The sequence below is a fragment of the Brotonthovivens ammoniilytica genome (assembly GCF_025566885.1).
Classification (GTDB): Bacteria; Bacillota; Clostridia; order Lachnospirales; family Lachnospiraceae; genus Brotonthovivens; species Brotonthovivens ammoniilytica.
Genome location: NZ_JAOQJQ010000005.1, coordinates 1 through 115,343 on the forward strand (window position 1 = coordinate 1; position 115,343 = coordinate 115,343).

General features: G+C 43.5%; 100 protein-coding genes, 3 tRNA genes and 1 other RNA gene. 16 read left to right on the plus strand and 88 right to left on the minus strand.

Annotated elements, in window-relative coordinates:
• Both OCV88_RS11650 and OCV88_RS11655 read right to left on the minus strand, forming a co-directional pair.
• Positions 1-397, minus strand: a 397-nt coding sequence (locus OCV88_RS11650) for a PD-(D/E)XK nuclease family transposase (protein ID WP_262591236.1), incomplete at its 3' end; no start/stop codon positions are given.
• Positions 398-916: 519 nt separating this feature from the next.
• Positions 917-2,938 (minus strand): oxidoreductase, encoded by a 2,022-nt coding sequence (locus OCV88_RS11655; protein WP_158425633.1) that lies wholly within the window; start codon positions 2,936-2,938, stop codon positions 917-919.
• 131 nt (positions 2,939-3,069) lie between these two features.
• On the opposite strand from OCV88_RS11655, the gene OCV88_RS11660 reads away from it, so the two are divergent.
• Positions 3,070-3,984, plus strand: coding sequence for a LysR family transcriptional regulator (locus tag OCV88_RS11660; RefSeq protein WP_158425634.1), 915 nt, complete (start codon positions 3,070-3,072; stop codon positions 3,982-3,984).
• Here OCV88_RS11660 and OCV88_RS11665 read toward each other — a convergent pair.
• The 3 genes from OCV88_RS11665 to OCV88_RS11675 are packed head-to-tail and all read right to left on the minus strand — an operon-like array spanning position 3,962 to position 8,177.
• Positions 3,962-5,548 carry an amidohydrolase gene (locus OCV88_RS11665; protein WP_158425635.1) on the minus strand — a complete coding sequence of 529 codons (1,587 nt, stop codon included), beginning with the start codon at positions 5,546-5,548 and terminating at the stop codon, positions 3,962-3,964. The genes OCV88_RS11660 and OCV88_RS11665 overlap by 23 nt on opposite strands.
• A 26-nt stretch (positions 5,549-5,574) precedes the next feature.
• Positions 5,575-6,891, minus strand: a complete 1,317-nt coding sequence (locus OCV88_RS11670; protein ID WP_158425636.1) for a hypothetical protein — start codon at positions 6,889-6,891, stop codon at positions 5,575-5,577.
• The gene (locus OCV88_RS11675; RefSeq protein WP_158425637.1) at positions 6,888-8,177 is read right to left on the minus strand and encodes a conjugated bile salt MFS transporter; all 1,290 of its coding nucleotides are present in this window, start codon (positions 8,175-8,177) and stop codon (positions 6,888-6,890) included. The genes OCV88_RS11670 and OCV88_RS11675 overlap by 4 nt, the downstream gene beginning before the upstream one ends.
• Positions 8,178-8,507: 330 nt before the next feature.
• Here OCV88_RS11675 and OCV88_RS11680 point away from each other — a divergent pair, with 330 nt between their 5' ends.
• Positions 8,508-9,431 carry a Fic family protein gene (locus tag OCV88_RS11680; protein ID WP_158425638.1) on the plus strand — a complete coding sequence of 308 codons (924 nt, stop codon included), beginning with the start codon at positions 8,508-8,510 and terminating at the stop codon, positions 9,429-9,431.
• 155 nt (positions 9,432-9,586) lie between these two features.
• Here the strand turns inward: OCV88_RS11680 and hydG are convergent, their stop codons facing one another.
• From hydG to OCV88_RS11710, 6 genes are all read right to left on the minus strand, one after another.
• Positions 9,587-11,005 (minus strand): [FeFe] hydrogenase H-cluster radical SAM maturase HydG, encoded by a 1,419-nt coding sequence (gene hydG, locus OCV88_RS11685; RefSeq protein ID WP_158425639.1) that lies wholly within the window; start codon positions 11,003-11,005, stop codon positions 9,587-9,589.
• Positions 11,006-11,450: 445 nt separating this feature from the next.
• The gene (lpdA, locus tag OCV88_RS11690) at positions 11,451-12,968 is read right to left on the minus strand and encodes a dihydrolipoyl dehydrogenase (RefSeq protein ID WP_158425640.1); all 1,518 of its coding nucleotides are present in this window, start codon (positions 12,966-12,968) and stop codon (positions 11,451-11,453) included.
• 15 nt (positions 12,969-12,983) lie between these two features.
• Complete coding sequence (locus OCV88_RS11695) at positions 12,984-14,321, minus strand: dihydrolipoamide acetyltransferase family protein (RefSeq protein ID WP_158425641.1); 1,338 nt, start codon at positions 14,319-14,321, stop codon at positions 12,984-12,986.
• A gap of 19 nt (positions 14,322-14,340) precedes the next feature.
• Positions 14,341-15,315: an alpha-ketoacid dehydrogenase subunit beta gene (locus OCV88_RS11700; protein ID WP_158425642.1), complete on the minus strand. Its 975-nt coding sequence runs from the start codon at positions 15,313-15,315 to the stop codon at positions 14,341-14,343.
• Between the two features lie 14 nt (positions 15,316-15,329).
• Complete coding sequence (locus OCV88_RS11705; RefSeq protein ID WP_317258623.1) at positions 15,330-16,307, minus strand: thiamine pyrophosphate-dependent dehydrogenase E1 component subunit alpha; 978 nt, start codon at positions 16,305-16,307, stop codon at positions 15,330-15,332.
• A gap of 252 nt (positions 16,308-16,559) precedes the next feature.
• On the minus strand, positions 16,560-17,129 hold the full coding sequence (locus OCV88_RS11710; RefSeq protein ID WP_158425643.1) for a GDSL-type esterase/lipase family protein: 570 nt from the start codon (positions 17,127-17,129) through the stop codon (positions 16,560-16,562).
• 151 nt (positions 17,130-17,280) lie between these two features.
• On the opposite strand from OCV88_RS11710, the gene OCV88_RS11715 reads away from it, so the two are divergent.
• The gene (locus tag OCV88_RS11715) at positions 17,281-19,320 is read left to right on the plus strand and encodes a sigma-54-dependent Fis family transcriptional regulator (RefSeq protein ID WP_158425644.1); all 2,040 of its coding nucleotides are present in this window, start codon (positions 17,281-17,283) and stop codon (positions 19,318-19,320) included.
• A 95-nt stretch (positions 19,321-19,415) separates the two neighbouring features.
• Here the strand turns inward: OCV88_RS11715 and OCV88_RS11720 are convergent, their stop codons facing one another.
• From OCV88_RS11720 to OCV88_RS11750, 7 genes are all read right to left on the minus strand, one after another.
• Positions 19,416-20,822: an MFS transporter gene (locus tag OCV88_RS11720; protein WP_158425645.1), complete on the minus strand. Its 1,407-nt coding sequence runs from the start codon at positions 20,820-20,822 to the stop codon at positions 19,416-19,418.
• A gap of 41 nt (positions 20,823-20,863) precedes the next feature.
• Complete coding sequence (locus OCV88_RS11725; RefSeq protein ID WP_158425646.1) at positions 20,864-21,886, minus strand: Gfo/Idh/MocA family oxidoreductase; 1,023 nt, start codon at positions 21,884-21,886, stop codon at positions 20,864-20,866.
• Between the two features lie 15 nt (positions 21,887-21,901).
• Positions 21,902-23,833 carry an oxidoreductase gene (locus OCV88_RS11730; protein WP_158425647.1) on the minus strand — a complete coding sequence of 644 codons (1,932 nt, stop codon included), beginning with the start codon at positions 23,831-23,833 and terminating at the stop codon, positions 21,902-21,904.
• A gap of 103 nt (positions 23,834-23,936) precedes the next feature.
• On the minus strand, positions 23,937-24,776 hold the full coding sequence (locus OCV88_RS11735; protein ID WP_262591237.1) for a sugar phosphate isomerase/epimerase family protein: 840 nt from the start codon (positions 24,774-24,776) through the stop codon (positions 23,937-23,939).
• 77 nt (positions 24,777-24,853) lie between these two features.
• Positions 24,854-25,627 (minus strand): SDR family NAD(P)-dependent oxidoreductase, encoded by a 774-nt coding sequence (locus OCV88_RS11740; RefSeq protein ID WP_158425649.1) that lies wholly within the window; start codon positions 25,625-25,627, stop codon positions 24,854-24,856.
• 46 nt (positions 25,628-25,673) lie between these two features.
• Positions 25,674-26,558, minus strand: coding sequence for an NAD(P)-dependent oxidoreductase (locus tag OCV88_RS11745; protein WP_158425650.1), 885 nt, complete (start codon positions 26,556-26,558; stop codon positions 25,674-25,676).
• Positions 26,559-26,592: 34 nt separating this feature from the next.
• Entirely contained in the window at positions 26,593-27,828 is a 1,236-nt protein-coding gene (locus tag OCV88_RS11750; RefSeq protein WP_158425651.1) for a M24 family metallopeptidase, read from the minus strand.
• Between the two features lie 278 nt (positions 27,829-28,106).
• Between OCV88_RS11750 and OCV88_RS11755 the strand changes: the two genes are divergently transcribed.
• Positions 28,107-30,170 (plus strand): sigma-54-dependent Fis family transcriptional regulator, encoded by a 2,064-nt coding sequence (locus OCV88_RS11755; protein ID WP_262591238.1) that lies wholly within the window; start codon positions 28,107-28,109, stop codon positions 30,168-30,170.
• A 22-nt stretch (positions 30,171-30,192) separates the two neighbouring features.
• Here OCV88_RS11755 and OCV88_RS11760 read toward each other — a convergent pair whose 3' ends face one another.
• The 14 genes from OCV88_RS11760 to OCV88_RS11825 all read right to left on the minus strand — a co-directional run bounded on the left by OCV88_RS11760 (position 30,193) and on the right by OCV88_RS11825 (position 44,717).
• Entirely contained in the window at positions 30,193-31,254 is a 1,062-nt protein-coding gene (locus OCV88_RS11760) for a GntR family transcriptional regulator (protein ID WP_158425653.1), read from the minus strand.
• Positions 31,255-31,491: 237 nt separating this feature from the next.
• A complete protein-coding gene (locus OCV88_RS11765) occupies positions 31,492-32,481 on the minus strand; it encodes a lipoate--protein ligase (protein WP_158425654.1) in 990 nt (329 codons plus the stop codon).
• 133 nt (positions 32,482-32,614) lie between these two features.
• Positions 32,615-33,727 (minus strand): 4-hydroxybutyrate dehydrogenase, encoded by a 1,113-nt coding sequence (locus tag OCV88_RS11770; protein ID WP_158425655.1) that lies wholly within the window; start codon positions 33,725-33,727, stop codon positions 32,615-32,617.
• A 193-nt stretch (positions 33,728-33,920) separates the two neighbouring features.
• Complete coding sequence (locus tag OCV88_RS11775; RefSeq protein ID WP_158425872.1) at positions 33,921-35,105, minus strand: iron-containing alcohol dehydrogenase; 1,185 nt, start codon at positions 35,103-35,105, stop codon at positions 33,921-33,923.
• A 200-nt stretch (positions 35,106-35,305) separates the two neighbouring features.
• Positions 35,306-35,638: a hypothetical protein gene (locus tag OCV88_RS11780; RefSeq protein ID WP_158425656.1), complete on the minus strand. Its 333-nt coding sequence runs from the start codon at positions 35,636-35,638 to the stop codon at positions 35,306-35,308.
• 4 nt (positions 35,639-35,642) lie between these two features.
• Entirely contained in the window at positions 35,643-35,933 is a 291-nt protein-coding gene (locus OCV88_RS11785) for a hypothetical protein (protein WP_158425657.1), read from the minus strand.
• Between the two features lie 161 nt (positions 35,934-36,094).
• The gene (locus OCV88_RS11790) at positions 36,095-37,486 is read right to left on the minus strand and encodes a DUF4340 domain-containing protein (RefSeq protein ID WP_158425658.1); all 1,392 of its coding nucleotides are present in this window, start codon (positions 37,484-37,486) and stop codon (positions 36,095-36,097) included.
• Positions 37,473-38,933, minus strand: a complete 1,461-nt coding sequence (locus OCV88_RS11795; RefSeq protein WP_158425659.1) for a GldG family protein — start codon at positions 38,931-38,933, stop codon at positions 37,473-37,475. The genes OCV88_RS11790 and OCV88_RS11795 overlap by 14 nt, the downstream gene beginning before the upstream one ends.
• The gene (locus OCV88_RS11800) at positions 38,933-39,796 is read right to left on the minus strand and encodes an ABC transporter permease (RefSeq protein WP_158425660.1); all 864 of its coding nucleotides are present in this window, start codon (positions 39,794-39,796) and stop codon (positions 38,933-38,935) included. Before OCV88_RS11800 ends, OCV88_RS11795 begins: the two co-directional genes overlap by 1 nt.
• The gene (locus tag OCV88_RS11805; protein ID WP_158425661.1) at positions 39,793-40,833 is read right to left on the minus strand and encodes an ABC transporter ATP-binding protein; all 1,041 of its coding nucleotides are present in this window, start codon (positions 40,831-40,833) and stop codon (positions 39,793-39,795) included. Before OCV88_RS11805 ends, OCV88_RS11800 begins: the two co-directional genes overlap by 4 nt.
• A 166-nt stretch (positions 40,834-40,999) precedes the next feature.
• Positions 41,000-42,208: a sensor histidine kinase gene (locus OCV88_RS11810; protein WP_158425662.1), complete on the minus strand. Its 1,209-nt coding sequence runs from the start codon at positions 42,206-42,208 to the stop codon at positions 41,000-41,002.
• Positions 42,201-42,878, minus strand: a complete 678-nt coding sequence (locus OCV88_RS11815) for a response regulator transcription factor (protein WP_158425663.1) — start codon at positions 42,876-42,878, stop codon at positions 42,201-42,203. The genes OCV88_RS11810 and OCV88_RS11815 overlap by 8 nt, the downstream gene beginning before the upstream one ends.
• Before the next feature lie 385 nt (positions 42,879-43,263).
• A tRNA-Leu gene (locus tag OCV88_RS11820) sits at positions 43,264-43,345 on the minus strand.
• A gap of 94 nt (positions 43,346-43,439) precedes the next feature.
• Complete coding sequence (locus OCV88_RS11825; RefSeq protein ID WP_158425664.1) at positions 43,440-44,717, minus strand: diaminopimelate decarboxylase; 1,278 nt, start codon at positions 44,715-44,717, stop codon at positions 43,440-43,442.
• Positions 44,718-45,011: 294 nt separating this feature from the next.
• On the opposite strand from OCV88_RS11825, the gene OCV88_RS11830 reads away from it, so the two are divergent.
• Positions 45,012-46,409 carry an LVIVD repeat-containing protein gene (locus tag OCV88_RS11830; RefSeq protein WP_158425665.1) on the plus strand — a complete coding sequence of 466 codons (1,398 nt, stop codon included), beginning with the start codon at positions 45,012-45,014 and terminating at the stop codon, positions 46,407-46,409.
• Between the two features lie 155 nt (positions 46,410-46,564).
• On the opposite strand, the gene OCV88_RS11835 is transcribed toward OCV88_RS11830, so the two are convergent.
• Positions 46,565-47,026, minus strand: coding sequence for a hypothetical protein (locus tag OCV88_RS11835; RefSeq protein ID WP_158425666.1), 462 nt, complete (start codon positions 47,024-47,026; stop codon positions 46,565-46,567).
• Between the two features lie 432 nt (positions 47,027-47,458).
• The gene (locus OCV88_RS11840) at positions 47,459-48,565 is read right to left on the minus strand and encodes a hypothetical protein (RefSeq protein ID WP_158425667.1); all 1,107 of its coding nucleotides are present in this window, start codon (positions 48,563-48,565) and stop codon (positions 47,459-47,461) included.
• A gap of 387 nt (positions 48,566-48,952) precedes the next feature.
• Between OCV88_RS11840 and OCV88_RS11845 the strand changes: the two genes are divergently transcribed.
• Positions 48,953-49,834, plus strand: a complete 882-nt coding sequence (locus OCV88_RS11845) for a LysR family transcriptional regulator (protein WP_158425668.1) — start codon at positions 48,953-48,955, stop codon at positions 49,832-49,834.
• A gap of 31 nt (positions 49,835-49,865) precedes the next feature.
• Here the strand turns inward: OCV88_RS11845 and OCV88_RS11850 are convergent, their stop codons facing one another.
• The gene (locus OCV88_RS11850) at positions 49,866-53,645 is read right to left on the minus strand and encodes a phosphoribosylformylglycinamidine synthase (RefSeq protein ID WP_158425669.1); all 3,780 of its coding nucleotides are present in this window, start codon (positions 53,643-53,645) and stop codon (positions 49,866-49,868) included.
• A gap of 253 nt (positions 53,646-53,898) precedes the next feature.
• On the opposite strand from OCV88_RS11850, the gene OCV88_RS11855 reads away from it, so the two are divergent.
• Positions 53,899-54,789, plus strand: a complete 891-nt coding sequence (locus OCV88_RS11855) for a LysR family transcriptional regulator (RefSeq protein ID WP_158425670.1) — start codon at positions 53,899-53,901, stop codon at positions 54,787-54,789.
• Between the two features lie 65 nt (positions 54,790-54,854).
• Here OCV88_RS11855 and OCV88_RS11860 read toward each other — a convergent pair whose 3' ends face one another.
• The 20 genes from OCV88_RS11860 to OCV88_RS11955 form a co-directional block, all read right to left on the minus strand.
• The gene (locus OCV88_RS11860; RefSeq protein WP_158425671.1) at positions 54,855-57,209 is read right to left on the minus strand and encodes an ATP-dependent DNA helicase; all 2,355 of its coding nucleotides are present in this window, start codon (positions 57,207-57,209) and stop codon (positions 54,855-54,857) included.
• An 8-nt stretch (positions 57,210-57,217) separates the two neighbouring features.
• The gene (locus OCV88_RS11865; RefSeq protein WP_158425672.1) at positions 57,218-58,162 is read right to left on the minus strand and encodes an ROK family glucokinase; all 945 of its coding nucleotides are present in this window, start codon (positions 58,160-58,162) and stop codon (positions 57,218-57,220) included.
• 130 nt (positions 58,163-58,292) lie between these two features.
• On the minus strand, positions 58,293-59,039 hold the full coding sequence (locus tag OCV88_RS11870) for a DeoR/GlpR family DNA-binding transcription regulator (RefSeq protein ID WP_158425673.1): 747 nt from the start codon (positions 59,037-59,039) through the stop codon (positions 58,293-58,295).
• Between the two features lie 18 nt (positions 59,040-59,057).
• Positions 59,058-60,716 (minus strand): phosphoenolpyruvate--protein phosphotransferase, encoded by a 1,659-nt coding sequence (ptsP, locus tag OCV88_RS11875; RefSeq protein WP_158425674.1) that lies wholly within the window; start codon positions 60,714-60,716, stop codon positions 59,058-59,060.
• Between the two features lie 98 nt (positions 60,717-60,814).
• A complete protein-coding gene (locus OCV88_RS11880; protein WP_158425675.1) occupies positions 60,815-61,072 on the minus strand; it encodes an HPr family phosphocarrier protein in 258 nt (85 codons plus the stop codon).
• A gap of 123 nt (positions 61,073-61,195) precedes the next feature.
• Entirely contained in the window at positions 61,196-63,112 is a 1,917-nt protein-coding gene (locus tag OCV88_RS11885) for a PTS fructose transporter subunit IIABC (protein ID WP_158425676.1), read from the minus strand.
• Between the two features lie 21 nt (positions 63,113-63,133).
• Positions 63,134-64,054, minus strand: coding sequence for a 1-phosphofructokinase (pfkB, locus tag OCV88_RS11890; protein WP_158425677.1), 921 nt, complete (start codon positions 64,052-64,054; stop codon positions 63,134-63,136).
• 244 nt (positions 64,055-64,298) lie between these two features.
• A complete protein-coding gene (locus tag OCV88_RS11895; RefSeq protein WP_158425678.1) occupies positions 64,299-64,526 on the minus strand; it encodes an HPr family phosphocarrier protein in 228 nt (75 codons plus the stop codon).
• 365 nt (positions 64,527-64,891) lie between these two features.
• Entirely contained in the window at positions 64,892-65,596 is a 705-nt protein-coding gene (locus tag OCV88_RS11900) for a J domain-containing protein (RefSeq protein WP_158425679.1), read from the minus strand.
• Positions 65,593-66,438, minus strand: a complete 846-nt coding sequence (locus OCV88_RS11905; RefSeq protein WP_158425680.1) for a DUF5685 family protein — start codon at positions 66,436-66,438, stop codon at positions 65,593-65,595. Before OCV88_RS11905 ends, OCV88_RS11900 begins: the two co-directional genes overlap by 4 nt.
• A gap of 18 nt (positions 66,439-66,456) precedes the next feature.
• A complete protein-coding gene (locus OCV88_RS11910; RefSeq protein WP_158425681.1) occupies positions 66,457-66,852 on the minus strand; it encodes a hypothetical protein in 396 nt (131 codons plus the stop codon).
• Between the two features lie 317 nt (positions 66,853-67,169).
• An RNA gene (gene rnpB, locus OCV88_RS11915) (RNase P RNA component class A) lies at positions 67,170-67,518 on the minus strand.
• A 21-nt stretch (positions 67,519-67,539) separates the two neighbouring features.
• Positions 67,540-69,207 carry a nucleoside kinase gene (locus OCV88_RS11920; protein WP_158425682.1) on the minus strand — a complete coding sequence of 556 codons (1,668 nt, stop codon included), beginning with the start codon at positions 69,205-69,207 and terminating at the stop codon, positions 67,540-67,542.
• 30 nt (positions 69,208-69,237) lie between these two features.
• The gene (locus OCV88_RS11925) at positions 69,238-69,963 is read right to left on the minus strand and encodes a tRNA (adenine(22)-N(1))-methyltransferase (protein ID WP_158425683.1); all 726 of its coding nucleotides are present in this window, start codon (positions 69,961-69,963) and stop codon (positions 69,238-69,240) included.
• A gap of 3 nt (positions 69,964-69,966) precedes the next feature.
• Positions 69,967-71,103: an RNA polymerase sigma factor RpoD gene (rpoD, locus tag OCV88_RS11930; RefSeq protein ID WP_416795188.1), complete on the minus strand. Its 1,137-nt coding sequence runs from the start codon at positions 71,101-71,103 to the stop codon at positions 69,967-69,969.
• 31 nt (positions 71,104-71,134) lie between these two features.
• Positions 71,135-72,907, minus strand: a complete 1,773-nt coding sequence (gene dnaG, locus OCV88_RS11935; RefSeq protein ID WP_158425684.1) for a DNA primase — start codon at positions 72,905-72,907, stop codon at positions 71,135-71,137.
• A 57-nt stretch (positions 72,908-72,964) separates the two neighbouring features.
• Complete coding sequence (locus OCV88_RS11940; protein ID WP_158425685.1) at positions 72,965-73,972, minus strand: deoxyguanosinetriphosphate triphosphohydrolase; 1,008 nt, start codon at positions 73,970-73,972, stop codon at positions 72,965-72,967.
• 117 nt (positions 73,973-74,089) lie between these two features.
• Positions 74,090-74,878, minus strand: a complete 789-nt coding sequence (locus tag OCV88_RS11945) for a serine/threonine protein kinase (protein WP_158425686.1) — start codon at positions 74,876-74,878, stop codon at positions 74,090-74,092.
• A gap of 341 nt (positions 74,879-75,219) precedes the next feature.
• Positions 75,220-75,304, minus strand: a tRNA-Leu gene (locus OCV88_RS11950).
• A gap of 4 nt (positions 75,305-75,308) precedes the next feature.
• A tRNA-Leu gene (locus OCV88_RS11955) sits at positions 75,309-75,393 on the minus strand.
• Between the two features lie 159 nt (positions 75,394-75,552).
• Between OCV88_RS11955 and srtB the strand changes: the two genes are divergently transcribed.
• Entirely contained in the window at positions 75,553-76,299 is a 747-nt protein-coding gene (gene srtB, locus OCV88_RS11960; protein ID WP_158425687.1) for a class B sortase, read from the plus strand.
• A gap of 171 nt (positions 76,300-76,470) precedes the next feature.
• On the opposite strand, the gene OCV88_RS11965 is transcribed toward srtB, so the two are convergent.
• From OCV88_RS11965 to OCV88_RS11975, 3 genes are all read right to left on the minus strand, one after another.
• Positions 76,471-76,938: a COG2426 family protein gene (locus OCV88_RS11965; RefSeq protein ID WP_262591239.1), complete on the minus strand. Its 468-nt coding sequence runs from the start codon at positions 76,936-76,938 to the stop codon at positions 76,471-76,473.
• A gap of 126 nt (positions 76,939-77,064) precedes the next feature.
• Entirely contained in the window at positions 77,065-78,006 is a 942-nt protein-coding gene (gene rbsK / locus OCV88_RS11970; RefSeq protein WP_158425689.1) for a ribokinase, read from the minus strand.
• Between the two features lie 10 nt (positions 78,007-78,016).
• Positions 78,017-78,559, minus strand: coding sequence for an NUDIX hydrolase (locus OCV88_RS11975; RefSeq protein ID WP_158425690.1), 543 nt, complete (start codon positions 78,557-78,559; stop codon positions 78,017-78,019).
• A gap of 97 nt (positions 78,560-78,656) precedes the next feature.
• Here OCV88_RS11975 and OCV88_RS11980 point away from each other — a divergent pair, with 97 nt between their 5' ends.
• A complete protein-coding gene (locus OCV88_RS11980) occupies positions 78,657-79,133 on the plus strand; it encodes a metallophosphoesterase family protein (RefSeq protein WP_158425691.1) in 477 nt (158 codons plus the stop codon).
• A gap of 20 nt (positions 79,134-79,153) precedes the next feature.
• Complete coding sequence (locus OCV88_RS11985) at positions 79,154-80,392, plus strand: DNA polymerase Y family protein (RefSeq protein ID WP_158425692.1); 1,239 nt, start codon at positions 79,154-79,156, stop codon at positions 80,390-80,392.
• A 166-nt stretch (positions 80,393-80,558) separates the two neighbouring features.
• Here the strand turns inward: OCV88_RS11985 and OCV88_RS11990 are convergent, their stop codons facing one another.
• Positions 80,559-81,017, minus strand: a complete 459-nt coding sequence (locus OCV88_RS11990; RefSeq protein ID WP_158425693.1) for a DUF6465 family protein — start codon at positions 81,015-81,017, stop codon at positions 80,559-80,561.
• A gap of 292 nt (positions 81,018-81,309) precedes the next feature.
• On the opposite strand from OCV88_RS11990, the gene OCV88_RS11995 reads away from it, so the two are divergent.
• On the plus strand, positions 81,310-82,176 hold the full coding sequence (locus tag OCV88_RS11995) for a deoxyribonuclease IV (protein WP_158425694.1): 867 nt from the start codon (positions 81,310-81,312) through the stop codon (positions 82,174-82,176).
• Entirely contained in the window at positions 82,173-82,928 is a 756-nt protein-coding gene (locus OCV88_RS12000) for an exodeoxyribonuclease III (protein ID WP_158425695.1), read from the plus strand. The genes OCV88_RS11995 and OCV88_RS12000 overlap by 4 nt, the downstream gene beginning before the upstream one ends.
• A gap of 32 nt (positions 82,929-82,960) precedes the next feature.
• Here the strand turns inward: OCV88_RS12000 and glpK are convergent, their stop codons facing one another.
• The 21 genes from glpK to OCV88_RS12105 form a co-directional block, all read right to left on the minus strand.
• Positions 82,961-84,463 carry a glycerol kinase GlpK gene (gene glpK / locus OCV88_RS12005; RefSeq protein WP_158425696.1) on the minus strand — a complete coding sequence of 501 codons (1,503 nt, stop codon included), beginning with the start codon at positions 84,461-84,463 and terminating at the stop codon, positions 82,961-82,963.
• Between the two features lie 19 nt (positions 84,464-84,482).
• Positions 84,483-85,961, minus strand: a complete 1,479-nt coding sequence (locus OCV88_RS12010; protein WP_158425697.1) for a methyltransferase domain-containing protein — start codon at positions 85,959-85,961, stop codon at positions 84,483-84,485.
• Positions 85,958-86,629, minus strand: coding sequence for a peptidoglycan recognition protein family protein (locus tag OCV88_RS12015; RefSeq protein ID WP_158425698.1), 672 nt, complete (start codon positions 86,627-86,629; stop codon positions 85,958-85,960). The genes OCV88_RS12010 and OCV88_RS12015 overlap by 4 nt, the downstream gene beginning before the upstream one ends.
• Before the next feature lie 171 nt (positions 86,630-86,800).
• Positions 86,801-90,010: a hypothetical protein gene (locus OCV88_RS12020; protein ID WP_158425699.1), complete on the minus strand. Its 3,210-nt coding sequence runs from the start codon at positions 90,008-90,010 to the stop codon at positions 86,801-86,803.
• Positions 90,007-90,684, minus strand: coding sequence for a CpaB family protein (locus tag OCV88_RS12025; RefSeq protein WP_158425700.1), 678 nt, complete (start codon positions 90,682-90,684; stop codon positions 90,007-90,009). The genes OCV88_RS12020 and OCV88_RS12025 overlap by 4 nt, the downstream gene beginning before the upstream one ends.
• The gene (locus OCV88_RS12030; RefSeq protein ID WP_158425701.1) at positions 90,685-91,374 is read right to left on the minus strand and encodes a hypothetical protein; all 690 of its coding nucleotides are present in this window, start codon (positions 91,372-91,374) and stop codon (positions 90,685-90,687) included.
• A 27-nt stretch (positions 91,375-91,401) separates the two neighbouring features.
• Positions 91,402-91,854, minus strand: coding sequence for a hypothetical protein (locus OCV88_RS12035; RefSeq protein ID WP_158425702.1), 453 nt, complete (start codon positions 91,852-91,854; stop codon positions 91,402-91,404).
• A gap of 28 nt (positions 91,855-91,882) precedes the next feature.
• Entirely contained in the window at positions 91,883-92,116 is a 234-nt protein-coding gene (locus OCV88_RS12040) for a hypothetical protein (RefSeq protein WP_158425703.1), read from the minus strand.
• A 21-nt stretch (positions 92,117-92,137) separates the two neighbouring features.
• Entirely contained in the window at positions 92,138-92,848 is a 711-nt protein-coding gene (locus OCV88_RS12045; protein ID WP_262591240.1) for a type II secretion system F family protein, read from the minus strand.
• The gene (locus OCV88_RS12050; protein WP_158425705.1) at positions 92,845-93,855 is read right to left on the minus strand and encodes a type II secretion system F family protein; all 1,011 of its coding nucleotides are present in this window, start codon (positions 93,853-93,855) and stop codon (positions 92,845-92,847) included. The genes OCV88_RS12045 and OCV88_RS12050 overlap by 4 nt, the downstream gene beginning before the upstream one ends.
• On the minus strand, positions 93,843-95,033 hold the full coding sequence (locus tag OCV88_RS12055; protein ID WP_262591241.1) for an ATPase, T2SS/T4P/T4SS family: 1,191 nt from the start codon (positions 95,031-95,033) through the stop codon (positions 93,843-93,845). Before OCV88_RS12055 ends, OCV88_RS12050 begins: the two co-directional genes overlap by 13 nt.
• Before the next feature lie 108 nt (positions 95,034-95,141).
• A complete protein-coding gene (locus tag OCV88_RS12060) occupies positions 95,142-95,516 on the minus strand; it encodes a hypothetical protein (protein ID WP_158425707.1) in 375 nt (124 codons plus the stop codon).
• A gap of 329 nt (positions 95,517-95,845) precedes the next feature.
• Positions 95,846-97,126, minus strand: coding sequence for a glutamate-1-semialdehyde 2,1-aminomutase (hemL, locus tag OCV88_RS12065; RefSeq protein ID WP_158425708.1), 1,281 nt, complete (start codon positions 97,124-97,126; stop codon positions 95,846-95,848).
• Positions 97,126-98,109, minus strand: coding sequence for a porphobilinogen synthase (gene hemB / locus OCV88_RS12070; protein WP_262591242.1), 984 nt, complete (start codon positions 98,107-98,109; stop codon positions 97,126-97,128). Before hemB ends, hemL begins: the two co-directional genes overlap by 1 nt.
• 22 nt (positions 98,110-98,131) lie before the next feature.
• Positions 98,132-98,656, minus strand: a complete 525-nt coding sequence (locus tag OCV88_RS12075; RefSeq protein ID WP_158425709.1) for a cob(I)yrinic acid a,c-diamide adenosyltransferase — start codon at positions 98,654-98,656, stop codon at positions 98,132-98,134.
• On the minus strand, positions 98,653-99,045 hold the full coding sequence (locus OCV88_RS12080; protein WP_158425710.1) for a bifunctional adenosylcobinamide kinase/adenosylcobinamide-phosphate guanylyltransferase: 393 nt from the start codon (positions 99,043-99,045) through the stop codon (positions 98,653-98,655). The genes OCV88_RS12075 and OCV88_RS12080 overlap by 4 nt, the downstream gene beginning before the upstream one ends.
• Positions 99,036-99,800, minus strand: coding sequence for an adenosylcobinamide-GDP ribazoletransferase (locus OCV88_RS12085; protein WP_158425711.1), 765 nt, complete (start codon positions 99,798-99,800; stop codon positions 99,036-99,038). The genes OCV88_RS12080 and OCV88_RS12085 overlap by 10 nt, the downstream gene beginning before the upstream one ends.
• Complete coding sequence (locus OCV88_RS12090; RefSeq protein WP_158425712.1) at positions 99,797-100,339, minus strand: bifunctional adenosylcobinamide kinase/adenosylcobinamide-phosphate guanylyltransferase; 543 nt, start codon at positions 100,337-100,339, stop codon at positions 99,797-99,799. The genes OCV88_RS12085 and OCV88_RS12090 overlap by 4 nt, the downstream gene beginning before the upstream one ends.
• A 23-nt stretch (positions 100,340-100,362) precedes the next feature.
• Positions 100,363-101,415: a nicotinate-nucleotide--dimethylbenzimidazole phosphoribosyltransferase gene (cobT, locus tag OCV88_RS12095; RefSeq protein ID WP_158425713.1), complete on the minus strand. Its 1,053-nt coding sequence runs from the start codon at positions 101,413-101,415 to the stop codon at positions 100,363-100,365.
• 540 nt (positions 101,416-101,955) lie between these two features.
• Positions 101,956-102,840 (minus strand): LysR family transcriptional regulator, encoded by an 885-nt coding sequence (locus OCV88_RS12100; protein ID WP_158425714.1) that lies wholly within the window; start codon positions 102,838-102,840, stop codon positions 101,956-101,958.
• Positions 102,840-103,547 (minus strand): class II aldolase/adducin family protein, encoded by a 708-nt coding sequence (locus OCV88_RS12105; protein ID WP_158425715.1) that lies wholly within the window; start codon positions 103,545-103,547, stop codon positions 102,840-102,842. Before OCV88_RS12105 ends, OCV88_RS12100 begins: the two co-directional genes overlap by 1 nt.
• Before the next feature lie 137 nt (positions 103,548-103,684).
• Between OCV88_RS12105 and OCV88_RS12110 the strand changes: the two genes are divergently transcribed.
• Complete coding sequence (locus OCV88_RS12110; RefSeq protein WP_158425716.1) at positions 103,685-104,620, plus strand: LysR family transcriptional regulator; 936 nt, start codon at positions 103,685-103,687, stop codon at positions 104,618-104,620.
• Here OCV88_RS12110 and OCV88_RS12115 read toward each other — a convergent pair.
• The 5 genes from OCV88_RS12115 to OCV88_RS12135 all read right to left on the minus strand — a co-directional run bounded on the left by OCV88_RS12115 (position 104,610) and on the right by OCV88_RS12135 (position 108,914).
• Positions 104,610-106,316 (minus strand): S8 family peptidase, encoded by a 1,707-nt coding sequence (locus OCV88_RS12115; RefSeq protein ID WP_158425717.1) that lies wholly within the window; start codon positions 106,314-106,316, stop codon positions 104,610-104,612. The genes OCV88_RS12110 and OCV88_RS12115 overlap by 11 nt on opposite strands.
• Positions 106,317-106,430: 114 nt before the next feature.
• Positions 106,431-106,802: a VOC family protein gene (locus OCV88_RS12120; protein ID WP_158425718.1), complete on the minus strand. Its 372-nt coding sequence runs from the start codon at positions 106,800-106,802 to the stop codon at positions 106,431-106,433.
• Between the two features lie 36 nt (positions 106,803-106,838).
• Positions 106,839-107,546 carry an MBL fold metallo-hydrolase gene (locus tag OCV88_RS12125; RefSeq protein ID WP_158425719.1) on the minus strand — a complete coding sequence of 236 codons (708 nt, stop codon included), beginning with the start codon at positions 107,544-107,546 and terminating at the stop codon, positions 106,839-106,841.
• A gap of 26 nt (positions 107,547-107,572) precedes the next feature.
• Positions 107,573-108,061, minus strand: a complete 489-nt coding sequence (locus OCV88_RS12130) for a MogA/MoaB family molybdenum cofactor biosynthesis protein (RefSeq protein WP_158425720.1) — start codon at positions 108,059-108,061, stop codon at positions 107,573-107,575.
• Between the two features lie 7 nt (positions 108,062-108,068).
• Positions 108,069-108,914, minus strand: a complete 846-nt coding sequence (locus OCV88_RS12135) for a metallophosphoesterase (RefSeq protein WP_158425721.1) — start codon at positions 108,912-108,914, stop codon at positions 108,069-108,071.
• Between the two features lie 220 nt (positions 108,915-109,134).
• On the opposite strand from OCV88_RS12135, the gene OCV88_RS12140 reads away from it, so the two are divergent.
• The 3 genes from OCV88_RS12140 (at position 109,135) to OCV88_RS12150 (ending at position 112,432) form a co-directional block, all read left to right on the plus strand.
• Positions 109,135-109,410: a metal-sensing transcriptional repressor gene (locus OCV88_RS12140; RefSeq protein WP_158425722.1), complete on the plus strand. Its 276-nt coding sequence runs from the start codon at positions 109,135-109,137 to the stop codon at positions 109,408-109,410.
• Positions 109,411-109,519: 109 nt separating this feature from the next.
• Positions 109,520-111,451: a heavy metal translocating P-type ATPase gene (locus OCV88_RS12145; RefSeq protein WP_158425723.1), complete on the plus strand. Its 1,932-nt coding sequence runs from the start codon at positions 109,520-109,522 to the stop codon at positions 111,449-111,451.
• Positions 111,452-111,685: 234 nt separating this feature from the next.
• Positions 111,686-112,432: an SDR family NAD(P)-dependent oxidoreductase gene (locus OCV88_RS12150; RefSeq protein WP_158425724.1), complete on the plus strand. Its 747-nt coding sequence runs from the start codon at positions 111,686-111,688 to the stop codon at positions 112,430-112,432.
• Positions 112,433-112,526: 94 nt separating this feature from the next.
• On the opposite strand, the gene OCV88_RS12155 is transcribed toward OCV88_RS12150, so the two are convergent.
• The 3 genes from OCV88_RS12155 to OCV88_RS12165 all read right to left on the minus strand — a co-directional run bounded on the left by OCV88_RS12155 (position 112,527) and on the right by OCV88_RS12165 (position 115,076).
• Entirely contained in the window at positions 112,527-113,006 is a 480-nt protein-coding gene (locus OCV88_RS12155; protein ID WP_158425725.1) for a flavodoxin, read from the minus strand.
• Between the two features lie 244 nt (positions 113,007-113,250).
• Positions 113,251-114,111 carry an acetyl-CoA hydrolase gene (locus OCV88_RS12160; RefSeq protein ID WP_158425726.1) on the minus strand — a complete coding sequence of 287 codons (861 nt, stop codon included), beginning with the start codon at positions 114,109-114,111 and terminating at the stop codon, positions 113,251-113,253.
• 26 nt (positions 114,112-114,137) lie between these two features.
• Positions 114,138-115,076: a flavodoxin family protein gene (locus OCV88_RS12165; protein ID WP_158425727.1), complete on the minus strand. Its 939-nt coding sequence runs from the start codon at positions 115,074-115,076 to the stop codon at positions 114,138-114,140.
• Between the last annotated feature and the right edge of the window lie 267 nt (positions 115,077-115,343).

Here is a 115,343-nt window from a genome sequence, read left to right on the forward strand (position 1 = left end):
GATACTTCCCCGCCCCAAACAGGTCAAAAGGTGTAATCATAATTACATACAGCTGATTTAATTTTCTAAAATCAATTTCTCCCGGTTCTAGCAGTTTACTATCAATCATTCCTTGATAATATCTGCTTCGCCTCGGCAGATTTCCGGTATTTTCCTTTTGGGCCTCCGTATTATATACGACACCCTCCTCATCCTGGCTCCAGACATCCAGCTTTACAAACCGCTTCAGCGGAGTAGTCCGTATTTCCTTCTCAGACTGCGGGCAGTCCTTTAAATGAACATCTCTTCCAAGAATAATTTCCAGTAAAATCTGCAGATTTCCCGGGCTTTCCATAGCCTCTGCGAATAAAAAGCGATCAAACAGTGTCAATTGTCCCAATGGTTTACTAGGTTTCAAATAACTTCTCCTTTCATTATAAAGAGATTCCTTACAACTGTAAAGAAAATCCCTTTCCCAAATTTTAAATTTGTGACTTTGCGCGGATAATTTGAAAAAACTTTCAAGAAATGTATTAAGAAATAGTAGAAAAACAATTCCTTAAGCCGTGAACCAGCTTAAAAGAACATAATAAGTATATACCACCTTACAAAATATTTAAATAAATATTTTGTAAGGTGGTAACGATAGAATCCAACGGATTCTAGAGTCTATCCTTTATTTAAAGAAATATTTTGCAGGGTGATAACGATAGAATCCAACGGATTCTAGAGTCTACCCTTTATTTAAACAAATATTTGCCAGGGAATGCAACAAAAAACAAGCAGTATGTCTTCTGGTTTTCCCTGAACATACTGCTTATTTTTTGACCTTATTTTTTTAGAAATCTTCATTTGTCTTCAAAGGAATAAAATGATTTTTTCTGTCTATATACCATATCTTTGTAAAGTGATGGAAGGCTTTACAAATTCAAAATACCTATACGATTTCCATTGCCGCCATGTAGCCCCCGTGAACTGCGTCCGCTACTTTACCGGCATGTCTGGCATCACCGATCACCCAGACCGGAATCTCTCCTGCCGCTTCCTTTAATTTCTTAACAATTTCGTCATTGGAACGCATTCCCATGGAAAAGCAGTAAGAGTCTGCCTCTAATAATTCACGCTGGCCATTTACTTCAATTACAACGCCGGCCTTTGTAAATTCAATACACTTTGCATTCAGAATCTGTTTGATTCCACGATGATCCATTTCATTTAACAGAGCATTTCTGTAATAGCCAAAGGTTTCATTTGCAATCATCGGAAGCATTTCCACAACGGTTACCTGATGACCGTGGTTTGCCAGGTGAAGCCCTACCTCGCAGCCTACCAGACCGCCGCCCACCAGAACTACTTTTTTTCCAATCTCGTCCATTTTGTCATACACATCCAAAGCATTTACTGCACTCTCAATCCCCGGTATCTGGGGAACAAAAGGATGTGCTCCTACGGCAAGAATTACTGCATCCGGTTTTGTCTCCTGAATAAACTTCTGGTCCACTTCCGTATTCAGACAAATTTGGGCACCGCAGTTTAGAGCTTCATGTATAATCACATTTTTAGCATTCATTAAATCAACTTTATCCTCATCGGTATCGGTAAAGTTTATGGTACCGCCCAGTCTATCTGTTTTCTCCGCAAGAATTACCTGATGGCCCCGTTTTACAGCTGTAACAGCCGCCTGACATCCTCCGATGCCGCCGCCCACAATAAGTACTTTTCTAGAAGCTTTCGGCTCCGGCATTGTTTCCGGATAAAAGCCAAATCCCGTTTCCGGATTAATGGCACAGCTTCCCATAGATGCAGGGGAATAAATCTTTCCGGCCTCTTCTGGTCCTAATTTTTCCCAGAGAGGAATATCCGTGGGATGTTCGCAAAAGCCTGGATAACAGTTAAAGCATCTCACACAGCGGCGGATGGTATCCTCTTTTCCTTCCAGAGTTTTATTGGGAAGCTCCGGATCTGCAAATCCCTGCCGTCCAAATTCTACAAAGTCTGCTTTTCCTTCCGCAATCACCTGTTCTGCCAGCTCCGGACCATTAAAGCCGCCGATTGTAGACACATATGATTTTTTTACAGCCGCTTTTACTTTTGCAGCATATTCAATATTCAATCCATGAGGCTCCAGGAAAGAGGAAAATGTTCTGGTTCTGCTTCCCAGCCATTTTAATCCGTTAGAAACCTGAATAATATCAACCATACCATCAATTTCTTTACAAAATTCTACCGTATCGTCAATTGTCATTCCTCCGGGCACTCCATCTTCCGCAGAAAATCTAAGCTCAATTACGCCGTCCTCACCAATTCCCCGGCGACAGGCTTCAATAACCATTTTGGGAAACCGTGCCCGGTTTTCCATGCTGCCTCCAAATTCATCTGTTCTGTGATTTGTCCAGGGTGAGACAAACTGCTGCAGCAAAAATCCATGGCCCCCATGAAGCAGCACTCCGTCAAATCCGCATTCTTTTGCAAATCTTGAAATCTTATAAAAATCATCACAGACCTTCTCCATCATAGCAAGGTCCATGCCTTTAACCTTTATTCCGTCTTCCCGCACCCAGTCCTCAGGTCCCCAGGGTTCTTTAGATTCCTCTGCCCTGCTTCCTTCGTGAGAGAACTCATAATAACACAGAGCGCCTTTTGCTTTGATACGGTCAGCGTAAGCTTTGGAAATCTCAAAATCTTCTCCTTCAAATTTTTCAAAATCAATTTTGCGTTCCTGAAACAGCGTTTTTGCCTCTTCATAATTCAGCGGCATTTCGCCGGTAGATACACAGGCAAAACCGCCGGCTGCCCGCCGCTCTACCATACGGTATAGATTTTCACTGATCTGAGGGATAAAATAATTGGCATGTACAAACATCGTGGGCGCTGCTTTCATCCGGTTTTTATATACTTTTCCCCGGATGGTAACCGGGCTGAATAAATGTGGATACTTAACCTCTCCTGGTTTGCTCATAGTCGTTCCTCCTGTAAGTAATTGTACGTTCATTTTCGATATACTTATTATATATCAGTTTTTTCAGGATTGAAACTATCACTTTAGCATAGTATAATAAGTTTAACTTATCATTTTAGGAGGACTTCAAAATGCAGATTCGTCAGCTGGAATATTTCGTTGCCGTCAGTGAACACTTAAATTTCACCAAAGCCGCACAGCAGTTTTATATTTCCCAGACAGCCGTCACCCAGCAGATCAAAGCCCTGGAGACGGAACTTGGCGTTCAGCTCTTTATTCGTAATAACCGTCACGTTGCCTTAACTCCGGCAGGGCGGACCTTTCTGGAAGATGCCAGGGCGATTTTAAGAAGAACCCGTGACGCCATGGACCGGGCAAAACAGGCCAGTACTGTATTTACCGGCAGCCTCAATATCGGTTTTGTAAAAGGATACGAAAAAACGAATCTTTCCGATCAGCTGGCAGAATTTCATGTACGTTATCCCAATATAGCCTTTCAGCTGACCCGTGAAAATGTTGCAGAACTATATGACGGAATTTTAGACCGAAGCCTGGATGTGATCATTAATCTCCAGTATTCTCTGGATGATCTGGAAGATATGGAATACAGAGTCATCCGTCAGTATCCGCTTTTGGCAGTGATGCCTGCTTCCCACCCATTATCCCACCGCACAAGTATTCAGCGCTGTGAATTAAAAGGCTATCCTCTTGTGGATATTAAAAAAAATGACAACCGTTACGGAGAAACGGCGACGATACTAAAAGCATTTACCGCCGCCGGTTTCCTTCCGGATGTCCGTTATATTTCTGATGATATTGAAACCAGCATTCTGGCCGTGGCCGCCGGTCTTGGATATGCCCTGCTTCCTTCTTATATTACAGATGCGCTGACCATGAAAGAAAAAGTGATCGCTGTGCCCATTGAAGGAGAAGAAAAGCTGATGACAATCATCGCCGCCTGGCATAAAGAAAATGACAACCCGGCCCTTGTTAAATTTCTAAGTGAAGTATTTGGATTTTCATCTACGGATGTCTGTATACACTAACACCGTCTTTGATTGTTTCCAGCACCTTTATATTTCTGATTTCCCCCAGATCTGTTTTCAGAGGATTTTTATCCAGAATCACAAGATCCGCCCGTTTTCCAGGCTCTATGGTGCCTTTTTCTTTCTCTTCATGATATTGGTATGCCGCATCAATGGTAATCCCCCGCAGAGCCTGGTAAGCTGTTATGCATTCTTTGGCTCCAAGGGAAACACCTTTTTTGGTAAGACGGTTCACCGCACACCAGACGGTATGCATCTGGTCCGGTTCTGTTACCGGTGCATCCGTATGCAGTGAAAACCGAATCTGCATATCAGCGGCAGTTTTTAAGGGAGAAATTTCTTTTGCCCGCCGGCATCCGAGGTTTTCCAGGTGAATATCTCCCCAGTAAAATACATGCCCTACAAAAAAGGACGGAAACATATGAAGTTCCTTCACCTCTTTTAGCTGATCTTTTGTCAGCAGCTGGGCATGAACAAGAACCGGCCGGATATCCGCACTTTTTACATCTGTCTTTTCTGATACCCGGCGATATGCGTCTATAAACTGCTGGCAGGCTGCATCACCGTTACAGTGAGCCAGCAGCTGAACACCATCCTGCACTGAAATTTCACATGCATTTTCCACAATATCATTTTTCAAAATCGGATATCCCAGCTCATCGGTCCCCTCATAGGGTATCCTCACCCAGGCAGTTTTAGACTGAGGAGAACCATCCAGAAACACTTTATATCCGCCGATTTTAAAATGATTTTTATATACAAGCATGTGATTTTTAAACTCAGGAACCAGTTTTTCTCTTTCATGAAAATCCAGATATGCCACATAATCCATTTTGAGGAAATCCGTTTCTGCCGCATACTTCATAAAGGGCAGCATAACTTCCATAACCATGCCTTCCTGCATGGTTGTAATTCCATAGGACAAATATTTTTTCTGGGCTTTTCCCATTGCGGTTTCAAATTGTTCCTGGGTCTCCATTGGTATTTTCTGTACATTATTTATAAATGCACTCTCTTCCAGATAGCCGGTAAGTCCGGTTTCATTCCTGCCAATCATACCCTCTGATTCTTTGGCGGTCTCCATGGTAATCCCAAGTTTTTTTAATCCTTCTGCATTCATAAGTCCCACATGACCGCTCTGATGCTGAATAACCAGCGGATGATCAGGACTCATCTCATTCAGTTCTTCCATAGACGGATGACGTCTTCCCTGAAGAAAATTGTGGTCATATCCACGGGCCTTCACCCATTCTCCCGGTTTCACATCATTGGCCTTTATAAATTCCTGAATCCTTCTTCTAATCTCTTCAATGCTTTCCGCTCCGTTTAAATCTGCCTGCATCAGACTGGTTGCATAGCTGATAAAATGGGAATGGGGATCAATAAAACCAGGCAGCATTGCTTTTCCCTGAAGGTCAACCCAGGTACAGCTTCCCTCTTCTTTTTTCATTTCATCAACAGTTCCGATTTTTAAAATCTTGCCATCCTCTGTCATAACAGCCTGAACCATATCACCGCTTCCGCACATGGTAACAATTTCACCATTATAATATACTGTTTTCATCTGCTCTTCCTTTCAAAATTCTTTATTTACCTGAACCGGTACTTCTTCCACGGTCCTGATACGTAAACCGTTAAAGCAGCCACATTCAGCGCGGCAACTAAAAACAGAAGAAGATCTACCGCATCAAAGACAATATTCAGACCAAATACCGCCAGGGTTCCAGCCAGAATAATAACAATCAGATACACAATGATATTGCGGTTTTCATGATCTGAAAACAGCTGTGATAAAAAGAAATACGAGCCAAGAAGTGTTGTCAGCGCTGAGAGCACAGTAAACAGACACAATACTACCAGCCCAAAATATCCGGTTACTTCCACTGCGGTCCGGATATAATCTCCCAGCCTTCCGATGGAATCCGCAGGATACGAGGCGGCTCCCACCGAAACTCCATAAGAAGCTACATAGGAAGTTACAAAAATTGATACAAACACAGTAATAATTGTAGGAACCAGTGAGATAAGCCCTGCCTCTCTTGGCTTGGTATCTGCTTCCACAGCTGCCATAGCCATGGCGCCCAGTCCGGTTTCCGCCGTCTGCAGAACTCTCTGCATTCCCAGAATCAAGCCCAGGGGAATCCCGAACATAGCATTCACCGGGTTTTGCATACCCGTTATCATCCGGGCAAAATAAGTGGGGATATACTGATTTGTTCTGGCAATAAAAAAGATAAAAAATGCGAAATAACATACAACTGCCACAAAAATCATATAAGTCATTGCCTTCATAAATATACTGTGCTTTCTGCTGAGAACAATCACCGCCGCAATTAGAATCACCGGAATAATGACAAAAACATATCTTTGCATTTCACTTAAACTGGTATCTGCAAACCGCTCCGCGACAATAGACACTACAGCATCAATACCACTAAACTGAAAGCCCCCAAAACCAAAGATATAAAGTGCCGCAAACGCCGCCGCAAATATAAAACCAGCCCATCGCCCAAGAAAATCGCTGATATATTCTCTTGGCATCTTTTTCATTACTTTTGAATTTACCGTTTCCGAATATGACAGCGGAATCATAATGACAGAACCAATCAGCGCCCATATGGCAATGGCTTCAAAATTTGTCTGGCCCTGGGCCGCAAGATTTGATAAAGAGCCCAGCACCCCAATAATCGCCCCGGTTCCAATCATTGCACCAAGAGAAACAGAAGCCGGTCCTATGACATTTTTCAGATGCATAGGACTTCTCCTGGTAGTCTTTCTATTTAGCTGAAAAATAGTTTTGATTGATATATAAGCGCTGGCCGCCAGCATAAAAGGAAGAAATACGGGCCAGATTTTTGAAGAAATCAAGCCTATCATCTGTTCCGCTGATTCTAAAATTTCATTCATGACTCACCATTTCCTTCCTCTGTTTTAATCCGCATCTGGCCGGCCTGTTTTAAAAAGTATTTTGTGCTCCCCAAAAGGAAGATAAAACAAACCACAATGCAGGCTGTAATATAAATCCATGCTCCCTGATAGTTGCTTCCGTTTTTTGCAACAATACCGAAAATCACAGAGCCTACTGCATAGCCAACAGCGAAGAAAATATTAATAATACCTACAATGGTTCCATAAGACTTATTTCCAAACAGCGTTCCCGCCAGAAACGAAGGGCCGATAATATACATAAATACTGACAGACCGTGGAAAATACCAAATACATAGCCAACACCAGGAAGCCCCGGAGCTATCAGAAGGCAGATAACGCTGATAATAAATATAACAAACGCTAAAATCAGTGTTTTCATTTCACCGATTTTATTAAATATGGCCCCGCCGCAGAAGTTGCCCACAATGGTAAAGGCTGCCATAACAGAGCCGATATTTGCACGCATGGTTGTTGAAAATCCCAGGGATACAAAATAAGCCATATACTGAATCGCAAGCCCGGATACAAACAATCCAACGATAAACCATGCCAGCGCAAACAGCCAGAAAACAGGTGTTTTTAACAATTCCCCCGGCTTATAGCCCCACATTCTGATTTTCGGAATTTTATTTTCACTGACCTTTTCCTTTGCCGGCACTCCGTCTCTGACAGATGAATCCTTTGGAAAACGAATTAGTAAAAGCACCACCGGGATTGCCACGAACAGAGAAATAAGACCAAGAATCCAGTAAGCGTACGCATAGCCTCTGTTTTCCAGTATTCTTGGAACAATCTGCTGAAGCACGATATTGCCAAGTCCCCCGCCTGCAAAGGCCAGCCCCAGCGCAAATCCCCGTTTTTCCTGAAACCAGGCGTTAATCAAAACAGGGACGCCTATGGCAGATAAAATTGCCGTTCCTACTTCCACCACGGCAGAGGCTCCGTAAAAAGCCGGCAGTGTATGGCAAAAGGAATACAATATAAAACCACCACCGGACATCACAGCTCCTGCCAGAAAAAGAAGCCGTTTATTCACTCCCGGCATATCAAACAGCTTTCCGATTATCGGTGAAACCGCTGCAGATACAAGCACACCGATCATAAATACGGTTCCAAAGGAAGCCAGCGAAAAGCCCTCTCCCTCACACACATAGCTGATAAACTGCGACACTGTGTTTTTAGCAACTCCAAAAGGAACTGCCTGAATAATCATACAGATTAAAACGACAATCCAGCCGTAATATAATTTCCTGTCTGTTTTCATAAACCTTATATAAAATGCATTGCTGCATCTTTTCTCCTTTCCGGCCTTTTTGCCGAAGTTTACTTTACTATGTGTAATTTAATGTTTAATTATGCATCTGTTTCCAGATGCATAATTGTGGTTATTTTTCACTGTACAGGAAATTTTTTGAAATTTTTACTTTCACCCCGATGAATTAGCGCAAGGCATTTCGGGAGCATAAGGCGGCGTTGTTTTTCTCATATTATCGGCAAATATATGTTAAAATAATTTCAAAGCACATTATAATTATTCCGATATTGTGATATACTAAATTTATATAAGCAGCCCTCAAATAAGGAGGTATGAAAGATGGAATATTTAACAGTTACACAGACGGCAGAAAAATGGGGTATCTCTACCCGTCGTGTTCGTTTGCTTTGTGCCAATGGTGAAATTGACGGAGTTATCCGCAAAGGAAAATTATATATGATACCTGCAGAAACAGAAAAACCGTTAGATAAACGAAAATTGCCTAACAAAAGAAAACGCGGCAGATTTGCAGATATACTAACTGAAATTGATATTAAAAAAGTCAAACTTGACGATATGCGTCCGCTTACTGCAGGCGAAACACAGCGTTTGCGTGATGAATTTATGGTTGACTTCACCTATAATTCAAACGCTATTGAAGGCAACACGCTTACTTTGAAAGAGACCGCTATGGTGCTTGAAGGAATGACTATAGACCGTAAACCCTTGAAAGATCATCTTGAAGCTGTGGGACACCGTGACGCATTCCTTTATATTGAAGATATTGCACAAAACAAGACAAGATTGAGAGATACGGAAATCAAGGCGGTTCATTCACTGGTACTAATGAATAAACCTGCAGATAAAGGAGTTTACCGCCGTATTCCTGTCATAATTGCAGGTGCATATACCGAACCGCTGCAACCAGTTCTCATTGAGCCGAAATTAACGGAGTTACTTGCCGAAAATAAAGAGCGTAAAAAAACAATGCATCCGATTGAACGCATTGCCCTTTTTCATCTCGTATTTGGAGGAATACACCCTTTTATAGACGGTAACGGCAGAACAGGTCGATTGATTTTAAATCTTGAGCTTATCCGTAACGGCTATCCCGCAATCAATGTGAAGTTTACTGACCGTAAACGCTATTATGATGCTTTTGATGCATTTTATCGTGACGGCAAAGCAGACGATATGGTGTTACTTGTTGCAGAATATGTAAGCGAACGCCTTGACCGATATTTAGAAATTGTGAAAGAGTAAAATCATTAGGAGAAACAAAAGCGTGAGGACTTGCTGAATAAAATTAAGGAAATTACCTGCAATCATCAATCCGGCTGGCTATAAAACCCAAGGGAGAAGCTGCTTCCTTATGCAGCCTCTCCCCTGGCACATTCTTTTTTAATCAATTCTGTTTTTTAGAATCTGAAATCTCTCTGTCCGTTTTCTATATCTTTTAAATGAACAAGGACTTCTTCTCTTACTTTATCACTCTTGATATTTGGAATCTGCTGGGCAATCATCTGCTCTCCCTTTTCCTTCACAGAATCATTGGCATAATCCACCAGATATTCTTTCAGAGTAATGAGGGCATTTGGCAGACAGCAGTTCTTAATTTCTCCGGCTTTTACCAGAGGCATAAAGCGGTCGCCCTGACGTCCGGCCCGGTAACAGGCTGTACAAAAAGACGGAATATGACCTACATCCAGCAGCCATTCTACAACCTCATCCAGTTCCCGGTTGTCGTTGATTTCAAACTGTGCTGAATTTTCAGTTTCTTCTCTTGCTACACTGTATCCCCCTACAGTTGTGCGGGAACCGCCGCTCATCTGGCTGATACCCACCGGCAGCAGCTTTGTACGTGTATCCTCAGACTCCCGGCTGGAAATAATAATTCCCGTATATGGAACAACAATTCGAATCAGCGCTGTGATTTTTATAAATAATTCGTCACTGATACCGTTTTTAAACTTGGAAGAATCCACATCATCCGCATCCCGCAGCCGGGGCACACTGATGGTATGAGGTCCAACACCGAACGCCGCCTCTAAATGCTCTGCATGCATTAAAAGACCTACAAAATCATATTTGTAAAGATTTAAACCAAATAATACTCCAAGACCTACATCATCAAGTCCGCCTTCCATGGCTCTGTCCATGGCCTCTGTATGATAAATATAATCACTTTTCGGTCCTGATGGATGGAGTTTTTCATACTGCTCCTTGTTGTAAGTCTCCTGGAACAGCGTATAGGTTCCCACCTCTGCTTCTTTTAACTTTCTGTAGTTTTCCACAGAAGTTGCCGCAATATTAATATTCACACGGCGGATAGCGCCGTTTTTATGTTTAATGGAATATATGGTTTTGATACAATCCAGTATGTATTCCATAGGATTATTTTCGGGATCCTCTCCTGCTTCCAGCACAAGACGCTTATGTCCCATATCCTGAAGGGCAATGACTTCTTTCCGAAGCTCTTCCTGGGTCAGTTTATGACGCACAATATTTTTATTCTTCTTATGATATGGACAGTATACGCAGCCGTTGACACAATAATTTGACAAATATAACGGCGCCATCATAACAATACGGTTTCCGTAAAAAGCCTCCTTAATCTCCCCGGCAGCTTCAAATATTTTTTCTGTAACTGCAGGATCTTCATTTAACAGCAGAAGAGCCGCCTCCCGGTGGGTAAGGCCTTTTAAATTTCTTGCCTTTTCCACATACTGAAGACAGACCTCTGTATTCTCTTTATTTGCTTCTGCCCATTCCAAAGTATCCAATATTTCCTGATGACTGATAAACTCTTCTGCTTTCATTGATTTTACATCATACATTTTAATACTCCTCCGTAAAAATTTCTTGTCATAAAAAGATTCAAGTCTCGCTCGGGTTGAGGCGCGTCAGAGGCATATTGCGTTTCCGCCCCGGCGCTTTATATTTTCCTGGAAAAAATAAACGCACCCCGGAAAAGGTGCGTTGAAATATCTATAAAATCAAAACCGCCCGCTGGCGGCCCTCTATGATTTTCTGATGTTCCTTTTTCCGTCAGGTGTCACCCTTAAAGTCAGGTATCTGTTATATTTTTTACAATCACTGTCAGCATCTGCTTTCCGCTCATGTATGTATTAATTATAGTACAATCAATTCTGCTCAAAGTCAAGAAAATTTCCCTTTAAGATCTGTTTTGGCTTCTTCATCTTTTACAAAAAGAGCACATCCGATTTTTGATCTTCCGAATGTGCCCCATGTTTTTGTTTCAATATTTATATCGAATTATGTCTAACAATTAATTGCTCTGCCATACCAGGCTGCCATAAATGCTTCCGGCACAGCTTCTGAGATGGTGGGATGAGGATGAATAGAACCTATGACTTCCTCAGCAGAAGCCTCCAGATTCATTGCTACTGAAATCTCACCGATCATATCCGTTACGTGCTTTCCATATAAATGCACCCCAAGAATTTCTCCCAGCTCCTTATCTAAAATCACCTTCACAATTCCTTCAGTATCCCCCTCAACCAAAGACTTTCCGTTGGCCATCATTGGAAATTTCCCCACACAGATATCATATCCTTTTTCTCTGGCCGCTTTTTCTGTCATACCGATGCATGCCACTTCCGGATCCAAATAAATACAGGAAGGAATTCTGTCATAATGGACCTGCTCAGGCTTGCTTAAAATATGTGAAACAGCCGCAAATCCTTCATGGGAAGCCGTGTGAGCCAGCATAACCTTTCCATTGACATCGCCGATAGCATAAATATGCGGAATGTTGGTCTGCATATATTCGTTGGTCTTAATTGCCTTTTTGTCAAATTCAATTCCTATGGCTTCGGCATTCAGCCCTTCTGTATTTGCTGTACGCCCTACTGCCATTAACACCACGTCTGCCTGCGAAGACCGCTCCTGCCCCTGATACTCATAAATAACACTGTCATCTTTGACTTTCCGGACCTTTGCACCGGTATAAAATTCTACCTTCTGTTTCTCCATGCGCTTCTTTACCATTTCGGATACTTCCTCATCCACCATAGGAAGAATATGGTCCATCAGCTCTAACACGGTTACTTTTGTATCCAGATGGGAAAATACATGAGCAAACTCAATACCGATCACTCCCCCTCCGATAATGGCAATTGATTTCGGTATATCTTCCAGCTCCAGAGCCTCTTTGCTGGTAATAACATTTGTATTTCCTTCCAGAGGGATAAAGGGCGGCATGAATGTAACGGAACCTGTTGCTATAATAAAATATTCTGAGGTATATGTTTTGCCGTCCACCGTAATCGTATGGGAATCCACAAAAGAGGCTCTTCCGTTAATAACTGTCACTTTATTTCCCCTAAGAAGCGCCTGCACTCCGTTTACCAGTGTTTTTACTACCGTCTCCTTCCTTTGCTGAAGCCTCTTCATATCTACAGAAACCTGCTCTTTTTGTATTCCCGTGATGGCAAAGTCCGCCGCTTCTTTGATTTCTGTATACAGATTTGCTGTGCGGATCAGCGTCTTAGTGGGGATACATCCCTCATTTAAACATACTCCCCCAAAGGATCCTGCTTCTACAATAGCTGTCTTTTTCCCGGACTGTGCCGCTTTAATTGCAGTTTCATAACCGCCGGGACCTGCGCCGATTACCAGAACCTCAAAATCATACTCCTTCTGGTCTGCGGTATCCGTTATCTCACGGATTTCCTCTGCGTCCGACACAGGAGCTTCTAATGTCTCTGCACCAGCCGCAGCTAATACCGCATCTGAATTTTTAAAGCCAAGTTTCGGCATACAAATTACTTCCGCCATGAAATTACCCCTTTCCTACATCAAAATTTTTAATGGGTTTTCCAGCAGTTCTTTCATATATTCCACAAACTGAGACGCTAAAAGTCCGTCAATCAATCTGTGATCTACCGAAAGCTGAATATTCATCATAGGACGAATTTCTATTGTGTCTTCCCCATCTTTCTCTATTACTACCGGTGTTTTTCTAACAGAGCTTACCGACAATATCGCCGCTTCCGGCGGATTAATAATTGCGGTAAAATTGCCAATCCCAAACATTCCCAGATTTGAGATAGAGAATGTTCCGCCTGAATACTCTTCCGGCTTTAAATGCCCCTCCTTTGCCCGGTCTACCAGATCTCTGTTTTCTTCTGAAACTTTTGTCAGAGATTTCTCCTGAACATTTTTAATTACCGGTACAATCAGTCCATTGTCTCCTGCTACCGCCACACCGATATTTGCACTTTCATAGGTAACAATATTTCCGTCAACCAAAGACGCATTAATACCCGGGAACTTTGCCAAAGCTTTAGCAGCTGCATAAACCAGCAGATCGGAAACTGTAATTTTGCGTTCTGATACCTGGTTTATCTCTTTTCTAAACGCGGTCATATTTGTAGTATCCACTGTATCGGTAAAATACAGATGAGGGGCTGTAAACTTACTCTCCGCCAGCTTATCTCCGATAATCTTACGGACACCTTTATACGGAACAGAAGAAAGAAGCTTTTTATCCGAATCTTTCTCTGCCGGAGCCGGACTTTTTTCGGCCAATACTTTTTCAATATCAGCTTTCATTACTTTACCATTCACTCCGCTTCCAGCTGCCAGACTTAAATCTATACCTGTTTTTTCAGCCAGCTTTCTGGCAAGGGGCGATGCTTTGATATCTTTGGCGGTAATCCCGCCCGAAAAACCGGTTCCCACAATATTTTTTAAAGAATCCGGATCTATTCCTTCCTCTTTTACAATTCTTTTTGCCTTTGGTGTCAGTTTTAAATCATTAAAATTTCCGGAAACCTTCTCTGCTTCTGCGCCGGTATTTTCTGCAGAAGGTTCTTCCTGTTCCGGTATCTGACCCGGCTGTGCTTTTTGTTCTGACTCGGCCTCCCCCAAGGCTGCATCCGGATCTTCTCCCGGCTGTCCTACCACGGCAATTGGCGTAAATACATCTGCATATTCATTTTCTTCCAGCATTGTTTTTAACAGCACACCGTCGCAGGTCGCCTCCACCGGCATGGTTGTTTTATCTGTATTAATTTCAAACAGAACTTCTCCTTTTTTTATTTCTTCTCCTGTCCGTCTGCACCAGCGGACAAGCTGTCCCTCATCCATATTAAAGCCAAGCTTTGGCATGCAAATTACTTCTGCCATCTGTTTTTCCTCCTGATTTTCAGATCATCTCTTTAATAGCTGCATATATTTTCTTATCATCCGGAATCAGCGGGAACTCCAGCGCCGGACTAAACGGAAGTGGTACATCTGCAGTTCCAAGCCGTTTCACCGGGGCTTCTAGATCATAAAACACATCCGGCATAATCCGCGCTGCAATCTCCCCGCTGATGCCAAAGGATTCATGTCCTTCATCCACAATCAGTAATTTTCCTGTTTTCTTCACGGATTTTATAATGGTTTCAGTATCCAGGGGCACAATGGTTCTCAAATCAATATGATCCGCACTGATTCCTTCTTTTTGCAGCTTTTTCATGGCTTTCTCTGCTTTTATCGTCATAATAGAAGTAGTGACAACGGTAATGTCATCTCCTTCCGAAACCATTCTGGCCTTTCCAAACGGAATGGTATAATCCTCATCTTCCGGAACATCAAACTTTGTTGTATAAAGCATTTTATGCTCAAAAAACAGAACCGGATTGTTATCCCTTATTGCGGTTTTTAATAAACCCTTGGCCTCGGCTCCGGTAGAAGGGAGCACAACCTTCATGCCCGGACAGTGAGCGGCCCAGGCGTGAAAGGACTGAGAATGCTGGGCTGCTGAGGACCGCCCTCCGCCGATGGGCATGCGGATTACCATAGGCACATTTGCCTGTCCGCCGGACATATAAGTAATTTTTGCCATCTGATTACAAATCTGATCCATACAGACCATCATAAAATCTCCAAACATCAGCTCTACCACAGGGCGGAGACCTCTTAACGCAGCTCCTACCCCCATGCCGACAAATCCCTGCTCAGAAATGGGTGTATCTTTACATCTTAAATCTCCGTATTTCTCCATTAATCCTGCGGTGCATTTAAAATTACCTCCAAGAATTCCAACATCCTCTCCCATACAAAATACAGCGTCGTCACGAGCCATCTCTTCATCTAATGCTTCCAAAACAGCATCTCTATACATTATATTTTTCATTATTTTCCCTCCTATCAGTCAACAAAAACATCTGTGTATGCTTCCGCCATATCCGGATACGGACTCTCCTCAGCAAATCTGCAGGCTTCCTGAATTTCCTTTTCTACCTCTTCTGCGATCTCATCCATCTCCTGCTGTGTCAAAATTCCCAGTTCTTTCAAGCGGCCCAAAGGCTCTTTTTCTTTCCACTCTGCAACTTCCTCATCAGGACGGTACACCCCGGGATCTCCTACATGATGTCCCTGCCAGCGGTAAGTCATGCACTCTATAATTGTCGGGCCCTCTCCCCTCCGGGCTTTTTCCACTGCTTTTACAGCCTCTTCATAAACCTGAAATACATCATTTCCGTCAATGGTGATTCCCTCAATTCCATAACCTGCCGCACGCTTTGCAATATGATGCTCCTTTGTCACTCTTCGGATATCTACTGAAATTCCATACAAATTATTTTCCACTATGTAAACAATAGGAAGATTCCAGGCGGCCGCCATATTAATGCTCTCATGGAAAGTTCCCTCATTGGCTGCCGAATCTCCGAAAAAGCATACGGTCACTTCATCAGTGCCTTTATAAAGGGATGCATAGGCAGAGCCTGTGGCTATGGGAATCTCTCCCCCAACAATTCCGTTGGCGCCCAAGATACCTTTATCCATGGCCATAATATGCATAGAGCCGCCTTTTCCTTTGGAGTAGCCTGCTTCCTTTCCCAGAATCTCTGCCATCATACGGTTTAAATCCGCCCCTCTGGCTACCAGATGGCCATGGCCTCTGTGGGTGCTGCCGATAAAATCTCTTTCTTCCAGGGCACCGCAGACCCCTGCCGCAACTGCCTCCTCTCCCAGATATAAATGTGCCAGCCCCGGCATTAGTCCCCGCTTGTAAAACTCAAAAACCTCTTCCTCAAATCTTCTGGTTCGATACATAATCGTATAGAACTCTTTCGCTTTTTCTTTTTTCTGCTGCTTTGTCATAGTCTCCATCCTTTCTTCCAAAAATACTCTCCTGTAATCTTTTTCAGATTGCCTTATTATTCAGCAAGTCCCGTGCCAGTTTTCTTACTATTCCTGCTTTTAAGAAATCTTCAAAAAAAGACCGTAAAACCAACATATTTCAAAAATCAGGGAATTATCACACGGTGTGCCTCCCTGACACATTCTGAATTTATGTGTCATTCTGTCCCAGATGTAACAAAATGTCACACCTTTATGTCACACATACATGTGATGTAACTTCTTATCTGCACATTACATCCCAAGGCCCAGAATCAGATCTGCCATCAGACGGTTTCCCTTTTCATTGGGATGCACTCCGTCTGAAAAGTAACTCTCGTATCCATATTTTCTAACTCCTGCAAACGCTTTCTGAAAATCCAGAATATCTGTGTGAAAGGTTTTAGAAAATCTGTAAATCCATTCTCGATATCTGCACATTTTTTCATTTACTTTTTTAAAATCAGCAAAATCTTTCCAGTCACTGCGCAGCGACTCAAGATCAAATTCCATGGGAATCCCAATAACAGGAACCTTTCTGCAAAAATAAGTCTGGTGCACCAAAGCCATGATGTTAGACTGTACAGTCTCCACAGACGCCCCCATAATGAAATCATTGCCGCCTCCCATAAGGATCACAAGCTTTCCGTCGTTATGTACCACATCCCGGTCAAATCTTGCCAGCATCCCCCCGGTTGTATCACCCGGAATCCCACAGTTGCAGTAGCTGTTCTGAGACTCCTGCTCCAAAAGATCTGTCCACAACGTCCCCTGCTTTAAGCCAAGCCCCGCTGTCAGACTGTCTCCAAGACAAATAATTCTCATATTCCTCCTTCTCACCACCGGCAGGGAAGTTTGCTATTTCCCCGTCTGTATGATAAAATTTTTATATTATTAATCGAAACTTCTGATTTCAATTTACTGCAATTTTCATGCCGGTTTCATACGGTATGTCTGTATAAAGGACTTAAATATCATGTTATTTACTAAGGAATATATTCAACAGCTGAAAGAAGCAAGAAATGCTTTTATTGAGGAGAATAAGCGGCCGGACCATACTGTCCGGGACGTGATACAGCAGTCATGGATCCGTTCCAAATCCTTTGGCATTGATCCAGAGGATACCAGAGCAGAAATTTTATCTCAGACAGAGATCCAAAAAAAAATAACGGAAAATCAGCTGCTGTACGACACAGCCTCTTCCTTTATGGAATATCTGTATCAGCTGGTAAAAGGATCCGGCTTTATGATTATCTTTGCCGACCGGGAGGGCTATATTTTAAATTCTGTAGGTGATCCGGATATTTTAAAGATTGCCCAGACCCAGAGCAATCCGCTGGTGATCGGAAGCTGCCGAAGTGAAGCCGCCCTTGGAACAAATGCGGTAGGAACGCCTCTGTGCACCGGGAAACCCATTCAGATTTTTGCTTATGAGCATTACATCACCCCTTCTTCTGACTGGACCTGTTCAGGGGCGCCTGTTATTGTAAACGGACAGATTGTCGGGGTACTGGCCTTAAGCGGCAATCGGGACAGGGTCCACCCCCACACCCTGGGCATGGTCATGGCTGCCAGTGAAGCCATCTCCAGAGAAATCCATTTAAAAGCCGCTAATACCCAGTTAACAGATTTGAAAAATCAGCTGCAGACTGCTATTGATTCTATTCACAGCGGTGCCTTTCTGCTGGATGAACATTTTAAGGTTTCTCTTGTAAACTCTCTGACCCTTTCAGCGCTGGAATGTAAAGAAGAGGATCTTATGGGGCATTCTTACCGGGAGTTTTTCCCTGACTTAAAGCTGGAAGAAATTACGGACAATATTTATGATTATGAGACAACCATTTCCGGAAAAAATAAACCTATAAAATGTTTTATTTCTGTTAAATCCGTACATACCAGCCGGTTTTCCAATAAAGAAACGTTTCTGATCTCTTTTCGGAAGACAGAACATATCCGCAGCCTGGTAAACAAGGTAATCGGTTCCGATGCAAGGTACGATTTTGACAATATTATCGGCAGCTGTCCGGCTATGACACGGACCAAGGAGCTGGCCAGACTGGTGGCAGGAGGCAATACCACGGTTCTGATCACCGGTGAAAGCGGTACCGGCAAGGAGCTGTTCGCCCATGCTCTCCATAACAACAGTTCCTTCTCCGGCGGACCTTTTGTAGCCATTAACTGCGGGGCAATTCCAAAAGAATTAATCGAAAGCGAATTATTCGGCTATGAGGCCGGAGCTTTTACCGGGGCTAAAAAAGAGGGCCGGGCCGGTAAATTTGAGCTGGCCAATGAGGGTACGATCTTTCTGGATGAAATCGGGGATATGCCTTATGATGTTCAGATTCGTCTGCTGCGCGTTCTTCAGGAAAGATGTGTCACCCGGGTGGGCGGGAAAAAATCCATTCCATTAAACATCCGGGTCATTGCAGCCACAAACTGTGATCTTGAGGAAGCAATCCGGGAACATACTTTCCGCCGTGATCTCTACTACCGGCTGAATGTATTTAATCTTCATATTCCTCCTCTGAGAGAACGGGGGGATGATATTATGCTTCTGACCCGTTATTTTCTGGAAAAATACCGGAAGCCGGAATATGACCCCATTACCAGAATCACACCTGAAGTAGAACAGATCTTCTTATCCTATCCCTGGATGGGAAATATCAGAGAGCTGGAAAACACCATCGAACGGGTATGCATCCTGACACAAAACGGCATCTTATCTCCTGAAGCTCTGCCTCATAATATGAAAGCATATCCGTTACAGGAGTCAGGGAAAGCGGTATCTGTATGTGCCAAGCCCTTCCATACAGACACTGATTCCTGCCAGCAGCAAAAGGCGCATCCTGAAATTTTATCAGCAGATGAATCGGAACAAAGACTGATTATTGAACATCTGAAAAATTCCGGCGGAAACATAAAAAAAGCGGCGGAAAGTCTCGGCATCAGCCGACGTACTCTCTACCGCAAACTGGAAAAGTATCATATAAATTCTGATGAGCTGCGCCAGTCATAAAAAGTACAAGAAACGCCTGGCGTTTAACGGCCGGGCGCTTCTTTTTACTCACCGCCTGCAGAGACGGAAGTCATCCCACATCTGATATTATTCGCTTACATTTCTCCCCTTGCCTCACGTTCTTTTAATTCTTCCGTGATCATAGGAAGCATCTTATCAAGCTTATACAGCAGGCAGAATACTACCTGCACAATGGCCAGTGCAATTGGAAGGAAAATATATACCCAGTAAATAGCATCCAGGGAAGACTGGGTCTGCACTGCAAGAGTCCCTTTATAACCGGCTGCCGCCAGAATCATTCCAACCATACCGGCCGCTGCACCGCCGCCGATTTTAGAGCCGATGGAACCAGCGCTGAATAAAAAGGTATCATTCCTGTAATGGAACTTCCACTGACCAAATTCACAGGCATCCGCCAGCATTGCAAATACGCATCCCCACAAGGGCCCGTACCCGATGCCTTTTACTACTGATAAAACTGTAATCAGCCCTACACTGGTTGGATTTGTCAGTAAAATCAGCTGTGCGATAATAACGAGAAACATTCCAAACATGGTGGTATTTCGTTTCCCCACAAACTTCACCACTGCGGGAGTAATAAACAGAATACAGACAATCATGGCGATTTGTTCCGCCGTATAAATCTGGGAAACATAAATCTGATTTCCCAGTATATATTTACAGTAATATCCTAAAATCGTACTGTTTACTGTAGATGTCAGAACCATAACGCCCCAGAAGCCAAAACACAGCCACCAGTATCTGTTCTTAAACATAACGATAAAACTCTTTTTGTTGCTCTTTTTCTCTTTCTGCTTGGCCTCTATATGATCAAAATTAACCCTCTCTTTTGTGCCAAAGAAACAGAACAAAAGCAGCGCTACCGCAATACTTGCAAATACAAAAGATACTTTTACCCAGGCAGATCTGTCATTTCCAAAAGCTTCTACAATGGGTAAAGAGACTGCTGTAACCAGGATTCTTCCAATGGGAGACAGTCCCATTCGGAATGCCTGCAGAATCTCTCTCTGACGGGTATTTCTGGTAATCAGAGAGCTTAAAGACCCATAGGGCAGATTCAGCGCTGTATACACAACGGTTGTGCAAAGATTATAGGTAACAAACACATATACTGCCTTCATCACCGCGGTGGCTTCCACGGGAACCGTAAACAGCAATATGTAAGTAATGCCAAAAGGTATTGACATCCACAGCACCCAGGGCCTTGCTTTTCCGTGTTTCGAATGCACCTTATCTACAATACAGGCGAATACAATATCGGAACCGCCGTCAAAAATTCTGGATATCAGCATTATAAGCCCCACAACGGCCACCGAGATTCCCACATAATCCGTATAAAATAGTGTCAGCAGACTGCCTGTAAAACCGAATACAAAGTTACATGCCACATCACCGGACGCAAATGCAAATTTTTCATACAGGGGAACTTTTCCATCCTGCTGATTTGCATTCTGTACTTTCGCCTTTCCTAAAAATTCCATACCTTTCTCCTTTTTATTTACTTATAACCAGTCCTGTCCGCCTAATATTCACTCTTTACCAGCCGTTTTTCCATATATGCTTTATGGAGCGTTAACGCCATTTCCAGACTCTTGGTTCCGTCATACACAGTAATTTCCGGTTTTCTTCCGGTGAGAACGCAGTCAATAAAATCACACATTTCCAGATAGAAAGCATCTTCCCAGCGCTCCAGGAAATCCACAATCCCCTGTTCTGCTATATAGCCGTCTTTATAAATCTGCAGTCGGTTTCTTCTTGGAATACTGTTAATTCTAAGAGTACCTTTTGTACCGATAATTTCAGCTTCCACATGGCTGCAGGCAGCTGTTTTTCCCACATGTACATATGCCACAGAACCATTTTTCATAGAAGCCAGAGCAAGCCCGTTATCATAATCTTCATAATCCGCAAATTCCGGTTTTACATATGCGCCCCCTGCCGCATATGCACACTCTACTTCACTGTTAAGGAACCAGCAGGAAAGATCGCAGTCATGAATGCCCATCTCAAAAAACCATGGATGAAAAGCCCCCCGGACTCTCTTTTCAAACAACTCCTCAATAACAGAAACCCCATCCAGACTGGTGCTTTTAAAGATTATCGGCTTTCCGATTTCTCCTGCGCGGATCCGTTTCATAGCTTCCGCATGGGACGGATCAAACCGGCGCATAAATCCAAGGGTAAAGATTTTGGTATTGTTTTCCTCAACTGCCCGCTCAATTTCTTTACATTCCTGCCAGTCTAAAGACAACGGCTTTTCACAGAAAATATGTAATTTTGCCTGACAGGCTTTGATAATCAGATCATGATGAGTTTGAACATTAGTGATAATCGCCACGGCATCCAGCTCTTCCTGATCAATCATCTGATCATAATCTGTATATCCGGCAGGAATATCATAGGTTTTCTGAATTTCTTTTACTCTGTTCTCCAGTACATCGCACACTGCAACAACTTTTGCCGACGCAATTTTATTCTGTAAATGTCTGATATGAAGTTCTCCAAGATTGCCAAGTCCAACTACTGCGATTCTTACTTTTTCCATTTTTCTTCTCCTCTTTTAAATTTTTAATGCTGTCATATATCCGTCTCTGATAGCTTCCAGTGCATTTTTTGCACATTTTGCATCCCCAACGCATACAAGTTCCACCTGTGTATTTGCAAGCTCATCTCTTAAGGTCTGCACGGATCTCATTCCCACTGCAGTTACTACATAATCAAAAGGCCCCATCACCATCTGATTTTCATTTTGCTTACCAATAACTGTTCTGTCAGCTTCAACGGACATTACTTTTGTATCCGTATAAATACCAACCCCATGCTCCCGGAAAGATTCCATTAAAAACCGTTTCATATTTCCCGGTTCTTCTTTTGCAATATCATCCGCCATTTCAATGATTGTCACTTCACATCCATGACCGGCAAGATAATTAGCGGTTTCACTTCCAACCATTCCTCCGCCGATTACCGCAACTTTCCCTTCTGTCATAAGCTTTCCGTTTAACAGATCTACCGCACTGACTACAAATTCCCGGTCTTTGCCCGGGAAATCCGGTACCCAGGGCCGGCTTCCTGTGGCTGCCACCACCGTATCCGGACGATCTGCTTCCACTCGTTCTGCCGTCAGCGGGGTATTATAACGTACCGTAACCCCCAGCTTCTCCAGCTGGAACCGCTGCCATACAATAAAGGATGAGATCTCTCCTTTCCAGGGCGGCACGGCTGCTGTTGCGTACATTCCTCCCAGCCGGTCTGATTTTTCAAACAACGTAACCTGATGTCCCCGCTGTGCCAGCACAATAGCTGCCTGAGCGCCTGCAGGCCCTCCTCCGGCCACATAGATATTTTTCTTTATCTCAGCCGGCACAAGAGAAATTTCATCTTCCATCACTGTTCTGGGATTTAAGGTACACTGACCGTGAAATCCGGCATCAATTTTTCCCGTGCAGCCCTGCAGACATCCGATACAGGTAATAATATCCTCACATTGTCCCTCCAGCGCTTTCTTTGGCAGATACGGATCCGCTAAAGAAGCCCGGCCCATATAACAGGCATCTGCTTTCCCGCTTCTGATAATACTTTCCGCCACGTAGGGATCATTGATACGGCCTACAGTTGTAACCGGAATATCCACAACTGACTTAATTTCCCGGGCATAATCCGCAAGCCAGCCATGCCCCATCACTGCCGGAGGCACCTGCATATACCAGGTTTCATACACCGCAACAGAAACATTCAAAGAATCTATGCCTGCTTCTTCTAGCATAACAGCCATTGCCTTGGTGTCTTCTATATTGGTTCCCCCTTGAGTTCTCTCTTCACCGGAAATCTTATAGTCGATAGCAAAATCCGGTCCGCATTTTTTCCGGATATTCTTAACAATTTCCACAGGAAACCTCATACGGTTCATTAAATTTCCTCCATATTTATCCACACGTTTGTTGGAATAGGAAGAAGCAAATTCGCAGACCAGATATCCATGGGCTCCATGAATCTGTACTCCGTCAAACCCGGCTTTTTTTGCCCTTAAGGCCGCATCTCCGAATTTTTCAATCATCTGATCCACCTCTTTTGTGGTCATCTCGTGAGGCAGAGCCTTTTTCACAGGACAGGGAATAGGAGACGGCGCCCAAACCTGCTGGCCGATAATCCACTCCTCAGTCTGACGTCCTCCATGAAAAATCTGTGCATATATTTTTGCTCCGGCTTTGTGCACCCGGTCAGTCAGCTCTTTATGAGAAGCGATCTGCTCGTCGCACCACAATCCCGGCAGATACTGATACGTTCTTCCGTTTTTGTCTACCGCATAGTCTTCTGTGACAATCAGTCCCCATCCGCCCTTTGCCTTCTCCTCATGATAGGCAATATATTTTTCAGTAGCTGTTCCGTCTTCGTTACAGCAGTTCATAACCATTGCCGAAACAATAAAACGATTTTTTATTTCCACAGGCCCCATTTTCAATGGTTCTGCCAGCATTTTAAAGCCCGACATCTTAATTCCTCATTTCTTCCATTATTCTTTATGGGGAAGATTCAGATAAACCTCCCCCAAATATCTCTTTCGTCCGCAATGATAAATACGAACTTCATGTCATTTACAAATATTGCTTTAATGATGCATACGCTCTGGCTGCTGCACGTTTCAGCGGAAGCTCCCGGTGGTCAATGGCAATAATTTCACAGCCGATAGTACCAGTGTAGCCAAGAGCCAATACCCGCTTAATAAAATCTCTGCAGTCAAAGTCACCCTCGCCGGCAGGAAGCCTGTAATCACAGGTGTCACGCCAGAGACTGCCGCTGACTAACTCCTGATAGCCGTCATCCAGTTCTACTGTTATAATCTCTTCCGGCTTTATCAGCGCAATATCATCATAGGAACTGGGTCCCATAAATGTATGCCAGCTGTCCAGACAGAATCCTCCGTTTTTAACTCCCGCCGCCCGGAAAACTTCCAGTCCCTGTTTAATACAGTTCATATCCTTTTTAAAAGGCATAAACTCCATGGCAATTTTTGTTCCAATATTTTCCGCTTCTTTACAGAGCTTTGCAAATTCTTCAATAAACTTATCTTTCTCACAATCTCCGTCTGCGCCAAATACTTTAATATGTCTGGCATGCATTTTTTCCGCCGCCTCAAACACATTTCTTTTTGTCTGCTGGGCCTCTGCATTGCTGCTGTCCCACCATTTATCCAGCACTTCCACTTCGATTTCCGTAATGCCGTTGGCATCTGCAATTTTTTTTGCTTCTTCATACCCGTAGGTTTCTTTTGTATGAAGCAGGTCCAGCTCCACAAATCCGGCCCCCTGAAAACCGACTTTTCCAATGACTTCCATACGTTCTTTAAAATCTGAGTCTGCAATCTCCACATGATCTCCACAGTAATGATTTCCTGCAATTGCCCAGTGGCTGGCAATTAATTTGTTATTGTACATACATGATTCCCCCATACCTTTGAACTCTGCGTTCTGTCTTAGTTTCTGATAGGCTCTCCTTATTCCTGAAGATTCCCTTATACCCGGGCAATTCCTCCGTCTACAACCATAGTCTGGCCGGTCATAAATCCTGCCTCCTCAGATACCAGGAATTTAACGGCTCCTGTAAAATCTGCCGGATACGGATATTTTTTAATGGACTGTAATCCCAGCATCAAATCCCATTTATTAAAACCGCCTTCTTCAATTTCTCCCGGTGCTCCGCCTATATTGCTGATGGTCTGATCACAGACAAACAGACCCGGGGCCACAGAATTCACGGTCACACCATAAGGACCATATTCAGATGCCAGCGCTCTTGTAAGACCGATCACCGCGCCTTTTGTGGAAATATATCCGGACAGCTTTGGTTCCTGACCATTCATGAAGGAATCGGAAGTAATATTAACTACACGTCCCCATCCCTGTTTTCTCATGCCCGGCAGAAATGCCTGCAGGCAATTATAAGGACCATCCACATTTACAGAAAAAAAATGTTTCCATGCATCATAATCCAGTTCCTCAAATAAGATAAACGGATAAATCCCCGCATTGTTAATTAAAATATCACAGCCTCCAAATTCATCCACTTTCTTTTTCATCTCAGCTACCTGCTCAGGACTGCTGATATCACAGGAAACCGAAAGCACTCTGCTGTCTTTGTTTAACCCTTTAATTCTCTCTTCTGTCTGTGTGCATGCGCCTCTTGCCACCAGCACAACATCCAGTCCCAGATCTCTTACAAATTGAAAAGCTATTTCCTGTCCCAGTCCTTTGCTTGCTCCTGTAATAACCGCTATTTTGTTTGCCATAATACATCTCCTCCTGATTTTTTGTTTTATTTATAAGAATCTTTTATTATGAACGCTTAATTCCCACATTCTGTTCCAGACGTTCTACTAAAACCGCATAATCCTCGCCACCTCTGCCAACAGCTTCCATTTCCTCATAAAACTGTCTGACTACAGCGGTAACCGGCAGGGATGCCTGATACTGTTTAGCCGTATCCAGCGCCAGATCAAAATCCTTCAGCATCATTTTTACACTAAATGCCGGATCATATTTTCCGGAATTAATCAGCTCCACCTTGGACTGTACAATTAAGTTTCCAATGGCGCTTCCCGCCAGAACTTCCATACATGTTTCAACCGGTATCCCGGCTTTTTCTCCCAGTGAAACCGCTTCCGCCAGAAGCTGCGCCGTATTGCCCACTATAGTATTTAAAGCAATTTTCATTACCCGGGCTTCTTCCTTTTCTCCGATCCAGTACTTATTCCTTCCAAGCTTATCAAGCATTGGCTCTGCTTCTTTCATCAGCTCTTTATCACCGGATATCAGAAGTCCCAGCATACCTTTGGCTGCCGGCCCGGTGCTCCCTGTCACCGGGCACCGCAAAAACCTGCCTCCTGTCTTTTCTATCAATTCACTTACCAGAGCCGAATCCGCTGCTGACACCGTGCTCATATCAATGAGAACTTTATGGTTATTCATCCCCTGGGCAATCCCGTTTTCACCGGATACTACATCCAGAAGTATTTTTCCATTTGGCAGCATAGTAAAAATATAATCCGCCTTCTGTGCCGCCTCCTTTGGTGATTCTGCCCATTGGGCTCCCAGAGCCAGCGCTTCTTGCACTTTTTCTCTGGAAGTATCATTTACCACAGCCGGATATCCCGCTTTTATCAGGTTTTTACACATGGGCATTCCCATGTTTCCCAGCCCAATCCATCCAATTACTTTCAATGACCGCACTCCTTTCCCCTGGTCTTTCTATTTATTAAGGAAACATGCATCCCGGAAAACCGCAGGATACAATCTCATCTGACGGGAATTTTGTAATAACTTCATGCCCCGTCTTTGTTACAACAATTTCTTCTTCAATCCGGGCGCTTCCGCTACCGTCCTCTGACGGGCACCAGGTTTCAATGGCAAAGGTCATACCCGGTTTAAATTCAAATGGATGATCCAGTGAGAATAATCTGGAAATCGCAGGTTTTTCCCACAGTCCAAGACCAATTCCATGTGCAAACTGCAGCAGAAAAGCTTCTTTTTCATCATTAAAACCAAGCTCCTGTGCAGACGGCCACATCTTTGCCACATCTGCAGTTGTATTGCCCGGCTTAATCACGCTGATACCGTCCCGGATCCATTTCAATGCTTTTGCGTAGGCTTCTTCCTGTGCCTTAGTGGGCCTTCCGCAGGAGAATGTACGATAATAGCAGGTATGATAACCGTTGTATACATTTCCCACATCGAAATATACCAGTTCTCCCGGCCGGATCATGCGGTTTGAGGTTGTATGACTGTGAGGATTCCCTCTCTGGCCGGAAATACAGTTTACAAACTCTACAGATTCCGCGCCCCATTTAAACAGCTGATGCTGGATCAGCGCTTCCATTTCGTTCTCTGTTGCCCCCGGACGCAGATGTTTTGCCACATCCCAGTAAGCCGCATCCACCATAGCCGCAGAGCATTTCAGCAGCTCAATCTCATCTTCCGTTTTGATCATTCGGGCCTCTACCATAGGCGCCTGGCCATCCCCGATGGAGATTCCGGCCTTTTCTAATGCCTGATAAAGCGGAATATCCACAATATCAATGCCAAGGGTACGCCCTTCTGCACCATATTTTTTCAGATAGCTTACAATCTCTGCCACTTCCTGCTCTACCATGCCTACTTCCGCCGGGATGGAGCCCCGCATAGAGCCCACAGCCGGCATAATGTTTTCCGGATTAATCCAGGAAACTCTCTGACGTTTAGAAGGGCATGCCGGATCAAATAAGATCGGCTGTTCCACCCCGTCAATCAGCAGACAATGACGGTTCATTTTATTCCGGTTCCATTCCCCTACATGGGTTCCTGTTATGTAACGGATATTGTCAAAGTCATAGCACAAAAGAGCGCCAAACCCTGACTCCTTTAAATATTTTTTTGCCCGCTCAAGTCTTTCTGCGTGGAGTCTTGTAAAGTTTATATTGTCCTCAAAATCCACTCCGTTAAATCCAGCCTTCATTTTTCTTCCTCCTGTTTTTAAATTATATTTTAGTGATCAGCAGTGTCCTTATCAGGACATCCCCTGTTTCTCCTTCATTTAATAATTTTTCCTCCAAAAATATTTATTTAACTTTATACCTACTAATATTGCAAAGTTCGTGCCAATTTTGTTTTCTTTTTTTGTTAGTATTTACATACATTTATCCTTGACCTTGTGCCATTTTTATGCCATTATTTAGAAAACAGGCAGAATTTCGGCACATTTTTGACACTGATATGGCACACAGGAGGGGGACTATGGAAATTTATCGAGGAGAAAACAATAAAATTGTTGGTAACTACTGGGAAACTTATATAAAAGAAGGAAGGCCTCTCCCTCAAAAGCTGGATGCTATCCGCCCGGAGATTTTAGACTCCTGGAGACGATCTGTTTCTTACGGTATTTCACCCTTTGAGCCGGATCAGAAATTCTTAGCTTCAGACCAGCTGAAACAAAAATTAAAAGATCATGAAGAATTGATTGCCGTCACTCATGCCCACCTTCAAAAACTTTACTTTTATGTAAAGGGCACAAACTTTGCCATGGTTCTGGCTGATCATGACGGTTATATTATAGATATGCTGGCCGACGATGCCCTGATCCGCCAAAAGGCCCATCAAAGCGGTTTAAAAATCGGATGTCTCCGCTCAGAAAAAAATGCCGGTACCTCCGGCATTTCCATCTGTCTTATGTTAGATAAACCTTATGCAGTCTATGGAAAAGAACATTTTCTGAAAGCCAATCAGGATTATATCTGCTGTGCGGCTCCCATTCATTCTCAGGACAAAAAGCTTTTGGGATGCTTAGCCTTAATCGGTCCCTGCGAACTTGCGCCTGCTCATTCTCTTGGTATGATCACCGCGGCGGCAGACGGTATCGAAAAGGAGCTTTCACTGAAAATGGCGCTGAACCATCTGTCTGCCGTTAATACCAATCTGCATCTGACACTGAATTCCCTTTCTCACGGAATCCTCCTGGTAAACCGGCAGGGTGAAATTCTGCAGCACAACGACAAATTAAAGGATCTCTTTTCCATTCATAACGAAAAAAATCCCCTGCAGTTAATAGAACTTTTGGAGGATCAGGCGCTTACCGATGAAATTTTAAATACACATGAAAGTGTTTATAATCATGAAATTACGATTCCCCGTACTTTAAATCCTTCTCTCTCACTGCTTTTAAATATCTCGGCTCCGGAAGATGTTCCCGATCATCTTTTGCTGACCTTTGACAAGCCCCAGGCAATCCGCCGGCTGGTCAGCAAAACTGCAGGGTTTTTGGCAAAATGTACCTTCGATTCCATGATAGGAAATTCTCTTTGTATGAAGCAGGTAAAAAAGCTGGGACATCTGGCCGCCAAAACGGATTCCAATCTTTTAATTCTGGGAGAAAGCGGAACTGGAAAAGACATTCTTGCCCAGGCTGTCCACAATGAAAGCCGCCGGTGCAACGGACCTTTCCTCCCCATTAACTGCGCCGCCCTTCCAAAAAATCTCATAGAAAGCGAGCTGTTCGGATATGAAGGAGGTACCTTTACCGGCGCACAAAAAGGCGGGGCTCCCGGAAAATTTGAGCTGGCAGAAGGGGGGACTATTTTTCTGGATGAAATCGGCGATATGCCGCTAGAACTGCAGGCCACTCTTCTTAGAGTGCTGCAAAATAAAGAAATTATCAGGGTTGGAGGGAAACAGCCCAAACCTATCAATGTACGAATTATTGCGGCAACAAATACAAATCTGGAAGAGGCAGTTTTAAATAAAGAATTCCGCAGCGATTTATATTACAGGCTGAATGTTCTTTCTATTGTGATTCCACCCTTAAGATACAGAAAAGAAGATATCTCACCGTTAATTGATTATTTTACCAGATCACATACCTCTGGAGAATTTCACATGAACTTCTTCTCCTCCCGGGACCGCCGGCTTCTTACAGAACATTCCTGGCCTGGAAATGTCCGGGAGCTGGAAAATATCGTGGAGCGTGTTATTATTTCTTCCAGCGACGGAAGCATCTCTTCTAGTGAAATATTAAAACTGTTTCTAAATCTGGAACCCTCCGGACAGGCTTCGAATCCCGCCGGCAAACCTGCCCCTTCGAAATCCGCTGTCAAAGCACCAGAACCTGTAAAAAGAGATCATCCCCCCCAGGACAGCATACCGGACAAGCTGTCTCCTGCCAGAGAACGGGCGCTGATTGTTCAGATTCTTACTGAAGAACACGGTCATGTGGCCAGCGCATCTTTGCGGCTGGCCATGCCCAGGCGGACACTGTACCGGAAAATACAGAAATATCATATTGATCTGGACGAATTCCGCGGCTGATATTTCCAGGCGGGTATCACTTTTATTTCCGTACTACAACTTTGGGGATGAATTCAAAGGACACATCTGCAGAAGGGTTTTTTATTTTTTCCAGAAGACGCATGGCCGCACATTCTCCAAATTCCTCTTTTGGATGCGTCACAGAGGTAAGGTTCTGATCTCTTGCAATCTCGGAATCATCAAAACCGCAGATTACGATATCTTCCCTGAATTCTTTGTGGAGGGCCAGATATTTTTTCAAATAATTTGCCAGCCTGTCATCCTGACAGATCACAGCACTGCAGGATGACAGTGCGGCATGAAGCCTTGCATTTAAAGGCTCTGTAAATATTTCAGAAACATCTGAGCTGTCATACCAGAAAATCGTTTCATCCGGAATGGCAATCCCTCTGTTTTGAAATGCCTTTACAAATCCAAGATATCTGGCCGTACCGGTTTGGTCATCCAACGCAAAGATTACAGCAATTTTTTTGTGTCCCTGATCCAGCAGATAATCCGTCAGCAGTAAACCGCCCTTTTCGTCACCACCAGTTACATAAGACAGCGAAAGCCCCGGGATTTTCGCATGAATTAAAACGGCCGGTCTCGTCCGCGCAATCCGCTGATACAGATCATAATTCAACTGCGGGAGGGCCCCTTTGGTGGGTTCAATAATAAGCCCTGCAAAATCTCCTTCCAGAAAATCCATCAATGCTTCCCGTTCCTGGGAAATACAGTTGTTTGTAAACTGCATCACAGACGTATATCCGTGTTTGTTTAATACTGCGTTAATTCCTTTTATAATAGACGGGAAAATATAATGATCCAGATTGTTCATTAAAATCCCCACTCTTCTAGAACTGTAAAAAGAATCTGGCAGCAGTTTCAGGTCAGATGTATCTACATAAGTCCCACTGCCTCTGACCTTATACAAAAGATTTTCCTGCTCCAAAACCGCAACTGCCTTGCGCACGGTATCTCTGCTTACCAGAAACCGCTCGGAAAGCTCAGCCTCCGTGGGAATCCTGTCACCATCTCTGTACTGTCCCTTTTCGATCTGTTCCCTCAGCCAGAGTGCAAGATCCGTATACTTAAAATGTGCCATACTAATTCCCCCGCTTTCTCTATGAATTATTTGTTAATTTCAGCATACAATATATTTCAAAATATGACAACTAAAGTTTTAGAATTTGTATGTATTTTATACATAAATATGGTTTTTTTCTTTAATATATCATAATATGTATGTTACTGCTGTTATTCATATATGTTTTTCATACAAATATTCAAAGAAAAATTTTGACGGCACAAATACAGTACCCCTGTCTGTTCCTGCTGATCTTTAACTTAACAAAAGCTCCACGAAATTTTCCGTCTCTAAACCGCTGTAATACTTCATCATATCAATTCCCAAAAGTGCCCCTCTGACCGCTTCCTCTTTTAGAGCCATCCCCTTTAGGCGCATTTTCAGCTCCTCTACAGCGCCGTCTCCAAAATAATCCCCCCGGGAATCAAAGGATTCAATTATCCCATTCTTTACTGTAAGAAATAGTTCTATTTTTCCAACGCCATCTATTCTCCGTTGCTTTTGGATGCTGTATTCGGGAGAATATCCGTAATTCCATTCCCAGGTATCATATCTTTCTTTTTTTATCTCACTGATTCTTTTTTTGTCAGTCTCAGTAAAAGCATGCACACAGCTTTTTTTTCCAAGCAGCATATTTTCTTTCAAAAGTTTTTGAAAGCGGTCCACTGTCATATTCTCAGACATATACGGCTTTAAATTGGTTACTCTGCTTCTTACCGACTGAAAACCTTTGGAGGCAATTTTATCTTTGGACACTTTCAGTGCATCCCCTACCACTGACAGATCAGAATCAAACAGCAGCGTACCATGATGCATAATACGCCCTTGTTTAATATACTGAGAATTACCGGAAAATTTTCTTCCATCTACGGTAATATCATTTCTTCCGGTGATACTGGCAAAAACCCCCAGGCGCTTTAAAAGGCTTACGACCGGACGGCAGAATGCCTGCAGATTAATCTGTTCAATATCTCCTGCATCTGCTATAAAAGTAAAATTGATATTCCCTAAATCATGATAAACCGCCCCGCCTCCGGACAGACGGCGCACTACCTGAATCCCATGCTCTTTTACAAAGGGAATATTAATCTCTTCCACTGTATTTTGATGTTTTCCCACTACAATGGCATTGGCATTCTGCCACAGCATAAAATATTCTTCATTTTTCGGCATTTCATCAAATACATATTGTTCCAGTGCAAGATTATAAGCTGCATCTTTCCAGGGACTTTCTATGAAAATCATAATAAACCTCTCCTTTTTATTACACTGCCGGTGCCATTTTGCCGCACATTATGTGTCTTTATGTCACATGTGACATATTCTGCCTCAGAATCCTTCCGCTGATGCAGTCCACTTCCTAAGAGCTGCCGGCCCTCTAATACAGTTCCTGATAAATTTTGTAAACTCTCTGCTGATCCAGTTCTACAAAGTTGTTGGCCATCAGCCGTCCCTGATTTTCCATAACGGATTCTGTAAATTCTTTCAGGTCTTCCGCAGTTACCCCATATTCATGAAGGGCTTTTTTTGGCAGCAGCACATTTAATAATTTTTCCAGCTCTTCATATACATCTGACGCATCGCAGCCTAAAATATCTGCAATGTACTGATTCAGCACAGCTATTTCACCATCTGTTTTCAATTCCATGTAGTTTTTCATAACCCCGGTAAAAACAGCATAATTAGATTCCCCGTGAGCCACATGATACGTGGCACCCAGCGGATAACTCAACGCATGTACGGCGGCGCATCCTGCATTCCCGAAAGCAATACCGGCATAATTAGAGGCAGTCAAAAAATCCTCCATCAAGGGCAGTCTTGCTTCCTCTCCGTATTCCCTGATTTTCAGATAGCCCTTTAATATCAGATCAATAGCCCGATAGCCAAACAGTTTCGTATAATCATTTGCTTTTGGAGAAAGTGTAGATTCAATGGCATGAATCAGGGCGTCAATGGAGCTGGCTGCAAAAAACCGGAAGGGCAGCCCTTTTAACAGCTCCGGAACCAGAATTGCAGCATCGGCATACATCTCGTCCACCGCCAGTCCTTTCTTGGTTCCCCGGCTGTTTAAGGCCAGTATCGCAATGTTCGTTACCTCAGAGCCTGTACCGCAGGTAGTGGGCACTAAAATCAGTTCTTTATCCTTTATTGCCGGAACTTTTCCGTCGTACAAATCTAAAATGGGAGATACATTTTTCAGTGCAAAGATTTTGGAAATATCAATGACTGTACCGCCTCCAATGGCAATAATCCGTCCTGGATTTCCTTTAATGTCTTTGTAAATGGCTTCCGCCATCTCATCAGACGGTTCCCCGGCCCCATAATTTTCCTGATAAATGACATCACATTGTAAATTCAGACTGCCAAAGGCCGGTTCGTAAATGTACTGGTTGGTAATCACCAGATCCCCTGCTCCAATCTGAAATTCTTCTGCAAATTCACGGCAGGTGCCGTATTTGTAAATTGCCGGTTTTAACATTAATTGTTTCATTGCTTTCCTCTCCTTATTCTTATCTGCTATTTTCAGGATCTTTTTCATCCTCTAACGTTAATTACAGCAATTTACATGCCAAAAGGCGGATACAAACACCGGAAACAACTCTTTTTTGTATCCCGGACTTATGCATCCGCCTTTGGCTCATTTCTATTTTATTTTGTTTGTCACAACGGCCTAAGATAACCTGTTACGCTTCATAGGCCATCTTATAAATTTCAAGCATGTCTTTCCAGTCAAGTTCCCGGATTCCGGGAAGTGTTCTTGTCTTATGAAAAGAACAGTTATCTGCCAGCTGCTCAAGATCCTCCCATTTTACACCAAGGGTTTTCAAATTCACAGGCATATCAATGCTTTTATAATAATTTTCCTGGGCCTCAATTCCTGCCAGTACAGTTTTTTCAGGATTTTCAAAATCATATGCAATATTCCAAACCCGATTGGCAAATTGCGCAAATCTCTCCACTTTACCCGGATACACATATCTTGCCCAGCTGCACCAGAGTGCAGATAATCCGGCCCCATGTGCCACCGCCGGATACATACCTGATATTTCATGCTCCAGCTGATGAACCTGCATAAAAAACGTTCTTCCGCAATGGGTCAGGTCATTGTGGGCAACACTGGAAGCCCACATCATATTTGCTCTGGCTTCATAATTCCTAGGATTTTCAATGCTTTCTTTTCCGGCCTGTACCACAGAACGCATCACCCCTTCCGCAATGCTGTCCGTCAGATAAGTTCCCTCATCCCCAGTCAGGTACCGTTCCATGGTATGCATCATAATATCCACTGCTCCGCAGCCCGTCTGAAATTTGCTGACAGAATAGGTCAGCTCCGGATTTTCAATGGCAAACACCGGACGGTTAAACTCTGAATTATAGCCTCGTTTTCTGCCTGTTTCTTCATCAGTAATTACACAGGAGGAACTCATCTCAGAACCTGCCGCTGCAAGAGTAAGAATTACCCCCACCGGAACAGACTTTGTCACTGCAGCTTTTTTTAAGGAGAAATCCCAGACATCCACTTTGGGGTCTGCAATCCCGTTGGCAATATCTTTGGCGGAATCAATCACCGAGCCGCCGCCCACAGCAAGCACAAAATCTACCTTCTCTGCCAGACAAAGGGTAATTCCTTTTCTTACCATCTCAAGTGTTGGATTTGCCTGTACTCCGCCTAATTCCACATAATCTATTCCAGCTTCTTCCAGAGATTTTTTCACCCGGTCAAGAAGCCCGCTCTTTTTTGCAGACTGACCTCCATAATGAATCAGCACTTTGCCGGCCCCATAAGACCGTATGAGCCTCCCTGCTTCCAGCTCTTTATCTTTCCCGAATACCACTTTGGTCGGCGTATAAAATTCAAAATCCTTCATCATCTTCCTCCATTCTCCTTTACTGCCGTCTTATGGGCAAAAAACAAATACCGCCCTCTGCTACTAACAGAGGGCGGCAGCATGTAACTCCGAAAAGATACACAAAATAGCAAAATTATTGTATCACCTTTAGGGGAGGCCAGTCAATCCTTCGTACAAATTTTTTCAGAAACCAGCCAGTTTACATATACTATTCCTTTTTATTGTTCCTTTGGACGCAGCCTTTGTGCCTCTCGTTCAAAAACATGAGAAATATCATATAACTCCGGCACATCAGAAATTGTACAGATACCCACACATTCATTCAGCCAAGGAAACTCTTTTGTCATCTGATAAATTACCGTCATTGCTTTTGCTTCTGACATAGCTTTGTGGGAATGATATCCAGAACCTTGGATATGTTCAAATCCGTTCCTCTCAAAATATGCTCTAACGTCATAATACGCATTGTGCCAGTCACTTTTTGGATAATATATCTGCAAGGCTATGGTATCCAGATCAAAATTGATCCCTTTCTTCTGCGCACTATCCATTCTGTTAATTCCTTATAAAATCGGTAATTAAGTTTTCCTTCTCATCCCCGTTATACCAGAAACACTCCTGCAGATGATCCGAAATTTGAGAAGAATTTTTTATAGCAAAAATAGCGGCCCAAAATCTTCCGTAATCTTGTTTACGCCCACGGTCAAGGTAAATTCGTTTCCCTGGCTGCCTATCAGCACAACTCAGGTCTTCGTTTTCAAAAATCTGGTCTGTTTCTTCACAAATTCTATCTATATCACTTTTGGTCAGATTCCTAGTATCAAATTTTATTTCCACTTTATACATAATATCCGTCCTTTCAATACTGCCAAAACCAAAATGCCTTTATCCAGATTTATTTTAGCATAAGAAACACATATTGTCATACTCTTTTTCCCGGAATAACCCCCGCTCATTTTTACCTGACCAAAAAACCTCACAGCCACTTACCTGCCGCAGATTTTTAGTTACAGCACAATGGAGTTAACAGCTTCTATCAGATCAACAGCCAGAGAACGTTTCACCAGAGCCACTGTTTTTTTGTCAACTTCGGCCAGACAGTATGTTCCGTCATAACGATAGAGCTTCACCTGAATTTTGGTTTCATTCTCGTCGTCCAGATACAGCGTCATACTGATTTCTTCTTCACCATCCGGCTCCTGGTCTGTGAAACTGTATGCTTTCAGCGCCTCTGCTGCACTTTGTAACTGGGAAATATCCAGTTCTTTGTTTTTGTATGAATAAATATACTCGCCCTTTTTCTCCTCTGATGTAATTGTATATGTCTTTCCTTCCAGCGTAACCTCTATTTTAGAAATGTCCTCAAACTCTGCAGGTATCACTTCGGAATGACGCAGATCATTATAGGAAGCTTTCGTTAAAGCATCATAATCACTTTCGGAAATCCGGTAAATAATTCCGGAGTCTCCCACTCTTACATAAGCCGTAATTTCCTCTTCATCGTCTCCTGAAGTCTCTTTTTCCTCATCAGAAACACTGCTGATATTTAAAACGACACTCTCTGTTACTTCTTCTCCGTCCGCATCTTCCGCTGTTCCCTTCACAGTTACGGTCAGCTCTGGAGCATCCAGCCCATATGTCTTTAACTCTTCCTCTGATGCTTTATAAGTTACATAGTCCGTCAGATTCAGGGAACTTAAGCTTTCCAGATAACTTTCAATTTTGTCAGTATCAAGAGGCTGATTGTCTCCATCTTTTTCCGTGAAATATACATCCTCACTCCGATAGGTATCCCCGCTGTTTTCTTTGTATTGAATACTGTAATTTTCTGTTCCCTCAAAAGTAATGGTTTCCGCCTGAGAAAATACCGGAATCTCATCCTGGGCAATCAGATCATTAAGCCCCACTTCAAAAGTCTCTAACGGATCCGTCTGGGCAAGATAGACATTGCCGTCTCCAATAGACAAATAGCGCTGGGAATCCATATTGCTGTAATTGCCAAGAGAAATTTCGTAAGTCTCCCCGCTTGTTTCCAGCTGAATGGTACAAAGGGGCTCATCCAGACCATATTGTCCGTAATCTTCTACATCCTCGATCACAAAGGACACTGAAAAAGAGGCAAACTGCTCCAGCAGACCATTAATTTTATCTTCGTCAACCGGAAATTCCTTATCATCATCGTAACTCCAAAGACCATCATCATCTCTGTGAAAAGCCAGTTCCGTCTCTTCATAGTTCCACGACAATTTCTGCACAGAATCCTCTGAAAGTTCAAGAATTACTTCCTCACTGTTTTTAATCTGTTCCTTCTTCTCTTCCATGCGGGTGACTGCAAAGGTAATCAGACATGCTGCTGCAAGAATCCCCAGCAGTATATAGATCCGTTTAGCTCTTTTCATTCTGAACACTCCTCCTTCTAACCGTTATTCCAATTCCCACGCCAAGGTAAATCAGCGGAAATGCACCGATCATAAGAACCTTTAAAAGGGATGCTGTAGAATCCGAAATGGTCAGGTAATTATAATTTAAAGATTTACTTCGAATTGCCATAGCTTCGCTTTCTCCGATAAGAGATGACAAAGCATTCATGGCCAGATCTCCATTTGCGCCTGATGAGTATGCATTATAGGCGTCAGACAAAAATTCAGAAGATGAAAACCATACCATCTGTCCTTCCTTTGCATTTTCCACCTTTACTCCCACAGAAAACGGACCGTCGATATCACCTTCCTCTTTTTCATAGGTGTCAAGATCATAACCTGCGATTTTGCTGTAAGCAGCATCTGTAGTTGTCAGCAGACTTGTTACCGTACCTTTTTTGGAGCTTTCAGGAACTATAAGCCCCAGTGAAATAGGCATAATCACACTGTAATTGCTTTCTATCAGAGAATTCGTAATATCATCATCAGCCATATCCGGAATTAAAACATACTGTGCCCCGGAAACAAAATGTTCTCCGTCACTTTCAATCACAATTCCTTCTTTCGTCTCAATTCCGTAATCGGACAGCAGGCTGTACAAATGATCAAGGGTTTTATCTTCCACCGGACCGGCCATCACCAAAAGCTTTCCGCCCCCCTCCACATATTCGGCCAGCATTTCCTTCTCCTCTTCAGATATATCGCTTTCCGGAGCATAGATCATAACAGCATCTGCTTCCTCTGGTACCTTATCTACCGTTAACAAGGACAAATCTGAAACCTCAATATTCTCTTTTTCAATCTGCTGGCTGAAGGTAGAGGGCAGTTCTGCTTCCCCATGCCCCTCTAGCAGATACAGCTGCGGCTGTTCTTCATTGACAACATAATCAATTGCAGAAGTAACAGCACCTTCTCCGTCAAAAGAAGTGGTATAAGAGTAGGAATACATATCTGTTTCCTGAACATAAATATCACTGTAGGCAACAAATCTGCTGCGCTCTCCCGACTCAACAATCAGACTGTTGTTCTCCACACTTTCATCTGTATACTGTTCTGCAAAGGTAGGATAAACATCAGGATTTTTCTTTACTACTTTAATATGGTCGGACAGACTTTCGTATTTCGCCAGAAGATTTTCTATTACATCGTCCTCCTCCCCGGACTGTACCACCCAGTAAATGGTTACATCCTGCTCTAAGGCATTAACTACTACTTTTGTATTGCTGGTGATGGAATAAAGTTTTGCAGAACTGATATCATATTTTGTGAGATTCACCGGCAGTGCGGACATAAACACATTGGCAATGATAACAAGAGCTGCCGCAACGGCTGTAATTATTAAAGAATAAGAACCCCTCCTGGATGCATTGCGGTTTTGATTCTTTTCCGGCTGCCCGGAGATTTTTGGCAAATTTATTTTTTTCATTAATTATACCTCCTTTTCTCCAGAGACTGTACGGACAGGAATAAGAACAATGCCGCCACAGACAGATAATAAACAATGGCTGTCATATCAAAAACACCATTGATAAAAGAGTTAAACCGCTCAAACAAAGAAAGCTTTGTCATAATATCCCCAAGCAGCCCCTCAAACCTCCCTCCGTTTGTCCAGTACAAAACAGCGGTGAGCAGTATCATGACAAATATAAATCCATATGCCAGTTTTTCGTTCCTGGTCAAATATTTGACAATAATTCCAACAATTACAATAAATACCAGAATGGCAATCAAAGAGCCCACAGCTGTAGAGGATATATACTCGGAAAGACTGACACTGTAATAGTTAAACAAAATCACTGCAATTCCAATACCTGCAGAAAATCCCTGATTATCTGTCAGCGAAGAGATAAAGACTCCAATGGCAATCAGTGCGGCTCCCATAATGAAAAATGCCGCAATGGAGCCATAGGCAGTTTTTAAATACACCTCTCCAAACTGCCGGAACACTAAAGGATATATGCTGATAATGCACATGGGAATGAAATAAACAATAAGCAGAGCCAGATATTTCCCAATTATGACATCTGTGGTAGAAATGGGCAGTGAATACAGCAGCTGATCTGTTTTCTGCTTCCGCTCTTCTGCAATGACACGCATGGTAAGAACCGGAACAATAACAACAAAGATCAGGCTTGCGAAGCTTAAAACATACTCAAAATTGCTGACTGCCGCCTGCAGATTATACATCATGGCTCCAATTCCGATAAATGCCAGTAAAAATGCTCCGAATACATAGGCAGTCAGAGAATGGAAGTATGTTTTCAATTCATGTTTTAATACTGCTGTCATAGCTGGTCCACCCCGCTTTCTTTTGTATCTGACTGACAGGATTCATTCTCTGCTATATCCGGCAGATCTTCTCCGCCGTTTTGTGTCTCTGTCTGACCGCTTCCGTTCTCCGTCAGCTCCAGGAAAATATCCTCCAGATTTGCTTTCTTTAATGTCATCTCAAGCAAAGCTTTCTTTTGCTCTGCAAACAGGAAAAAAATCCTCCGGGCAGTGTCATAAACATCCTTCTGATCTGTTTTTACCTGAAAGACTGTGTATTCTCTTTCACTTTCCTGTATCTTAAACTCTGTCATATGCTCCAGGGAATCCAGAATTTTCTCTACTTCTTCTGGCGATGCATCAGCAGTAATGGTAATTTCACCTGGAGATAAAAGACTTTTTTCCAAATGCTTTGGCTCATCAAAGGCAATTAGTTTTCCTTTTGAAATAATCAGAATCTGATCGCAGATTGTCTGCACTTCCGATAAAATATGAGAACTGAAAATAACGGTATGTTTTTTCCCCAGCTCTTTAATCAGATCTCTAATTTCAATAATCTGAATGGGATCCAGCCCCACAGTAGGTTCATCCAGTATAATGACCTTTGGCCTGCCAAGCAGCGCCTGGGCAATGCCAACCCTTTGTCTGTAGCCTTTTGACAAGTCTGAAATCCTCTTATTCTTCACTTCTTCGATTCTCGTCTGTCTGATCACCTCCTGAATCTGTTCCGTTAATTCTGCTCCCCGAAATCCCTTTGCCTCGCCTACAAATTTCAAATATTCCACCGGCGACTCATTCATATACAAAGGCGGCTGTTCCGGAAGATAGCCAATCAAACGTTTTGCCTTGGCGGCCTCTTCAAAAATGTCAAAACCGTCAATTTTGATATGCCCTGCCGTGGCGGACAGACAGCCTGTCATAATATTCATTGTTGTAGATTTTCCGGCTCCATTGGGCCCCAGAAACCCATACACATGCCCCTCTTCAATCTCAAAGGACAGAGCATCCACAGCTGTAAAATCACCATAACATTTCGTTAAATGTTCCACTGTTATCATATGAAACCTCCTGATTGTATTCCGGCTCTGCAAAAACCGGACATTTCCCGGCTGCTTTGCCGCGTTCACACTAAAGTCTACCGTCCGAAACTGAAACGACACTGAAAGATTTGTGAAAAAAAGATGAAGACTCATATTCTGAATCTCCATCTTTTAACCTGACCCTTTATTTACAGGGCAGCAAAATAAAAAAACTGTTTACTCCCTGACTGCTCCTGGCCCATATTTTTCCTTTATGTCTTCTCACAATGCCTTCTGCAATGGAAAGTCCCAGACCAAAGCTTTTGCTCTGGCTCCGTGCCTGATCTGCCCGGTAAAATCTTTTAAAAATATTTTTCAGCTGCTCCTCTGAAAGTCCGTCACCTTCGCTGGCTACCTGAAGCAGACAGTATCTGCCTGCCTTCCTCTTTAATTCCACCCGTACCATTCCAAAAGGCCTGGTATATTTTCCTGCATTATCCAGCAGTATTTCAACTGCCCGTTTTAATTCACTGCCATCCCCGCAGACCTTTATATCCTCCTCAATCTGCTGGACCAGTTTTAATTCCTGTTCAAAAAACAACGGTTCAAAGGGAAGCAGGGCATCTGAAACAAGCTTGCTAAAGGAAACTTCTTCCATCCCTCTTTTTTCCAAGGCCTTGTCTGTCCTTGCAAGTTCTAACAGCTGTTCTACCAGTCCCTTCATCTGTCTTGACATAAGTACCACATTATTTAAAACCTTCTGCCTGCTTTCCAAATCATAAGATTCGTTCTGTGCCAGCTCCGCGCTGGTTATGATAACGGTAAGGGGTGTTTTTAATTCATGGGACGCATCCGCCACAAATTGTTTCTGCTGTTTCCACGCCTGCGCTACCGGCCTGGACGCCCATCCGGACAGCCAGATGCTGGCCCAGAAAAACAGCGCAAAACTCACAGTCCATATGAGAACACAGTTCTTCTTCAAATGATTCAATGTGGCTGTTTCACTGGAAATATCTGAAAATATCACATACTGCTCCCCGGGCATGTCTACCCGGTAATACCTCAGCTGATATTCATCTATCACACCAAACTGCCTGGGAGAAGCAGAAGCTTCCCCCATCAGAGTACTTAAAAAGCTTTTATCAGAAAGATCATAATAGCTGCTGTTTTCCGCAAGCAGTTCCCCTCCAGGCTCTTTCCGTATAATAAAAAAGGGAAGCTTCACCTCATTGCCGGAATCCGCCGGTACTTTAAGCTGCAGGGGATGCTCTGCCACGGTCTGAAGCATACGGATATTTTCACGTTCAAGACCGGCCTTTGTAAATGAAAATATCAGCCCAAGGATAATTCCAAGGAGCACTGCCACAATACTCATGTTGATTAGAACAAATTTTAAGCGAAGTTTCCTAATCACAATCTTTTACCTCCAGATGATATCCCAGCCGCCTTATGACCTCTATCCTGATATTTGAGCCAATACTTGCAAGCTTTTTTCTCAAAAATCCAATATATACTTCCACATGATTTTCAACTGCATCCGAATCATATCCCCACACCCTGGCTAATATTACTTCCTTGGCCACATTACGGCTTCCCCTCTGGAAAAGAAACCGCATAATCTCAAATTCCCTGGCTGACAATCGGATATGGTTGGCCTGACAGGTTAAAACTGCAGAGGATAGATCTAAAGATGTATTTCCAAATGTTACCACATCCACCTGGTCTCCCTGTCTGCGCAGCAGGGCATTGATGCAGGCCAGCAGCTCTCTGGTATCAAATGGCTTTGTCAGATAATAGTCAGCTCCACTGTCTAATCCTTCTATCCGGTCCTCCAGCTCTGATTTTGCAGTAAGCATTAAAATCGGCATCCCAAGGTGATTCGACCTAAGACTTTTGGCCACCTCATACCCGTTCATTTTCGGCATCATGACATCTAGAATCACTAAATCATAGATCCCTAATTCTGCGTATTCCCTGCCGCTTTCTCCGTCATATGCTGTATCCACCATAAATCCTCTGGCCGTCAGCAGCATCTTTAAGGAGTCAGCCAGTAATTTTTCATCTTCTATAATTAATATCCGCAAGGCATATTCCCTCCATTTTACATTCCATAATGATTATACAGCAGTTTTCTGAAATCAGACTGAAATCACACAAAATTCACACCGGCTGGTAAATATAAAAGCAGCTGCCTATCATTTTAAAATATAAAGACGCTAAAAGACCGCAGAAATCCCTGCGGTCTTTGGTTTCATAACCTCTTATTCTATGTTCATGGCCAGTCCGGATTCTTCCGGCATCCGCTTGTTATTATGCTCAGTTCAAATCTCGCTCCTGCGGGACTTGGTGCGCAATTCGGGTCAGCTTTGCTGACAATATTCTATTCCCAAGCGCTGCTTATCTGATATAAATGTTAAAAAGCCTTGAAAAATCAAGGCTTTTTAGCGGGATACTTTTTTCCTCTTCTGATGCCGATGGCCGGACTCGAACCGGCACGGATTGCTCCGCTTGATTTTGAGTCAAGTGCGTCTGCCAATTCCGCCACATCGGCTTTTTGTGTTCACTAAACCGAACACAAAATATATTATCATACGATATTCTAAATTGCAACTGATTTTTCAATATTTGCCATTCTTCGCAGCTGCCTATAGGCTGTAATCCATTCCTTTAAGAATATCAAAGCAGTCAAATGTAGCAAAATAATCTTTTGGTGTCTCTGCCCGGCGGATCAGCTTCGTGGATCCGTCTTCCTTCAGAAGTACCTCTGCGGAACGAAGCCGTCCGTTGTAATTGTATCCCATGGAAAAACCGTGAGCTCCGGTATCGTGAATTACCAGCAGATCACCTTTTTCAATTTCCGGAAGCATACGGTCAATGGCAAACTTATCGCAGTTTTCACACAGAGAGCCCACTACATCATATTTATGATCTTCAGGCGCATGTTCTTTTCCTGATACAGTAATATGATGATATGCGCCGTAAATAGCCGGACGCATAAGATTTGCCGCACAGGCATCTACACCAATATATTCTTTATACGTATGCTTTTCATGAATTGCCTCCGTTACAAGGCATCCATAAGGTCCCATCATAAAACGTCCCATTTCCGTATAAATAGAAACATCTCCAAGGCCCTTTGGAACAAGAATTTCCTCATAAACTTTCTGAACCCCCGCCCCAATAACACGAATATCATTAGGTGTCTCCTCCGGTTTGTATGCGATTCCAACGCCGCCGGACAGGTTAATAAAATTGATTTTAATTCCAAGTTTTTCTTTGATTTCCACAACCAGCTCAAACAGGGTGCGGGCCAGTGTCGGATAGTAATCATTTGTAACAGTATTGCTTACGAGAAATGCATGAAGTCCAAAACGCTCCACACCCTTTTCTTTTAAAATGCCATAAGCTTCAAACAGCTGATCCTTTGTCAGCCCATACTTAGAATCCCCCGGATTGTCCATGATTCCATTGCTCAGCTGATATACGCCTCCCGGATTGTATCTAAGACTCATGGTTTTTGGCAGCTGTCCAATAATCTTTTCCAAAAATTCAATATGAGTAATATCGTCCAGATTAATGGTTGCCCCCAGCTTATTGGCATATGCAAACTCCTCTGCAGGTGTATCATTAGAAGAAAACATAATATGCTCCCCTGTGATTCCCAGTGCATTAGACAGCATTAATTCTGTTAAAGAAGAGCAGTCCATTCCACAATCATATTCCTGCAGAATCTCCATTAAAAATGGATTTGGCGTGGCTTTGACTGCAAAATATTCACGAAATCCCGGATTCCAGGCAAAGGCTTCCTTTACGGCTTTCGCATTTTCTCGAATCCCCTTTTCATCATATAAATGAAACGGAGTAGGATACTTTTTTACAATTTCCTGTAACTGTTCATGAGTTACAAAAGGTTTCTTATTCAAATTCATGTACCTCCTTAATACTCTCTTATCTATAGAAATCTGATTCAAATCTATACCTGCTGCTGCAGTACGCAAAATAACTATAATTTTTTTATTGGCAAAAGTCAAGAAAAGCCTTGCTGGTGATTGTAATATACAGCAGGTTTATTTTATATCAAACCTATTTGTTATAACAATTTTGTTATGTGTTTTCTGAGAAATAAGCATGGAATTTTAAGCGTTTTTTATTTGACGCTGTTTGCGGAATAAACTACAATAAAATCACGATAATAATAAAAAAGGAGGTATCTTTCAATGGCTGATATGTTTTATGCAAAAGGCCCTGGAAACAATGGTTATATTAAGAACCTGGAAGTCTGCTCTTTCTCTGAGATGGATGGAAACTGCGGCATGTTCCAGATGCAGCTTTACAAAACAGCAGAAGGAAAATATTATCTGTACGGTGCATGCTTTGGCGGCACACAGTTTGGTGTTATGATCAGTGAAGTAACTGATCCTTACAACCCACGTTTTGTAAAGCATTTCCAGCTGGTTGACCCAGAAGAATATCCAACAACAACAACTCCAAAGCTTCAGATTGCTGATGATCTGATGATCTGTGCCATGAGCGCGGGCTCCGGTCCTGGCGCACTGGTAGAGCAGAGTGAGCTTCAGAATATGAAATGTGAAGTAGGTATCCGTATCTATTCTCTGAAGGAAGATCCCGAAAATCCAAAATTCCTTGGTTACTGGGACTGCGGCGTGCCTCATTCTATCGGTGTACACCGCTTTATGTACAATGGCGGACGCTATGTACATCTTTCCTGTGAATGCCGCAGTTTTGAAGGCATGATTTATCGTATCGTTGATATTGCAGATCCTGCTCATCCGGTAGAGGTTGGAAAATGGTGGTCTCCGGAACAGTATGTCGACGGATATCCGGGACGTACTTATGATCCTCATGCGGCACATGTTCCTGCATTTATGGACAAGGGCTGGATGCACGGACCTCCATTTGTACGCGGTGACAAAGTATACTGCGGCTACTGTGGAGACGGTCTGTACGTTCTTGATATCGCTGATATCACCAGACCGAAATGCGTGGGCAACTTAAGATTACAGCCTGTATTCTCCAGCCACCTGGCAGGTGCAAGAACACATACTGCACTTCCGCTTCCGGGACGTGACCTGGTAGTTGTTACAAACGAGGGTGAAAGATTCCAGTTCTTCCCGCCGGGAAGCATCAAGGAAGCTCAGGCATTAAATAATATTCATATGATTGATGTCCGCGATCCTGCGAAACCAACACTGATTGCAGAGTTCCCGTATCCGGAAGTACCAAAGGACTTCCCATATCCTAACTTCAATGTTATGAATCTGGAATGCCAGGGACCATTCGGACCTCACAATCTCCATGAGCCAATGGACGGCAAGCCATGGTTAGAGCAGCGCGGCGACCGTGTATACTGCTGTTACTTTGCAGCCGGTCTGCGTATTTATGATGTATCCGATCCTTACTATATTAAAGAGATCGCATACTTTATTCCTCCAAATCCAAACAAGACACCGGAAGAATCCTTCTTCCCAGGCTTCCCGGGCCCAAGAAATGCCTGCACAGAAGACTGTATTGTTGATGACAGAGGATATATCATTATTGACGCTTTGGACGACGGTTTCTATATCTTAAAAAGAACCGGAGATGCCGATAACTAAACCTTTTTAAATATCTCTCTGATGATATAGAAAAAGGGCTGTTAGGCAAAGCTTTGTAATAAACAAAGCTGCCAAAATAGTCCGGCTTAATTTAAAATATAATCATCAATCTGCAAAGGGAAGGTATATCCGAAAATATGCCTTCCCTTTGCTATTTAACTCTCCATCATTCCACAGATTGAAAACTCGTTCAGGCTGTAAACCTGGCTGTTCTCCCGGAATTTAATCATATTCTCTCCCACATACATAATTTCTGCCTTAAAATAGCCCGGCGACGCCTCAAACAGCCGTGTCTGATGTACGTGAATGTCACACTTTTTCCCAAGAAACATTTCATATGGATTTATTGTATCATCCCAGTCTTCTATTATAAGGGGCTGCTGTCTCTTTCGTTTCCATTCGGTCATCCGAACCTCCCGCAGCTGTTTAATATAAGCTTTGGGGACAATTCCACGTTTATTTTTATATTGAAATAAGATATGACTTTTACCGGAAGAAATAATTCCTACCTGCGCATATCCTACATCTTTTCCAACTAAATCAATATCACACCATTTTCCATGCATTGGCGTACAGTCCATATAAACTCCTGGTTCATGAATTATTTTTAATCCCATTTTATCACCTGCTTTTTTATTATTCAAATCAGCAGCAAACAGATTCTGCAGGTTTGAAACAAACCCTTTACAAAGATTTATGCACTTTCTGGTTCCTGCTTTTATTCAGTATATCAGAGAAACTATAAAAAGTGAAATCGTTCCTGTTCAAGTCTCGCTCTATAGGAATCGGCACTTTTCAGCTTTATCACAACATGGTATTTCCTATAGAGTAAAAAAAGACAGCATAACTGTCTTTTTTTATAAGGGAGGTTTTGTTCTTATGAATCTATATAAATTTTGATAATTGTTAGTCGCATCCGACGACGCCTACGCGCGTTTCTTTTAGACTGCCATCGGCTGCATTTATGTTATGCCTTTATTATAGGAGGCATTTGTGAATATTATATGTCAAGATTCTAAAAACAAACAAAACCCTTTCTTAAGATTTTATCAAGCATTAAATTCCCAGCTTCCATCCGTTCCTCTAGACCCCTGTTTTACCGAACTTCCATCAGTAGAAACAAAGATATTGGTCAGATAAGAAGAGTGATCTGCATTTCCGGATTCATCTACTACAAGCCAGCTGAGCCGGAAATTATAATATTCCACTCCGTCAATTTTAGTCATCCCTTCAAATCCGAAACTGTAAATATTTCCGGTCTCCGGATCTGTGGCGCCGTCCTTTCCAATGCCATTTTCAGCAAGAGCCAACGCTTCCTCCTGTGAAATTTTCTTACCTGTATTTGACGGCTTCTGCTGGCTATTGGTGTTATCGTTATTATCCGCTCCGGTTCCGGAATTATTGTCTGTTCCAGTCTGCTCCTGTCCTCCTGCCGTATCAGTTTTATCTGATTCATCATTAGAACCGGTATCCCCGGACCCCTTTTCATATGATTTTGTCTGATCAAATGTTGTTATCATATAGTGATACAGCGGCTTACCGGTTCCCTCATAGCTGGTATCCTGCATACCAACCGAATAATCAGCAACGGGCTCCTGCTTGGTGCCAGATACTACAGATGCCTGAATCTCATATGTACCATCTTCATGATCCCCACAGCTATTTACAACTACTTCCCAATCCTTGGCATCCTTTTTCTCAAAAGTATATTGTTCTGTTTCACTGTCATAAGCCACCGCCGTAAAATCTTCAGGTATATCCGGAAGCGCTTTTCGATTACCGTCATATGCAGCGAACAGTGCATTAGCCGCCTCTCTGACATCATCCTCTGTCAGAACCAGCATTCCGTCCTTTTCCTCTGCTCCGGCGCTCATAGCCCCGTCTTCACTAATCAGATATGTGCAGGCTGTCCAGAAATAAGTTCCGTCCCAGACTGCATACTCTTTGCCGGTCTCTTCCCCTGCCATGGCAAGAGCCAGCATCACATGGTTCATGGAATCCGATTCCTCGGGCATACCATTCTCTGATTTACCAGATGTCTCCTGCTCACTGCTTCCTGCAGCAGATACGTCAGGATTATCTTCTTTTTTCTGGCAGGAAACCAAAGAAGCCGCCAGCGCTCCGCAAACTATAATCGCCGCTATTTTCTTTTTCATATTCTAACCTCATTTCTCTTTCGATAGCAAAAACACAATGCACCCTGCACTGATGCTTTTATTCTAATAGCTGATAAAAGGAAATACCAGTTCTTTTGAGAAATTTAATCTAATATTAATATAAGAGACATCTGTATATGTACTTCTATACGGCAGATCCTGAAAATTTTTTCGTTTCTTCAAATAATTTCCTCCATTCAAAAATACAGAACGGATTATGTATTAGCAACTACAATTATAGACTTTTAAGGGTAGAAGTAAATATACAAAAGCTATTTTCTGTTTCTAAATTGTTTTTCTATGCTGAGATATCACAGCCTGGTTTTTCTGTTATAATATTTTCATTTAAGAAACCGGCGTTAGCATCCAGTATGGAGGTACTCATCTATGGATATTCGTGTATTACAATATTTTCTTGCCGTGGTGCAGGAAGGAACTGTTTCTAAAGCTGCCAGAGTCATGGGCACTACTCAGCCAAATCTTTCCCGTCAGTTAAATACTCTAGAAGAAGAGCTGGACTGCAAATTATTTGACCGGGGAAGCAGAAAAATCACGCTGACAGAAGAAGGCATTTTCCTTTACCGGCGCGCAAAAGAAATTGTACAGCTTGCCAGACGCACAGAAAGCGATCTTGACCAGATCCGCGGTAAAGCCAGTGGGATCGTCCATATCGGAGGAATTGAGACACCGGCCATAAAAGCCCTTGGAAAACCCATGGCATCCCTTTATAAAAAATATCCTCAGATACAATACGATTTTTTCAGCGGGCGTATCAAAGAGATCACCAACCGGTTAAACCACGGCCTGTTAGATTTCGGCATTGTAACCGCCCCATATCACCTGTCAAACTATGATTACTTGCAGCTCCCCAAAAAAGATACCTTTGGCTTCCTGGTGCACCGGGACTGCCCCCTTGCCGGGCTGGCCTGCGTTTGCCCCAGTGACCTAAAAAACTATCCCCTCTGGGTTTTTGGACAGCCGCCGGAAAGCCAGATTCTATCAGACTGGCTTGGCAAAGACATAAAAAACCTGAATGTCATTTCCTCTTTCGGACATATCTTAACCCCTGCCCAGCTTGTGGAAGAAGGCATCGGTATCGCTTTCGCAGCGAAAGGTCTTGTAAATACCGGCCCAAACAGTTCCCTGTGCTTCCGCCCCCTGGAGCCTCAAATAGATATTCCTGTTTACCTGATCTGGAAAAAACACCAGATACTTACCCGGGCCGCTGAATTTTTTCTAAAGGAAGTCCGCAGGATACTGCCCCAATAGAATTTAGATTGATGTTTGTTTCCGTATCTGCTTAATCCCGGAAATATGCCACACCGGACTCAAAAAGTTTCAGATCCTGATCTCCGTAAATATTAACGGCCACAGAATCGCCACGGCGCTCCGCATGAGCCATTTTCCCAAGAATACGTCCATCCGGACTTGTAATTCCTTCGATTGCCATGTAGGAACCATTCACGTTCCACTCTTCGTCCATAGTAGGAACACCGTTTTCATTTACATACTGGGTTGCCACCTGTCCGTTCTCAAACAGACGGTCCAGCCACTCTTTGGGCGCTACAAACCGTCCTTCTCCGTGGGAAGCGGGACTTGTATATACTTTGCCCAGTTCCGCCTTTGCAAGCCACGGGGACTTGTTTGTTACCACTTTTGTATAAACCATTTTTGAAATATGACGGCCGATGGTATTGTAGGTAAGCGTCGGCGCATCTGCAGTCTGGGAGCAGATCTCTCCGTGAGGCACCAGTCCCAGCTTGATAAGAGCCTGGAACCCGTTACAGATACCAAGGCACAATCCGTCTCTTTCGTTAAGCAGCTTCATAACCGCTTCCCTGATTTTTTCATTTCTGAAAGCAGTGGCAAAGAATTTAGCAGAACCTTCCGGCTCATCTCCGGCGGAAAAGCCGCCCGGAAACATGATAATCTGGGACTGCTGAATGGCTTTTTCAAAACAGTCAACAGAATCACGGATATCTTCTGGGCTCATATTTTTAAATACCTTTGTGATAACGTCAGCGCCGGCTCCCTCAAATGCTCTGGCACTGTCATACTCACAGTTGGTTCCCGGAAATACCGGGATAAATACAGTTGGTTTTGCGATTTTATTTTTACATACATAAATATTTTTTGTATCATAAAGACCGCTCTTTATTTCCTGAACATCAGTTGTGGCACGGGTAGGGAATACTTTTTCCAGCGTCTGTGTCCATGCGCCTAACGCTTCATCCATGGAAATTTCCACATCCCCGTATTTAAACTTCTGCTCTGCTAACACAGAACCCACAATAGAAACATTTGCCCGCAGGCCTGCCGCTTCCAGTGCTTCTTTCACTGTATCAGTATCTTTAGCGGCTACCTCAGCTGCCAGATTACCAAAACCAGGTGCAAATGCCTCCTCCGGTTTTAAACAGCCCCGGATAGAAACGCCCAGCTTATTGCCGAATGCCATTTTACTTACTGCCGCAATCAGTCCTTTTGCATCCAGGGCATAAACAGATTTCAGCTTTTTATCCTGTATCAGTCCATAAACAGCATCATACAATTTCATGACTTTCTCATAAACCGGCAGATCGTATTCATCTTTATCAATAGTAAACAGCATCAGTTTATTTCCGGCCGTTTTTAACTCAGGCGTAATGATGTCCTGCTCTTTTGCCACATCAACGGCAAAGGATACCAGTGTAGGCGGAACATCAATTTCATTAAAGGTACCGGACATAGAATCTTTTCCGCCGATGGAAGGCAGTCCAAATCCAATCTGCGCACTGTAAGCTCCAAGCAGTGCAGCAAAAGGCTGGCTCCAGCGTGAAGGGTCTTCGCTCATTCTGCGGAAATACTCCTGGAAGGTAAAACGGATTTTTTTATAATCTCCGCCGGCTGCAACAATTCTTGAAACAGACTCAAGAACCGCATAAACAGCCCCGTGATACGGGCTCCAGGAAGACACATACGGATCAAATCCGTAGCTCATCATCGTTACCGTATCACATTTTCCTGTCTGAACAGGAAGTTTTGCAACCATACTCTGTGTCTCTGTAAGCTGGTATTTTCCGCCATAAGGCATAAACACACTTCCGGCTCCAATGGATGCGTCAAACATTTCCACCAGACCTTTTTGTGAGCATACATTCAAATCCTTTAATGTGGCAAGCCATGCCTCTCTGACATCTTTCACTTCAGGACTTACCAGTACACTGTCAGCTTTTGCCGGAATATCCACCAGCACACCAGTTTCCTGATGAGCGCCGTTGGTATCCAGAAACGCTCTTGAAATATTTACAATCTCTTTATCTCTCCAGATCAGTACAAGACGGGGGTCTTCTGTAACAACGGCCACCTCTACTGCTTCCAGGTTTTCTTCCTCTGCATATCCTAAAAATTCTTTTACATTTTCAGGGGCAATGACAACTGCCATACGCTCCTGGGATTCTGAAATGGCAATTTCTGTTCCGTCCAGTCCCGCATATTTCTTCGGCACCTTATCCAGCTGCACCCGAAGTCCGTCAGCCAGTTCTCCGATGGCTACAGATACTCCGCCGGCTCCAAAGTCATTACATTTTTTAATCAGATAGCTTACTTCTTCTCTGCGGAACAATCTCTGAATTTTACGTTCTGTAGGCGGATTACCTTTCTGAACTTCCGCACCGCAGGTATCAATAGACTGGGTTGTATGCGCTTTTGAGGATCCGGTAGCTCCGCCGCATCCGTCTCTTCCGGTACGGCCGCCCAGCAGTATAATAATATCACCGGGATCGGAAGTCATTCTCTGAACCGCACGTCTTGGAGCCGCTCCCATAACTGCACCGATTTCCATTCGTTTTGCAACATAATTTGGATGATACACCTCTTTTACATAACCGGTTGCCAGACCGATCTGGTTACCGTAAGAACTGTATCCTCCTGCAGCAGAGCGGACAATCTTTTTCTGAGGAAGCTTTCCTTCCAGAGTATCTTTTACAGATACCGTAGGATCAGCCGCACCTGTAACACGCATTGCCTGATACACATAAGTACGTCCTGACAGCGGATCACGGATACATCCGCCAAGACATGTGGCAGCACCGCCGAAAGGTTCGATCTCGGTAGGATGATTGTGAGTTTCATTTTTAAAGTTCACAAGCCATTCTTCTGTTTTTCCGTCTACCTCTACAGGTACTACAATACTGCAGGCGTTGATCTCATCAGATTCTTCCTGATCATTCAGCTTACCTTCTTTTTTCAGTTTTTTCATGGCCATAAGAGCCAGATCCATCAGACAGATAAACTTATCATCTCTGTCTTTATACATTTCCTTATGGGTCTCTACATACGCTTCATAGGTTTTTACCAGCGGTTCTTTGTAGTCCCCCTCTTTAAATTCGATATCTTTTAATTCTGTAGAAAAGGTTGTATGACGGCAGTGATCAGACCAGTAGGTATCCAGCACACGGATTTCTGTCATGGTAGGATCTCTGTGTTCTTCCCCTGCAAAATAGTTCTGAATGTGAAGAAAATCCCGGAATGTCATAGCCAGATTTAAAGATCCATACAGCTCCTTTAATTCCGCCTCATTCATACCGGTAAATCCGTCAAATACTGCCACATCCGCCGGTTCCTCGAACTCTGTAATCAGAGTTTCCGGTTTCTCCAGACCGGTTTCTCTGGAATCCACCGGGTTAATGCAGTGATTTTTAACAGCAAGAAGCTGATCGGTACTCACTTCTCCTTCCAGTACATAGGTAAGAGCAGTACGGATAACAGGTTCTTCCCTGCCGCTGAGCAGCTTTACACACTGTTCTGCAGAATCCGCCCGCTGATCAAACTGTCCCGGCAGATATTCTACGCTAAAAGCAGCGGCGCCTTTTAAATCAAAATCTTCTTCATATACATCATCCACCGGAGGTTCTGAAAAAACTGTCCCCAGCGCTTTTTTATAGGTTTCATCTGAAATATTCTCAATGTCATAACGAACCAGGACACGCACTCCTGTCACACTGTCAATTCCCAGATAGCTTTTAATTTCGGAGTATAATTCTTTTGCTTTTACAGCATAAGCCGGTTTCTTTTCTACAAATACTCTGCGTACGTTGCTCATTCTCTTCCTCCATTTTAACTTCACTTGTCAAAATTTCTTCACAAAATCTGCTTATAAGTCTCCTTTTGCATCCGGCAAAAACCCTTCTGCAGTCATTGATTTACTACTTCTTTTACTCAGTATAGCAAATAACATTTATTAAGAAAAATTAATATAATTAATCCTTTTTATAAGATCAACTAATCCATAAAGTTGACACTTTATAAGCTGTAGTTTATAATGCTATTATCTATAATTATAAAGGAGCATCTCCATGGATATTAATTATGAATTGTATAAAGTCTTTTATCACGTTGCTTCTTCCCTAAGTTTTTCAGAAGCAAGCAAACAGTTATTTATATCACAGTCCGCAGTAAGCCAGTCCATTAAAACACTGGAGAAAAAACTGGAACAGACACTGTTTATTCGAAGCACCAAAAAAGTTCAGCTGACTCCCGCCGGCCAGGTGCTGCTAAAGCATATTGAACCGGCCATGAATCTTATTCAGCGCGGTGAAAACCAGCTTCTCGACAGCAAAAGCCTGGGGCTTGGACAGCTCCACATCGGCGCCAGCGACACTATCTGCCGCTATTTTCTGGTTCCGTATTTTAAACAATTTCACAAACAGTTTCCCAATGTTCCCATCAAGGTCACCAATGCCACTTCACTGGCATGTGTAGACCTTCTGGAGCAGGGGAAGGTTGACATGATTGTCACCAATTTTCCCAATACCCGTTTAAACCATTCCTATATTCAGAAAACCGTCTGTCAGTTTCAGGATGTGTTTATTGCAAATCCCGCTTATTTTAATTTAAAACAGCAGGAACTTTCCCTGACGGAGCTGAATCAATATCCGATCCTGATGCTGGACCGCAAATGTACTACCAGTGAGTTTTTACATAATCTGTTCCTTCAGCACCAGATGGAACTGATCCCCGAAGTTGAATTAAGCAGCAATGACCTGCTGATTGATCTGGCCCGCATCGGCCTTGGGATAGCATTTATTCCGGATTACTGTCTGCTTCGGGAATCAAAGGAACTTTTTATCTTAAAGACCAAAGAAAAAATGCCTCAAAGACAGATTGTTGCTTCTATTAATCCATCACTTCCCACAACGGCTTCCACAACAGAGTTTCTAAATCTTCTCCCGTCCATCAATGACTAAATAACAAAGCGGATTTTTCCGCTTTGTTTTAAATTACCCCTGCAGATAAAAATTCCAAAGGGACTCTATCTCTCTTCGCTCCAGAATTCCCTGATTTTTTCATCCAGAGATCTCAGCGTACATACTTCATGCTGCTCCCACTCAAGGGGAAACAGCTCCTGGTAATCCCTTCTGAGAAATCTTTCATCCAGCAATTCGATGATTCCCCGATCCTCCGCCGTACGAATCACCCGGCCTGCAGCCTGCAGTACTTTATTCATCCCGGGATACTGATAAGCATAAGAAAATCCCTGACCGTTTTTCTCCTGGTAATAATTTTTCAGAATCTCACGTTCCGTACAAATCTGCGGCAGTCCTGTGCCTGCAATCAAAACGCCGATAAGCTGTTCTTTTTTTAAATCAATTCCTTCAGAAAAAATTCCGCCCAGCACCCCAAATGCCACAAAAGATGTTTCCCTGCATTCTGTAAATGCTTCAATAAATTCTTCTCTTTGGCGTTCCGACATATTATTTTCCTGGATCATACTATCCATACGCCCTGCATTTACTGACAGAAAACTTTCATAAACCGTCTCCATCATTTTATAGGAGGGAAAAAATACAAGATAATTTCCTTTTCTTCCAGAGGCCGTCTTAAAAATATAATCGGCAAATTTTCTGTATTCCTGCTCATTTCTCCTTGTATACAGACTGCTGACATCTTTTCCGATAAGAAGCAGACGCTGGTCACTGGTAAAAGCGGTCTCGGCATATACTGCATAATTGTCATCTCTTACACTCAGCAGCTGCTTATAGTACCGGACAGGCAGAAGGGTAGCTGAAAAAAAGACAGTTGCAAGCCCTCTGTTTAAGCACTCCTGCAGATTCCCTGCCGGATTTACGCAATACAGCCGCAGCAAAAAACGGTTCTCCTGATCAAACTTCGTATAAATAACATAGTTATCATCCACCAGCTCATAGATATTCAGAAAATGCCTGAGGTTCAGATAAAAATCAGACACTTCCTTCCGCTCCGGGAACTCTCCTCTGGACTGCAGAAACTTATCATATTCCGAGCCAAGGCGCATCAGGGAAAAAATAAATGCCCCCACGCTGTCATAGAGACAGTAGTCTTCGCACTCCCGTTTCCATTCCAGCATCTGCCGGTTGCATTTTTCCAGCTGCCCTACAAGCTTCGGGCTGTATTGCTTCAGCAATTTCTTCTGTTCCAGAAACTCTTCCTTCACCAGATGGGCACTGTACATTTCTCTTCCCCGTTCCACCAGATTGTGGGCTTCATCCACAAGAAAGAAGTAATCTCCTTTATTTCCTTCTGCAAAAAAACGTTTCAGATACACATTGGGATCAAAAACATAATTATAATCACAGATAATGACATCCGACCAGAGAGAAACATCCAGGCTCATTTCAAAAGGACAGACCTGATAGCTTTCCGCCTGCAGCAGCAGCTCTTCTCTGGAAAAATCACCGGATTTCGAAATCAGATCAAATACCGCATCATTGACCCTGTCATAATGCCCTCTGGCATAGGGACAGTTCACAGGGTTACAGTCCATTTCATCACAGACACACATCTTTTCTTTTGCCGTCAGTTCCAGAACTTTTCCCTGATAACCATGTTCCTTCAGCAACCGAAAGGTATCACGGGCCACTGTTCTTGTAATAGTTTTAGCTGTCAGATAAAAGATCTTGTCTCCCAGTCCCTCCCCCACTGCTTTTACAGCAGGGAATACCGTTGAAATCGTTTTTCCCACACCGGTTGGCGCCTGAAGAAACAATATTTTCTTCCGCAGCATTGTGCGGTAAACATCTGTTACCAGTTTTTTCTGTCCTTCTCTGTAAGGAAATGGAAATGTAAGCTTTCTGGCTGCAGCCGTTCTTACCAGCCGCCACTCATACTGCAGATCAGCCCATTTCTGATACCGGCCCAGCAGATCTTCAAACCAGTCAGCCAGTTCATCAAATACATACTCTTCTGTAAACCGTTTCAATTCCTCGGTATCCAGATTACAGTAAGTCATCTGCACCCCGACTTTTTTTAATCCCTGCTGCCTGCCATAAATAAAGGCATAGCATTTGGCCTGAGCCAGGTGAACGGATACCGGATGTTCGAAAGATGCAAGTTCACGGTAAACACCTTTGATCTCATCAATCACCATAAGCCCGTCATCCGGAAAAATGCCATCTGCCCGCCCTTCCACAGACAGGAAATACCGGGGAGTTTCCAGTACATATTTCAAAGAAACTTCCGCCATATAATCTGAGCCCATCCGTCGCTGAATTTTCCGATGCATACGGCTCCCTTCCTGCATGGCTTCCCGCTCTGCTGATTTCCCTTTCCGATTGTCAATATCTCCGCCTCTTAAAATAAATTCCACCAGATTTCTTACAGAAATCCGAAGGGTCTGTTTTTCTTCCATATTTTATCTTATACCTGCAATATCATTTTCACGCTCCCGTAAATCCCGGCGTCATTTCCCAGTTTTGCAAGGGCAAAGGGAGTTTTGGCCGCAGCATGGAACGCATATTTTTCATAATATTTCTGAATCACATCAGTTACAATGGTTCCTGCTTTTGACACCCCGCCTCCGATAACAAATACTTCCGGGTTTGTTACCGAACCAATAAAGGAAAGCGCCGTGCCAAGCATCTCTCCCAGCTCCTCTACCAGTTCCAGTGCCACCTCATCCTTTTGTCTGGCAGCATCAAAAATGGCCTTGGCTGTAAGTGTTTCTGCATCTCTAAGCACTGATTCTCTCTGATCAGCCTCCAGTTTCAGCCGGCCCATCCGGGCAATGCCTCTGGCAGAAGCATACTGCTCTAAACATCCTCGCTTTCCGCAGCCACAGATTTCTGTTTCATCCTTTTTCATCTGGAAATGTCCGATTTCTCCACCTGCACCGTCAGCGCCGGCTACAATCTTTCCATTTACAATAATGCCGCCGCCCACGCCGGTTCCAAGAGTCACCATTACCACATTCTGATAGCCTTCGCCGCCGCCCTTCCACATTTCTCCAAGGGCAGCTACATTGGCATCATTTCCCGCCTGGGCCCGGATACCTCCCATCAGCTCAGACATAGCGTCTTCCACGTTAAAAACGCCCCAGCCAAGATTTACACAGCGAAGAACGGTACCATGCTCATCTACCGGTCCCGGTACGCCCATGCCGATTCCTTCCACACCTTCAAGTTCAATCCCTTTTTCTTTTAATTTATTCTTGGCTGACACGGCAATATCACTCAGAATAAAAGAGCCGTCCTGCTGTGTTCTTGTCTTAATCTCCCATTTCTCCAGCAGCTTCCCCTCTGTAGTAAACAGCCCCATTTTTATTGTAGTACCGCCGATATCCACTCCCAATGCATATTTTTTCATTCTTACTTCCTCCTGAAACAGTTTGTCTTTTCTTATTTTACAACGCCGGCCCTTAAGTTGACAATAGCCCGGATCAGAGGTTTTCTTCCTTAATCCGGGCTGTCTGCTGTATTATGTCACTTTTTATTTTTTAAGGTACCACAATCACATTTTTGCAGCGTTTATAGGTCTCATCAAAAAGCCGGTCCGTCAATATCTGGGATTTCGAAAAATCTCCAAATGAAATGGGATAAATCTGATGAAACTTTGTACTGTCACACAAAACATACGGACTCTGGGTCCGTTTCATAGCGCATTCCTTTATCATCGCCTCATTAATATCCGGTGTTGTAAAACCAGTGGTCTGACTGACTCCATTTGCTCCCCAGAATCCTTTAGTAAAATTATATTTTAACAGATTGGCAAATGCTTCATTCCCCACGATTGCCTCAGTGGCAGCTTTTACTTCACCGCCGATTAAAGTTACCCGGAATCCATTTTCTGCCAGCTTTAATGCATGAGATACTGCATTTGTTACAAATGATGCAGACTTTTCTGTCAAAAACGGAATCATATAACCGGTTGTTGTACCTGCATCCAGATATACAAAATCATTGGGCTGAATCATAGCCGCCGCATATTGCGCAATCCGCATTTTTTCACTGCGGTTCTGCTCCTCTTTTAGAGCTACTGTTTCTTCTTTTGTATGAATTCTGGATTCTACCTGCACGGCCCCGCCAAACACTTTCATCAGCACGCCTTTGTCGTGCAGCACATTTAAATCCCGGCGGATTGTGGATTCAGAAGTGTGAAACAATTCTTTTAATTCCTGTACTGTTACACTTCCCTTTTTATCAAGCAGATTTATGATTTCTTCATGCCTTTTTTCTGTGAGCATAGTCTCTTTCCTCGTCTATCAAAGCCATTTTTTCAGCTGTTCTTCCCGTATCTTTCCTGTATCCGTCTCACGTATTGCTTTTCTTACCGGAAGGATATTTCCCGGAGAAACGGAAAGCTCATCAACGCCCATTGCTGCAAACAGCTGGGTAAGCGCAAGATCCCCTCCAAGCTCACCGCAGATTCCGCACCAGATTCCTGCCCGGTGGGCATTTTGTACTGTCTGATAAATCAGCCGCAGAACAGCCCTGTGGTGGGCATCGAAAAATTCATCCAGCTCCTGATTCTGGCGGTCAATTGCCAGCATATATTGAGTCAGGTCATTGGTTCCGATGCTGAAAAAGTCCACTTCCTCTGCCAGAAGATCACTGATCACAGCCGCAGCAGGAGTTTCAATCATAATTCCCTGCTCCATATCTCCAAACTCCAGCCCTTCCTGTTTTAACTCTTCTTTTACTTCCTCCACAATCTGCTTGATTTTTTTTACTTCTTTTACAGATGTTATCATTGGATACATAACTGCCAGTTTCCCATACACACTTGCACGCAGCAGGGCCCTTAACTGAGTTTTAAATACTTCCGTCCTTGTCAGGCAGATTCGGATAGCCCGGTATCCCATAGCCGGATTTTCTTCTTTTTTCAGTTGAAAATAGTCTGCCTGCTTATCTGCTCCGATATCCAGTGTCCGGATAATAACCCGTTTTCCTGCCATGGTCTCCGCAACGGTTTTATATACTCTAAACTGTTCCTCCTCTGTGGGATAGGTATCTTTTTCCAGATATAAAAATTCGCTTCGAAACAATCCGATGCCTTCCGCTCCATTTTGAAGCACCGCCGCTAAATCTTTGCTGTCTCCAATATTGGCATATGTCAATATCTTTTTGCCATCCAGGGTAATCCCTTTTTCGTTTTTCAGAGTCAAAAGAAGCTCTCTTTTTTCCTGTTCTTCTGCCAGCTTCTGCTTCATATCCCTTAAAGTCTTTTCATCCGGCTCTACATAAATGCAGCCTGTATTGCCGTCAACCACTGCCATTTTTCCATCAATCTGCTCATCCAGAGGCAGGTCGGTGCCAATTAGAGCCGGAATCCCCATAGTTCTTGCAAGAATTGCCGTATGAGAATTTACGGAACCATGAACGGTTACAAAAGAACGGACATTTTTTTTATCCAGCTGTACAGTCTCGCTGGGAGCCAGATCATCGGCCACAATAATTGCCGGTTCATCTGTCAAAGTCTGCTGGCCGGACCTTCCGTCCAGGATGGAAATCAGGCGTTCCGAAATATCTTTTATATCAGCCGCCCGCTCTTTCATATATTCATCATCCATAGCAGAAAACATTGCAGAGAAATTATCTCCGGCAGCTGCCACTGCATATTCTGCATTTACTTTCTGTGTGCGAATCATATTTTCTACAGATTCCAGAAAATCATCATCTTCCAGCATCATCTGGTGAACTTCGAAAATAGCAGCGCTGGATTCTCCTACTTCTTTTAAAGCTTTTTCATAAAGCTGTCCCAGCTGTTTTTTGGCCTCCTCAATAGCCCCATGGAAACGTCTTATTTCTTCCTCTGTATTTTCTGTTTTACTGCGTTTTACCTGATGCTCATTTTTTTTATAAACCCGAATTTTCCCAATGGCGATTCCGCCAAATACACTTTTTCCGTTATAAACGTTCATTCTTTTCTCCTTCCCGCAGGCAAAAGGGGCCATGCACACTGGCATATCCCGATATTTTTGTGCACGGCCCCTTTTTCACTGCCTTACAACAGTGAGCATTATAAATTTTCTTTCAGGAAATTTTGAAGCGCCGCAGCAGCACTCTCTTCATCTTCACCTTCAGCCTGAACCAGTATTTCTTCACCCTTTTTTACCCCAAGGCCCATAAGTCCCAGAATATTCTTTGCGTTTACTTTCTTCTCTCCTTTAGTCACGCTTATGGAAGATGCAAATCCTTTGGCCGCTTTTACAAACTCACCTGCCGGACGTGCATGAATCCCCTGGCTATCTGTGATCACATACTTAAATTCTCTCATTTTTGACTCCTCCTTTATAAGCTTTACATATTTTCTTATTCTTTATTATTATCTCATATTTCAAATCATTTTCATTCAGAATGCTTTTTATCAGCAATTTTTCATTGGTCTGACCTGTATGTTCTATGACTCATTTACAGTTTTCTTCAAAAGCCCCAACAGCAGAGCCCCTACAATGGTTCCCACTACCAGGGATACAAGGTATATAACCGCATGATCTGCTACCAGAAATACGAAAATTCCTCCGTGGGGCGCCATAATGGTGCAATTAAATGCCATGGACAGCGCACCTGCAGTAGCTGCTCCCGCCACACAGGCCGGAAGCACTCTCAGCGGATCAGATGCCGCATAGGGAATTGCTCCTTCTGTAATAAATGCCAGCCCCATAATAAAGTTTACAGGACCAGAACCTCTCTCTTCCTTTGTCCATTTCTTCTTAAATAATAATGTTGAAAGAGCAATGGCACATGGGGGAACCATACCACCGATCATAACAGCAGCCATAATATCATAATTTCCTGCCGCAATGGATGCCGTGCCAAAAACATAAGCCGCTTTGTTAAACGGTCCGCCCATATCAATGGACATCATTCCGGCCACAACAATCCCCAATAATATTTTACTTGATCCACCCATATTCGTCAAAGCCGTATTTAAGGCTGTATTTAAAGCTCCGATGGGGGGTTCTATAGCAAAATTCATAATCAGTCCTATAATCAGAATCCCAAACAACGGATACAGCAGAACCGGCGTTATTTTCTCGATGGCATCCGGCAGCCGGTCAAATACTTTCTTTAAAAGCAATATCACATATCCTGCAATAAATCCTGCAGCAAGAGCTCCTAAAAAACCTGATTTTCCGCTGGCTGCAATCATGCCGCCCACAAAACCAACTGCAAGTCCCGGTCTGTCTGCAATACTCATGGCAATAAACCCGGCAAGCACAGGAAGCATAAAGCCAAATGCAATATCACCAATTCCCTTTAAAGTCGCCGCCGCCGGAGTAATGGTACCGAAAGCCGCCCGGGCTTCTTCTGTGAGAGAGTTAATATCCACATTTAATCCGTCAATTAAAAAGGCCAGTGCAATTAGTATTCCGCCCCCTACTACAAAAGGGAGCATGTGGGATACGCCGTTCATCAGATTCATATAAATCCTGTGTCCGGCTCCCTGGGATTTTTGAACCGTTTTTCCTGCTGAGGGATTTCCAGCCTGATACACGGGGGCATCACCGTTTATGGCCCGTTCAATCAGCCGGTCTGCCTTGCTGATACCGTCAGATACCTGGCATTCAATCAGTTTTTTCCCGTGAAACCGGTCCATTGGTACTTTGGCGTCTGCCGCCACAATGATACAATCTGCATCCTCAATCTCTTGATCCGTCAACACATTTTTGGCACCGCCGGATCCCCTGGTTTCAACCTTTATAAAACAGTTTTTGGCTTTTGCCGCCTTCTCTAGTCCTTCTGCCGCCATGTAAGTATGCGCAATTCCTGTAGGACAGGATGTTACTGCCAGAATCCTGCATACAGCTCCGGTTTTAGTTTCAGTCTGAGCTGCAAGCTGATCATCCAGATCCGGTTTTTCATCATCCGCCGCATCAATGACCTGCAGAAATTCTTCTGTAGTTTTTGCTTTTTTTAAATTAAGTATAAAATCTTCATCCATTAACAGCATAGATAATTTACTTAACACATCCAAATGTACGTTATCTTCTGTATCAGGCGCAGCAATCAGGAAAATCAGATGTACAGGTTCGTTGTCGAGAGAATCAAAATCCACACCGTCTTTAATTACCATTGCCGCAAGACCCGGTTTTATAACTCCGTCACACTTTCCGTGAGGAATAGCGATCCCTTCTCCGATTCCGGTGGTACTCTCCTCCTCCCTTAAATAAACCTGTTTCCGATAAGCTTCTTCATCCCGGATTTTTCCACTTTTTGCCATCAGCTCAATCATCTGGTCTAGAGCTTCCTGCTTTGAAGCCGGCGCGCCATTAAGGGCAATACTTCTTTGATCCAGCAAATCTGTTATCCGCATACGCTTTCTCCCTTTCTATTCTCATTTCCAGGTGCTCACTTGTAAAGTTTCATATATTTTCTGTACTTCTGATTTTTTTGCCAGCAGCTCTGAAAATGCGCTGGCACTCCCGGCAGCCACTCCCATCTTAAAAGCATGGACATAATCTTTTTTCTCTTCCCATCCTGCAAGAAACCCTGCAACCATAGAATCACCGGCGCCAACAGCATTTACCAGTTTTCCTTTCGGTGCATCAAGGAAATACACTTCTTTTTCCTCTGTCAGCAGCACGGCTCCTTGACCCGCCATAGAAACAAGTACATTTCCAGCTCCTAGCTCCTGCAGCTTTTCTGCATAGGGTATCACATCTTTTTTTTCATTTAACTCTGTCTGAAACAGTTCTCCCAATTCATGATTATTGGGCTTTATTAAAAATGGATGATAGGAAAGTACATTTAAAAGCAGATCTTTCGTTGCATCAACAGCAAAACAAATCCCCTTTCCGGACAGCCGTTTCATAATCTCCTGATACATAGAATCCGGCATTCCCTCCGGAATACTGCCCGCCAGTACTAAAACATCATTTTCTTTCAGTTCCTCAAGCTTCTGTAAAAGCTGTTTTATTTCCTCCCGACTGATTTCAGGTCCTTTTCCATTGATTTCCGTTCCGTCAAAATCCTTCAATTTTACATTGATTCTGGAAAATCCATGTTTCACCGAAATAAAATCACTGTCCACTCCCAGCTTTCGCACCCTTTTTTCAATCTCTTCCCCTGTAAATCCTGCCGTAAACCCCAAAGCCGAATTTTTAATGCCGAGATTTTTCAGAACGGTGGAAACATTAATCCCTTTCCCCCCTGGCAACATATTCTCTGAGGATGTACGATTGGTTTTCCCAATCTCAAAATCCTTCACCGACACAATGTAGTCCAGGGACGGATTAAAAGTAACTGTGTAAATCACCTGCCTGCACCTCCCGTATTGTTTTTGTATGCTTGTTTTTATAAGCTCATTATATGTCCGTAATCGTTCATTTTCAATCGTATTAATTCACAATTTTCACATTGATTTATTGTATATTTTTCATAATCACTCATTTTCATTCAAATTCATTCATTTTATAAGACAAACAAAAAACAGTGGCCATCACATTACATGACGTCACTGTTTTTTGTCTCTACTCTTATTATTCACGTTTTTTTCTTTTTTATGCTACAACATACTTCTGCAGAACGGACTCAAAGGTATGATTACTCCCACCATATTTGACCGTTACGATCTTAGCCAGACCAAGGCTTAATACTCCAAGGAATGATTTAGCATCGACAATTGCTCTTTCATAATGCATGTTAATGTCAAAATTACAATCGGATGCCGCCTTCACAAATTCCTGTACTTCATTAGTTGCACATAATTTGATTTTCTTTTCATTCATGATGATTCATCCTTTCTAATGAAAAACCCCAAGCATCTACGAATTTCGCTTTCCGTGTGATTATTACACGCCCGGAATTATTTGTCAAAAATAAAATCACCTGCTTTTTCATGCAAAAATAACTTGCAGTGATGGTAACTGCCCAGGTTTTTTTATATATAATACCCAATTTTTTGAGAAAATTTCACATTTTTTATACAATTCTTCCTTTTGCATTTTCTAAAGACAAGAATTTCTTAATAATTCTTGCGCAAAATACCAGTTTTTGTATATCTTATCCATATTTGCACATAAAAAAACAATAGAAGTGTACACAACTCCTATTGTTTCCCCACGCTTTATGAAATCAATCTCATACCGCATAACTAACACGGCCGAAAACAGCAGCCGCTAAACAGCATAGACATACAGCAAAATGTCATACATAAACCGGTAGCACTTGAAAAAGGCTTTTCATATGCCTGTCCCATATTCTGATACCAGGTTCCGCCAAACTCCAGATTCTGGAGAAACTGCCGGTACTCCATATTGCTTGGCTCCATTTCAACCGCTTTTCTGGCATGTTCCATGGCAAGTACGTTATTTCCGGCCCCCTGATTAGCTGCTGCAGAATAAAAATACCATTTTGCATTGCGCTCCCGGATATTGTTCAGTACATTTATGGCCTCTCTGTAATATCCGTTGTTAATATAATTTGCCGCTGCTCTCATTTCTGCAGAATCAGAATCTGTCTGGCCGCCATACTGCCCTCTGTAAGAACCGTACCCCTGCTGTCCGTACGGCCCGCCCTGACGGTACTGGCCATATCCCTGCTGTTGATACGTTCCTCCATATCCCTGCTGCTGATAAGATCCGTTCTGGTATCCTCCACTGTACCCCTGCTGCTTCTCGTGCATAATCTGATTATAGGCCTGCTGTACTTCTTTGAATTTTTCCTCAGCAGCCGATGCATTAGGACTGTTCACATTGGCATCCGGATGATACTGACGGCTCAGTCTTCTGTATGCCCTCTTTATTTCTTCATCGGTGGCTCCTGGTGAAACACCTAAAACCTCATAAGGATTTCTCACCGTGACTTCCTCCTCTTTTTCTTCTTAAGCTGTATATATTCATATTTTGACCAGACTCCGGAATACAGAATATTGCGCAGAATATCCGCATACAGCAATATAGGCATCCGTTCAAATGATTTTGAGCATTCAGACATCATAGATGTAAGAATCAGCTTACTCAGCGTTTCAAAATCTTTCTGATTTTCTTTTTTCAAATCTGAAAACAAATTATATGTCTTATTTTTTTCATCTTTATCCAGGTCCTCATATGCATCCATCAGATAGATAAATTTTCCCATATAAAAACCAAGACATTTAAGCTCCTCCGCCCAGACGTCTTCCTTCCATGCGAAAATCTCCCCCAGCATTTCACCGGTAAGTCCCGCAATCAGATCAATGTTGTGTTCCTCAGACCGTTCGTAAGCGGTCAGACGCTTCATATAGGTTTCAAGAGCCTCCGCCTGACGTGGGTACTCTCCGGCAATCTTTTGATAATCCTTTTTAATCATCTGAAAAATTGCCCGTTTTGCATACGCTCTTTCATCCCGCCAGTCATCTTCCAGATTATGATATGCCAGCATAACATTCATAGCCGCTGCATACTGGGTAGCCTCATTCATACGTGCCAGCTTCTTTTTGCCGGGATGTATTGCACAGATAAATTCTTTTTCTTCATCTTCCAGCTCATACAGCCCTGTCAGCAGCACAATCAGAAATGTCATATCATAATTAAGAAGCATCTGCCCTTTAATTCCCGTGTTTTTTTTCAGGCTCTGGCAAAGTCCACAATAATAGGATTGATATATCTTTAAATTTTCTTCCGTTAATTCTTTTCGGTTTACATTAATATATCCAAACATATCAGTACCCCACTTTGCTTAACTTCTCCGCACAAACTCCATATGGCATTTGGGACAGGTAATACAAACCTTTCCTTTTCCTTTGGGAATGCGCACCTTCTGGCGGCATTTCGGGCAGGCATAGTAACGATAAATTTTCTTCTGTTCCTGATAATATCTCCGGTTTCGAAAACGAGAAAAAATTCTGCCCGTAAATGACAGAAAACGTTCATTTTCCATATAGCGTCTTTCTGTATTCCTGGAAAAAATCCTGAAATAGGACCATACAATCAAAATTACTGCCAGATAAAAAATAAGCGGAAACCGAACGAACATAGATACAATTAAAAGAATTAACGCTGCGATATCCAGAAATCTGGACAACTGATCCATTCCGTATCTTCCTGCCATAAACCGTTCAAATCTTTCTCTCACGACAACACCTCAAAAACCTTCTTCTGCAATTTAACAAATAACACATATATCAATGTTATACGGCTCGTCAAATACTGTCAACATTCCTATAATCTTTTAAGAAACATTTTATAAAAAGATTAGGAACCATCTCCTCTTTATGTTATTAAAAAAGGTCGCTTTTGCGACATGACTCCTCTCCGCCGCAGTGCGATCATCAGCGGAGCGTTTTTTTTGCTCTATAGGAATCGGTACTTTTCAGCTTTATCACAACACGGTATTTCCTATAGAGAAAAAAGAGGACGGTTCCAGGCGCCAGGCACCGGCCGTCCAATAAGTTCATAAGCAAAACGATAAGCCGGGTTATGTCGTGGGTGATCATCTATCTAAAACAGCTGTTGCCAGCTGCTTTCAGCAACCTACCTAAAGCTGGCGGGCCACGTCAGCGCTTTGTTTCGGTCTTGCTTCGGATGGGGTTTACATATGCCCCGGCTGTTACCGGCCGGGCGGTAGTCTCTTACACTTACCCTTCCAACCTTACCGTCTCAAAGACGGCGGTATATTTCTGTTGCACTATCCTTGGAGTCGCCTCCACCGGACGTTATCCGGCATCCTGCCCTGTGAAGCCCGGACTTTCCTCACCTGCAGTCTTTCGATTTCTGCAGCCGCGATCACCTGTCTTACTTATGATACTTATTTTTCCCTGCCTTATACATTAAAGCAGCTTCCTCCGATAAATTCTCTGAGGATTGAATTATGATGCACCGCTTCTCCCGGAACCGGCAGCACATAATCCAAAAGTTTTAAAAGCCGCTTTGCCTCAAGATATTCCGGACAGTCTGAACTGATATTAAACAGCAGCGGCTCTGCATATAATTTTAACACAGATAACTCATAAATCAATGCCGAATTAAACATCACATCCGCTTCTTCCTGAAACGGGAAAATATTCTTCTCTTCGCCCCGTCTCACCGAATCCCATCTGGCAAGGGTTTCCCTGGCAGTTGTATTTCTTGTTCTGGCATCCCGAACCATCCTTCTTAAAAGCCTGCCGTCTGTGGTGGGAAGATTATTATGTTCATCAATATTTAACTGCGTCAGCGCACTGATATAAATTTTGTATTTGCTGGAATCCGGCAGAAGATAAGACAATTTTTCATTCAGCCCATGAATCCCCTCAATAACAAGAATATCTTCCGGTCCAAGCTTCAGCTGGCGTCCCCGGTATTCCCGATGCCCTGATTTAAAATTAAATACCGGCATATCGCGGACCTCTCCCTTTAACAGTCCGTTCATTACATCATTAAATAATTCTACATCAATGGCCTCTAAGCACTCAAAATCATATTCTCCATTTTCATCTTTAGGGGTATCCTCCCGGTTGATATAAAAATCATCCAAAGATATGGTGTGAGGCCGCATTCCATGAGCAGTCAGCTGAATTGCCAGCCGATGGGAAAAGGTTGTCTTTCCAGAAGAAGACGGGCCTGCAATCATAACAAATTTTCTGTCTCTGGCGGAAACAATCTGTTCTGCGATTTTTCCGATATTCTGCTCCATAGCTGCTTCCTGAATCAAAATCAGTTCCTGAACTTTTCCTTCTGCAATGGTATCATTAAGCGCCCCTACTGTATCCACACCCATGGTGCTTCCCCAGTCAGAAGAGGACTTTAATGCAGCAAACAGCTTATCCGACTTCTTAAACTCAGCAACCCTTTTAATATCCATATTGGGAAACATCAGCATAAATCCATCCTGATAACACTCCAGGGAAAAATATTTCAGATATTCGGTGGAATGTACCATGGCCCCGTAAAAATAGTCCTTATAGCCGTTCAGCTCATAAATATTAATCCAGGAACTTCTGCGGTAACGCAAAAGCCGCTCCTTGTCATGCATTCCCAGATCTCCAAAAAGCTTTACCGCATCTCTTGTATGGATACTTCTTTTGTTAATGGGAAGTTTCATTTCCTGCATACTGCGCATCTTTGCTTCCAGCTTTTCTATAAAGGCCTGATCCGGAATATATTCTCTGCCATCCTTTGTATGCAATTCACAGTAATACCCCTGACTGATGGAATGCTGGACAATCACCGAAAGTTTTGGAAAAACAGACGCCATTGCAGCCTCCATCAAAAAGGTCATACTCCGCCGGTATGTTTTTCTTCCTGCTTTATCTGCCGCAGTCAGAAAGCTGACCACGCCGTCCCCCTCAATGGTCTTATTCAATTCCCGTATTGTATTTTCAAATACTGCCAGCAGAATATCTCCCTGATATAAATGCTGTACCTTCCCGGCAATTATTTCATATGTAGTTCCTGCCGGATAATCCCTGCTCTCTCCAAGTACTGTTATTTTAAAAGTCTGTTCAGACACGTTCACCACTGCTTTCTATGCTCGTATATTTTAAAGTTTCGGGCTGATCTCCATAAGAACCTGACTGATTTCTTCCATTTTCTGCAAAAGTTCCTGCCTGCGGGCTTCCGTATGAGACTGACGGGGCAGGTTCTCTAAAATTTCAGTGACTATCTGCTTCTCCCTTTTCAGCCATTGAATCAATACCGGATGAGAATTTTTCATCAGCTCCGGTCCAAAAGCATCTTCTAACATCCTATGTTTTTCTTCCGGTTCTGATACCGCAGATCTTTCCTCAGAGCAGATCTTTACCTGCATCATAGGATAATATTTTCCGTCTTCTTCTACCATATCCTCCTGAGAGATATACATTCCATGCGTTCTTATATACTTTCTAACTCCGGCGGTCTCAGACTGGGGCTGTAAAATTAGTTCCTTAAGTCCCCGGACCTTTGTCTCACCTTCTGAGAGGATTTTTATCATGAGGGCTCCGCCCATACCTGCAATCACCCCGGTATCTGCTTCCCCGGGCAGCAAAGATGCAAAACCGTCGGACAGCTTTGTTCTAATACAGTCCTCTAGATGCTCTGAAGCTATGTGGCTTCGGGCACGAAGAAGCGGACCTTCGTTCACATCCATTGCCACCGCACCGGGAATCCGCCCTTCTTTCACCAGGTAAATAGGAATATATGCATGATCGGTCCCGATATCCGCCACGCGGTTTCCTTTTGTCACAAGATCCGCAATTGCCTGCAGTCGTTTCGATAACTTAACCATAGCTTAATCCAGATAATCTTTTAACTTCCGGCTGCGGCTTGGATGGCGCAGCTTTCGCAGAGCTTTCGCCTCAATCTGGCGGATTCTCTCTCTTGTAACACTAAACTCTTTTCCCACTTCCTCTAATGTTCTTGCACGCCCGTCATCCAGACCGAACCGAAGCCGCAGTACCTTCTGCTCTCTTTCTGTTAAGGTACCCAGCACCTCCACCAGCTGCTCTTTTAACAGGGTGAAAGCGGCTGCATCCGCCGGCACCGGAACATTATCATCCTGAATAAAATCTCCCAGGTGGCTGTCCTCTTCCTCTCCGATGGGCGTCTCTAAAGAAACAGGCTCCTGTGAAATTTTTAAGATTTCACGGACTCTCTCCACCGGCATGTCCATTTCTTCCGCAATTTCTTCCGGGCTTGGCTCACGGCCCAGCTCCTGAAGAAGCTGACGGGAAACACGGATTAATTTATTAATGGTTTCAACCATATGAACAGGGATCCGGATGGTTCTGGCCTGATCCGCAATGGCGCGGGTAATAGCCTGGCGGATCCACCAGGTAGCATACGTACTGAATTTATATCCTTTTCGATAATCAAACTTTTCCACTGCCTTAATCAGACCCAGATTTCCTTCCTGAATCAGATCCAAAAACAGCATACCTCTTCCCACATACCGCTTTGCGATGCTGACAACCAGACGCAGATTCGCCTCAGCCAGTCTTTTTTTCGCTTCCTGATCGCCTTCCTCCATTTTCTGAGCCAGCTCAATCTCTTCCTCTGCTGTCAAAAGGGGAACCTTCCCGATCTCTTTTAAATACATACGAACCGGGTCTTCAATGCTGACACCGTCAGGTACTGACAGGTCAATATTTTCAACCTCAATTTCATCTTCTTCGTCAATTAACACTTCTTCGTCATCGTCATCACTTGTGATTCGAAGGACATCAATATTGTTCTGTTCCAGAAAATCAAGAATCTTATCAAACTGTTCAGCACCAAGTTCCATTTCTTTGAAATAGTCATTGATTTCCTGATATTCTAAAATATTTTTCTTTTTCTTTGCCAGCGCAAGCAGCTCCTGAAGTTTCTGGGAAAATTTTGCCGCTTTTTCTGCTGTCTTCTGGTCCATATTTTCTGCCATTTTGTTCATCCTTCCATGAATTGTTTTTATTTTGTCCTATTCAGCTTAAAATATGCAGATGCTTTATTGCATCCAGCTTTTTCTGGTCATCAATCACCTGCTGCAGTCCCGCAATATCTGTGGGGTCTAGATGTGCTGCCCGGTATTCCAGACTGTTTTTTTTGATTCGGACAATTGTCTCTGTCAGTGCTTTTTCTCTCTCTGCCTTGCTTTCCACCGGATATATTCTGGCGTTAAAAAGCGCGGCTGCTTCTTTTTGCTGTTCCTCATCCGTAAACCGGCTGATAATACCGGCCGGATTAATGTCTCCCTGATGATACTGCTCATACAGAATCCGGGCTGCCTCATAATACAAAGGCTCCGTAAAGTCATGAGGACTGATATACTGCTCAATCACCGGAAACAGCGATGTATCTTCAATCAGCCAGGTCAAAAGCAGTCTCTGGGACTGTTTCATGCCATCGGGCTTTTTCTCTTTTTGTATTCCGCTTTTTTTCGGCTTCTGTTTTGCTGCAGTATATCCTCTTGTCCCAAGATGCTTCACCATATTGCGGAGCTGTTCAAATCCAACCTGATATCTTTGGGCAACTGCCTCTATGTAATTTTCCCGCTCCAGCTCCTCTGAAAAATTCAGAATCTTTTGAGCTACCTGCCCAAAAAACGCTGTCTTGTCCTCCGGGTCACTCATATCGTAATCCCGCTCCAGCATACGTATTTCAAACAGAAAGCTGTTTTCCGCCTGATCAATCCGCTCCTGATACCCGTTGGCCCCTAAAGCCTTTATAAACTCATCCGGATCTTTATAGGGCGTCATATTGATAACCTTTGCAGTTAATCCCGCTTCCTTTAAGATGGGCAGTGCTCTTAAGGCCGCCTTCACTCCCGCCCCGTCGCTGTCAAAGGTTAAGTACACTTCTTTTGTATAACGCTTTAAGAGGCTGGCATGGCCGGAAGTAAATGCAGTCCCCAGAGACGCCACTGCATTATCAAATCCTGCCTGATGCAGCGCAATTACATCCATATAACCTTCGCACAAAAGAATCTGTGGCTTCTTGGACGTTCGGGCAAAATTAAGGCCGTACAAATTCCGGCTTTTGTCAAAAACTGCCGTTTCCGGGGAGTTCAGATATTTGGGCTCTCCTTGGCCCGTCACACGGCCGCCGAATCCAATCACACGGTTGTTGGCGTCCATAATAGGGAACATTGCCCGGTTCCAGAATTTATCATATCCTCCCCGCTTCTCATCAATAGTAACCAGTCCGCAGTCTTTTAAAACCGAATCCTCGTAACCCTGCCGTTTTAGATACTGATATAAATCATTGCTGTATTTACTGGAATAACCAAGTCCAAAATGACGGATGGTTTCTTCTGAAAGCTCTCTTTTTTGAAAATATTCTCTGGCCGCCCTTCCCTGCTGGCTTTGCAGAAGCATATAGAAGTATTTAGCGGCTGTTTTATTGATTTCTAAAATCCTGGCCCTTTTATCTGCTTCCTGACGCTGCTTTGCAGTCATTTCCTTTTTAGGAAGCTCAATCCCTGCTCTTTGAGCCAGCAGTTCAAGCGCTTCGTGAAACGTATAATTTTCATACTGCATAATAAAAGTAATCACATTTCCACCGGCCCCGCATCCAAAGCAATAGTACATCTGTTTACCGGGGGACACCGAAAACGAAGGGGTTTTTTCATTATGGAACGGACAAAGACCAAAATAGGTGCTTCCTTTTTTCTGGAGCCGGACATATCCTGATATTACATCTACAATATCATTCCGTGAACGTATTTCTTCTATTAATTCATCCGAATAATAAGCCATGGCTGCTCCTTTCTGTTTTTATCCTGCCGGGAATATCCGCAGCATACAGGCGCTCTCTTAATACACCTGCCATGATTTCGGCATAAAATATTCCTGAAACTTTCCTATTGCATACTGATCCGTCATGCCCGCTATATAGTCTCCCACTACCCGGTCTTTACATTCACCCTGGTCAAGCATTTTCAGATACTGCTCCGGCATCAGCTCCGGATGTTCCATATAGTAGGAAAACAATCGTTCCAGCATTTCTTTTGCCTTTGCTTCCTCCCCTTTTGCTTTAGGATTTGTATAGACATGATAAAACATAAATTTTCGAAGTCCCTGCATAGCAGCTTCTACATCTTTTGACATGCAGATCTCATTCTTCCCCTGGCTCTGTATAATTATATCGTGCACAAGGGTATCTAGACGAACTCTGCTAGACATCCCAAGAACCTCTCTGTACTCTGCCGGAATCTCTTCTTCTGTCATAACATGAGCACGAATGGCATCATCAATGTCATGATGAATATATGCAATTTTATCCGACAGCCTGACAATTTTTCCCTCCAGGGTAGAGGGCATACAGCTTGTCTGATGATTCAAAATGCCGTCGCGGACTTCCCAGGTCAGATTTAAGCCCTTTCCTTCCCGCTCCAGCTTTTCTACAATCCTTACACTCTGCTCATTATGTTTAAACCCGCCGGCACACACTTCATTTAATACAGCCTCCCCCGCATGCCCGAAAGGAGTATGCCCCAGATCATGGCCCAGCGCGATGGCCTCCACCAAATCCTCATTCAGACGCAGCGCTTTAGCTATCGTCCTGGCATTCTGGGATACTTCCAGCGTATGTGTCAGCCGCGTCCTGTAATGATCTCCCTTGGGAGATAAAAATACCTGGGTTTTATGCTTCAGTCTTCGAAAGGATTTACAGTGAAGGATTCTGTCTCTGTCCCGCTGAAACACAGGCCGGATATCGCATTCCTCTTCTTTACTGTCCCGCCCTTTTGAATTTTCACTCAACGTGGCAAAAGGACTTAAATAAGTTCGCTCCAGCAATTCCATCTGTTCACGTACAATCATGGCTGCCACCATCCTTATCCAACATATCTCTGGTATTGTTTTAATTAAAAACGGAACTCCTATTTTATATATTCTGTGCCGACGCTGGATTTCCTTTATTTTTTCTTAAAAATAGTATTAAAAATCTGCTTTTCGTAAAAATTGCCTTAATCTAACGGCCATATGCTCACAATTTTTGTACCTTTTGCCCGGGTTTTCAGACAAACAGCCTGACAAAATCCTGTCCAGTTTTCTAGAGACAATTCTGTGTCCCGAATAATCCTTAAGTTTTTCCACCTGTTTTGGTTCCAGTCCCGAAATCAGAAAATACCCCAGCACCCCCAGTCCGTAAATATCCGCCCGGATATCCGGCACTGCTGTCCCATGACACAATTCCGGCGCAGCATACCCTATAGTTCCCTTCCATATCCCTGGGGACACATCAGAATGCTGCTGATATGCCGCGCCAAAATCTATAAGGGTCAGTTTTCCATCATCCTTCAGCATAATATTTTCCGGTTTCAGATCACAGAAAATAACCGGAGGCATCATATTGTGCAGGTAATCCAGCGTCCCACACAGCTGCAGCAGCCACTTTGCCGCAGTCTGCTCAAAAACAGGTCCATATTTATGAATATATGCCAGAAGAGATATTCCATGAATGTAATCTGTAAGGATGCAGATTCTCCTGGAATCTTCAAAAACATCTATAATTTTAACAGCTCCCGGCGTATCAAGCTGTGTCAGTATCTGTATCTCACGGGCTGCATCCTGCTTCACCCGGCAGTCTGTCCCGCCGCCGGAATATATGCCGATTATTTTAGCCGCCCATCTCTTTTTCAGCTTCCGGTCTCTCACAAGAAAAACATCAGAGGTACTTCCGGAACCAATCTTTCGTATAATCTCGTATTTATCTTCAAACAGCATCAGTCTGACCTCTTTTCTATTATATATATCATACTTTAACAAACGGAAGCGGTTGAAAAACAAGCCGCCTAAAAAATACAGGATAAATGTTCCAAAAGGAGTGAAGTAAATGATCTGCTCTGTGGAATGCAGCCAGGTGTCTGCAGATTTTCCCGCAAAGCAGTAAGAATGCAAAAGAATTGCCTTTACATGTCACGAAAAAACGAAAAGAAATAGATAATGGGCAGCTGTCAAAAGTACAGATTATCTAACTTGCCTCTTTTTCTGCCCCTTTTTTCATATCTAAAAATAAAAAACGGCCGGAACCGCTGATTTCTCAACAACTCCGACCGTCTATGCAGTGCAGGAAAAGGGACTTGAACCCTCATGAACGCAATGTTCACACGGACCTGAACCGTGCGCGTCTGCCAATTCCGCCATTCCTGCCCAATGCGGAAGATGGGACTTGAACCCACACGACTGCAATAGTCACAAGATCCTTAGTCTTGCTCGTCTGCCAGTTCCGACACTTCCGCAAACTTTTTGTGCCGTGTCTTACCGACTTGACTATAATACCAAACCACCCAAAATATGTCAACAGTTTTTTTTACATTTTTCTATTTCTATTACGTTCTCAAATCCCGGCAGGAATGATATAATAAACATCTAGATAACAGAAAGGATTCACGCATTCAATGAGTAAACAAAAAAACAAAAAACCGGGACATGTTGTTCTAACGATTATACTGGTTATATGTATTATTATCTTTTGTATTTCCGCCTGGCAGCTGTATAAAATATTCAGCAATTATCATAAAAGCGATACCGAATACAAGCAAATTCAAACAGATGTAACCTCAGAAACCGATGACAGCTTTTCTGTAGATTTTGAAAAACTGCAGAAACAAAATCCGGACTGTATCGGCTGGATCCGTTTTGAACATCTGGATATCAGCTATCCCATTATGCAGGGAAATGATAATGACTATTACCTTCACCGCACTTTTGAAAAGACAAATCTGGCTGCTGGAAGTATTTTTATGGATTATCAAAACGCCAGCGATTTTTCTGATATGAATACATTTATCTTCGGCCATAATATGAAAAACGATTCCATGTTCGGACTTCTGGGTGATTTTAAGGATGAAAGTACGTATAAAGAAAATCCTTATTTTTGGATTTATACCCCAAAAGCGGCGTATCGGTATGATATCTTCTCCTGCTATGTAGCAGATGCAGATACAGATACCTATACCATCTATCATGGTGAAAGTGAAGACTATACCGCATACATTCAGAAGCTGAAAAACAACTCTGCATATCCCATTGATGTGGATGTAGACGGTTCTGATAAAATCATAACATTATCTACCTGTACCGCATCCGGCTATGACTACAGATATATTGTCAACGGAGTTCTTGCAGAAACGGTGAACTATTAATCAGTTACAGGACACCCGGCAACGGACAGAGCAGTACATGCCGCCGCAGTGCGATCTGCAGCGGAGCGTTTTTTGCTCTATAGGAATCGGTACGTTTCAGCTTTATCACAACACAGTATTTCCTATAGAGTAAAAAACCTGCAGTATGAATCTACTGCAGGAAATGCACATTTATATATATTTATCAAGCACAGTGAAAACGCCTTTACTTGCCAGTGCCATAATCAGTCCCGAAATAAGATTTCCGCCAAGGACACTGAGAATAATCAGCTTTGGCTTAATATTCAAAACCCCTGCCAGAATGGATCCCGTCCATGTTCCGGTTCCGGGAATAGGAACCGCTACATAAATAAATATCGCAAGGGGACCAAATTTCTTGATCTTTTCATGGTTATTAGACGCCATTCGGTCCATCCACCCTATGAATCTGCGAAAAAGCTTTCGTTCCTTACAATACCGGTAAAACCAGTTTGTTACAAATGCAAGAAAACACACAACGAACGTACTTCCCACAAGCGCTGCCACATAAGACACAACCGGTCTTAATCCAAGCGCTACGCCAAAAGGGATTGCGCCTTTCACTTCTACTGCCGGTATCATAGATACTAAAATTGTAAACACTATCTGTCGAATAATCATTTCATTTGTTCCTCCGTACTTATTTTTACCAATTTTCATCATTCTTGTAAAGTACGTTCAGAAAATATTAATAAAAATATATAAATTTAAGTCTCGCTCTTAAGTCATCCCCCATCTGATATATAATTATAACCGCTCCGGAACAGGATGAAAATTTTTAAGCTCTTCTAACACCTCATCCCTGAATGGAATAGAGTTTTGAGCTCCTGGTCTGGTTACTGCAATAGATGACGCCATATTTCCAAACCTGCAGGCTTCCGAAATCTCTTTCCCTTCTGCCAGAGACACCAGAAATCCCGCATTAAAAGTATCCCCGGCTGCAGTTGTATCTACCGGACGACATGGTCTTGTGGGATACCGCAGAGCCTGTTCATGATTTACAACCACAACCCCCTCTTCCCCGACAGTTACAAGTACATTCTGCACACCTTTTTCCAGCAGCTTTTCTGCCGCCAGACGAATCTGCTGCATATTTGTAACCGGCATACCGGTCAGCGTCATAAGTTCTGTTTCATTGGGCGTTATAAAGTACAGACCTCTCCATATATCATCAGGAAGGGAATCCGGTGCCGGTGCAGGGTTTAGAACCACTTTTTTCCCAAGCTCCTGTCCGCGTCTGACTGCATAAAATACTGCGTCGTAGGGAATCTCCATCTGAAGCAGAATATAATCACACCCTTGAAACAGCCTGTCATGTTCCTTTAGGTAGTCCACACTGCAGGCCTCGTTGGCCCCGGGCGCCACAACAATGCAGTTATTTCCTCTCTCATTAATATAAATTACTGCCGTCCCGGTAGCTCTGTCTTCACTTATGTGAAGATTTGAAACAGATACCCCTGCATTTTTGAGCCCCTGGTACTGCATATCGCCAAAATTATCCCGGCCAATGCTTCCAAGCATAACAACCTGGCCACCCAGCTTTCCAGCTGCGCACGCCTGATTGGCGCCCTTTCCTCCATTGGAAAAGGTAAGATTTTCTCCTAAAATCGTCTGTCCTTCTAACGGCATTTCTTTTACATGAACGGACTGATCCATATTCAAACTTCCAATAACAAGTATTTTCCCCATTTTTTCCTCCCTACATCTGTGATTTTAGTAACTCTAGTTCTTCTGGTACAATGCTGTGAAGAAAAGAATTATGCTTCACTTTCTCACAGCATTCCTGATAATCCATCCACAAAACCGATTCTAGTTCTTCTTTCTGTATCCGGATTTCATCTGTCTGTATATCCTTCCATAGAACATAAATATTACTGACCTGACAATCTTTAAATGGCTTCCCGTGAAACTGTGCCTCTGTGTAAAATTTTCTCTGCCCGCAAAAAATCAGTTCTTTTGGCTGCGCTTTTATTCCCAGTTCTTCATCTAGTTCCCTCAGGGCAGATGTTAAAAAATCCATTCCCGCGGGTATATGCCCGGCACTTGAAATATCATAACAGCCCGGAAACGATTCCTTTTGCAGTCCTCTTTTCTGAAGCAGAACCTGCACACGCCCATTTTTTCTTCTCAGTATCCACACATGAGAAGTCCGGTGTCGAAGCCCCATTTTGTGAACTACAGCCCTCTCCTGTATTTCCCCGGTAGGATTCCCGTTTTTATCTACAATATCTAAAAATTCCATATTTTCTTCCTGCCAATTTTATATTAAACTAATGTTATTCTAACTGATTCTGTCAAAAAAACCAATCACTGTTTACCACAATTTGGAGGTATTTATCATGAAATTGTTAATATTATCTGATTCACACAGAAATATTCAAAATATGGTTCAGGCAGTCCGGCTGGAGGAGCCTGATCTTATGATACATCTGGGGGACCATTATCAGGATGCCATGGAATTAAAACGCCTGTTTTCAGACATTCCCTTAGAAGCAGTTGCTGGAAACTGCGATTTTGGCCAAAAACCTAGCGAAAAGCTGATTACAGTACATAAAAAACAGATACTTCTCTGTCACGGACATAATCAGCATGTAAAATGCGGGCTTTTAAATCTGGAATATGCCGCCAGAGAAAAACAGGCTGATATTGTCCTGTTCGGCCACACACACCGGATCTTTTGTGAACAGCACAATCAGCTGGCTATACTAAATCCCGGCAGTATCGGTGATCCAAGATACCCCGGCAGGCCCTCTTACGGCCTGGTTTTCATAGAAGAAGACAGCATTTTTTTGCAAACTCAGTTTCTATCTCTGTAAAACTGTACAAAGGAGCTTTTATGTCTGATCTGATCTTTCACATTGATGTTAATTCCGCTTACTTAAGCTGGAGTTCCGTTGAAAAACTAAAAAAGGGAAGTCTTGTTGATCTTAGAACCGTGCCTTCTATTATTGGCGGAGACCGAAAAAGCAGACACGGTGTCGTTCTGGCAAAGTCCATTCCCGCAAAAAAATTTGGAATACAGACCGGTGAACCTGTTGCAGCAGCTTTACGCAAATGCCCCACACTGATCATAGAACCGCCGGATCACAACATGTACCGGACATACAGCAAACGGCTTACAGAGTATCTATACTCCATCACTCCTGACATTGAACAAGTATCCATTGATGAGTGCTATTTAAATTTTGCCCCGATTTCCCATAATTATCCTTCCTCCCAGATAGCTGCCGAAAAAATCAGAAAAGAAATCCGTACCCAGATGGGATTTACTGTAAATATCGGTATTTCCTCAAAAAAAGTGCTTGCTAAAATGGCCAGCGATTTTGAAAAACCGGATAAAACCCACACCCTGTTTCCGGACGAAATTCAGACAAAAATGTGGCCTCTGCCTGTAGAACACCTTTTTATGGTGGGCCGTACCTCCGCCTTAAAGCTTCATACAATGGGCATCCACACCATCGGCAGCCTGGCAGCTGCCGACCTAGAACTTTTAACTTCTGTGTTTAAAAGCCACGGCCGGCTTATATGGGAGTATGCAAACGGTATTGACAACAGTTTTGTTGATCCAGAAACACACCAGGCAAAGGGAATCGGAAATTCAACAACGCTGTCTGAGGATGCCCGGACAATGGAAGAAATCGAAACGGTTCTTGGCAGACTTTCTGAAAAAGTTTCCCTGAGACTTCGCAAAGCCGGCCAGCTGGCCGGGACACTGACCGTTGAAATAAAGTACCATACGTTTCAGTCAGCCTCCCGTCAGATGCAGCTTCTTACTCCTTCAAACAGCAGTCAGGATATTTACCGGACCGCCAGACAGCTGGCCGGGCAGCTATGGAACGGATCTCCAGTACGCCTCCTTGGGATTCGCAGTTCAAAGCTTACCGATGCATCCCAGCCGCTGCAGATGTCAATTTTTGATTTGAATCTTTCAGGCAGCCAAACATCTTCTGCCGTCTCCGGGAAGGATACAGCCGGTAAATTCCAGAAGCTGGATGCCGCCCTGGATCAAATACGACAAAAATACGGACCTGATTCTGTCAAACGGGCCAGTTCCATAAAAAAGAACCTTCCCTGACATTCCGCCGCAGTGCGATCATCAGCGGAGCGTTTTTTTGCTCTATAGGAATCGGTACTTTTCAGCTTTATCACAACACAGTATTTCCTATAGAGCAAAAAAATCCGGACCGCCAGTAAATATCAACTGACGGCCCGGATTTTTTTACGATTACCGATACCTGATTCTAAAGATCAATTTTTCCTGTATATTCACCATTTATCACATAATAAGCGGCATTTTCTTCCGGTTTCATATATAAATCCATTTTTTTTGCAGCAATATCTTCATACATAGAACGAAACTGCTCTAGGACTTTCTGAGAAACTTCCTCCTGGGAAATTTCTTTTCCTTCATATTGAAGATATACTTTTGTCACCGGTTTCCTCATTCTGACAGCTGCCTTCTTAGCAGTTTTAGCCAGCTCCACTGTACTTTCCGATGCACTCTCAGCCAGCTTTACAGCTCCCTTTTTCGCACTTTTAGCCAGCTCCGCTGTTCCTTCCGATGCATTTTCTGCAAACTTTTCCACTTCTTTTTTCGCTGCTTTTGCTCTCTTTACAGTTTCTTTTTTAATTACAGACGCTTTTTTCTTCGCGTCCTCTTTTATTTCATCCATTCTGGTTTTTGTTTTTTTCTCTTCCATCTGTTTCTCCCTCCTGACAAAAGACTATAGATTCCAGAACTTCAAAATCCATAATGTCTTAAATTAATAATTTCTTCCGGAAATATCTTCTCCATATTTCTGAACCCATTGTAGTCACTTTCAGAAACTATGTCAAGAGTTACTATTTTCAGTGCCTGTCCCTTTATTCTGCACAAAGCTGTTCTTTTGTTTTTTTGTTTGTACTGTACCTAAGGTGCTGCTTTGTGATATACTTCACTTAATTGTCATTCCAAAAGCAGCAGACAAACCACATTAAAAATAAAGGAGCATTATGTTAAAAATAGGATCCCATATTGGCATGTCCGGCAAGGACATGCTGCTAAACTCAGCTAAAGAAGCTGCCGGATACGGCGCTAATACATTTATGGTATATACCGGCGCTCCTCAAAACACCAGAAGAAAGGATATCAGCCAATTGAATATCCCTGAAGCCTGGAACTATATGAAGGAACATCAGATAGAAGAGCTTGTTATCCATGCACCTTATATTATCAATCTTGGAAACGCCGTGAAACCGGAAACCTTTACACTGGCCGTTGATTTCCTGGCCCTTGAGCTGGAACGCAGTACAGCTATGGGCAGTCATATTCTGATCCTGCATCCCGGAGCCCATGTAGGAGCCGGAACCCAGGCGGGAACAAAAAAAATCATCGAAGGATTAAATGCCGTACTAACAGCCGATACTCCGTGCATGATTGCACTGGAAACTATGGCGGGCAAGGGAAGTGAAATCGGCCGAAGCTTTGAAGAACTGGCCGCAATATATGACGGTGTTGTACACAATGATAAACTCCGGGTATGTTTTGACACCTGTCATACCCATGACGCCGGGTATGATATTATTCATGATTTTGACGGGGTCATAAACCACTTTGACAGCCTCATCGGAAAAGATCAGATCTCTGTGTTTCACATCAATGACAGTAAAAATATATGTGGAGCTCATAAGGACCGGCACGCAAACATCGGTAAAGGAGAAATTGGCTTTGAAGCATTAAACTACATTGTACATCATCCGGATTTTGAACGTGTCCCCAAAATATTGGAAACCCCTTATATTCCGGATCCGGATAATCCAAAAAAATCTTATCCCCCCTATAAAGATGAGATTGCATGGCTGAGAAAGGAGCACATATGAAACTTATTTCCTGGAATGTAAACGGGCTGCGCGCCTGTGTCAATAAAGGCTTTCTTGAATATTTCCACGAAGCAGATGCCGATATATTCTGTATTCAGGAATCTAAACTCCAGGAGGGTCAGATTCAGCTTGACCTTCCCGGCTATTATCAATATTGGAATTATGCTGAAAAAAAGGGGTATTCCGGCACTGCTGTTTTCAGCCGTCAGAAACCGCTTCAGGTTCTGTATGGCATACAGGAAGAAAGGCATGACAAAGAGGGCCGCGTGATCACACTGGAATTTGAGACCTTTTATTTTGTAACCTGCTATACCCCCAACTCGCAAAACGAGCTTGCAAGACTTGACTACCGCATGGACTGGGAAGACAGCTTCCGCAGCTATCTTTTGCTGCTGAATGAAAAAAAACCAGTTATTCTCTGCGGTGATCTAAATGTTGCTCATAAAGAAATTGACTTAAAAAATCCTAAGACAAACCGGAAAAATGCCGGTTTTACAGATGAAGAACGAGAAAAAATGACCCTTTTACTGGACAGCGGTTTTATTGACACATTCCGCTATTTTTATCCGGAGCAGGAACAGATCTATTCCTGGTGGTCTTACCGTTTTAAAGCAAGAGAAAAGAATGCCGGATGGCGGATTGACTATTTTATCACTTCAGAATCTCTGAAAGAAAGTCTGAAAGATGCCAAAATCCATACCGACATCTTCGGTTCGGACCACTGTCCTGTAGAACTGGATATTGAATTGTAATTATTTACTGCCCCGGCATCCCGCGGGGCATTCTAGCTGTTTTCTTCCTGTGCCCAGAACAGAGCGCAGGAAACGGCCCGCCTCCATCCTTTCAGCAGATCATCACGATCTGCTGATTTCATATTCGGTGTAAACTTACAATTCAGCTGCCAGTTAGCCCGAATATCACTCTTACTTTTCCAGTATCCCACTGCCAGACCAGCAAGATAGGCTGCTCCCAAAGCAGTGGTTTCAATACAATCCGGCCGGTATACGGGGCTTCCTGTAATATCTGCCTGAAACTGCATCAGAAAGTTATTTGCACTGGCGCCTCCATCTACTTTCAGTCTGTCTAATGCTACTCCTGCCTCTTCTCTCATAGCCTCTATTACATCCCGCACCTGATAGGCTACCGATTCCAATGTAGCACGAATAAGATGTTCCTTTAATGTTCCTCTGCTGATACCAACAATGGTTCCTCTGGCATCCGGATTCCAGTAAGGTGCTCCCATCCCGGAAAATGCCGGAACAATATAAACCCCGTTGCTATCTTTTACTCTCCTGGCAAAGCTTTCCGACTGCTCTGACTGTTGGAAAAGTTTCATTCCGTCTCTTAACCACTGCACCGCAGAACCTCCCGCAAATACACTCCCTTCTAGAGCATATTGAATAGAATCACCATCACAGGCAGCAATGGTCGTCAAAAGGCCATGTCCGGATACAATTCTGTCCGCACCAGTATTCATCAGCAAAAAACATCCTGTGCCATAGGTGTTTTTTATTTCCCCTTTTTCAAAACAGCACTGCCCAAACAATGCTGCCTGCTGATCTCCCGCTGCGCCGGCAATGGGAATACCTGCTCCCATTAAATCTGCATCGGTATATCCGTAAATGCTGCTGGATTTTCTTACCTGTGGCAGCATACTTTCAGGTATCCTGAAATAATTCAGCAGTTTCTTATCCCAGCACAGCTTCTCTATATCAAAAAGCATCGTTCTGGATGCATTTGTATAATCGGTTACATGAACGCGGCCCTTTGTCAGTTTCCAGATCAGCCAAGTATCCACGGTTCCAAACAGCAGATTTCCCTGCTCCGCTTCTTCTCGTGCCCCAGGTACATGATCTAGAATCCAGGATATTTTGGCTGCACTAAAATAAGCATCCGGAATCAGTCCTGTTCTGGAAGTAACGTAAGAAGCCAGCCCGTCCCGGCACAGCTGTTCAATCTGTCCGGCCGTCCTTCTGCACTGCCATACAATGGCATTATAAACCGGTTCTCCTGTATAACGGTTCCAGACAATGGTCGTTTCTCTCTGATTGGTAATTCCAATACCCAAAATCTGCCCGGAACTAATATCTCTTGCCGCCTGAGCCTCCTTAAGAACCGCATACTGCGAAGCCCAGATCTCCTTTGGATCCTGCTCTACCCACCCCGGCTTTGGGTAAATCTGTTTTACTTCTTTTTGCGCTTTGCTGATAACTGTTCCTTTTCGATCAAATAATATACATCTAGAACTGGTAGTACCCTGATCCAGGGCCATGATATAATCCTTCATAAGTCTTTCGGCTGCTCCTTTACCGATAGGTAATAATAAATACATACGTTTTATTTTTTTCACTTATACAGTATTCCCGTTCCAGATGGAACTGATTTCTTAAACGAATCTGTTTTTTTACAAATCCAATCTCACCGGAATACATAACAATCGTGCCATTTTTCTTAACCAATTCTGATGCCCGCGTAAAAAACATTTCGTATAGCTTTTCCAGTCTTTCATAAGACATGGAGCCTTTCACCGGCATATCTGTAATAATTTCATCAAATAAATATTCATGCCTGAAATCCGAAAAATCACGATTAATATAATTTATGTTCATCCCGGCAATTCTGGTGTTAGCCCGGGCTTTTTCTACTGCCTCCCCAAAGATATCCAGGCCATAGCTGTCTCTTGCCGGTTCTAAATAATTCCGCTCTATCAGCATGGTTCCCACACCACAGAACGGATCAAGAACCTGTCCGTGTTCTGTCAGATAATTCTTTGCAAGAGCCAGAATCCCTGCTGCCGCAAAGGGCTGCATCCCCGCTGAAATATGATATCTGCGGTATGCAAACCGGGTATCTGGTATCGTCAAAAGCTTCACACACGGATAAAAGCTCCCCTCTTTATTCTGAATCAGACGGATCTCTATTTCGTAATGAGAGGCCGAATTAATCAGCTGTCTTTCAAACAGTTCTTCTAGCTGCGCCGCCGCCTTTTTTGAAAACCTGCTTCGCTCCTCTAAACTCATTGGACCGGTAACACCAAGGCGGAAATAATACGGACCGTCTTCTTTGTGATTCTCTTTAAGAATCTGCTTAAGATCTGACTGATACAGCCATTTAGCAATTTCGTCAGCATCTCTGGGCAGTTCTTTTTCTCCGTGAATAACAAAAAGCAGTTCTTTAAATGTTCTGATTTTAAGAATCTGCTTAAGATCACAGGTCTTCGTTCGAAGACCCGCCCCGGTTTTCACCGTCTGGCTTCCGGTAACCTGGGCAGCTGTAAGGTCTCGAAATGCCGGTATTGTAGTTAAAATTACTTCATTCATCCTCTGCCAGCCCTGAAACGTATGCTTTTTCACACCTTCCACAGATAAGATCAGCTGCTGAAGCTCTCTCATTTCATTTTGTATATGTTTCTTTTCTTCAATCTCACAGCTCTTTTGGGAAAGTTCCTGCAGACGCTTTTTAAAAAGCTCTAGATACTCCTGACAGGGAAGCTCACCCAGCGCCCTTAGATATTCAGCCCGTACAAACATGGTCTCTTCTGCTTCATATGCATCCACAAGTACATCCACAGCATCCGCACAATGTACAATCCCCAGGATGCTTGCAGCATTTTTTCGTATTTTGGGATCTTCTTCCACAAGAAGCTTCATGATAAAATCACAGCATCCATCTGTCAGTTTCTGAAACTGCTTTTTTCCGTTTTCTGTTTTCAATTCCTGCTTTAGTGTAATTAAATTCTCTCTTATATTTTCTTTGTTTAAAATATTTTCATATTCTTTTCTCATGATCTTTTTCTTCCGTCACTTTTCCATTTCTCAGTATAGTTTTCTACATCCTGTTTAAACTGCTCCCATGCATCCTCATGTTCCACAAAATACAGCGGACACTTTTTCCCTGTCACATCATAATGCCGAATCACATCATCTGCAGACAGTTGAAACTTTCCGCACAGCCAGGCGGTAAGGTGCACCAGACTGTTATATGTTTTCTTATTAAATTTTCCGTCTTCCTTTTCATGGCAGCACTCTATTGCAATGGTATCTGTATTTCTTCCATTAGACGCATATGCGATCTCAGCCGTTGGAATGCATTGAACAATTTCGCCGTCTATTCCAACGATAAAATGTGAACTTGCTTTTGTAATTTTGGAATCTTTCAGTCCTTCAAAATAATCCCGGTTCTGCATCGCTGTACTTCCCGGATTGGCAGTATAATGAATCACAATCCCTTTTACTTTTGCCATGGCAATCCCGGGTCTTGAGTAAGGATTTACCGTCAGCAGTTCCACATCGTAATCAGGAGCTTCCTCTACTGCATCTAGCGCATCTAATCTGCCTTCCCTGAACTGATTGATCTTTACAATACTGACAACAATCAACACAAGAAGCACAACACAGCCCAGGAAGCGGCCGGCCGCCTTCTTTTTTCCTTTTTTTCTGTAACTACCTGTCATGCCGGATGAGGCACCTCTTTTCTTTTGAATTTATTTATAATACCAGAGTACTATGCCTGTATCATACGATACAAAACCATCATTTCAGCATCTCTGTCATCCGTTTTTTTTAAATCCATTATAGTATAGCATAGCAAAATCTGAAATCCAATGAAAGTTTCACAAGGCTCATTATCTAAGCCTTGTACGAAAGTCAGAAGTAATTCTTTCACTTCCCACAGATAGTTCCAAAGGTACTTCTATTTTCCGGTTATCCTTTGTCCACCCTTCTACTGTCACCTGATATGTTCCTTTTTCAGCCTTCAAAGGTACCTGAAACAAATAACTGCCTGTAACAAACGTTTCCTCCAGATTCGATTCTAAATCAGAAGTCCCATATACTGCATCTTTCAACAGTTTTTCCTGCTCATCATAGTATTTCAGCTCTTTTGAACTGCCTGTATCCGGCCATACAATCCGAACCTGTTTTAAATTTCTGCACCGAAATACAATTATTCCGGTATCACCGGCAGAAAATGTCCGGTAAACCACATCTGTTTTCTGCCCCTTCATCAGTCCCCGCAGCCAGCCGGTATGATTATACAACCAGGCTTCTAAAACAGATACATGCTCTTCTGACCATCGGGCAGTAAGTGTCAGACTTTTGTTTGTATCATATTCCGCCTTGGTTTCCGAATAAATTCTGTGATTGCTGCCCTCCCAGAAGGAAAACTCCCAGCCCGCCGCCCTGATATCCGGATTTAAAATCTGAGGCTCCTTCAAATCAAGAACCACCGGTTCCATCCAGTATTTTTCCTGGCTGTAAACAGAAAGCAGAATATCATCATCCACAGCTCCCGGTATCTGCCTGCTGCCCGTATCATAAGATATTAGATAGCTCTCACTAAGATAGATATCTTTATCTGAAATAGTTCCGGCTATCCTGCCGCTGACTCGGCTGCCATCCCGAAGCTTTGCCTCCGCCCCTGTATCTGTATGAGAAAACGCCAGCTCAAACCGCATATGATCCTTTTTGTCATACAGGGTATCCGCTCCGCTTCCCTCCGGGTAAGCTGTCCGCACAAGTACCCGCCCCGGCCTTCGGTCACTCCCTTTATCCGTATCAAGCACAGCCACAGGCTCCTCTGTGGAAGTAAGCTTTCCCGTAATCTCTATCGCGCATCCGGGATCCAGAAATACGGTATTTCCCCGTTTCACAACAGCACTTCCCCACAGATAGAGTCTGCTTCCTTTTCCACACCGGATCCCCTGGCCTTTTCCGTAATTCTTATATATACTTGTTCCGCTGCCAACCGTTACTGACGCCGAACCTCTTACAGTAATACCGTCTCCTCCGGATTTCGAACCGTTCTCATATATGGCTGTATCCAAAATACTTCCTGTTCCACAGGTTCCTGCTGTCGACTTATAAAAGCAAATGCCTCCTCCCTCTTTCTCTGAACGGTTTTGATAAACCTGACAATTTCTGATTACCGTCTTTCCCGCTGTTATAATTCCTCCTCCGTGATTTCCATTTTCAGCCCGGTTTCCGGAAACCACCGCACCTTCTACATGTAAACGGCCTCCCAGACTTTTTATCCCTCCTCCCCCATTTTCAAGAGACCTGTTATTTTGTACCTTTACGCTTCCTTTGATATACAGCATATTCTTCTCAGCAGAAGACTCAAAAATCCCGCCGCCATCACCGGACGCTGTATTACTGCTGATTTGTATATTACCTGTCCGCTGGTTATGCTCTTTAGTATCATCACAATTTACATAGCACTCCGCATATACCCCGCTGGCCTCCTGGCCCATTCTGATGCCTCCTCCCTCCCCGTTTGAGTCTCCTCCTCCATACAGTTCAGATACCTGCACCCCACGGGAACTGTCTGCACGGTTGCTGCTGACTGAAATAGTTCCCTCCATAAAAAGTTTACCGGATGCTGCATTGATTCCGCCTCCTCCGGCGGCGCCTTTGGAAGTATTATAATCAATTCGGATCTTTTTCTTTCCTTCAAGCACAACCGTTCCAAGAGAATATATTCCCCCTCCCGCTCCCAGCCGGTACTGCTTCTTTTTCCCCGTTGTCCGATTCTCTCTGGCATAGTTTCCGCAAGCGGAGGTATTTTTATCTGAAGATTCATAACAGCCTGTACTTCCCCCGATGCGTCCCCCTGTAACAGTCAGTTTACAGCCTTTGTCTACATAAATCCCGCCTCCTGCCGCTGCCCGGTTGGCCGCAATTACGCCTCCTGACATGTTCATAACCGCCGACTGATATAAAAATATACCCCCTCCTAAAGAGCCGGATTCTGTATCCGAGCCAAGACGTCCATTATTCCAGACCGCGCCGCCTGTCATAGTTAGAGTTCCGCCTTTTTGTTCGATTCCATGCGCTCTGCTTCCAGAAATTTTCTCACTCCCGGAGACGGTCTCATCCGCCTTCTTTTGCCCATTCAAAGTAATCGTTCCACCGCTGATTAAAGTCCTTCCCAAACTATATATTCCTACTGCATTCCCAACTACACTGCTTCCCTGATACAGACATATATCTGCATTGCTGCTTAGTGCCTGTATCCCATATTTCATCCCTTTTCCGGTCAAGTCTCCTACCGTTCCATAACAGTCAAAAACACCTCCCTCTGACAGGCGAACCGCTGACTGAGCACAGCCCTTCTGATCAATCTGTACCCCTGTTCCAATACACAGTCTGGCATCTTGAACATTCAATACACATTCCATTTCATATCTATTTTCCTGTGGAGCAATTTTCTGGCTGCTTCCGGACAAAGTCACAAACAGGGTGTCTTTCTTAATTTTCACTTCCGAATCACAGTTGATCTGATCAATTAAAAGCACTTCCCCGCAATGAACGCTGTCCTGCACATTATTCAGTGACTGCATATCCGATGCACACACAGCGCTTGCATACCCCTGTTCTGATATTACAGCTCCGTCGACCACAGTATCTTTTACCATAAATCCTGTTTCTTCATCAAAAAAATACCAGTCCCTTTCCCCGTTTTTTTCTGTAAACCGCCAGCCCACCGCATAAAAATTTTCTTTTTCATAATAACGCTCTCCAAAAATTCCGTCAGATAACACGTAACACCATGCCCCAGAAGAGCTCTTCTGACGGGAAGCACTTAAAATTTTATCAAATCTGCTCTCCTGCTTTCCTTTACCTTTTGAAATCTCTGCCTGTCTGCTTATATCCTTATGTACCATTCTGCTCAGATCATAAATATTCCCGGTAAAAGTTTCTAAACTGCTCACCGGACCTGTATCTGCTTTTGTAAAATTCTGCTTTTTATGTTCCTGGCAAAAAACAGTCAGAATACCAGCAATCAGGCAAACAGCCAATACCCCGCATACTCTCCCGGCAGATTTTCGTTTCACATAATCCCCTCCTGTGCTGCCGGCAGCGTTATAATCGTCTCATCCCCGTCTCTTAACAGTTCTATCATCCGTTCCGCTTCCCTCCTCTCCATAATCACACAAAACATTGTACAGGGCTGTTTTCTGTCTGAAGCATCTACTTTATTTCCATTCTCATCCAGAGCCTCTTTCACATAGACATTTTCAGCCACGCACAAATACTTTGTTGTTCCGTATTCTGTCATCCTCACTGTTCCCACATTGATCCTGTCCCCGCCCCGGATATGTCCTCCTGCACTGTCAGAAACAGAAGATGCTGTCAAAGCCAGTTCTGTGGGTTCTTCCATTTGTTTTTCCAAATCTTCGGGTTTATAAAAGTCATCTCGTACAATAATCTCTCTGTTATGAACAGAACTTCCGGTTGTATAGCCTACCAGCCACCGGATATCCTCAGGCGCATCCTTCGGTATCAGTTCCTTATTTACCTCTTTTGTGCAAAACAGTTCATTCACATTATTTTTGGTAATTTTCACTCCCTGCTCAATATCACTTTTGGCCACAACAGCCGCTTTCACTTCTCCCCGGGACAGGGCAGATACACCGGCCGCATAAAAAATGCCTGCCAGCAAAACAGACACCGCCACAGATACCGCAGTAAATGCCAATTTGTCTTTCCACTTTCTTTTCTTTTTCATTTATTCCTCCAGACTGCTCACTACATCCGTGAGAATATCCAATTCCACCGGCAGCGTTTTCCCTCCATATGCCTTTATGCCAAAACGTATTCTGACATACACAGAAGTCCCGCAGATTTCCTTTTTTCTTCCATTATGCATCTGTATATAAATACTGTTCCCACTTTGCCTGCCAGTTTTTTTTCGAACCCGCTGCCCAAAAGACAGCTGTTTTTTTATATTTCCAATCTCTGACACCCGTCTATCCTTTGCAATGCCATTCCCCGGTAAAAACTGCAGTTTTCCTTCTGCCGTTAACAGATCTGTCTTATAGACAGAGCCGTAAGATACATTATATAAGTCCAGTACTTCTACAGAAAACGGCATCTCTGATGAAAAATATACAGAGCGCGGATCCGGATAAAAACCTTCATCCAAACTCAGACACTGCCGGAAAGACTGCATAAAAGCTTCCTTTGCTCTGGACAAATCGGTAATGACCAGTTCTCCCTCACTGCTGTAAACCTCAAGATCCGGTGTCTGCCCGGCAAGTGCAGCAAAGGCCAGCGCATCCTGCACAACATAAAGCGCAGAACACTGCAGCATATAGCTGCAAACCGCACCGCCCAGAAAAAGCAGCAGAAAAATCCCCGCCAGCGACCACGGAATAACTGCCATTCCGGAATCCTTTATCTTTTTATATTTCCACATATTTTAACTTTCCACACGCAATATTCTTTAATGCTTCCCTGTTGAACTTTGTATCCTGATTATCTCTCTGCTTCGGTTTTCATCTAAATAACCGGATGTTAAAAACGGGAAATCCCATTTTACGTTTCCAGTAATCTGAACCTCCACTTTACTTCCATAGACTGCCGGGTCAAAACTTGTAACTTCTCCCCATCTTCCATCTGACTGCCGGATTCCCCGGACCTGTATTTTCCCCTGACAGACCCCTGCCTCTAAAAGCTGTGCAGATAACTCCTCCCTGGTATCTTCATCCAGATATCCCCAGGTTTCCAGCTGCAGCACGGCTCTTCTGGCTGTCTGGTCTATAATATTTTTCAGCTGAATCTGTTCCAGAAAAGATACTGCCAGAAACATTATGACTGCCAAAGCCAGGATACTTACAAATAGCGTCAGTATATTTTCCAGAAATCCCCTGTCTTTTCTTTTTATTATATCTGCCACTTTCTTTCCTGCTGCCCTCCAGCTCTTTTTAGAGCCCCTGAAACATGCTTGTTATTTTCTCCTCCAGATCTGAACACAGCGAGAGAATAACCGGCTTTAAGGCTGCAGATAAAACCAGTACAAGAGCTACACCAATCACACACATAGCAATGACAGTTATAACATGACTCTCTCCTCTGTCTCTTTTTAATAAAAAAGCCTGAAATCCTATTCTTATCCGAATCCACACATATTCCATCATTTCTTTTAATTTCTTTTTCATTCCGTTTCCTTTCCCGTCTGCTTATGTCAGAATCCCTGTTATAGAATCATAAAAAGACATTGCCAAAAGATAAATTGCCGTTAAGATAATTACAGAAAAAATCAGAAGGCTAAACGCCAGTACTCTGCGCTCTACCTGATTTCTTCTGCGGACAAGAAGCTGTCTCTCCATATCTGTAATCTGTTCTGTCATATCCCCCAGCATCCTGGTCATTCGCCCGCTCTGCCCCGCCTGAAGGATAATCACACAGAACTGATCTATATACTCATTGTTAAATTTACACTCAAACTCCTGCACAGCAGCCGTAATATCGCTGGTTGCTACAATTTTTCCATTCATTTCCAGCAAAGCTTGTTTCAGCCTCCTGTTTGCTGTGGCAAGATAACATACAGCCAGCGTATTTGTAAGATACATCCCTGCTTTTGTCTGTATTTTTACATATTCATACAACCGCCTGATATCCGGCATCATCCGAAGATTATCCCGGTAATCCGACAGCTTAAGGGCACATTCCGGAAGCCAGAAACCTGCTATTCCGGCTGCACCTGCTGCCAGACAGATAACCGCAGGCCGCCCCAGAAATATCCCTGCTGCCAGACCGCTTACATTTCCAAGAAAGAAACCTGTCAGAATACGAACCCGGAAATATTTCTGCTCCGTAATCCCCGGAAACCAAAAACAGGCCCCTGTTTTTTGTAAAAACACCTCCCGCCGGCCACTTATTCCAATCATCCCCCGCTCCTTTCCTGATCTTTCAGACAAGTGTTCCATATCATAAATAAGAGCACCATACACCAGCAGAGTACAATAATCCTTCCAGGCGCATATTTCAGAATATCTCTCATAGAAATCCGTGTCATAGCGGTAAGCATTCCCATCATAACCACTCCCATCAGCAGTATAAAAGCGGTCTGAATCCGTCCTTCCTTTGATATTTCTTTTTCCTCTCTCCGGGCTGCTATATAATGCTGCAGGCTCTGCCGCATATCTCTAAGAACCTCACTGTAATTTGCTTCATTCCTGGAACAGATTTCAAGATTACGTATTATCTCCTGAAATTTTGGATGTTGAATCTGATAAATCAATTCCCAGACTGCATCGTAACGGTTTCCAGTCATCACCGCCTGGCGGCTGCACGCAATGACAGCACTCCTTAAGGGTTCCTTTAAATAGCGGCCGGTTCTCTCCAGAATACGAAACAGATCCTGCTCTGATCTGCTGAAATTATCCACCAGATTCAAAAATGGAAGAAGCTCTCTTTCTGTTTGATTTAATTTTCTTAACCGCAGCACTTTTAACCCGTAACTGCCTGCGAAAAGTACCGCGCCCGGCCACAGCAGAGTCCATGCCGCCTTCCCCCCTGACTTCTGGATTATCATGATTAAAATCAGAAAACCGCCAGCTGCTGCAGATATAAGCAGCAGTCCATACAGCTGTGAGTTTAAAAACGGAAGCTTCTTCTTAATCTGGCTTTGAACAAAATACTGGTCCCACTTTTGGATCCATGGTATTTTTTCCTGCTCTCCATATTCCATCATCACTTCTACATACTGATTCATACGTTTCTTCTGAACTTCCTGGGTACTCCAAATCAGTGTCTCCCAGCCTGTTTTTATCCATCTGCGCTCTGCAGACAGATTTAAAAACCGATAGCAGTTAAAAAACATCATGATTCCTAACACACCGCATCCGGACATCATCAGTATCCTGGCACTTACCGGAACTTCTAACTGTAACATCCCATTCCCCCTTTTAGTATCTCCCCGAGCCGGTTTAATCCGGTTTCCCGATTATAGATCTCTCGATAGATTAAATTCCCCTCCGCGGCATCATAACCCGCCGTCTCCGTAATTTCACAGATTTTAAAATCCTTTACAAAGATAATGGTCCTAAGATCCTGAAACATCTCAAGCACCTGCTCCCTTGTATAATCTCCGGCATATTTGGCATAATCCGAAAGCTTTATCATGGCTTCCCGGGAAGACATGGCATGAAGGCTGGTCCAGCATCTGTGTCCGGTATAGGAAGCATTCAAAAAATACAATGCCTCACTCCCCTTTATCTCCCCAATTACAAAGTAATCCAAATCCATTAACAGCCCGTTTCTGGCCAGATCCTCCAGCTGATAATTAACAGCAGCATCTCCAAAACCTGTCACAATATGCTGAAACATCATTTCCGGATGCGTATGACTGAACAGTTCTTCATTTTCCTGAATCACCAGACAGCTTTTATCTTTGGGAATCATATCCAAAAATGCATTCATTCCGGTTGTCTTACCAGACCCTCCTTTCCCGCACCAGACCATCCCACCGTCAGATGATACCTGTCTGATAAGATATTGAGCTATTTCATCCGTTAAAAATTCCTTTTCCACCAATTCTCCCACCGTAATTTTAGTCTTTGGAATCTTGCGGATATGAATATACGGCGTTTCAACAGAGTTTACAAATGGCGTTGTCACATTAAATCTGAGAATAAAATCTGAATCTCCTTTTCGGTCTGTCCAGCTTGCTACCGCATTCACCGCACTTAATGAACGTTCTCCTTTGGTTGCGCAATAATCGGCAAATAGTTTCAAATCTTCCGGTGTGTCAAAAACAGCAGCGGATTTTTCTCTTTTCCCTTTCCGTTTCACCCGGATATTGTCGTAGGACATAATCCGGATATCTGAAATCTCCGGATCTGTAATCAGCCCGGAAATTACCCGGTACCCCCAGATATGCCGGATTACCTCTTCCATTACAAGCCCTGTATAGCAATCGTCAAGACGCAGTACCTGCACCAGATACTGTCTCACAAGGTCTAAAAAAGCCTTTTTCGACAATTGCCCCCGGTACATTCGGTTCAAAACAGCAGCCTCCTGGGTGGCATAATACTCCATTACATTTTGAACTGCTTTTCTGACATCATTCATACGCATCCTCCCCTGAACATTCCCGATTCCACATTTAACTCTGCACCTGGCAGAAAAACACCAGCAGGCCCCTGCTTTATTTCGCCGTATGAGCCGCACATTCAAAAACTACCGTTTATAAAAAAACAGCTCCAGCAGAACATAGCTGCACAGCAGATGAATAGTAAAAGGTCCGCCCTTACATTTTCCTGCAGCATAATTTCTGATTCCTGCTGAAAAGAATGAGACGCACAAAAACAGTGTCTCTGCAGCAATGAGAGCTACTCCTCTGCTCCTGGTGCTAAACAGTAAAAACATGGACATAATCATATACCAGTCCGCCTTTCCAATATTACCTGCCCTGCACAGCTTACTGATTACCAGCAGAAAGGCTCCTGAAATACAAAGATTTTCAGGATAGAAAGGGATTCCGTTTCTATGTCTGGCTGTCCATATTAATAAACAGACCAGACACTCCAGATAACTGACAGCTCTTGGTATCATCTGCTCCTTTTCATCAAACCAGACAACAATTCCAAAACATACATAAGCAAGGAATTTGGATAACAGCAGATATCACTTCCTCCCCAAAATTTTAATTAACTGTGAGAATTACCCGCGACGTGCGGAAAGAATCAAGATCATTTTTAAGATATAAAAAGTATAACAGGGATCAGAACATAAAAACAGTTGGGATGTTTTACAAAAAACCAAAAAGAAAAAAGTGCCTGCCGTCAAAAAAAACTAACAACAGACACTTCTAAAACTATAAAATTCCTGAAAAGCTCCGGCCTTATGACCTGTACAAAATTCTCCATAAAGTTTGTGCAATTTTATTTTCTTTCAAAATACGCCTGCATAAGATCTAATGTGTGGCAAAGCTGATCCGGCAGATGCGCCATAGAAATAAACATGGCTTCAAACTGTGCAGGTGCCAGATAAATTCCATGCTGAATCATATAATTACAGTAATCCGCATAGGCCTTTGTATCGGAAGTTTTTGCGCTGTCATAATCCCTGACTTTCTGATCTGTAAAAAAGATGCTTCCAAGAGAGGCAATATGATTTACCTGATAGGGCAGTCCCCTCTCTTTCAGCATTTCTTTTATGCTTTCAAAGAACCTGTCAGCTTTCTGATTCAGTTTCACATAGTAATCCGGATGACTCTTTAAAATCGAAAGCTGCGCAATCCCTGCAGCCATAGCAACAGGATTTCCGCTTAACGTTCCGGCCTGATATACGCCGCCGCACGGGGAAACAACTTCCATGATCTCTCTGCGGCCGCCATAAGCGCCTACCGGCATACCTGCACCGATAATTTTTCCGTAAGTGGTCAGGTCCGGAGTTACTCCAAAATATCCCTGAGCTCCGTCTGCCTGCAGCCTGAATCCCGTAATAACTTCATCAAAAATCAGCAGCGCTCCGTATTTCGTACACAGCTCCCTAAGCCCCTGCAAAAATCCGTCCTCCGGAAGTACCGTTCCCATATTGGCAGCCACCGGTTCTACAATCACAGCCGCAATTTCTTCCGGGCAGCGCTGAAAATGCATTCTGACGCTGTCCAGATTATTATATTCCGCACTGAGAGTATCCTGTGTGCATCCAGCCGGCACACCCAGAGAATCCGGCACACCTGCTGTCATAACCCCGGATCCGGCTTTTACTAAAAGTCCGTCTGAATGCCCGTGATAGCACCCGGTAAACTTAATAATTTTATCCCTGCGGGTATAGCCTCTGGCCGTGCGGATGGCACTCATCACCGCCTCGGTGCCGGAATTTACCATGCGGACCATTTCTATGGACGGAACCATACTGCAGACAAGTTTCGCCATTTCCACTTCGATCTTAGTGGCGGCCCCATAGCTTAAACCGCGTTTTGCATAATCCACAACCGCATCGAAAACAGCCGGATGGTTATGCCCAAGAATCATCGGCCCCCAGGAACCGATAAAATCTATATACTCCTGATCATCCTCATCCCAGATCAGCACCATATCCGCTTTTTTTATAAAACGCGGCGTTGAACCGATGGACCCAAATGCCCGCACCGGTGAATTTACACCCCCGGGAATATAAGTTACCGCTTCTTTAAAAAGTGCCTCTGATTTTGTCATTAGCCGATTCTCCCTTCATCCATGCACGTTGCAAGCTCTTTGGCAAAATATGTAATATAAATATCCGTCCCTGCCCGGTATGCGCTGGCAGCCACTTCACACATAATGGATGTTTCATCAATAAATCCTGCCGCTGCTGTAGTTTTTATCATAGAGTATTCTCCGCTGACACTGTACGCCGCCACAGGAATATCCACCATATCTTTCGTTTCCCGGATCAGATCACCAAATGCCATGGCAGGTTTCACCATAACAATATCGGCACCTTCCTCCACATCAAGCATTACCTCTTTTAATGCCTCACGGCGGTTATGATAATCCATCTGGTAAGTCTTCCGGTCTCCAAAAGCCGGCGCCGAATCTGCCGCATCCCGAAACGGACCGTAAAATGCAGACGCAAACTTTGCAGAATAGGCCATAATCGGTGTATTAATAAACCCATGGGCATCCAGAGTACTTCTAATGGCAGCCACACGTCCGTCCATCATATCTGAGGGCGCAACCATATCAGCTCCGGCCTGTACCTGAGACAATGCTGTTTTTGCCAGCAGCTCCAGTGTTTTATCATTATCTACATCATGACCGCACAGCACACCGCAGTGTCCGTGAGATGTATACTCACACATGCAGACATCACCAATATAGTACAGCTGCGGGCATATTTCCTTGGCCCGGCGAAAAGCCTTCTGCACAATTCCATCCTGGGCATAGGCCTGGCTTCCTGCTTCATCTTTGATATCCGGGATGCCAAACAGCATCACACTGCCCACTCCCGCCTCTGCAAGCTCTTCTAGTTTTTCTCCCATCCGGTCCACACTGTAGCGGTACTGGCCAGCCATAGAAGGGATTTCTTCTTTTATATTACTGCCCTCCACCACAAACATGGGATACACCAAAGATGCCTTGTCCATTCTGGTTTCCCTTACAATCTTCCGCAGTCTTTCACTGCTGCGCAGTCTTCTTGGTCTTTGTACCATATCCATTTTGTATTTCCTCCCGGTATCTTTACATTTCTATTCCTTTTCTAGCAGAGATTCCCTGTTCAAAAGGATGTTTTACTTTTTCCATTTTCGTGATATAATCTGCAAGTTCTTTCAATGCTTCCGAAGGATTTCTTCCGGTAAGCACCACCTCTAACTCCTCCGGCTTTCCTTTCAGAAAATCAATGACAATGCTCTCATTTAAAAGTCCGCTGTTTATAACATCCAGCACTTCATCCAGAATCAGAAGACGGCTGTGCTGCTTTACGGCAGTCTTTGTTACATCCAAAAACAGCTGCTGATAGGCTTTCCCGGCCTTTTGCTTTGTTTCTTCATCCATTTGAAATGTAAAACCAAAGCGGGTATCACAGATCATGACTTTTATATTATCTATCTCTTTTAAAATTTTAATTTCTCCGGAGGTTCCATCTTTTAAAAACTGACTGTAAACAACAAAATAACCGCATCCGGCGCACCTTACAGCCAGCCCCACAGCTGCCGTTGATTTTCCTTTTCCATTGCCTTCATAAATATGAATCAGCCCTTTCATTCCTTGTCCTCCCCTTTGATTTTTGTTCCAATTCCGCAGATCACCCGGTAAACCGCATCTGACTTTTCTGCCAGCATACAGCAGATTCTGCCGGTGGTCTCCCGCCACTGCCTGTCAAATGCATCTGCCGGCACAATCCCGCAGCCAAGTTCCGCCGCACAAATTACAACTCCCGGATTTTCTTCCGCCAGCTGTCCGGCTTTAACTGCCGCATGATTCTTTTCCCGCAGCTCCCTTGCAATCCACTGCTCAAAATTGATAATCAGATCTGCCCTGCAAAGCTCATCAAAATCTGCGGCGGCACCATCCGCAATTCCCTCTGTGATCTGAAATGTTTCTTTTGCAAATGCCTGTTTTCCCTGAAAACTTCCGCCTGTAATTAAAACCATATATGATCTCCTATTATAACTGCCAGCGCCATTACCATTTCGCAGATCTGCAGGAAAAAGCCCTGCGTATCTCCGGTAATCCCGCCAAACCTGCTGTATGACAATTTCCGGCAGGCAGCAAATACCAGTAATGCCGATGCAGCTGCGCAGATTCCCAGAAAAAAATTCATCCGGATCATCAGAGCCACCGCCGCGGCTGTCTCAATTACTAATACAACTCTGCACTTTTTTTTGTCTGCTCCATCTGCAAAGGCAGCCGCCAGCCCACTGTTTTTCGCACATTGAAAGGAAGCGATTCCAAATCCGCTTAAAGCCCGGCTTAGAACAAATCCAACTGCCAGAACCCCAAGAGCCTCCTGTCTTACTTCCGACCATATTCCAAAAGAGAAAACAAAATAGGCACAGCAGACAATAATAGCAAAGGCTCCCGCATGGGAATCTTTCAATATTTCCAAACGCCGTTCCTTTGTCTGCCAGGAGCTCAATGCATCCGCAGTATCAAGCAGTCCGTCCAGATGGATTCCCCCGGTAATCAAAACCGGAATCATTAAAAACACTGCCGTACGAAATGCCGTTCCAAAAGGCAGAAGTTCACTGACGGTTCCCCACAAGAACACAAACGCACCTACAGCCAGACCAACCACCGGGAAAAAACAGAGGGCAAACCGCATATTTTTCTTATTCCATTGAATCTGAGGCATTGGTATTTTAGAATACATGGAAAATGCCACAATCATACTTTCCAGAAGATTCATCTGTCATCCCCCTCCCAGGCAGTACTGCCTTTTACTTGTATAGAAATTCCATGCACCACTTCATAAACGGCATCTGCAGCCTGCGCCAGTTTCTGATTGACCTGCGCCATCACAGAAAGATATTCCATCGTACTTTCCTCATATATAATTCCGTCTGAAAATACCTGATTCGTTACTACAACCACATGCTCTGCCTGACTTAAAAGGGCACGGATCCCCCGAAAAATCCAATCTGCCGTATGTTTGCTTCTGCCGGCCGGACTGTACATTTCGTTTGCCACAAGATTTGACATACATTCCAAAAGAACCGTGCTTTTCTTAGGAATCAGCAGCTTTTCAAGTCCCGTATAGCATTCATATGTTTCAAACTTTTTTGTGCTGCGCATATTCTGATGCCGCCGGATCCGCTGCAGACTTTCCTCATCATAAGGCTCCATGGTGGCTATATAAGCTTTTAAATCCGGACATAATTTTACACAGCAGTTCTCAGCAAACTCTGATTTGCCGCTGCCGCTGCCGCCAATTACCACGATTAACATAAACACGCTCCTGTCATCTGTTATCAGTTCAGAGGCACATAAGTTTCAATATTGGCCTCATCAAAAGTACTCATCTGCTGATAAACCAGCAAAGCAAGGTCCAAAACAGGAAACAGTGCTACAGCCCCGCTTCCTTCTCCCAGACACATATCACAGGTCAGAAACGCTTCCTTTTTAAGCGCCTCCAACAGCATACCTGCCGCCGGCTCCTTGGATTTATGGGATGCCAGTATGTAATCCCTGCACCCCGGAGCAATACGCACCGCTAACAGCGCTGCTGCCGCTGATATAAATCCGTCCATAACAACAGGCATTTTAAGAGCCGCACCGCCTAAAAAAACACCAGTCAGTCCGGCTATGTCAAATCCCCCTACCTTCGCTAAGATGTCTATGGGATCCTGGGGATTTGGTTTCAGCCGGCTAATGGCTTCTCTGATTACAGCCACTTTCCGGTCAAGCCCATGGCTTGACAGCCCGGCTCCCCTTCCGGTTACAGTTTCCGGTTCCTGACCAAGCAGTACAGAAGTTACCGCACTGCTGGTGGTAGTATTTCCGATGCCCATCTCTCCGGTAGCGGCAATCTGATACCCGGCCTGTTTTAACTCACAGACTTTTGCAATTCCCACTTCAATTGCATCCACAGCCTGCTGCCGGGTCATAGCAGGCTCTTTTGCCATATTTTTTGTTCCGTACGCTATCTTTCTTTTTTCCACCCGGGGAGTATCTACCGCCATTCCGATATCCACCGGAAAGATTCCGGTTCCCGTCTGCCTGCACATAATAGACACACAGGACTTGGTATCCAGAAAATTCTCAGCCACCACGGCCGTCACTTCCTGCCCGGACTGCGTCACACCTTCTTCTACCACCCCGTTATCTGCGCACATAATAATCAGAGCCTTTTTATCCAGACATACTTTTGGAGTTCCCATAATGCCTGCCAGCTGAACCACCGCCTGTTCCAGCTTTCCAAGACTTCTTAAAGGCTTTGCAATCTGGTCCCAGTGCTTCCAGGCCTCTGCCTTGGCTTCTTCATTTAAAGGCTGTATTAATCTGACCGCTTCTTCTAACTTCATAATCCTTCTCCGTTTGTAATTGGAACCTGCCGGCTGCGGCAGCTTCATTTTATTTAAAAAGTGTAGCATTTTTCGATTTTTACGTCAACGAACCCCATATTTCTCCATAAAAAATACAGTTTCTCAAAAATAATTCCATTTGTTTTTCTTGTGGAAACTGTCTAATTTTAATTACATTTTGTTTATTATCCAGTACAACCTGCTTTAAAAAATATACTTTCTGGCATAACTTTATTTTTTATAATAACTTTTTCTTATTAGTAACCCTTATTTTTTCATTTGATTTTCCATGAAACCGGGATTATGATAAGCGTGTACCAAATAAAGTACAAACTTATTTCAAAAGCTTACATGTATACCAACTTACTATAAAAAACCTACCTTACGAAAACCTAACGGTATTTGTAAAACCCTAAAACCTTACTTGAAAAAAGATTGCCCCTGGGCAATCTTTTTTCTATTACAAACATCTCACGCCATCCGTCAGATTATTTCTATTTCTGCACATATTTTCAGGCTCCACTGCTTGTCCCTTCTCTGCTACTGCAGAAATGGCAGAATTTTATACAGGGAAGGATTCTGATTTTCCTGAGACCACACAGCTGCAACCCGGACCTGATCACCTAACGGCAGCAGAGGAACCGCATTCAGCTTTCCTCTTGTTACCAGCGGTGTTGACAGATAGGAAGGCAGAATTGTTACTCCCATATTCGCGGAAAGCATAAAAAATATCGTTTCTATATCTTCTGTTTTGGAAAGAATCTGAGGATTAATTCCCTCCGCAGTAAATCCTCTCATAATTGCCCGATCCTCCCCAAGCTCTCCCTTTTCTGTACATGCCAGGATCAGTTTTTCATTTCTCAGGTCATATCTGGTAAGTGTCTCACGTCCCGCCAGGACATGACGGCTTGGTAAAACTACAATCAAAGAAAAATGATCCAGAGTTTTATAGCAGAGCCCCTCCAGAAACTTTTCATCAAATACCGGCGCCAAAATCAGATCAGACTCTCCGTTTTTCAGAGATTTTAAAAGAGCGGAAGGACTAAAGGACTTAAAATTCATCTGAATATTTGGATAGTTCACATTAAAATGACGAATCTGGTCTACAATACCGGTATTCCCCATTCCAACAGCAAATCCAATATTGACAGCCCCGGTAATCCCCGAAGAAGCCAGTCTTACTTTATCCATAATTGCATCAATATGGTGCAGAAGCTCTCTGCTCTCTCCCTGAAAAATCATGCCGGCCGGCGTTAGAACTACTTTTTTCTTTGTGCGCTCAAACAGCTTAACCCCCAGCTGCTCTTCTAGTGCTTTGATCTGCTGTGTCACTGCCGTCTGAGATACAAAGAGCCTCTCTGCTGCCCTGGTAAAATTCAGTTCCTCAGCCACTGCAAGAAAATATTCAACCTGTCTTGTGTTCATCAGAACACCTCCGGCCCCTGGTGTTTATTATATTTTACATATCCCGGATGTTTTCCTTTCAGCCCGTATTTCTCTCTCAGCCCAATGAGTGTATCAATGGTATCCCGGTCCATATCCTGAGCCCCTCCAAGAATTTTCAGATACAGTGTTGTTTTTGCGTACTGCTCAAGGGATTCCATTTTATAGTATGCGGCGGTGAGGTCAGCTCCCACAGTCAGCGCCCCATGCCGGGCAAGCAGCATAGCATCATGACTGGCAAGCAGTGGTGCCACGGACTCTGCAACCTCATCGGTAGACGGAGTGGCATAGGGAGCCACCGGAACCGCTCCGGTCTGCACCACATTTTCCATTACACAGTAGGAATCAAGGGCCATTTGCGCCGCCGCAAAGGTAGTTGCTGCCGGCGGATGCGCATGTACTACTGCCCCAACATCGGGACGTTCCATATAACATCTGAAATGCATTTTCATTTCAGAGGAGGGCCGGTACCCGTCCGCAGCTTCTAGCACATTCCCTTCTATATCTGTGCGTACCAGCATTTTGGGGGTAATCATGCTTTTACTGATTCCCGTGGGCGTGCATAAAAAAGTACCATCTTCCAGTTTTACTGAAACATTTCCGTCATTTGCCGCAACAATTCCTCTCTGCCACATTTTATAACATACATCACATATCTGTTCTCTGATTAATCTATAGCTTTCTTCCATTTTTTATTTACTCCTGCTTTTTTGTTCTATCATAGCATGAAGAAACAGCCATTACACTACTTTTCTTTATTTTCTCCTTGTGAAATGGAAATAAATTTTATACAATATTTGTAATATGATTTGGAGGAAACGATTTCATGACAAATTTTCAGATTGAATGTTTTTTAAATGTTGCAAAATATCTGAACTTTACAGAAGCTGCCAACCATCTTTTTATTGCGCAGTCTTCTCTGAGCCGAAATATCTCCAATCTGGAATCAGAGCTTGGAATCAAATTGTTCAGCAGAACAAAAAAATATGTACGTCTGACCCCCGGCGGCGCCGTTTTGTACCAGGAGTTTTCCCGGTTGATGGAGCTGGCAAAAGCCGCGGTTTTAAAAGCCCACAAAGCCGGCCTTGGCCAGGAAGGCGAAATCCGCCTGGGGGTTATTGAGACCCAGCGCTCCGAAAACTTCCTTCCGGCAGCGTTAAATGCACTTCGGGACAAGCATCCGAATATTAATTTTCATCTGCTGAGAGGAAACTTTAAGGAGCTTCGAAAAGCCCTTATGAACGACCAGATTGATATTGCCCTGACTATGGATTTCGACCTTTTAGAATATCCCAAGGAACAGACTGTTTATCAGCAGTTTTTCCAGTCACAGCCAAAATGTGTTATCTCAAAATCCCATCCCCTGTCTCATAAGGATGAGATTCATCTAGAAGAACTGAAAACGGAACCTATGATTGCAATCTCCCCGGAGATTTCCCAGGGAGCTTACAATAATATTATCAATCTGTGCGAAGTCTATGGCTTTACACCAGTAAGTATTTCGTATTCAAATTCCATTCAGGATACTCTGCTTATGGTGGAATCCGGCCTTGGATTTTCTGTTTTGGATGAAAACTGTATTTCTTCCGCCAACGAAGCCATCTGCTCTATTCCGGTCCACCGCAGTGACCCTCTTATGCTAGTTGCTGTCTGGAAAAAAGAAAACTTTAACCCGGTGATTCCTCTGTTTGTGAATCTTTTGATTTCAGAAGAAGAGTCAGAGCCTTTTGAGCTTTCAGCCCCGCCCCCTTCTAGCCTATAATCCCCCAGCCCAGCTCCGGATTCGGATAGTCAGTCCGAACTTCCAGAGGGCGGGCCATCTTATGCAGAAATGCCTTTAGCTTTTCCCCATACAGATAAGGATCTTTTCCTTCTATAATTCCCTCTTCCATCATCAGAGCAGCCAGACCACTGACGTAAGGCGCAGCCATAGAAGTCCCGCTTCTTACCGCATAACCGCCTCCCGGCGCTGTAGATACGATTTCCACCCCGGGGGCCGCCACATCCGGTTTTACCTGCTGATTGTTTCTTGTAAATCCCCGTCCGGAAAAGTCTGCAAGCTTCCGGTATCTGGCATCATATGCACCTACAGAAATTACTTTTGAGGATGTGGAAGGAATGGTCAGCGTTGTATTCTCTGTGGGATATAAAAATCCGCTCCCCTCACTTAGGACCGTCTGTCCAGGCAGCCACATATTATAAGTTCCATGCACAATTCTTTTTGGCACCAGAGTGATGGTCCAGATTCCCGGATCAATATAGGCATCTGCAGGTATTAAATCAATAAAGATCTCCTGGCTAATATGATAAGGTGACGGCAGTCCATAATAAATCAGAATTTCCGTTCTTCCCATTGTCATTCTTTGTATCCCAAGCTCGGGTATAATATTTCCAAGCTGATTTCCGGAAGGATGGGTAAGAATAATGTCAAATTCATCAACAAATGATTTCCAGATCTGAATACTGAATCCCGTCTCATAATCTCCTGCCGAGAAGGGGATTTCTTCCCGTCTTCCCTGACGTACAGCTCCAGATGTATGGATTCTTGACGCTCCCTCATTTCCGGTTCCGGTCACAATAACAGATTTCCAGTAATCAGAAATCAAATCCATATAGGTCTCAAGCAGCGCCGCACCATCGTGTCCTCCGTAATTATTTCCAAAACTGATATTTACCGCTACAGGCATCCGGTATTCAAATGCCTTATATAAAACATAGTTTACCGCCGACATCAGTTCTGTTGTTCTGGGAAATGAGTTTTCTCTTTGAGTTCCAAGTTTTACCACAATCAGAGAACTTTCCGGAGCCACCCCGGTATATTTTCCGTCAGAGGCTCTGCCGTTGCCTGCTGCAATTCCCGCTACATGAGTGCCGTGTCCTGATAGATCTCTGCTTGGAATCATCTCATAACGCGCTCCTTCATCAGGCATCTTAAGGGCCTCATTGATTTCCCGGCTGGTATAAACTTTACCTAAAGTCTGATCCCAGAGCTCCAAAATTCTAGTTGTTCCATCTGCATTGCGAAAATCCGGATGTGCATAATCAATTCCGGAATCAATCACCGCTACAATCACACCTCTACCGGTATATCCCCGGTAAACACTTTTTTGAGCACTTCTCTCCCCGGAGGAAAACTCTGTATCCAGAATATGAACATCCTCCTTTGCAAAAAACATATTTTTAGGTTTTTCCATATAAAGAATCTGCACTTCACTGGCAACGGCTTCTACCTGATTTTCCGGAATAATCATAATTGCATAAGAATTTAAAAGTTCCAATATGCCAACCTGGGGAAACTTCTCTCTAATACCTGACAAATCCCCCGTATGTTTTACAATTACTTCCCACTTTTTTTCTTCATCCAGAAATCCAACATCCAATATCATGGATTTCTCACGTTCTTCCTGGGTTACTCCCATGGCCAGGTTTAAAAGATTTTCAATTTTTTCATTTTCCATAGAAATCAAAAAGCACTTTTCTGATATTTTATGCAGAAAAGTGCCTGATATTCTAAACCTCTGGACTGTTTCATTCTAAACCAGAGGATATGTTCTGATTAGAAAGCCGCCGCCTTACTTTTTTGGGGGAAGAATTTCCAGCCAGTATCCGTCAGGATCTTCTATAAAATAAATTCCCATTTCTTTGTTTTCAAAACAGATACATCCCATCTTCTCATGGAGTGCATGGGCAGCCTCAAAGTCATCTGTTTCAAATGCTAAATGAAACTCACAATCTCCCAGGTTGTAAGGACGGTCCATATCCCGCATCCAGGTCAGCTCCAGTTCAAAATCTGAACTGTCACTGGTGAGATATACAATAATAAAGGATCCGTCACTGCTTTCCTTTCTTCTTGTTTCGGTTAATCCTAAAGCCTCTCCATAAAAATCTATAGATTTCTTCAGATCGTAAACATTATAATTTTCATGTATCATCTTAAATTTCATCGCAAATCCTCCTTGCCAAAATCAAAATACACACATTTAAACCACAAACTGCTGGCCCTTCTTACAGATACGCCGTACGGCTGATATATAAGCGCAGTCCCTGCGCTCTTCCAGATACGAATCAATAATACTGTAATCTTTCCAGAAATGCATGGGAAATACAGTTTTTGGCTGAAATGCTTTCAAATATGCATCCATACCGTCAAATGCATACTGCCCCTGGCGGGGATCCAGCGGAAGAAAAGCCGCATCTGGCTGCCTTCCTTTCAGTTTTTCAATCTCACCCAAAAACCTTCTTCTCATTTCCTGATTATATGTATCACTTTCATCCGGCCACAGCCACAGGTTCAGGTCTCCGGCATGATAAATTTTTCTCTCTTCCGCCTCAATCCAGAAAGCGGCTCCCTCATCGGTAGATATCAGTGTTTCCACCTGTATAACAGAATCATCCGATAATGTAATCTCATACTGGGAATCCAAAGCCGCCTCCGTTACGAAAGCATCCCCTGGCATATCATCCCGGTAAGAAATATCCTCAGACAATACATAGCGGACTTTCGGATACTGCTCCCACAGCGCCCATATTTTTTTATTGTAATGATCGTGATGGGCATGACTGGCAAACACCACAAGTTCCTTTTCTTTGGAAAGCTCTGGAAGCTTCCCGGTAAAATAGTCAAATAAAAGATACGTATTTTTAAGTTCCACAAGAAAACCACTGTGCCCTAAATATGTTACAATCATAAATTACTTCCTTACCTTTAGCAGAACTATTCTTTTCTGGCGCATTCGCTGTCAAGTCCTTTTAAAATTTCCAGACCGTGTTTCAATGAAGGCAGAATATACTCAAGAGCTTCTCTGACTGCTTTCGGACTCCCTGGAAGATTCACAATCAAAGTTTCTCCCCGGATACCTGCCATGGCTCTAGAAAGCATTGCCCTGGGCGTAATAGAAAGCGAGTAAAATAAAATGGCGTCTGTAATCCCTCTGGCCTCCCGCTCAATTACCATCTTTGTAGCCTCAGGGGTCACATCCCTGACAGAAAACCCGGTGCCTCCTGTAGTCAGCACCAGATCTGCCCCATGATCGCACAGATCCTTCATTTCATCTGCCAGCATCTGCTTTTCATCCGGCAGTACTACTTTACGCATAATCTCATATCCTGCTTCTGTAAGCAGATCGGCAATCACCTGACCGCTGACATCCTCTCGTTCACCTGCATATCCTTTATCACTGGATGTAATAATTGCTGCTTTCATCTCTCCTCTAATTCCTTTCTTTTTCCTGCTCAATAATCACAATTTCTTTTGGATTTCCAAACCGGGGGACCCCGGCCGTATTGGCCAGTCCTCCGCTAATTATAAGCTTCTTATCATACATGCCATAACAATACTCCGGAAAAAAACCCTGTCCGGGAGCCAGAATCCCGCATGTTCCAATTCTCCACTGTCCTCCGTGTACATGTCCGGACAAAACCAGATCAAACTGGTCCAGACCGGTTCCCCGGATAAATTTTTTATAATATTCCGGATGGTGGCAGAGCAGAATTTTCGTTCCCTTTTTTTGCCCAAAGCGTTTCAGCCAATCCAGATCATACCTGGTGGAAAGTCCTCCAATGAGAACCCTCCCGGAGTCCGTTATAAATTCTATATCCTCATTGTCCAGCAGAATAATATGATTTTCCTTAAATTTTCTGTAATCTTCCGGTAAAAAATACCACTCATGATTCCCAACACTGTAACATACAGGAGCAATTTTTGCAGCCTGAATCAAAAATTTAAGTCCCGCTCCTCTCTGCTGCTGCTCTCCCCAAAATTTCCGGCCCACTGCCGTTACCGTCTTTATTATCTTATACATCGCCCGGTGTCTGCTGGTAACTTCCTGCCAGCGCTCCATCTCCGCTGAAGTAATGATACCGTTCTCTTCATCGCACCGTTCCATAAAATCTCCGGCCGCCGCAATCAAATCCGGTTTTTCCTTCCTCAACAGCTCTAATGCTTCCTGTCCGGACCTATCATGGAGATCGGTCACAAGAGCAATTTTTTGCGGCATCCCCCCACCGGAATTTATCTTGTATCTGGTTACTATGGTATTTCCTTTTTTCTGACTCATAGATCCATCCTTTTTTATCTGCCCTTTTATTATACATAATTCTTCCCCCTCGTAAACAGTTCAGACAAGAAAAACTGTTTTGTAAATTTCGTTTTTCCAGTATGTGAAAGGTATCGTGAATTATTTTAATTCTATAATGCAATTTTCTTTGAAATATTTTATACTGATAAGCAGAAATAATAAAATAGATACCCCCACAGGTATTTTAGGAGGTGACAGTATGAAACAATGTATGGATTCCGCCAATCTTCACAGAAGATTGAGAAAAATTATCGGCCAGGTACAGGCCATAGACCGTATGATTGATGAAGATGTTCCCTGTGAAGATATTCTTTCTCAAATCAACGCTGCAAAATCTGCCCTTCACAAATCAGGACAGGTGGTACTCGAAGGGCATATCAGACATTGTGTCCGGGATGGTATTGAACACGGTGACGCAGATAAAACAATTGCCAGCTTTACAAAAGCAGTGGAACGCTTTGCAAATATGAATTAGTACTCTAAGCCAGTCTTTTACAGACTGGTTTTTCTTTTTCCTTGACTTATTATACCCCCATGGGTATTATATATCTATACCCCTATAGGTATAAAAGGAGGAATTTTCTATGGACCTATTAAAAAAAGTACTAAGCCTTGGAGGCGTCAAAAAAGATATTGCCTTTCTGGCTGTTTCCGGCGCAGCCTTGCTTGCAAGTATTTTCCGCTTCAGACCCCTGGGCCTTGATCCCGCATGGATCGCTATTCTCCTCTGCGGGATTCCCATTATTTTAGAAGCGGTGATCGGGCTTGTTACAGAGTTCGATATAAAGGCTGACGTCCTTGTCTCTATTGCACTGGCCGCCTCTATCATAATCCGGGAAGACTTCGCCGCAGGTGAAGTTGCCTTCATCATGCAGTTAGGAGCATTATTGGAAGATATGACAGTTGCCAGAGCAAAAGCCGGCATTGAAAAATTAGTGCATCTAACCCCCCGGACTGCCCGGAAAATAACCGATACCACAGAAACCGTTATTCCCGCCCAACAGGTAAATATAGGTGATATTCTGCGGGTTCTTCCCGGAGAAACTGTGCCGGTTGACGGCATCATCCTCTCCGGCCATACCTCTATTAATCAGTCAGTCATGACCGGCGAATCCCTTCCGGTTGATAAGGAAGCCGGCGATCCGGTATCCAGCGGCACGGTTAATCAATTTGGCTCCTTTGATATGAAAGCCCTTAAAGTCGGAGAAGACAGCTCCATTCAAAGGATGATACGTCTTGTTCAGTCCGCAGACGCCGGAAAGGCAAAAATTGTAGGAATTGCCGATCGGTGGGCTACCTGGATCGTTGTTATTGCTTTAGCCGCCGCCGCACTCACATGGCTGATCAGCGGGGAGATGATACGGGCCGTTACCATACTTGTTGTTTTCTGCCCCTGTGCAATGGTGCTTGCCACACCTACTGCGATTATGGCAGCCATCGGAAATGCAACCAGACATGGTTTTTTAGTTCGTGTAGGAGATGCTTTAGAACGGCTGGCCGCAGTTTCTGTACTCACCTTTGATAAAACAGGAACGCTGACCCATGGAACACCCAAGGTCATTTCCGTCCGCAGCATTAATAAAGACCAGACAAAACAGGAACTTTTCCGTCTGATCGCAGGGGCAGAATTACGTTCCGAGCATCCCTTAGGAAAAGCAGTTATTTCCTCCTGGCAGGAAACATACCGTACCCCGGTTCCCCAGCCGCAGACCTTTCAAATGATTCCGGGACGCGGAGTCCGCGCCACTGTAGAAGGCCATGAAATTCTGGCAGGTAATACTGCCCTGCTGTCTGAACATAAGATCTGTCTTCCTGATACAGTTAAACTGCAGGCAGAAGGCTTTCTAAAAACAGGAAGCACCATTATTTACTGTACCGTTGACCAGCACTTTTCCGGTTTTATCGCCCTGTCAGATACCCTCAGAAGCGATGCGGCCAATACCATTCATAACCTGCAGCAATCCGGCACCACCCCTGTACTGCTCACCGGTGACAATGAAAATGCCGCAGCTTATATCGCAGACCGGCTTGGAATTAAAAAAGTACATGCAAACTGTCTGCCCGAAACCAAACTGTCACAAATAAAAGAATATGAAGCTTCCGGGAAACAGGTATGTATGATAGGAGACGGAATCAACGATGCTCCCGCACTGAAAGCAGCCCATGTAGGAATCGCAATGGGGGGAATCGGAAGCGATATCGCCGTGGATGCCGCCGATATAACATTAATCAACGATCAAATCTGCGAGCTTCCCCACCTGCTCTCTCTGTCTAGACGCATGATGACCACCATAAAATGTAACCTCACATTTTCCATGACCCTGAACTTTATCGCTATTATTCTGGCAGTCACAGGAATTTTAAATCCGGTAATCGGTGCGCTGGTGCATAACGCAGGCTCCGTCATCGTAATCATAAACTCCGCACTGCTGTTGAATTGGAAGCAGAAAAACAATTACCAGCCATCCCGGCCTGCACCAAAAACAGGCAGCGCCCTGCCACTATCAGAAAAGTAATCACTTGTAACATTGTACTAAACTATGTACAATATACCATATCAGAAGAAAATCAAGCGACTGTGAAGCAGGCATTTGATTTTCTCTGATATGGTAGTGACAAAATCTTTTAGTGCCTCTGGCACGACAGATGCGAAGCAGATGGATTTTGGAGGATTTGCATTCGAAGAAAATCAAGCGACTGCGAAGCAGCAGGATCAAGCGACTGTGAAAAACGATCAGGAGGTATATTTTATGTTATTAAAAGGAAAAGTAGCAATTGTAACGGGCGGTACAAGAGGAATCGGCAATGCCATTGTCCGCAAATTTCTGGAAAACGGTGCGGCTGTTGTTTTGTTTGGTTCCAGAAAAGAGACTGTAGAAAAGGCTGTGAAAGCCTTAAAAGAGACAAATCCTGAGTGGTCCGCTGAGGGCATGTTTCCGGATTTATCAGATCCTCAGGCAGTGGCAGATGCCATCTCTGCCGTAAAAGAAACATACGGAAAAGTGGATATTCTCGTAAATAACGCAGGAATCGCACAGAGTACAAGTCTTTACGATTATCAGCCGGGCGAGTTTGACAAGATCATGGATTTGAATGTCAAAGCGCTGTTTTATACGATTCAGCCGGCGGCCAAAATCATGAAAGAACAAGGGGGCGGATGTATTTTAAATACAAGTTCTATGGTAAGTATTTCCGGTCAGCCATCCGGCGTCGGCTATCCTGCCAGCAAATTTGCTGTAAACGGCCTGACGCTTTCACTGGCTAGAGAGCTTGCAAAAGACAATATCCGTGTCAACGCAGTTGCTCCCGGAGTAACAAGAACAGATATGGTGGCAGCTCTGCCTGACGAAATGGTGAAGGCTGTATGCGCAGGTATTCCTCTTGGCAGAATGGCAGAGCCTGAAGATATCGCCAATGCCTTTTTATTCCTGGCAAGCGATATGGCAAGTTATGTAACTGGTGAAGTATTATCTGTAGATGGTGCTGCAAGAGCCTAGATTATAAAAAGTCTTAAAAGCAGGAAACATCGGCTTTTGCCGGCCGGATTTCCTGCTTTTAAAATTATCTATCATTATATCTTTCTGCTTGCGTTTACTTTACCTGCTGCAGCCATTTTCTCAGCTGTTCTGCTGACTGATTTCCATTTAACATTTTTCCTTCTGCTATTTTCGCCTCTGCGGATATGCTTCCCTTTAATTTCTCTATGGTTTTTCCAAATCCGCTCCCGCCGGAAGTTGCAAATAAAATGATGTTCTTCCCTGTAAAATCATAGCTTTCTAAAAATCTGTTTATAATGGTCGGTGCTATATACCACCATATCGGGAAACACAGCATAATATTTTGATACCTATTTATATCTGCATCGGTGTCCAAAAGTTCCGGATACGGAGCATTCCCTTTCATCTCCCTGGAACTTCTAGAGGTTTCATCCATCCAGTCCAGATCTTTTTTTGTATAAGGAATCTTTGGTTTTATTTCGTATAAATCTGCATCCGCCGCCTGTGCCAGTATTCCCGCTGCCTGTGCAGTTACTCCGCTGGCTGAAAAATATGCCACTAATGTTTTTTCCATGTTTCATGCTCCTTTCAAATATTACCTTTCTCACAGTATAAAACGCTCTGCCTGTGATGTCTAATACTTCCTGCAAATGGTCTGTGATACGTTTCAGGCATAACATTAATAAACAGGCACAAAAAGTTCCATTTCTATAAATTTAAGGCAAAACAACCAAAACATATAGAAAGGACAACCTTTTTGTGCCTGTAATATAACACCCCCCACTTCCGATCAAGGGGCTAAACTTTTAAATACTTTACTATCTCATCGGTATGTATCCGTGATAGTTTACTAAATTATTGCTCATTGTAAAGTCAGCAACACATGCGCTGCAAATATTATGATATGGTTTCAGGAACGGGAACTGCTCCTGCTGAGCCCATGACGGTTTCTTCAGATCTTTTGTTCCTTCTACTGCAGTTTTATACCATCCGGATTCATTCTCAAACCACAGTTCCAGAACATAATCCATCACACATCCGTTAATATCTTTCTTTACATTGCTTGCAAGAATACGTGTACACTCCGGAGCTACTTCAAAAATTGGCAGAACTTCTTCAAATAACCATTTCTCGCCTTCCTCTTTAGAAACGCCTTCCGGAAAACCAATGGCTACATTCCAGCGGTAATTTGCTCCATCTTCAATGGTTCTTCCTTTTCCTTTGATGTCCTTTTCCCACCACATTGGAAGGAAGCAGAAAATAAATGGATTTGCACCTTCTACAGCTGTCTGGCGCGCTTCATTTCCCACATCACCGTCGCTGTCCATCTGATCTTCATGTTTTGCTTCAAGAACTGCTGCCGGAAGATTTCCCTGCCATACAAGAACATCCATGGGGAAGGTCTCTGCAACTGCTTTGATTGACAGTCTCGGATCCAGATCGCTTACCAGCCAGTGATGCTCTGTCAGCTGCATTCTGGCATATCCAAAACGGTCGCCCTGAGGCGGCATTGGGAAAGACGGATAGAATGCATATTTTGTAACATACGGCTCAAACTGTGCAATACTGTCCGGAACATGGGTTTTATAAAGCCATCTCTGCAGTTTTGGTCTGTAGTCTTCGCAGGCACAGTCTACATAGATAAGACTTCTCATCGGTTCAAATTTAAAATCTGCCATTTTAATAGCCTCCTTGGATATAAAAATTATTTTTCAGGTACAGATGACTGGATAAATTCCATATATTTCTTCTTACGCGCTTTAAATTCCGGATTATTTTTCTGCATTTCAGCCAGTTTACCTTCGTTTTCCTGGATATCATTTGCATGAATAAACTTACCTGGAATTGTATCATGTGCATGCTCAAGCTGCTCTTCCGGGAATACAAAAGTAAGCTTGCCTGCAACATTCTCCAGCTTTCCAACCATACCGCACAGATCACAGGTTGCAGCGCTTGTACATGGATCAATGTAAAACTCTTTGCTGTGGCAGTGCGGACATACACCTTTCTCACCAAGATATTTTGCATTTTCAGGATCTTTTGCAGCATTTGCAATATTTACACCAATCTGGTGTGCTCTTGCAAGAGCTTCATCATTCATAAGGATTCCTTTAGACCATCCAAATACATCATTGTCAATAACTGTCCACTTTGGTGTCAGAGCCTGCATTGCACAGTCTACCTGTACACGTGTTGCCCAGTCTGATCCTCCGATAGCCATATAAGAAACTACTTTTTCTTTTAATACCCGTGGATCTACTCCCGGACCGCCGTTTTCTCTGGAAATTTTATCAGCAATGATATTATTTCCTCTGTCCATACGGGGACCAAAACGATCTGTTACTGTATGGAATAAACCAGTAGAACCTTTTTCAAAAATAGGAACTGTACTGATAATTCCATCTGCATCCAGCATTTTGTCCAGCAGCCATGGGAAATCATCCTTTAATACGCAAAGGTTTCCCTTTCCGCCAAACAGCGATTTTACACAGGCAATACATCCGGTGCAGTGTTTAATATCAAGGTTCTGCATCTGGATAAATTCGATTTCCGCTCCTGCTTCCTGTGCCCCCATCAATGCTTCTTTACACATTGCATCGTTGTTTCCATTTTTAGTACCATAAGAAATACCTAAAATTTTCATTCCGTTTCCTCCTGTTTTTATCAATATACCATAATAAGACCTTTTTGTGTGATTTTATTATAAATTCCCAAAAATTGAATGTCCAATATACAAATTGCATTAAGTATTTCCTCTTCCTATGTGCTATGCCCCTCCATCTCTATATAACTCTGACAGTTTTTTCACGGAATTTCGCCATTTTTCACAATTCATATTTTTTACTTATGCAAAAAGTGGATAAGACCTTGTTTTTCCTGTAATACAAGATCCAAAAACAGCAAAAAAAAG

Excerpts from the sequence above, each read along its gene's own strand:
- OCV88_RS11655 (WP_158425633.1), bottom strand. The coding sequence starts at position 2,938 with ATGAGCAAACCAGGAGAGGTTAAGTATCCACATTTATTCAGCCCGGTT.
- OCV88_RS11660 (WP_158425634.1), top strand. The coding sequence starts at position 3,070 with ATGCAGATTCGTCAGCTGGAATATTTCGTTGCCGTCAGTGAACACTTA.
- OCV88_RS11665 (WP_158425635.1), bottom strand. The coding sequence starts at position 5,548 with ATGAAAACAGTATATTATAATGGTGAAATTGTTACCATGTGCGGAAGC.
- OCV88_RS11670 (WP_158425636.1), bottom strand. The coding sequence starts at position 6,891 with ATGAATGAAATTTTAGAATCAGCGGAACAGATGATAGGCTTGATTTCT.
- OCV88_RS11675 (WP_158425637.1), bottom strand. The coding sequence starts at position 8,177 with ATGAAAACAGACAGGAAATTATATTACGGCTGGATTGTCGTTTTAATC.
- OCV88_RS11680 (WP_158425638.1), top strand. The coding sequence starts at position 8,508 with ATGGAATATTTAACAGTTACACAGACGGCAGAAAAATGGGGTATCTCT.
- hydG (WP_158425639.1), bottom strand. The coding sequence starts at position 11,005 with ATGTATGATGTAAAATCAATGAAAGCAGAAGAGTTTATCAGTCATCAG.
- lpdA (WP_158425640.1), bottom strand. The coding sequence starts at position 12,968 with ATGGCGGAAGTAATTTGTATGCCGAAACTTGGCTTTAAAAATTCAGAT.
- OCV88_RS11695 (WP_158425641.1), bottom strand. The coding sequence starts at position 14,321 with ATGGCAGAAGTAATTTGCATGCCAAAGCTTGGCTTTAATATGGATGAG.
- OCV88_RS11700 (WP_158425642.1), bottom strand. The coding sequence starts at position 15,315 with ATGAAAAATATAATGTATAGAGATGCTGTTTTGGAAGCATTAGATGAA.
- OCV88_RS11710 (WP_158425643.1), bottom strand. The coding sequence starts at position 17,129 with ATGAGAATTATTTGTCTTGGAGACAGTCTGACAGCGGGGCTTGGCTTA.
- OCV88_RS11715 (WP_158425644.1), top strand. The coding sequence starts at position 17,281 with ATGTTATTTACTAAGGAATATATTCAACAGCTGAAAGAAGCAAGAAAT.
- OCV88_RS11720 (WP_158425645.1), bottom strand. The coding sequence starts at position 20,822 with ATGGAATTTTTAGGAAAGGCGAAAGTACAGAATGCAAATCAGCAGGAT.
- OCV88_RS11725 (WP_158425646.1), bottom strand. The coding sequence starts at position 21,886 with ATGGAAAAAGTAAGAATCGCAGTAGTTGGACTTGGCAATCTTGGAGAA.
- OCV88_RS11730 (WP_158425647.1), bottom strand. The coding sequence starts at position 23,833 with ATGTCGGGCTTTAAAATGCTGGCAGAACCATTGAAAATGGGGCCTGTG.
- OCV88_RS11735 (WP_262591237.1), bottom strand. The coding sequence starts at position 24,776 with ATGTACAATAACAAATTAATTGCCAGCCACTGGGCAATTGCAGGAAAT.
- OCV88_RS11740 (WP_158425649.1), bottom strand. The coding sequence starts at position 25,627 with ATGGCAAACAAAATAGCGGTTATTACAGGAGCAAGCAAAGGACTGGGA.
- OCV88_RS11750 (WP_158425651.1), bottom strand. The coding sequence starts at position 27,828 with ATGAAGGCTGGATTTAACGGAGTGGATTTTGAGGACAATATAAACTTT.
- OCV88_RS11755 (WP_262591238.1), top strand. The coding sequence starts at position 28,107 with ATGGAAATTTATCGAGGAGAAAACAATAAAATTGTTGGTAACTACTGG.
- OCV88_RS11760 (WP_158425653.1), bottom strand. The coding sequence starts at position 31,254 with ATGGCACATTTTAAGTATACGGATCTTGCACTCTGGCTGAGGGAACAG.
- OCV88_RS11765 (WP_158425654.1), bottom strand. The coding sequence starts at position 32,481 with ATGATTTTCATAGAAAGTCCCTGGAAAGATGCAGCTTATAATCTTGCA.
- OCV88_RS11770 (WP_158425655.1), bottom strand. The coding sequence starts at position 33,727 with ATGAAACAATTAATGTTAAAACCGGCAATTTACAAATACGGCACCTGC.
- OCV88_RS11775 (WP_158425872.1), bottom strand. The coding sequence starts at position 35,105 with ATGAAGGATTTTGAATTTTATACGCCGACCAAAGTGGTATTCGGGAAA.
- OCV88_RS11780 (WP_158425656.1), bottom strand. The coding sequence starts at position 35,638 with ATGGATAGTGCGCAGAAGAAAGGGATCAATTTTGATCTGGATACCATA.
- OCV88_RS11785 (WP_158425657.1), bottom strand. The coding sequence starts at position 35,933 with ATGTATAAAGTGGAAATAAAATTTGATACTAGGAATCTGACCAAAAGT.
- OCV88_RS11790 (WP_158425658.1), bottom strand. The coding sequence starts at position 37,486 with ATGAAAAGAGCTAAACGGATCTATATACTGCTGGGGATTCTTGCAGCA.
- OCV88_RS11795 (WP_158425659.1), bottom strand. The coding sequence starts at position 38,933 with ATGAAAAAAATAAATTTGCCAAAAATCTCCGGGCAGCCGGAAAAGAAT.
- OCV88_RS11800 (WP_158425660.1), bottom strand. The coding sequence starts at position 39,796 with ATGACAGCAGTATTAAAACATGAATTGAAAACATACTTCCATTCTCTG.
- OCV88_RS11805 (WP_158425661.1), bottom strand. The coding sequence starts at position 40,833 with ATGATAACAGTGGAACATTTAACGAAATGTTATGGTGATTTTACAGCT.
- OCV88_RS11830 (WP_158425665.1), top strand. The coding sequence starts at position 45,012 with ATGGCTGATATGTTTTATGCAAAAGGCCCTGGAAACAATGGTTATATT.
- OCV88_RS11835 (WP_158425666.1), bottom strand. The coding sequence starts at position 47,026 with ATGGGATTAAAAATAATTCATGAACCAGGAGTTTATATGGACTGTACG.
- OCV88_RS11840 (WP_158425667.1), bottom strand. The coding sequence starts at position 48,565 with ATGAAAAAGAAAATAGCGGCGATTATAGTTTGCGGAGCGCTGGCGGCT.
- OCV88_RS11845 (WP_158425668.1), top strand. The coding sequence starts at position 48,953 with ATGGATATTCGTGTATTACAATATTTTCTTGCCGTGGTGCAGGAAGGA.
- OCV88_RS11850 (WP_158425669.1), bottom strand. The coding sequence starts at position 53,645 with ATGAGCAACGTACGCAGAGTATTTGTAGAAAAGAAACCGGCTTATGCT.
- OCV88_RS11855 (WP_158425670.1), top strand. The coding sequence starts at position 53,899 with ATGGATATTAATTATGAATTGTATAAAGTCTTTTATCACGTTGCTTCT.
- OCV88_RS11860 (WP_158425671.1), bottom strand. The coding sequence starts at position 57,209 with ATGGAAGAAAAACAGACCCTTCGGATTTCTGTAAGAAATCTGGTGGAA.
- OCV88_RS11865 (WP_158425672.1), bottom strand. The coding sequence starts at position 58,162 with ATGAAAAAATATGCATTGGGAGTGGATATCGGCGGTACTACAATAAAA.
- OCV88_RS11870 (WP_158425673.1), bottom strand. The coding sequence starts at position 59,039 with ATGCTCACAGAAAAAAGGCATGAAGAAATCATAAATCTGCTTGATAAA.
- ptsP (WP_158425674.1), bottom strand. The coding sequence starts at position 60,716 with ATGAACGTTTATAACGGAAAAAGTGTATTTGGCGGAATCGCCATTGGG.
- OCV88_RS11880 (WP_158425675.1), bottom strand. The coding sequence starts at position 61,072 with ATGAGAGAATTTAAGTATGTGATCACAGATAGCCAGGGGATTCATGCA.
- OCV88_RS11885 (WP_158425676.1), bottom strand. The coding sequence starts at position 63,112 with ATGCGGATAACAGATTTGCTGGATCAAAGAAGTATTGCCCTTAATGGC.
- OCV88_RS11895 (WP_158425678.1), bottom strand. The coding sequence starts at position 64,526 with ATGAATGAAAAGAAAATCAAATTATGTGCAACTAATGAAGTACAGGAA.
- OCV88_RS11905 (WP_158425680.1), bottom strand. The coding sequence starts at position 66,438 with ATGTTTGGATATATTAATGTAAACCGAAAAGAATTAACGGAAGAAAAT.
- OCV88_RS11925 (WP_158425683.1), bottom strand. The coding sequence starts at position 69,963 with ATGGTTAAGTTATCGAAACGACTGCAGGCAATTGCGGATCTTGTGACA.
- rpoD (WP_416795188.1), bottom strand. The coding sequence starts at position 71,103 with ATGAACAAAATGGCAGAAAATATGGACCAGAAGACAGCAGAAAAAGCG.
- dnaG (WP_158425684.1), bottom strand. The coding sequence starts at position 72,907 with ATGGCTTATTATTCGGATGAATTAATAGAAGAAATACGTTCACGGAAT.
- OCV88_RS11940 (WP_158425685.1), bottom strand. The coding sequence starts at position 73,972 with ATGATTGTACGTGAACAGATGGAATTGCTGGAGCGAACTTATTTAAGT.
- OCV88_RS11945 (WP_158425686.1), bottom strand. The coding sequence starts at position 74,878 with ATGCTGTTTGAAGATAAATACGAGATTATACGAAAGATTGGTTCCGGA.
- srtB (WP_158425687.1), top strand. The coding sequence starts at position 75,553 with ATGAGTAAACAAAAAAACAAAAAACCGGGACATGTTGTTCTAACGATT.
- OCV88_RS11965 (WP_262591239.1), bottom strand. The coding sequence starts at position 76,938 with ATGATTATTCGACAGATAGTGTTTACAATTTTAGTATCTATGATACCG.
- rbsK (WP_158425689.1), bottom strand. The coding sequence starts at position 78,006 with ATGGGGAAAATACTTGTTATTGGAAGTTTGAATATGGATCAGTCCGTT.
- OCV88_RS11975 (WP_158425690.1), bottom strand. The coding sequence starts at position 78,559 with ATGGAATTTTTAGATATTGTAGATAAAAACGGGAATCCTACCGGGGAA.
- OCV88_RS11980 (WP_158425691.1), top strand. The coding sequence starts at position 78,657 with ATGAAATTGTTAATATTATCTGATTCACACAGAAATATTCAAAATATG.
- OCV88_RS11985 (WP_158425692.1), top strand. The coding sequence starts at position 79,154 with ATGTCTGATCTGATCTTTCACATTGATGTTAATTCCGCTTACTTAAGC.
- OCV88_RS11990 (WP_158425693.1), bottom strand. The coding sequence starts at position 81,017 with ATGGAAGAGAAAAAAACAAAAACCAGAATGGATGAAATAAAAGAGGAC.
- OCV88_RS11995 (WP_158425694.1), top strand. The coding sequence starts at position 81,310 with ATGTTAAAAATAGGATCCCATATTGGCATGTCCGGCAAGGACATGCTG.
- OCV88_RS12000 (WP_158425695.1), top strand. The coding sequence starts at position 82,173 with ATGAAACTTATTTCCTGGAATGTAAACGGGCTGCGCGCCTGTGTCAAT.
- glpK (WP_158425696.1), bottom strand. The coding sequence starts at position 84,463 with ATGAAGGATTATATCATGGCCCTGGATCAGGGTACTACCAGTTCTAGA.
- OCV88_RS12010 (WP_158425697.1), bottom strand. The coding sequence starts at position 85,961 with ATGAGAAAAGAATATGAAAATATTTTAAACAAAGAAAATATAAGAGAG.
- OCV88_RS12015 (WP_158425698.1), bottom strand. The coding sequence starts at position 86,629 with ATGACAGGTAGTTACAGAAAAAAAGGAAAAAAGAAGGCGGCCGGCCGC.
- OCV88_RS12025 (WP_158425700.1), bottom strand. The coding sequence starts at position 90,684 with ATGAAAAAGAAAAGAAAGTGGAAAGACAAATTGGCATTTACTGCGGTA.
- OCV88_RS12030 (WP_158425701.1), bottom strand. The coding sequence starts at position 91,374 with ATGTGGAAATATAAAAAGATAAAGGATTCCGGAATGGCAGTTATTCCG.
- OCV88_RS12040 (WP_158425703.1), bottom strand. The coding sequence starts at position 92,116 with ATGAAAAAGAAATTAAAAGAAATGATGGAATATGTGTGGATTCGGATA.
- OCV88_RS12045 (WP_262591240.1), bottom strand. The coding sequence starts at position 92,848 with ATGATTGGAATAAGTGGCCGGCGGGAGGTGTTTTTACAAAAAACAGGG.
- OCV88_RS12050 (WP_158425705.1), bottom strand. The coding sequence starts at position 93,855 with ATGTTACAGTTAGAAGTTCCGGTAAGTGCCAGGATACTGATGATGTCC.
- OCV88_RS12055 (WP_262591241.1), bottom strand. The coding sequence starts at position 95,033 with ATGAATGATGTCAGAAAAGCAGTTCAAAATGTAATGGAGTATTATGCC.
- OCV88_RS12060 (WP_158425707.1), bottom strand. The coding sequence starts at position 95,516 with ATGATACCAAGAGCTGTCAGTTATCTGGAGTGTCTGGTCTGTTTATTA.
- hemL (WP_158425708.1), bottom strand. The coding sequence starts at position 97,126 with ATGACAAAATCAGAGGCACTTTTTAAAGAAGCGGTAACTTATATTCCC.
- hemB (WP_262591242.1), bottom strand. The coding sequence starts at position 98,109 with ATGGATATGGTACAAAGACCAAGAAGACTGCGCAGCAGTGAAAGACTG.
- OCV88_RS12075 (WP_158425709.1), bottom strand. The coding sequence starts at position 98,656 with ATGAAAGGGCTGATTCATATTTATGAAGGCAATGGAAAAGGAAAATCA.
- OCV88_RS12080 (WP_158425710.1), bottom strand. The coding sequence starts at position 99,045 with ATGGTTTTAATTACAGGCGGAAGTTTTCAGGGAAAACAGGCATTTGCA.
- OCV88_RS12085 (WP_158425711.1), bottom strand. The coding sequence starts at position 99,800 with ATGAATCTTCTGGAAAGTATGATTGTGGCATTTTCCATGTATTCTAAA.
- OCV88_RS12090 (WP_158425712.1), bottom strand. The coding sequence starts at position 100,339 with ATGTTAATCGTGGTAATTGGCGGCAGCGGCAGCGGCAAATCAGAGTTT.
- cobT (WP_158425713.1), bottom strand. The coding sequence starts at position 101,415 with ATGAAGTTAGAAGAAGCGGTCAGATTAATACAGCCTTTAAATGAAGAA.
- OCV88_RS12100 (WP_158425714.1), bottom strand. The coding sequence starts at position 102,840 with ATGAACACAAGACAGGTTGAATATTTTCTTGCAGTGGCTGAGGAACTG.
- OCV88_RS12105 (WP_158425715.1), bottom strand. The coding sequence starts at position 103,547 with ATGGAAGAAAGCTATAGATTAATCAGAGAACAGATATGTGATGTATGT.
- OCV88_RS12110 (WP_158425716.1), top strand. The coding sequence starts at position 103,685 with ATGACAAATTTTCAGATTGAATGTTTTTTAAATGTTGCAAAATATCTG.
- OCV88_RS12115 (WP_158425717.1), bottom strand. The coding sequence starts at position 106,316 with ATGGAAAATGAAAAAATTGAAAATCTTTTAAACCTGGCCATGGGAGTA.
- OCV88_RS12120 (WP_158425718.1), bottom strand. The coding sequence starts at position 106,802 with ATGAAATTTAAGATGATACATGAAAATTATAATGTTTACGATCTGAAG.
- OCV88_RS12125 (WP_158425719.1), bottom strand. The coding sequence starts at position 107,546 with ATGATTGTAACATATTTAGGGCACAGTGGTTTTCTTGTGGAACTTAAA.
- OCV88_RS12130 (WP_158425720.1), bottom strand. The coding sequence starts at position 108,061 with ATGAAAGCAGCAATTATTACATCCAGTGATAAAGGATATGCAGGTGAA.
- OCV88_RS12135 (WP_158425721.1), bottom strand. The coding sequence starts at position 108,914 with ATGAGTCAGAAAAAAGGAAATACCATAGTAACCAGATACAAGATAAAT.
- OCV88_RS12140 (WP_158425722.1), top strand. The coding sequence starts at position 109,135 with ATGAAACAATGTATGGATTCCGCCAATCTTCACAGAAGATTGAGAAAA.
- OCV88_RS12145 (WP_158425723.1), top strand. The coding sequence starts at position 109,520 with ATGGACCTATTAAAAAAAGTACTAAGCCTTGGAGGCGTCAAAAAAGAT.
- OCV88_RS12150 (WP_158425724.1), top strand. The coding sequence starts at position 111,686 with ATGTTATTAAAAGGAAAAGTAGCAATTGTAACGGGCGGTACAAGAGGA.
- OCV88_RS12155 (WP_158425725.1), bottom strand. The coding sequence starts at position 113,006 with ATGGAAAAAACATTAGTGGCATATTTTTCAGCCAGCGGAGTAACTGCA.
- OCV88_RS12160 (WP_158425726.1), bottom strand. The coding sequence starts at position 114,111 with ATGGCAGATTTTAAATTTGAACCGATGAGAAGTCTTATCTATGTAGAC.
- OCV88_RS12165 (WP_158425727.1), bottom strand. The coding sequence starts at position 115,076 with ATGAAAATTTTAGGTATTTCTTATGGTACTAAAAATGGAAACAACGAT.